Source organism: Kribbella sp. NPDC054772, assembly GCF_053611945.1.
Map to the genome: position 1 here is coordinate 256,126 of NZ_JBSHBJ010000004.1, position 107,419 is coordinate 363,544.

Below are 107,419 nucleotides of genomic sequence, written 5' to 3' on the forward strand. Positions count from 1 at the left end.
GCGGAGAAGCAGGCTCGGATCCGGGCGGTCGCCCGTGAGCTGGGCTACGTGCCGAACGCCTCGGCCGTGAACCTGCGCCGGCAACGGACCGCGACCATCGGGCTCGTCACCGATGCGATCGCGAGCGCCCCGTTCGCCGGGCCGCTGTTGTCGGCGGCCAGCGACCTGGCGCTCGAGGCCGGGTACATGATCCTCACCATCGACACCTGGCAGCACCCCGACTACGTGGACGGCGCGATGACCACGCTGCGCGCCCGCGACGTCGACGGGTTGATCTACGCCGAGGCCGGACTGCGGCAACTGGACGCACTCGACGCGCCGCCGGGCGTGCCACTGGTCCTGGCGAACGCCTTCGTCGCCGACGACTCGCTGCCGGCGTTCGTCCCCGACGACGAGGCGGGCGGCCGGGCCGCGGCCGAGCTCGCGATCGACGCCGGTCACCGGCAGATCGCCTTCATCACCGGCGACCCGGGGTCGCCCGCGACCCAGCGACGGGTCCGGGGCTTCACCGCGGCGATGAACGCAGCCGGTCTACCCGTGGACGGCACCGTCGTGCAGGCCCGCTACAGCGTCGGGACGAACCACGCCGCCGCTCTCGAACTGCTCTGTCGCCCGGACCGCCCGACCACGATCCTGGCCGCCAACGACCGCGGCGCGATCGGCGTCATCCTGGCCGCCGCGTCGCTCGGCCTGTCGGTGCCGAGCGACCTGTCGGTGATCGGGTACGACGACGAGCAGATCCTCGCCGCCGACGTACCGCCGGGGATCACGACGATCGCCCTGCCGCACCGCGAGATGGGGCGGCGCGCCACCGCGGACCTGCTGGCCCGCCTCGCCGGTGAGCCCCGCCCGTCCGGCGGCACCGAGAAGATCCCGTGCCTGCCCGTCGTCCGCGGCACGCTCGCGGAACCTCCACCCAGCTGAGCCGACCGAGCATTGACACAGTCGAGCTAACACCTGTTAGGTAGACGCGACCTAACTCCTGTTAGGTGCTTCGACGCAGCGAGAGTTGGTGCCGGAACGGATGACCGATTGGGCAGCGCTGACCAGGTCACCCGGCGGACGCCGGAGCCGGTCGATCAACGCCGAGAACCCGACCGGCGCACCGGGGCAGGCGGCGACCGCCGCGTCGGCGCTCGGGCCGTCCCGGAAGGGCCGACCGGCGATCGATCTCGAGTCCGGGCAGACCGCGGTGCTCGCCGACATCAGCGGTCCTGGGGCGATCCGGCACCTCTGGATGACCGTCCCCGACAAGACCGCGGCCGGGCCCTGGGTACTGCGTGATCTCGTCCTGCGGATGTGGTGGGACGACGACGAGCACCCGGCGGTCGAAGTACCGCTCGGCGACTTCTTCTGCAACGGCTTCGGCCAGCGCGCGCTCGTCACCTCCGAACCCATCGTGGTCGCACCGACCGGCGGACTGAACTGCTACTTCCCGATGCCGTTCCGACGGCACGCGCGGATCGAGCTGACGAGCGAGCACCCCGGCCCGGTCGGCGGGATCTACTACCAGATCGACTACACGGTCGGCGACGAGCTGCCTGAGGACACCGCGTTGTTCCACGCGTCCTGGCGACGCAGCAACGCCTCGACCGAGCTCGGTCAGGATCACGTCATCCTCGACGGCGTCACCGGCAGAGGCACGTACGTCGGCACGTACATCGGGCTGACCGCGCTCGAGCGGTTCTGGTGGGGTGAGGGCGAGGTCAAGTTCTACATCGACGCCGACGACGAGTACCCGACGCAGTGCAGCACGGGTCTCGAGGATTACGCCGGCGGGGCCTGGGCGTTCCAGGACGCGCTGCGTGCCGACCCACCACCGGTGCCCTTGACCTTCAGCGCGCCGTACTGCGGGTATCCGTTCTACTCGGCGCAGGACACCACCGGGCACTCGCCGTTCGTCGCGGACACGCTGCAGTCGCACGGGATGTACCGCTGGCACCTGCCCGACCCGGTGCTCTTCCACGAGCGGCTGAAGGTCACGCTGCAACAGATCGGTGCGTGGGACCACGGGCACTTCGAACGCAGCGACGACATCTGCAGCGTCGCCTACTGGTACCAGGTGCCGGGTGGCGACAACGAACCCGTCCCGCTGCCGGCCCGCGAGTACCGCCGCCCCCGTTAGAAAGGCCTCCTGTGACCGACTACCTCGAGCCCAACCGTGGCCAGTTCCACTTCAGCCCGCGACGCGGCTGGATGAACGACCCGAACGGCCTGCTGTACTACCGCGGGACGTATCACCTCTTCTTCCAGCACGCTCCGGACAGTCTCGTCTGGGACACGATGCACTGGGGTCACGCGACCAGTCCCGACCTGGTGCACTGGGAGCAGCAGCCGATCGCGCTCGACCCGAAGCGTCATCCGGGCGACCTGTGGTCCGGCGGCGGCGTGGTCGACGTACACAACACCTCGGGGCTCAAGGACGGCGAGCACGATCCGCTCCTGGTCTTCAGCGGGACGCAGGGTGTGCGGATGTTCTTCAGTCTCGACGGCGGCCGGACGTTCACGGCGTACGACGAAGGTCGCGTGATCGCGCAGCCGAGTGGCCGCGAGAGCCGCGATCCGAAGGTCGTACGGCACGAGGCGAGCGATGCGTGGGTGATGGCGGTCTGGTCGGACAACGACGGCAACGGCGTGGACTTCTTCGTCTCCAAGGATCTGCGGCAGTGGGAGCGGACCGGGCGGTACGTCGCGGACTGGTTCTTCGAATGCCCTGACGTCACGGTGATGCGGTTGGACGACACGGAGTACTGGGTACTGCGGGACGCCCGCGGCTCGTACGTCGTCGGCGACTTCGACGGTCGCGACTTCCGCACGGACTGGACGGAGCCCCGCACGATCTCGGCGAATCCAGGCAGCGCGGGCAGTGACTACTACGCGGCCCAGTCGTTCGACAACCTGCCCGACGGGCGGGTCGTGACGTTGGCCTGGCAGGGGCAGAACCGCGGCTCGGTGTGGACCGGGAACGCCAGCTTCCCGGTCGAGCAGCGGTTGGTCGCGACCGCTGACGGTCCACGGATCTTCAGTACGCCGGTCGACGAGATCGAATCGCTGCGCACGGCGGCGATCGCTGTGGAGCCGCAGGTCCTGGCCGGCGGCAGCACCATGCTCGTCGCCGGCACCGCGACCAGTTACGAGCTGGAGGCAACGTTCGATCTGGCGGGGACGATGGCCGGCACGTTCGCGTTCCGGCTGCGGACCGGACCGGACGGCACAGCGGTCCGCGAGGCTCGGTACGACGTGGCCGCCGGACAACTGGACGGCGTACCACTGCCACCGGCGGAGGACGGGACCGTCACCCTCCGCCTGCTCGTGGATCGCGGCCAGCTGGCGGTTTTCGCGGGCGGCGGCGCGTACTACGCCTGCTACAACGTCGACTTCGACACCGCGACCGGCGACGCCGTCGAACTGACCACCACCGAGCCCCTGAATTTGCAGTCCCTCACCCTCCACCACCTCGCCTCCATCTGGCCAACAAGACAACAATGACCCGATGACAATCCTGGACAAGTTCTCGCTGGCTGGACGTACGGCGCTGGTGACCGGCGGATATCGAGGGCTCGGGCGAGCCTTCGCCGCCGGTCTGGCGGAGGCCGGCGCCGATGTGGTGATCGGCGCCCGGGACGTCGCGGCGAGTCGAGAGGCAGCGAACGCGCTGGCCGCGGCGGCACGATCGTGAACATCGGGTCGATCTCGGCGCAGATCGTGAACCGGCCGCAGTGGCAGCCGGCGTACAACGCGTCCAAGGCGGCGGTGCACCAGTTGACCAAGTCGCTGGCCGCCGAGTGGGCGCCGTTGAACATCCGGGTGAACGCGGTCGCCCCCGGCTACGTGAAGACCGAGATGGCGCCGGTGGACGAGCCGCGGTTCAAGGCCTGGTGGATCGACGACGCGCCGATGCAGCGGTACGCCGTACCGGAGGAGATCGCGCCGACCGTCGTCTTCCTCGCCTCCGACGCCTCCAGCTTCATGACCGGCTCGGTGCTCGTGATCGACGGCGGCTACACGCTGCACTAGCTGGCTGCACTAGCTATCCGTGATGCGGACGAGGTTGCGGGCTCGCATGGTGTAGAGGTGGCCGGACTCGTCGTTGGTGATGTGCGGGCCGCTGTACCAGGCGCCGTTGATGCCGGCGACGACGGTGCTGACGGCGAAGGTCTTCGGGTCGATGCGGAAGACGGTGGTGTCGGATGCGCCGTACACAACCCCGCGATTGGTCACGACAGCCGCGAAGCCGTTGCTGACCGAGCGAACGTCCGCGCGATGGATCACCTTGCGCGTGGGGAGGTCGACGACGAACAGGCCGCCCGCGCGGGAGAGCCCGTAGAGATGGCGGCCGCGGGTGGCGAGAGCGGCGACGCCAGCGGTCTGTTGCGGGTCGAGGCGCCAGAGCTCCCGGCCCGCAACGGGGTCGAAGGCAACGATCGTGCTGCGCGGTCCGGCGCCGCCGCCGTTGTCACCACCGAGGTACGCCACGCCGTCCCGTGTCGCGACCGCGCGGACGCATTGCGCGGCGTCGATCGGGTTGACGAAGCACTGGGTCCGCTCGGTACGACGGTCGTACGTCCAGAACGAGCCGCCGCCTTCGGTGTCCGCCTGGACGCCGACGAGGACCAGCCCGTTCACGGCATCCCAGGCCACGTCGAGAGGGCGATCCTGGGCGGCAGGGAAGGCAGCGGTACGACGGATCGGTGCGCCGTCGCGCGGGTCGTACCGCCAGATTCCTTCCGAGCTGTACTGCCCGGTGAAGAGGACGTGATCGACAACGACGGCGTCCTTGGCCTCGCCCGGTGCGCGCAGGTTGAGGACGTCACCGTTGCGCAGGGTGTGCCGCGCGATCGTGCCGGTACCACCGACGTACACGTAGCCGCCGCCCGCGGCGATACCCATCACGGTCTGCGGAGACAGCGGGGCGCCGGCCTCGGCGAGCTCGACGACAGTCGACGTCTTGGCTTGCGGGTCGATCTCGGCCAGGAAACCGAACGCTGACGTCACGACGACGGTTCCGTTGCGGGCGTCGACACCCCAGATCTCGCCGAGCGCCGGCCCGTCGAACTCGACCGGGCTGATCGTGTTGGCGGTCGTGTCGTACGCCAGCAGGCTCGACTCGTTGGCGAAGTACACGTTGGTGCCGACGGCGGCGAACTTCTTGGCGGTCTTGCCGATGGAGGTCGCGACCGAGTACGACGACACGTCGGCGAGGTCGAGGAGCGCGACCTTCGACGGCTCGAGACCGCCCGCGCTACCGACGACGAGTTTGTCACCGAGGACCGCCAGCTCGCGCACACTCGGGTCGCGCTGAAGCTCCGGCGGCGTGATGAGCGTGAAGGTTCTGGCTGATCGGTCGTATGCGAAGAGCGACGCCCGGCTCGCGCTTCCGCCGCCGCTGAGCGTGCTGCCTGCACCGAAGAAGACGGTGGAGTCCGTGGCTGCGACGGCGAGTGCGGTGGTCGAGTTCGCGTCCGGGATGCCCAAGTTGCTGACGGTTCCGGTCGCGGGGTCGTACTGCCACAGTGCCGGAGCCGTCGCGCCGGCGCTGCCCACGGCGTACACGACACCATCAGGCGCCACGGCGAGATCCCGTACGTCGCGGTCGTCGATCCGGCCGACTGCCTCGGCCGGTTTGTCGAGTGAGCGGGTGTCCCAGCGGTACAGGTTCGCGGGGCTGGCGGCTTTCTGGAGCACTCCGGCGTACAGGTAGGGGCCGGAGGGGTCGGCGGCGAGGGCCTGGATGGAGTAGCCGGTGCCGAGTGCGGTTTGCCCGATGACCTTTCCGGTGGGCAGGTGGACGGCGATGATCGTGGCCGGCTCCAGGTTGCGCGAACCGACGTACACGATGTCGCCGATCGTCACCCCGCTCATCAACGCGAACTGCACCACAGCAGGACCGAGATCCAGCACCTCGGGACCCGAGGCGTTCGCGGTTGTCGTCGCGCTGACACCAACGGCGGCAGCCAGTCCGGCCTGCAGCACGAGCCGCCGACCGATCAGGGGATTGGGCATGAGTGTCTCCTCAGTGCAGGGGGAGTTCGAGGTGGGCGGCTGTTCGGCGCGGGGTTCGCGGGGTGCCGTTCAGGGTGACGGTTTGGGCCCAGGGGGCGTCGATGGCGAGGGTTGCGCCGGGTGCTTCGGCTGTCTCGACGGTCACGGTGCGGTTCGGTCGGTCCAGGAGGACCGCTGTGGGGCCCAGGCGTCGGTCGGCACTCAGGACGGCGCGGCCGGTTGTGCCGACCTTGGTCCACTGGTCCGCAAGTACGCGGGTCAGTCCGGCCGCGTTCTCGACGTACCCGAAGGATGCGTCGAACGTGGACCCGGTCGTGCTTGTCGCACTGCCGAGCCAGATGAAGGCGGTCTTGCCGGTCAGGTCGAGACGGAGCAGTCGTGGGTCTGCCGTGACGGCTGTCGCGGTCGCCGATCGGGGGAGACCGGGGAGGACCGGCAGCAGTAGCGTCGCGAGGCGGACCGGTCCACCGGTGCGCAGGGTGTAGCTCGCGTACTTGGTCGGCTGCACCTCGTAGAACCGCGCCGAGTAGTAACCATCCTTGATCTCCGAGCGCAGGCCGTCCTTGATCAGCGGCGCGATCACCAGGTTGGTCCCGGACGCGAACGCCGTACGCGTGCTGCCGTCCGCACCCAGGACAGGCATCGCATCGGGCAGGAGATGCCAGTTCTGCTCGTAGTCGTGCACCTTGGAGTCGGCCGGGTCGAGGGCGTCACTCACGATCCAGAACCCGTCGGATCTACCACCGATCCTGACCACCGTGCGGGTGTGGCGGACCCCAGGCGTGGCCTCGGTCCAGCCGGTCGAGACCGTCGCCCAAGAACCATCGAGCGGAGTGTCGATAGCGCCCGCGGCGGTCGGATCCTGTACGGCGCCGTCGATGGTCACTGTGGTGTTGGCCTGTGTTGTCAGCCGCAACCAGTTCGACTTGGCGTCATCGCTGTAGGTGAAGGCGCCCATGGCCGGTAGCAACGGGCGGTCGTGGACGTAGAGCTGCAGTGCGAGTTCGTCGGGATGTTGGTGCGGCCCACGATCAAGATTCATCCGCAGGTACGACGCGTCGCGCGTCCAGCCGGTGCGCTGGACGATCACCCGGGTGTCCGGATAGACCACGCTGCTGTGGTCGGGCGCCGTACCCGAGGTTCCGAGTGCGGCGACGTAGCGGAGCTGGTCGTCGTCGAAGTAGTCGGCGAGGCTCTTCAGGGACCCGGTGAAGTTGTCGTTGCTGCTGTCGCCGTAGTTCGGTCCGGTGCCGTCCGGGTACAGCCCGTCGGCGGCGTACCAGGCCGCGCGCCGCAGGTCGGCGCCTGGCGTGAAGGCGATCCCGTTGGCCTTGCAGAAGTTGCCAACAGCAAGGAAGGTTCCCATCGTCACGTACGTGTAGCTGTACGTCGCCTCGCGGTACCCACCGTCCGGGTACAGCGACGCGGCCAGCTGCTCGCCCAGCACCCGCTGCGCATCGGCGATCCATCCGGCACTGCCCGCCAGCTCCGGGAAGTACCCCGCGACGTAGATCAGCGCGGCCATGAACGAGAAGACGTGGTTCGGCGTGTCGGACGTCGACGTACGCAGGAACTCCTGCCCGCGGACCAGCGTCTTGAGTACGGCGGTATTGGTCGCCGCATCGAGCGACGGGCTCGTCCGGAGCACCTCGTAGGCGTAGACCCAGTGTTGGGAACGAATACCGGCGTCGAGATTGCGCGGGTAACTGCCGGCACCGGCAGGCGACGTGGTGGCGTCGGCGTCGGCGATGAAGTCCCGGATCTGGCGGATCATGGTCTGGGCGAGAGCCTCGTCGTGAGTGCTCGCGTAGGCGTCCGCCATTGGCCCGGCCCAGTAGAACCGGGGGAGTTGGTAGTACCACTCCTTGTCGGTGTGCGCCGGCCACGTCCAGTCGAACCCGCCCGGATCGCCCTGGTACGACAACGTGTTCTGGATCGTGTTGTTCCAGGTCCGCGTGGTCTCGTCGAAGGTCTCCTTGTCCTCGAAGACCATCACGCCCGTCCCCGCGATCGTGCTGCTCCCGGTGAGCCGGAGCTCGGCAGACTTCGGCGTACCGGTCACGGCACGCAGGTCGAACGAGAGATAAGCCTTGCGCGTCGCATCTCTGTACGGGCCGGTGCCACTATCGGCGACCACCAGTTGCGTCTCGGCACCATGCGCAGTACCGGCGCCCGCCCCAGCCGCGATGTACGTGCTTGCGGCCGCGGGTACGTCGATCGCGCCCGCGTCGGTGGTCACTCGCAGCGTGGGTGCCCCGGCCGCGGCATGCCGGCTCGCGATGGTGGCGATCGCCGACGACTTGGTCCGAGCCATCAGGAGGAAGCCGATGCTGCCGGTCGCCAGATCAGCGGTGACGAGGTCGCTCACGTCGACCGTCACGGTTGTCGAAGCGGTGTCGAGGGTGAGCGTCGAGTGGTACAGCTCGCCTTTGCCGAGTGACCAGATGTTGTCGGCGATGAGCGGCAGGCGCTTGGTGGGGTAGAAGCCGTTGGTGCTGTAGCCGGCCGTGGTGCGGGCGGGCCGGTTCCGGTAGTACTTCAGCAGTGCGGTCGCGGCGTCGTCGTACCGACCTGCCTTGGCGGCGGCAGCGACGTCGGCCAGTGGGTAGTCGGCGTAGTTGAGCTGCGGGGCCGTGGTCCAGCGTTGCTCGGCCGCACTCCAGACGCCGAAGAACGCGCCGTCGGCTAGCGGCGGAACGGTGGCCGCCGATGCCGGTCGCGGCCTCCACGACGTCAGGGCTCCGCTCGCGAGGGAGAGGGCGGCGCCTGCGAGGAGTGTTCGTCTGCTGACCGTCATCGCATCTCCTGTCGTTCCCAAGTGATATCGAAAGGATCATGTGATATCGATTCGAGTGGGTCAAGAGGGCGTTCACGGTGAGATTCGCCGTCAAAGTGATATCGTTTCGCGCAAGGAGGGGTGATTGATGCAGGCTGCGGAGCGACACCAGGCGATCCTCGAGCGGGTTGAGGCCCGCGGGTCGATGAAGGTCCAGGAGTTGGCCGACGAGCTCGGGGTCGCTGCCGTGACGGTGCGGGTCGACGTCCGCGAACTGGCGCGCCGCGGGCTCGTCGAGCGGGTGCACGGCGGGGTCACCTGGCCGCTCGGAGAGTCCGCGAGGCCAACGCCGGAACGGGCCGAGGCGCGGGCAGGGAAGCGCTACGGCATCGGCATGGTCGTGCCGCATCCGTCGTACTACTACCCCGAGGTGATCAGTGGGGCGCGACAGGCGGCGGACGAACTCGGCGTACAACTCACCCTGACGGTTTCGGGCAACGACCAGGCCGAGGAGCGTGCGCAGGTCGAGCAGTTGCTTGCCTCCGGCGCCGACGGACTGGTGCTGACGACGACCTTGGATCCCCGGACGTCGGCCGAGACCGAATCCTGGCTGCGGTCCCTCCCGGTGCCGGTGGTCCTGGCCGAGCGCCGGGTCGGTCTGGACACGGGAACGGTGGAGCACGTCGCGACCGACCACGAGCACGGCGCCCACCTCGCCGTACGGCATCTGGCCGATCTCGGCTATCGGCGGATCGGGCTGCTGCACTTCGACACGGTGACGGCGCCGATGTTGCGGGCCGGGTACGAGTGGAGCCTGGCCGGGCTCGGCCTGGAGCGGTCGGCGCCCGAGATCTCGATGGGGGAGAACGCGGCTCCGCAGCAGGACGCCGTCAGTCGGCAGTTGGTCGACGCGGTTCGCGCGGGGAAGGTGGACGCGATCCTCGTCCACAACGACTCGCTGGCGCTGCCGCTGGTCGGTCGACTGAAGGCGGCCGGCGTAGCAGTGCCGGGGGACCTCGCGGTGGTCGCGTACGACGATCAGCTCGCCGCCCTCTGCGATCCACCACTGACCGCGGTCGCGCCGCCGCGCGCGGCCGTCGGCGCTGAAGCGCTCCGCCTCCTGGTCGCTCGCCTGGACGACCCGACCCGCCCGTTGCACCGGCTGCTGCTCCAGCCCGACCTGCGGATCCGCCGGTCGGACGCCTGACCCGGCGAGTTCTAGCGTTAAAACTTCTCCACACGCTGAGCCCTTGACGGCTCGCTCGTGAGCGTCGTAGCGTCTGGCTATAGTTTTTAACGTTAATATCTGACGGAGATTCGCTGATGGTTCCGGAGTCGCAGCACGCCAGCCGCGGACCCGCTCCGCACGGGCACGTGACACTCGTGCAGGTGGCGCAGCGGGCCGGGGTGTCGGCGCAGTCGGTGTCGAACGCGCTGAACAACCCCGACCGGGTCGCGCCCGAGACCCGGAAGCGGATCCTGGCCGCGGTCGCCGAGCTGGGCTACGAGCCCAACCTCTCGGCCCGCGCGCTGCGCAACCGCAGCTCGTCGCTGATCGCGTTCAAGATGCGGCCGTCCCGACCGGACAAGGCCTCGCTGCTGATGGACGACTTCCTCTACGTGCTGAACGCGGCCGCGGTCGAGGCCGGCTACCACCTGATCCTGTGTCACGCCGAGGACGGGCCGGCCGGCGAGATCAAGGCGTACCGGGACCTGTTGAAGAAGACGTCGATCGACGCGTTCATCCTCGCCGAGACGCACCACAACGACGACCGGGTCGCCGCGCTGCGGTCCTGGGGTGTGCCGTTCGCGTCGTTCGGCCGGTCCTGGGACGGCGACGACAGCGTCGCGTGGGTCGACGTCGACGGCCGGGCCGGTACCCGCGCCGCGACCGACCACGTGGCGGCGCAGGGACATCGACGGATCGGCCACATCGGCTGGGTCGCCGGGTCCGAGCTCGGCCAGGACCGCCGGGAAGGCTGGCTCGACGCCTGCCGCGAGCGCGGACTGGAGACCGATCTGCAGGCCGCCGTGGTGGACTCACTCGAGGCCGGCTGCCAGGCCGCGCACCGAATGCTCGACGCGTCCCGACCCGCCACGGCACTGGTCTGCGGATCCGACACCCTCGCCCTCGGAGTGATGCGAGCCCTGCACGAACGGGGACTGCGTCCGGGAGCCGATGTCGCGATCACGGGGTACGACGACTCGCCGACCGCGGCCCTGGTGAGCCCCGGACTGACCACGTTGCGCCAGCCGATCGACGAGGTCGGCCGGCAACTGATCCAGGCCGTCGACAGCCTGATGGCGGGCGATCCCCGCGAGCCCCAGCACGTCCTACTGGAACCGGAGCTTGTCGTCCGCGGAAGCAGTCTCCGAGGACCCCGCGAACCGTAGTACCGACTTTTCCTGACGCGCGCCCGAGCCTGTGTTTTGCGGGGTTTCGGCGTGCGTTCACTGTGCCAACCCGCCTGAAGGGACATCAGATGAGAGCCGGACCCAGACTGCTCGCGGCGATCGCCGCCGGGGCACTCGTGACGACCGCGGTGATCTCCGCGTCGCCAGCCCCGGCGGCAGCTCCGCCGGCCGACCCGTTCGTGGTGAACACCGAGAACCTCCCGAGCGGCCGCACGGTCGCCGGCGCCATGGACCTGACCACGTACGGCGACCTCGACTGGGTGCACGTCACCGGATCGGGCGTCGAACGGAAGGCCGCGACACCGGCGATCACCGTCGACGACCTCAACCCCGCTGGTGGGCGAACCGAGCTGAATGACAGCCCAGTGTCGTTCGACTGGTCGGACGGAACTTCCACCCCGTCGGCCAAGGGCGTCACTACGGGTGGTGTCTTCAACTACGACACCACGACCGTGGGCGACACGACGGCCCACGACGCCGGCTACCGGATCACGGTCGCGCCGTCGGACTCGCCACGACGCCTGGTGTTCGTGGGTGGGATCTGGCAGGCCACCGGCTCACTGACCGTCGGAGCAACCGACGGCAGCGGTACGGCGTACTCCGCAAAGCTCACCGCCAGCGGTACGGCGGCGGTGAAGCGCTACACAGTCACCATCCGCCCGGGCGAAGGCGTCGTGGTCACGGCCAAGTTCGCGTCGAAACTCCAGGCGGCCGGCAACCTCTCGTTGGCTGCCGCCGCACTGTCGCAGATCAAGCCGGCGACCGATGCCAGCCTGGCCGCGACCGCTCCGCCGGTGTCGATGAACCTCACGACCGATGGACCGGACGACTGGCTGCACCTCGACGGCGCGACGGTGAACCGGCGCGCGGGTGTGCCCGACTCGACGCCCCGGCTCGCGGTCGCGAACCGCCAGGCCGGAGGCACGATCGGCGCGCAGAACGACAACCCGGTGAGCTATTCGTGGACGAATGGCACCCCGACCGCATCCCAGCCGGGCACGCGCCACGGCGGGATCTTCTTCGCCGACGGAGCGAGCCAGAACGCCGACCTGACCGACCCGTACGGCTACGACCTGTCGGTCCCGGCTGCGGCGGACGGCCAGACGGTGCGGTTCGTCTCCGGAGCCTGGCGCGCGACCGCGAAGGTCTCGGTCTACCTCAACGGCGCGACCACCCCGACGTTCGTGAGCACGGATCTGGTCAGCACCGACGCCTCGGTCACCAGGCTCTTCGAGCTCACGCTCGGCGCCGGTGACTCTGCCCGGGTCAGCGCCCAGCTGCTCCGCAAGACGAATGCCTCCGGCAACGTTACGCTCGCGGGTGTGACACAAGCAGGTACGTCGGCGGATGGGTACCGCCGCCTCATCCAGGATCTGCTGCCGCAAGCGAGCGCAGCGGATGTGGGCGGCGCGATCGAGTCCGCGCAGAAGCAGTTGGACAGCGAGATCGCGGCGGCCAAGGCGACGCTCGCGGACGGCTCGGCACAGCGTGACGGGCTGCGGCTGGCGTATCAGTTGCTGAAGGCGGCGTACGACGAAGCGGTGTCCTCGGCGGCGCACGCGGAGTACACCAATGTGACGAATCCCGGGCTGACGTCGTCCTTCGGTTGGGAGGGCGATCTGAATGCGCCGATCGCATTCATCGACGGTAGTTACCGGTTGCGCAGCCGGGGCGATGTGATGGTCGACTTCGGCGTACCGAACATCCCGGGGAAGATCAAGTGGTCGAATGCCGAGGGGTATCTGCCGGCGTTCATCAGTGAGTACGCCAAGGACGGGCTGGCGATCAAGGTCGAGAACTTCGCCGACCTGGTGGTTGTCGGCGGCAACCGGTTCGAGGTCGCGTACTCGCGGATGACGGTCACGAACACGACCTCCGCGGTGGCTCGGCTGCCGAAGGTCTCGAACCTGCTGACACCGTTGACCAACGGCACCGTCACGACGGTCGATCCCGGCCGGACCGTGGTGCGCGACTATGCGGTCGCCGCCGACCGCTTCGACGGCACGTACGACTGGCCGTCGGCGACTCAGCTGCAGCAGCTGGGTGGTTTCGACAAGCACTACGCCCACATGAAGCAGTACTGGAACACGCGGTTGTCAGCGATCGCGAACATCACCGACCTGCCCGACAAGCGGCTGATCAACGCGTACAAGGCGGGGTACGTCTACACGCTGATCATCCGCGACGACATCAACGGCGAGAAGCAGTTGCACGTCGGTGAGAACGGGTACGACGAGATGTTCGACCACGACACGATCGGCATCGTGTCGACCCTGCTCACGATCGGCGACTTCACCTACGCGAAGGACTACCTGTCCACGCTGCCGGCCCAGCTGCAGTACGACGACGCGAAGTGGAAGTACAGCTGGCCGTACGCCCTGTACTTGCAGCGCACCGGCGACAAGGACTTCCTGCGCAGCCGGTTCGAGACGATCAAGAAGAACACCCACACCATCGAGACCGACCGGATCGACGGCGGCACGGGGATCATCAAACAGACCGACGCGATCGACTCGCACGGCTACTGGACGATCGACAACTGGTCCGCGCTCACTGGTCTGACCACCTACCGCTACATCGCCACGGCCCTCGGCGAGACCGCGGAGGCGGCCTGGGCGCAGGCGGAGTACGACGATCTGCTGCGCGTCGCGACCGCTCGCATCGACCAGACGATGCAGCAGTACGGACTCGACTACATCCCGATCTCGATGGTCGAGCCGAACGAGACCGGGCCGCGGAAGGACCCGCGGGACGCGAACTGGGCCTCGATGTTCCTGTTCGGACGCTGGGCCTGGGACGGGTACCTGTTCGGGGCCGAGCAGACCGGGACGATGATCGACAAGATCGACGACACGTACACGCACGGGTTCGACCGCCGTAAGGACATCTCGGACACCATCTACAACTTCGGTGGCTATCCGCACGGGTACTTCTCGAGCGCCTACAACGCTGGGTACGGCAGCTCCGCGCTGCGTGGTGAGCAGTACCGCGACCTGGGCATCAAGGCGTACCAGTTCATGATCGACAAGTCGCAGAGCGGACCGTTCGGCTGGTGGGAGGGCGTCGACTACCCGAGTACGACCTCGCCGTGGAACATCGACCACGCGCGCGGCGGCGGTGGCTCGAACCAGCACATGTGGGGTCAGTCGACCGCGACCAAGGTGCTGTTCGACTCGCTGATCGCGGAGCGCTCGGACCGCACCGTGATCATCGGGCGCGGGATCCCGAACGAGTGGATCCGTACCCACCAGAAGGTCGCGCTCGACCGGTACCCGGTCGCCAACGGCGGTCGCATCGGCTACACGTTGACGACCGCGGGCAAGAGCGTGGTGATCGAGCTGACCGGCGCCGTCTCCGACGTCGCGGGCTTCAGCATCGAGCTGCCGGCGCTCAGGGACAACATCGCCAACGTCTCGGTCAAGGGCGCCACCGTGAACCAGTCGGCTGGCACCGTTCGTCTGCCCGCCGGTACCAAGCGGGTGACGCTGACCTTGCGGCACACCATGTAGCCAGACCTCCCAGCTGGCGGCGGGCGCCCCCGCCGCCAGTTGGGTCAGGCCTCCGGAGGCGGCTCCGGGGCCTCGATCGTCGCTTTGAAGCGGTAGAGGTCGGCGACGACCATCCGGTGCAGGATGCCGGTCTTCTCGGCGAAGTTCTCCACCAGCCCCTGGGCGTCGAGCTGCAGCTCGATGGTGATCGTGGTGTCGCCGTTGGCGAGCGGTTCGAAGGTGACCGAGCCGCCGATCATCGGCCCCGGGTCGCAGGTCCACGCGATCCGCTGTCCCGGCTGCTGCTCGACCAGCGTCGCGTCGAACTCCCGGACGAACCCGCCGACCGAGGTCACCCAGTGCGAGTGGATCCCGTCGAACTCCTGGACGTCGTCCACGCTGTCCATGTACTGCGGGAACGACGCGATGTCGTTCCACTGGCCGTACGCCCGGGCGATCGGTACCTCTACGTCAACTGATTCGGTGATGCGTTCCATCGTCGAAACCTCCGGCTCGGTGTCGTCACGGTTGGTGCGGATCAGGTGACGCCTTGTGCACTGGGTAGCCTGGTCGTTTGCCATCCAAACGTGTGGATTGCCGACAGAACTGCGTGGGTACGGGGAACGGATGCTGATTGCGGAGCGGTACCGGTTGGGCGCGTCCCTCGGACGTGGCGGGATGGGAGAGGTCTTCCGTGCCACGGACGAGGCGCTCGGTCGTGAGGTCGCGCTGAAACTGATGCTGCGGTCGAACGACGACGCCTCGGCCACGGGGCGGTTCCAGCGCGAGGCGCGGGCCGCCGCCCGGCTCAGCGATCCGCACATCGTGGCGGTGTACGACTTCGGGCAGTACGACGACAACTTCTACCTCGTGATGGAGCTCGTCGAGGGGCGTTCGGTCGCCGGCGAGCTGGCCGCTGACGGTCCGCTGTCGTGGGAGCGTTCGGTCGCCATCGTCGAGCAGGCGGCGGCCGGGCTCGAGGCGGCGCACGCGCAGAACGTCGTCCATCGCGACATCAAGCCCAGCAACCTGCTCGTCTCGGCGGACGGCATCATCAAGGTCGCCGACTTCGGGATCGCGCACATCGCCGGCTCGGAAACGAACGAGCTGACGGCCACCGGCCAAATCATGGGCAGCCCGCACTACCTGTCGCCGGAGCGAGCCCGAGGTCTGCGGGCCGGCCCCGAGTCCGACGTCTACGCGCTGGGTTGTGTGCTGTACCAGCTCGTCACCGGACGTCCGCCGTTCATGGGCGACCACCCGACCGCGGTGCTCTATCAGCACGTCGACACCGACCCGGTGCGTCCGAGCGAGTTGCGTGCCGAGTTGGCGGGTCCGTTCGAGGGCGTGCTGATGCGGATGCTCGCCAAGGATCCGGCAGACCGGCCGACGGCCGCACAGCTCACCGCACTGCCCGCTGCGGCGGAATGGTTTCCCACCGCCGCACTGGCCGGCGCGCCGCCGAAAACCCCTGCCATCGGTACGCCGGCCGTCGAGCCGACCGCGCCGCTTCTCGCGAACTCCGCGAAATCCGCGAACTCCGCGAAATCCCGCAAGCCGCTGATGGTCGCCGCCATCGCGGTACTCGTGCTGGCCGGCGCTATCACCACAGGCGTCGTACTGCACAACACCGGGAACAACCTGCCTCCGACCGTCGACGTCGGCCCCACGCCCAGCTCCAGTGCCGGTACGCCGTCCACGCCGCCGACGACCGCACCGACCAAGGGCGGCGAGGTGAGCGAGGCGGCCCGACGTACGTCGACCACGCCCTCGAACACGCCGACGACGCCGAGCACCACCCCGAGTTCGCCGACCCCGAGCAGCCCGACGACCACGTCAGCGACGCCGTCGACCACCCCGTCGAGCACGCCGACGCCGACCCCCACTCCGACCAAGACGTCGTCCTCGGCCACGCCGTCGTCCACTCCGACGTCGTCGAGCCCGAAGCCGTCGTCGACTCCGACGAGCTCCAACACCCCGCCCCCGTCGGCCACCCCGACGCCGTAGACCTCCAACACTCCGCCTCCACGCCGACGCCGTAGACCTGGGGAATTCAGGAGTCCCAGATCGGGCCGAGGGCCGGGATTCCCAGGCGTTCCAGGCCGTGGACCACGGACCAGGTGAGTTTGCGGTTGGACACGCAGATCACCGCCTCCGCGCCGGCGGCGGCGTACGCCGAGTAGGCCAGCTTCACCATGTCGGGTTTGCCGTGGGTGTCGGTGTCCCAGATCAGCGCGTCGGGTTGGGCGGCGTGGATCTCGTCGACGAGTTCCTGACCGTAGGTCTTCACCGGGTCGCGGGTGACCCAGACCAGTTTGTGCGGGATCCGGGAGGCCAGGATGTGCGCGAGGACCGGACCGATGCCGCTGCCGGTCACGACGTACACCACGTGCCGGAAGACCATGCCGTAGTTGGCCATGCCGGCGGTCGCGACGCCGCGGACCCAGATGTGGGTCGGCGGGTTGTCGATGAAGTCGCCGGTCCAGTCGCCGGCGCGGGACACCGCCATCCGGAATCCCGCCGTACCGGGCGTGGGGATGACGGCGAAGCTGTGCCATTGCCGCAGCGGATGCCGAGAGATCGATCGGGACGAGCCGGCCATCGGTGTGCCGCGACCGGTCCGTACCAGCGCGACGTGCGACGACGGGCGGATGATCCGGACCGGGATCCGGCGGAGCAGCATCCAGGGCAGCATCGAGCTGACCGTGGTCAGCGCGAGCACCCAGACGGCCGGCGTACCCGCGAGTGCCGCGGGCAAGCTTTCGGTACTGCGGCGCTCGTCGGCGAGCAGGATCGCGCCGATCCAGAACAACGCCGAGAGCGACCAGCCGCCGAAGCGGTGCACCCGCTCGAAGCGGTCGTGGCGTGTGGTTCGCGCGCTCGGGCGAGAGGTCATCACGATCGCGAGGAGCAGTAGTGCCTGCACGACGTACACCAAGAGGAGTGCCACGCCGGTCTTGCCGATCGCCAGGACGGTGAGCCCGAGGAACCAGACGGTGCCGCAGATCGCGCCGCCGATGTGCAGGCCGCCCAGGTGGTAGCCCTTCGCCAGCGCCCAGCGGAGTCGCAAGGGCCAGGACTTCGGCACCCGCATCACCAGGCGCGACGCCGGGAATGGGAGATAGCGATCTTCGGCGCCAGGTAGTCCATCGAGAGGCGAGGTCATGCCACAGCCCAGGGCCAGGGACGAGCAGTCCATGCGAGCCGATCCCGCGAAGCGCAAGAAGTTCGCTCGCCTCCGCGAACACACCGGTTATGAACACGTGGTGGCACTGAGCCGCGCGTACCTCGACGCGGCGGTCCGAGACGCCCAGACTTCCGAGAAGGAGTACTGGTCCTTGTCCTGTCTGCCGGGAACGCGCAAGGAACGGCTGGCGGCGATCAGCATGAAAAGCATGGAAGTCCTGGTCGTGGGCGATGTCGGCGAGGACATCCCGGAGGCCTTCGTGGTGGTGAGCTTGGATCACCTGGTGCGGGAGCACGGCTCGGCGGCCGCGGCGGAGGCGGCGTACCAGGAGCTGGACTTCGATCCGTCGGACTACCGCGACGCGGGGGACGATCAGGTTCGGGTGTACGGGTGGGCTCCGGAGCTTGCGGAGTATCTGGCGAGTGCGTCGCTGGGGACGGCGGCACAGGAGCTTGCCGGACGCTTGATGGGAGCAGGGAAGACGATGCAGTGGTTCGGGCACAACTACCAGCTGGCTGACCAGGTACTGGGTCGCGCTACGAAGGACGACGAGTGAACGGCGTCCGCAAGGTACTGGCCATGGTGGGGGCGCTGTCGCTGCTCGGTTTCGCGGTTCAGCCGGCTGTTGCGGTGCCTTCGGGGGAGCGGGACGTGATTGTCCAGTTGTTCGAGTGGAACTGGAAGTCGGTGGGGCGGGAATGCGGGGAGGTACTGGGGCCGAAGGGGTACGGGGCGGTGCAGGTCTCGCCGCCGCAGGAGCATGTGGTGCTTCCGGGGGCGGGGTATCCGTGGTGGCAGGACTACCAACCGGTCAGCTACAAGCTGGACCAGACCCGCCGCGGCTCCCGGGCCGACTTCGTTGCGATGGTCAACAGTTGCCACGCGGCCGGCGTGAAGGTGTACGCCGACGCAGTGATCAACCACATGACGGGAGGGTCCGGTACCGGGAGCGCGGGCTCGGCGTACAGCCATTACGACTACCCGGGCACCTATCAGGTCCAGGACTTCCACCACTGCGGCCGCAACGGGAACGACGACATCGTCAACTACAACGACCGGTACGAGGTGCAGAACTGCGAGCTCGTCGATCTCGCGGACCTGGCGACCGAGACCGACTACGTGCGCGGGCGCATCGCGGCGTACCTGAACGACCTGCTGTCGGTCGGTGTCGACGGGTTCCGCCTGGACGCGTCCAAGCACATGCCGGCCGCGGACATCGCGGCGATCAAAGCCCGGCTCGCGCGTCCGGCGTACCTGTACCAGGAGGTCATCTACGGCGCCGGCGAACCGATCACCCCCGACGAGTACGTCGGCAACGGCGACGTCCTCGAGTTCCGGTACGGGAAGGACCTGGCGAAGATCTTCAACACCGAACGGCTTGCGTACCTGAAGACGTTCGCGGAACCCCTGCCCTCTGACGATGCGGTCGTCTTCACCGACAATCACGACACCCAGCGCGGCAGTGGGGTCCTGACGTACCGGGACAACGGGCGGTACGCGCCGGCCAATGCCTTCATGCTGGCCTGGACGTACGGCAAGGGCCTGATCGCGGACGCGACCAAGGCGCTGAAGGGCTGACCCGATGTCCACCGTTGTGACCCGCGAGCCGGACACCGTGGTGCCGGCTCGCCCGGCACCACCTGCGCGGCGCCGTACCACAGACGGCCGCTGGGGTGGGCTGTTCCTCACCCCGTGGCTGCTCGGGCTGGTGCTGCTGACCCTCGGCCCGATGGCGGCCTCGCTGTACTTCTCGTTCACCGACTTCGGCCTGCTCGGCAGCCCGCACTGGGTGGGCGGTCAGAACTACTCCGAGCTGCTCACCGACGACCCGACGTACCTGCAGTCGATCAAGGTCACCCTCGTGTACGTCGGGCTGTCGGTGCCGCTGAAACTCGCGATCGCGCTGCTGGTCGCGATGGTGCTGAACACCAAGCTCCGCGGTCTGTCCTTCTACCGGGCGGTGTTCTACCTGCCGTCGTTGCTCGGGGCAAGCGTCGCGGTGGCGATCATGTGGCGGCAGCTGTTCACCGGCGACGGCGTCGTCAACAAGTTCCTCGCCGTCTTCGGGATCGACGCCCCGAGCTGGGTGTCGAACCCGGACTACTCGATCTACACGCTGGTCGCACTCGCCGCCTGGCAATTCGGTACGCCGATGCTGATCTTCCTCGCCGGTCTTCAGCAGATCCAACGGACGCTGCTCGAAGCGGCGAGCGTCGACGGCGCCGGGACGATCAGCCGGTTCTTCCGGGTCACGCTGCCGCTGCTGACACCGATCCTGTTCTTCAACCTCGTGATGCAGGTGATCGGCGCGTTCCAGACCTTCTCGCAGGCGTACGTCGTCGGCGACGGTCAAGGCGGTCCGGCCGAGTCGACGCTGGTCTACAGCCTGTACCTGTACAAGGCGGCGTTCGTCGAATTCAAGATGGGCTACGCCTCCGCGATCGCGTGGGTCTTCCTCGTCGGCATCGCCGGGATCACCGCGGCCAACTTCCTCTTCTCACGGTATTGGGTCTTCTATGACGACGAGCACTAAACGGTTCACCGCGGTCCGCCACATCGTGCTGCTGGTGGGCGTGGTGGTGATGCTCTACCCAGTCGCCTGGATGCTGAGCAGCTCGGTGAAGCCGGCCGGGGACATCTTCACCACCAGCTCGCTGATCCCGCGGTCCTGGGACCTGTCGAACTACGCGACCGGCTGGGCCGGAGCGGGGAACTCGTTCGGCGCCGCGATCGTGAACTCGTTCGGCGTCGCGGTGGTGTGCGTCGTGGGCAACGTGCTGTCCTGCTCGATGGCGGCGTACGCGTTCGCCCGGTTGCGGTTCCGGTTCCGTGGTGCGGCGATGGCGGTGATGCTCGGGACGATCATGCTGCCGCACCAGGTGCTGCTGATCCCGCAGTACTACCTGTTCTTCCGGGCCGGGTGGGTGAACACGTTCCTGCCGTTGACGGTGCCGAAGTTCCTCGCGGTGGACGCGTTCTTCATCTTCTTGATGGTCCAGTTCATCCGCGGCCTGCCGCGCGAACTCGACGAGGCCGCGGTGATCGACGGCTGCGGACCCGCGCGCATCTACTGGCACATCATCCTGCCGTTACTCCGGCCCGCGATGGTGACGACCGCGATCCTCACCTTCGTCTGGACCTACGACGACTTCTTCGGCCAGCTGATCTACCTCACCGACCCCGCCACCCAAACCGTCCCGGTCGCCCTGAGCGGCTTCCAAGACAACATGGGCGGCAACTCCTTGTGGGGCCCGATGTTCGCGATGTCCGTCATCGCCCTGATCCCCGTCGTGGTGATCTTCCTAATCTTCCAAAAACGCATAGTAGAAGGAGTAGCCACCACCGGCCTCAAAGGCTGACGTCGGCGCGGGGCCGGATCTCTGGCACTCACCAAGTCGATCGATCCCGGTCTCCCCACGCTCAGCCGGCGGTCGGCGGGCGCGGCTCGGCGAGGTTAGTGAGTGCTGGAGGTCCGCCTTCAGGTGGTGCTGTCGAGGAGGGAGAGGGTTGCGGCGGCGGCTGCGGTGGGGTCGGCGGCTTCGATGGCGGCGGCGAGGGCTTCGTGCCAGTTGTCGCCGCCGCTGGTGAAGACCTGGAGGCACTGGTCGTCGCGGACGCTCTCGGTGAGGGCTCGGGCGAAGCTGGTGTAGAGCTCGATCAGGACCGGGTTGTGTGAGGCGCGCGCGACGCACAGGTGGAACTCGACGTCGTTCGCGACGAACGCCGCCTCGTCGCCCGCGGTGCCGGCCGTGGCGCGGTCCTGGAGCGCCGCGTTCAGCGCTTTGATGTCGGACTTGGTACGCCGTGATGCCGCCAGGCCGGCCGCGACGATATCGAGACCGCGCCGTACCTCGACGACGTGGTTGTGGTCGGCGGTCACCAGCCGCCGGCGGATCGCGACATCGGTGGCGTCCCGCGCAGTGACGTAGGTGCCGTCGCCTTGCCGCGTGGCCACGAGCCCCGCCTGCACCAGACCACGGACGGCCTCGCGCACGGACGCCCGGCTGACGCCGAGTTGCGCGACCAGTTCGGTCTCCGACGGAATGCGCTCACCGACCGCCCACCGACCCTCGGTGATCTCGTCGCGGAGCTGGGATCCGACGGACTCGACCAGAGAAACCCGCTCGACTTTCTTCATCGCATCGCTTCCTTAAACGTCAGATGACTGGTAATCCTATCACCAGGCAACACCGAGATCCCGGCTCGGCTCCGACGAACACCTCGCCAAGGAGGTCGGTCCGATGCACAGCTCAGATTCCCCGCGCCAGCTTGCCGCCCGTCCGGTTCGCCCCGCCGACGAACCACCGTCCGCCGAACCACTGCCTGCCGAACCACTGCCTGCCGAAGCAACGCCCGCCGATCCAGGATCCGTGGTCGGCCGCGTGCTGGACGCGATCCCGTTCAACCGCGCCCACCGGCTGATCCTGCTGATGGTCCTGCTCGGCGCGTTCTTCGACGTGATGGAGGAGAACTCGCTCGGCGCCGTCGGCCCGGCGCTGAAGTCGGTCTGGAACATCTCCACCCCCGGAGCTCGCGTTCCTGCAGACCGTGACGATCGGCGCGATGATCATCGGCAAGGTGGTCACCGGCGCGCTCGGCGATCACAAGGGCCGGCGGTTCGCGCTCGGGTTCAACCTGGCCATCTACTGCCTGGGCGCGCTGATCTGCGCGCTCGCCCCGAGCTACGCGGTGCTGGCGCTCGGCCGGTTCATCGTCGGGATCGGCCTCGGTGGCGAGATCGCCGCCGGTATGACGATCCTCAGCGAACTGGTCTCGACCAAGTACCGCGGTGCGGTCGTCGCTTCGCTGAACATCGGCGCCGGCGGCTTCGGCAACGTGGTGTCGTTCGGGTTCGCGGCCGTCGTCCTCGGCCCACTGGGGAACTTCTTCGGCGGCCCGGACAACAGCTGGCGGTGGATGTTCGGCCTCCTCGTCCTGCCCGCGCTGCTGGTGCTCGTGTACCGGCGCTTCCTCCCCGAGACACCGCGCTTCCTGGCCTCCCGCGGCCGCATCGACGAAGCGAACGGCGTACTGACCCGCCTGGCCTCGGGTCGGTTGAAGGACACCGACGGCCCGATCACGCCGTACATCGAGACCGTGGGTGTCGCCCCGAAGGTCGAGAAGGTGCGGTTGTCGGAGGTGTTCCGCGGCGTTCTGCTCCGCCGTACGGCGGCTCTCGCGGTGGTCTCGTGGATGACGTTCGGGGCGCAGGTGACGGTGCTGGTGCTGATGCCGACAATCCTCGTCGAGCAGGGGTACACGATCACCAAGAGCCTCACGTTCACGATGGTGATGAACCTGGGCAGCCTGTTCGGTGCCGCCGCGGCGACCTGGGCGGCGCTGAAGCTTCCGCGCCGCCTGGTGATCACCGTCGGCGCCGGTGCCGCGTGTCTCGGCGCTCTCGCGTTCGGCTTCCTGGCGACCACGCCCGCGCTGGTCCTGATCCTCGGCGCAACCTTCCAGTTCTTCGTGCTCCTGCTGAACAGCACGATCTTCGCGTGGGCCCCGGAGCTCTACCCGACCCGGGTTCGCGCGTTCGGCACCGCGATGGTGGCGGTCCAGGGCAATGTCGCCGGGGCGTTCGTCCCGATCGGCGCCGGACTGCTGCTCGACCACGCCGGTGTGGTCGCGGTGTTCGTCCTGATCGCCGTCATGTACTCCGTGATGGCGGTCGCGAGCCGGTTCGCGCCGGAGACGCACGGCCGCTCGCTCGAGGACATCAACTCCGACACGATGCAAGGAGTCTCATCATGACCCGTCTGCATGTCAGCGCCACGTCGCACTGGCCGAACTACCTCCCGGAGTACGTCGCCCGCGAGCTCGGGTACTACGAGGACGAGGGCCTGGAGTTCTCCCGGTCCGCGCCCGACGACTGGACGCAGGTACTGCGCGACCTCGAGGACGGCACCGCCGACGTCGTACTCGGTGGGCTCTGGGTGCCGGCGATGTACCACGGTCGCGGCCGTGAGTACCGCGCCTTCGCGCAGCTGAACACGCGGAACCCGAAGGCGCTGGTGACCCGGGAGAAGGTCGCCGACTTCGACTGGAAGGATCTCGAGGGCAAGATCGTCGTCGCGCCGGGGGCCGGCGGAACCGCGCCGTACGTGCACACGGCCGGGCTGATGCGTCAGGCCGGTGTCGATATGTCGAAGGTCCGCTGGGTACGCGACCTGTCCGGGTCGATGCTCACCGAACTGTTCCTCGGCGGGATGGGGGACGCGCTCGTCACCGACCTGGTGAACGCCGCGTTCCTGGAGCACCGCAACGAGGCGTTCGTTGCCGTCCGCCACGATCGGGCCGGCGGGCTGATGCCGAACAGCGTGTACTACACAACCGACGCCGTACTGGCGCGCGAGGACAAGCTCGTCGAGCGATTCTACCGCGCGCTGCAACGGTCGTACGACTGGCTGAAGGCGCATGAGGCTGCCGAGTTGTCCGACCTGCTCGCCCGCGAGTGGCCGTCGCTGGACACCGGTGTACTCATTGGTGTGGTCGACGATCTGCGCGCCAGCGGGATCTGGGAGGACCTGCGGATCAGCGAGGAAGGGTACGGCGAGTGGATGCGGATCCTCGCCGAGGACGGATTGCTCGACGAGGCACCGGCGTACGACGACCTGGTCGCGACGGTGGAGGCATGAGCGTGGGCCGACCGATCCTCGCACTGAGTCGGGCGGAGATCGCGAAGACGCTCGAGATGCCGGCCGTGATCGAGGCCGTCGAGCAGGCGCACGCGGCGTTGAGTACCGGCGGCGCCGCGCAGGCTGAGCGCTCGACCGTCGAGGTCCCCGGCGGTACGACGCTGCTCGTGCCGATGACCGCCGCGATCGCGTCGCAGTCTGTCGCGGGCATCAAGCTCCTGACCGACACGCCCGCGAACGCGGCCCGGTCGCTCCCGGTGCAGCAGTCGACCGTGCTGCTCGTGGATCCCGAGACCGGGTCCTGCGAGGCGATCCTGGACGGGCCCGCGCTGACGCTGTTCCGGACCGCCGCGGCGTCCGCGGTCGCGACGCGGCACCTGGCGCGCGGCGGGTCCCGGACACTCGGGCTCGTCGGCGCGGGCGCGCAGGCGCGGGCACACCTGGACGCGTTGACCTGTGTCCTGACGATCGACCGCGTCGTCGTCTGGAGCCGGACGAAGGAACGGGTCGAGGCGTTCGCGGCGTACGCGCGGGAACGGGTCGCCGAGGTTTTCGTTGCCTCGGGCCCCGAAGAGGTGGTGCGCGCGGCCGACGTGCTCTGCACGCTGACCCCGTCGCGCGAGCCCGTGGTACGGGGGGAGTGGTTCCGGCCCGGCCTGCACGTCAACGCGGTCGGCGCCCCGCCGCGGCCGGACTACCGCGAGATCGACAGCGCCGGCATCGCCCGCAGTCATGTCGTGGTCGACAGCTACGACGTCGTACGGCGGGAGTCGGGCGACGTCCTCGTCCCGCTCGCCGAGGGCGTGATCACGGTCGAGCACTTCGCGACCGAGCTCGGTGACGTGGTGGCCGGCGTCCGGCCGGGCCGGCGTACCGAGGAGGAGATCACGCTGTTCGACTCGGTCGGGCTCGGGCTGCAGGACATGGCGGCCGCGCGGCTCGCGGTCGACGCGGCCCGGCGTACCGGACTCGGCGTGGAGCTCCGGCTCAATTGAGAACCGCCCCCAGAAGACGTGTGACCCGCCGCTCGCCGGGATCGAGCCGGCGGGTCACACCCTGACGAAGGAGTGACAACCGATGCGCATCCTGATCGCGAACGTCAACACCATGACTTCGATGACCGAGACGATCCGTACCCAGGCCGCCGCGTTCGCGTCCGAGGAGACCGAGGTGATCGGGCTGACCCCGGACTTCGGGGCCGAGTCGGTCGAGGGAAACTTCGAGAGCTACCTGGCCGCGGTGGGGGTGATGGACGCGGTCGTTCGGTACGACGGGCCGTACGACGCTGTGATCCAGGCCGGGTACGGCGAACACGGGCGCGAAGGCCTGCAGGAGTTGCTCGACGTACCGGTCGTGGACATTACCGAGGCGGCGGCGCAGGTCGCGATGCTGATCGGCCGGAGCTACTCGGTCGTGACAACGCTGGATCGTGCGGTGCCGCAGATCGAGGACCGGCTGCTGCTGGCCGGGTTGGCGGACCGTTGCGCGTCCGTGCGCGCGAGCGGGCTCGCCGTACTCGAACTGGAGGAGGACCCGGAGCGCGCCGTCGATGCGATCGTCGAGCAAGCAGTCAAAGCGGTCACCGAGGACCGCGCCGAGGTGATCTGCTTGGGCTGCGGGGGAATGGCGGGACTCGACCGCAAGGTTGCCGAGGCGACCGGCGTACCGGTGGTGGACGGCGTCGCCGCGGCCGTCGTGCTCGCGGAGTCGCTGGTGCGGCTCGGTCTGTCCACCAGCAAGATCCGGACGTACGCCGCTCCGCGCCCGAAACGCGTGACCGGCTGGCCGCTGGGTCGATGATCCCGCTCAGTCGGGGACGAAGAAGTCCATGTCCTGCCAGAGCGTGTCGACGTGCGAGATCGCGGTCCGGCTGCGCTGTGGCTCGATCGCGATCAATGCCGCGGCCAGCCCGTAGGCGAGGCTGGTCGCGACGGTCATCGACCGGAAGTTGGAGATGCCTTCGGCCGGGATGATCAGCACGTGGTCGGCATGATCGGCCGCGGGGGAGTGCCGCGTGTCGGTGACGGCGCAGGTGGTGGCGCCGACCTGCTGGGCGAACCGCAGCGCGGCCACGGTCTGCTTGTAGTGCTGCCAGAAGCTGAACGCGACCACACAGTCGTCGCTCGTCAGCCGGGCCAGCGCGTTGGTCAGGTGCGGGCCGCCGCGGTCCTCGAGGCTGATGTCGTACCCGCGGCTGGCCGCCATCATCGTCAGGCCTTGCGCGGGGAGCGCGTGCGTCCCGGTCGCGACCACGAGCGTCCGGGGCGCCGCGTGGATCGCCTCTACGACCGCGGCGCCTGCCTCGAAGTCGAAGGAGTGCAGGCAGGACTGCAGGTTCTCGGTGTCCCGGGCGAACGCGGTCGCCAGGACGCCGGCGTGCCCGGTCGTGGGTGCGTCGGCGTCGACGTCGTACCGCCGAACGACGTACACCGAACGGAACTCCGCCTGGAACTGCGGCCAGCCCGCGTACCCGAGGGACTGGGCGAAGCGGACCACCGTCGCGCCGTTCACCTCGGCGCGCTCGGCGACCTCGGCGGCGGTCGCGTACGACGAGAAGCTCGGTTGGGTGGCCACGACATGGCGGACCCGTTCGGCCTTCGGCCCGAGGCGGGTACCGCCAGCCTGGGCGTCGAGCCATTCCGCCACCGTGTGGACCTGGTCAGTCATCACCCCATTGTGCCGGATGCAAGAAATAATGCACCATCCCTTGCATGCACGATTTCATGCATCTACTGTCCTGAGTCATCCATCCCCTCCCTGGCAAGCCGAGCTTTGCCTGAGCATGGAAGAAGGAGGCTCCGATGACCGTGGAAATCCCTGCTGCCGGCCGGACTCTGCTGGATCGTCTCGAACGGCTCCCACTGTCCCGCCCGCACTTCGTCCTGCTGTTGATGGGCGGTCTCGGGATCGCGTTCGACGGTATGGACGGCTCACTGGTCTCGTACCTGCTGCCGGCCGTCAAACCGCTGTGGCACCTGGCGCCGTGGCAGATCGGCCTGATCGGCAGTTCACTGTTGATCGGCATCCTGATCGGCGCGCTGAGTGCCGGCATCGTCGGCGACGCGATCGGCCGCCGCAAGGTGATGATGTACGCGCTCGCGCTGTACTGCGTCGCCACGCTCATCGCGGCGTTCGCGCCCTCCTGGGAGATCTTCTTCAGCGCTCGCATCGTCGCCGGTATCGGCGTCGGCGCCGAGGCCGCGATCATCCCCGCGTTCATCGCCGAGTTCATCCCGGCCCGCTCGCGCGGTCTGCTGGTCGGTGCCGTGGCCGGGTTCTTCTCCGCCGGGTACGTCGCTTCCGCGCTGCTCGGCCGGCTGTTCGTTCCGACCTTCGACCACGGGTGGCGGATCGCGCAGGTCGTGACCGCGCTGCCGGTACTGATGCTGCTGTGGTGGCGCCGCAGTCTGCCCGAGTCGCCACGCTGGCTGATCCAGCAGGGCCGGTACGCCGAAGCGGGCGTGGTCGTAGACGCCTTGGAGGACGCCGTCCGCGCTGCCGGGAAGGACGTGCCGCCGGTGTCCGCGCCGTCGGTCGAGACCACGGTGTCGGTGCCGCGCAGTCCGAAGCCCGGGGCGGGCCTGGTGCTGATGTGGCAGAACGGCCTGGCTCGTCGTACGGCGGTGTTGTGGTTGCTGTGGATCTCGATCACGTTCGCGTTCTTCGGCTTCTTCACCTGGATCCCGTCGCTGCTCGTCGAGCGGGACCTGACCATCTCCAAGAGCCTCACGTACGCGCTGCTGATCACGCTGGCGCAGATCCCGGGGTACTACTCGGGCGCGTATCTCAACGAGCGGCTCGACCGGAAGTGGACGATCGCGTCGTACCTGTCCGCCGGCGCGATCTCGGCGTTCCTGCTCGCGAACGCCTCGAACAACGGCCAGCTGCTCGCCTGCGGCATCCTGCTCTCGTTCTTCATGAACGGCACGTACGCCGGTCTGTACGCCTACACGCCCGAGGTGTACCCGACCGCGATCCGCGCCACCGGGATGGGGACCGCGTCCGCGGTCGGTCGGCTCGGCGGGATCAGCGCACCGATCCTGATCGGCGTCCTGTTCACCTCGATCGGCTTCCTCGGGGTGTTCTCGATGATCGCCGCGGCGCTGCTGCTCGGCGCGGTCGCCATCCTCACGCTGGGGCTGTCGACACGCGGACGCCGGCTCGAGGAGCTGGACCCGGAGCAGTCGCTTGCACAGCCGAGCGCTTCGGTCATTCCGGAACGCGGCGCGGCGGCGGCGAACTGACATGGACACAGTCTTTGTGAATGCGGCCGTCCTCGATGTCCTTGAGGGTGTTCTCGTCGAGGATCAAGAGGTTGCCGTACGCAACGGACGGATCGCCGAGGTCGGGACCGGCGTACAAAGGACCGGGCGGGTGATCGATGTTCGCGGGCGAACGCTGATGCCCGGGCTGATCGACTCGCATGTGCACGTGACCCAGGCCAGCGCGAGCTTCGCCGAGATGACGTCCTGGCCGGCGTCGTACGCGACCGTCCGATCCACGCACGTACTGAAGGACATGCTGCTGCGCGGGTTCACCACCGTGCGGGACCTGGGCGGCGCCGAGGCCGGGCTCGCCCGGGCGCTCCGCGAAGGGCTCATCGAGGGACCGCGGCTGTTGTACGGCGGTCCGATCCTGGCGCCGACCGGCGGGCACGTGCTCACCCGGATCTGCGACGGTCCGACCGAGCTCCGGCGGGCGATCCGCGAGCAGATGGCGCAGGGCGCGCACCACGTCAAGCTCACGCTCAGCGGCGGTGTCGTGTCGTCGATGGCGCTCGACGCGCTGGCCTTCTCGGAGGAAGAGATCCGGGTCGCGGTCGAGGAGGCCGGGTTCGGCCACGGGTACGTCGCCGGGCACGCGTACTCCGCCGCCTCGGTGAACCGGGCGCTGCGCTACGGCGTACGGACGATCGAGCACGGGAACCTGATCGACCAGGAGAGTGTCGACCTGTTCCTCGAGCTCGATGCGTTCCTGGTGCCGACGCTGGCGACGTTCGACGCGCTGCGGCGCAGTGGAGCCGAGCACCTGACCGCCGAGGGCAAAGGCAAGCTCGACAACATCCTCGAGCTCGGGTTGCAGGCGCTGGAGCTTGCCGATCGCGCCGGCGTCGCGATCGGGTACGGAACCGACCTGCACGGGGAACTGCACGCGCACCAGCTCGACGAGTTCACGTTGCGGGCCGAAGTACAGAAACCTGCCGACATCGTTCGGTCCGCGACCGTCGTCGGCGCGGAGATCGCTGGACTGGTCGGTGAAGTGGGAGAGATCCGGGACGGTGCGTGGGCCGACCTGCTCGTGGTGGACGGGAATCCGCTGGAAGACATCGCCGTACTGACCGATCCGGACCGGCGGCTGCGCCTCATCATGCAGGGCGGCCGGATCGTGAAGGACACCCTGGACTAGGAGACTCCCGATGTGCCGTGATCATGACGAGGTCGAACCGCTGCCGAGCTCGATCAGCCGGCGCGGTGTGATCGGCGGGGCGATGGCGCTCGCCGGCGCCGGACTGGCCGCGGTCGGTCTGCCGACCTCCGAGGCTGAGGCGGTGGGGACCTCGCGGCCGTTGGGGGAGCCGCCGGTTCCGCAGGCGGTCGTGGTCGAGAACGGGATCGTGCTCGATCCGCTCACCGGGCGGGTTGTCGAGGACGCCGTCGTGGTGCTGGACCGCGGGAAGGTGGTGGCGGTCGGCAACCGTTCGGAGACCCGCGCGGCGGTTGCTGAGGTCAACGGCCGGGCGCGGGTGATCGACGTCGAGGGCCGCTGGGTGCTGCCCGGGCTGATCGACGTCCACGTGCACGAGAATGCGGTCGCCGACGCCCGCGCGGCCCTGGCCCGTGGCGCGACGACAGTCCGCAGCGGTACTTCGGACTTCTACCAGGACATCGGTCTGCGCGCATTAGGACCGTGGGCGCCGGGCGTCGTACCGCGGATGAAGGCTTCCGGCACGTTCGTCACACCGGATCTCGGCAACACGATCCTCGGCGACCCCGCGCTGGCTCCGCTGGCCGGTGGCGTTCGTACTCCGGAGGAACTGCGGTACCTGACGTCGGTCAATCTCGAGCGCGGCGTCGACTGGGTGAAGACGCGGGTCAACGAGCGGGCCGGCGTACCTGAGCAGGATCCGCTCACACAGGTGTACGACTACGAACAGATCCGGGCGATCGTCACCGAGGCGCGCAAGCGCGGGGTCGGGGTGATGTGCCACAGCTACAGCGAACAGGCGATCGACGACGCCGTCCGGGCCGGGATCAAGACCCTTGAGCACGGCGTGTTCGTCGGCGAGCGGACGCTGACGCGGATGGCGCGGCAGGGGACGCATTTCACGCCCACGATGTCCGCGATCGGCGGCATGCGGGACTCGTCGAACCCGATCCTGAAGCAGCGCGGCGAGCAGTACTTCCCCGTTCTTCAAGCTGGGGTACGCCGGGCCGCCGAACTGGGTGTCACCGTGGTGGCCGGCACGGACTCGTTCGGGCTCGACGTCGACCCAATCGGTGGCGAGGTCCGGTTGCTGCACGAGGCGGGGATGAGTGCGCTCGATGCGATCCGCGCGGCGACGACGAGCGCGGCGCGACTGCTCGGGCTCGAGGGTTCCGTCGGCCGCTTGGTCCGCGGGTACGCGGCCGACCTGATCGCTGTTGACGGCAACCCACTCGACGACCCCGGCGCCCTCGAACACCTCCACCTGGTGATCGCCGGCGGCGCCGTCGTCAACTGACCGGACCGCCACCACTCGCCAACCTCGCGGATCGCCCGCTGCGCACGCTCAGCCAGCGGTCGGGCGGACCGATCTGGGCGGTTGATGAGTGCTGCAGGTCCGCGGTCAGCCGGCACGGGGGCGGCGCGGTCGGCGGGTGAGCGAGCGCGGGTTAGCGGGTTACTCGGTCTACTCGGTGGCCGGTGCGGTCGAAGATGTGGATGCGGGAGGTGTCCAGGGCGAGGTGGATGCGGGTGCCGCGGCGTAGGTCGGCGTCTTGCGGAACCTCGATGACCAGGTCGGCGCGGCGGTGCGTCGGCGGTGGTTCGAGCGGGGGTTCGGTCGGGGAGCCGAGGCCGATGCGGGACCGGAGTCTGGTCAGCAGCGAGGACGGGTGAGTGGGCGACGTACCGTCGTGGTCGGGTAAGGCGTGCAGGGGTTGCGCGCGGCCGACGCGGTCGGGGTCGACGGCCTCGATCCCGCACTCGACGAACGCGATCGACTGCTGGCCGTGGAACTCGAACGCGCGCAGCGTCCCGGCCAGCGGGTTCGGGACGTCCTCGTCGGTGATCAGCCGGAACGCGTTCGAGCGGGCGCCGACGATCACCTGGGCGCCCTCGTGGTGGCGCAGGATCAGGGACCGGCGATCGGTCGGCGACAGGGCGACCGACTGCGCGCCGAAGTCGAGGGCGACCCGGTGGTGGGAAGTCACCCGGACGGTCGCGTACAGCAGATTGATCCGCGGCGTCCCGAGGAACCCGGCGACGAACGCGGTCGCGGGATCGTTGTAGACCTGGGCCGGCGTCCCGACGTCCTCGATCCGGCCGTCGCGCATCACCGCGATCCGGTCGGCCAGCGTCAGCGCCTCGACCTGGTCGTGGGTGACGTAGAGCGTGGTCACGTTCAGGTCCCGGGTCATCGCGCCGATCTCCTGGCGGAGTTCGGTCCGCATCGTCGCGTCCAGGTTCGACAGCGGTTCGTCGAGCAGGAACACCTCCGGGCGCCGGACCAGCGCGCGGCCGATCGCGACCCGCTGCCGCTGCCCGCCGGACAGCGTCTGCGGCATCCGGTCGAGCACCGAGGAGATGCTCAGGATCTGCGCCAGGCCGTGCGCCGTCGAGCTCGCCGCGGTGTCGTTCTGCCCCGCGATCTGCAGCGGGAACATGATGTTCTCCCGGACGGTCCGGTTCGGGTACAGGGCGCCGGTCTGGAAGACCATCGCCACCCCGCGCTCCCGCGGCGCCAGCCGGGTCCCGTTCGTCCGGCCGAACCACACCTCGCCCGCGGTCACCCGCTCCAGCCCGGCGATCATCCGCAGCAGCGTGGTCTTCCCGCACCCGGACGGCCCGAGCAGCACCATGAACTCGCCGTCGCCGATCTCCAGCGTCAGCTCGTCCACGGCCAGGTGCTCACCCTCGAACACCTTGGACACCGCGTCGAGCCGGATCGCCGTCATGTACGCCTTATACGGGAAGATCCGGTTCACCGGCAAGAAGTGAGCATCCTTGCAACAGGCAAGGTTGACGAGTTAACTGTTGCCGCAAGCAATGAGCGCGCCGTTACGCCGCCTGCGCGGGACGGCGGACCGTGCCGTTGACAACGATGGTCGCGACCTCGCCGATGCCGCCGTTCGGAGTGCGGGTCAGCTGCACGAGGTCGGCTCGGGCGCCGACCTCCAGACGGCCGCGATCGGTCAGGCCGAGCAGGTCGGCGGGTGTTGTCGTGGCCATCGTGACAGCGGTCTCCAACGGCAGACCGCCCGGGCCGGTGGACCAGCGGAGGCAGTCGAGGAGCGAGGCGCCGCTTCCCGCGAGGTACGGCGTACCGTGCAGGCGGAGGCTGCCGTCGGGGGAGACGGTGACCGCGCCGCCGACCGCGGTTCGGTAGTCGCCCGGAGCGCATCCGGCGAGCGCGGCGGCGTCGCTGGTGAGGACGCAGCGGGCGGCGCCCTTCGCGCGGACGAGAGCGGCGAAGGTGTCCGCCGGCAGATGGTGTCCGTCGGCGATGAGGAAGGCGGTGAGCTTGTCTTCGGTCAGCTGTGCCCAGATCGGGTTGTGGTGCCGATCGATCTGCGCGGGCAGACCGTTGCCCAGGTGAGTGGACAGCCGCCCACCGGCCGCCGCGAACGCGTGGATGTCATGGGCGGACGCCAGCGAATGCCCGACCGACACCACCACCCCGCGCGCTGTCAGGTGGGCCGTGAAGTCCATGGCGCCGGCGCGTTCGGGGGCAATGGTCATGATCGCGATCGCGCCGTCGGCGGCGGTCTGCCAACGGTCGAACTCGGCGGGATCGGGATCCCGAATGACGGCTGGGTCGTGGGCGCCGCGGGCCCCCTCGGCCGACGAGATGTAAGGGCCTTCGAGATGCAGTCCCGGAGCGCCGTACGCGACCGCGGGATCGGCGGCGCGGGCGGCGGCCGCGCGAGTGACGAGGGCCGTGGTGGTGGCGTCGTCGGCCGAGATGATCGTCGGGAAGACCGTGGTGACGCCCTGCTGCCAGAGGGTCCGGACGAGAGCGGACAACTCCTCGGCCGGGCGGGTCGGGTCGTTGACGTCCAGACCGGCGTACCCGTTGAGCTGGAGGTCGACGAGGCCGGGGATCAGCAGCAGGTCCGGAGCGGACGGGTGGTCGGTGATCTCCTCGATGCCGGCGGGGGAGTAGCGCACCCGCACGCCGCGGCCGGTGACGGTCCGGCCTTCCACGATGTTGCTCAGGACCTCGCTCATGACCGGACCTCGCTCAGCACAGGGGCCTCCTCGGGTTGTTCGGGACAACACAACTGCATCTTGGGACTCGCGGCAAGACATGCTAGTTTGCTGCAAACGTTTGTAGTCAACGACACCACCAAATCCGTCCCGAGGAGTGCACCGTGCTCGACACCCGGACCCAGATCGACGATCTCCAGCTCGCAGTCTTCGCCGCCACCGCGGACATGGCCGCCGCGGCCGCGGCCGGCACCGCCCAGGTGCTCACCCAGGCGGTCGCCGAGCGCGGCGCGGCGCGCGTCGTGATCGCCACCGGAAACTCGCAGCTCGCCTTCGTCACCGCCCTCGCCGGGTACGACGTCCCGTGGGCGAACGTCACCGTCTTCCACATGGACGAGTACGTCGGCATCGACGCGAACCACCCGGCGTCGTTCCGGCGCTGGATCCGGGAGCGGATCGCGGAACCGTTCGGCCCGGCGCGGGTCGAGTACATCGACGGCGAGGCGGCGGACGTCGAGGCCGAATGCCGGCGGTACGAGGAACTGCTGCGCGCGGCCCCGATCGACCTGACCTGCATGGGGATCGGCGAGAACGGCCACCTCGCCTTCAACGAACCCGGCCAGGCCGACTTCGACGACCAGCGCTGGGTCCGGCAGATCACGCTCACGCCGGAATCGCTGCACCAGCAGGTCGGCGAGGGCCACTTCCCGGACGTGGACGCGGTCCCGCCGACGGCGATCTCGCTGACCGTTCCCGCGCTGCTCAGCGCGCGCGTGGTGCAGGTCGTCGCACCCGAGCAGCGCAAGGCGGCCGCCGTACGCAACACCCTCACACGCCCGATCGACACGAGCTGCCCGTCCACGATCCTCCGCCGTACCTCGAACGCCACGCTCTACCTGGACGCCGACTCCGCCGGCGACTCCCGCGACCTCCTCCCCGCGAGCGCCTGACCGCCCCCCAAGCCGAGGGTTATCCCCTCGGCTTGGGGGTTCTTCGCTGGTCTACGAGCGAAGAACCCCTAACCCGCAGGGTTAACCCCTCGCGCGCGGACGGGCGGTGGGGCGGTGGCCAGGAAGGTCCTGCCTTAGGTGAGGTTGAGGAGGGTGGGGAGGTTGATGGGGTGGTGGGTGGTGATGGATTGGGTGAGGGCGTCGCCCATGGCTACGGCGTACGCCGCTTCGGTGCTCGTGGCCATCAGGCCGAGTTCGGTCGACTCGGGGGTCGGGCCGATGAACAGGTCGTGGCGCATCAGCGGGTCCGCGCCGCCATGGCCGCCTGACTCGGGGGCGACCTCGATGACGCGGCTCGGGCCGAAGAGCTCGGCGACCGTGATCTGGTCGGAGTCGGGCAGTGCGGTGCCGTCGACGGTGCGGCCGTGGCGGAGTTCGATGGATCCGTGGGTGCCGCCAATGCTGACCCGGTAGCCCTCCCAGGTGCTGGAGAAGTCGACCGAGTACGTCAGGTTCGCGCCGCCGGGGTAGCGGGCGATCGCGCTGTACGTGTCCTCGATGTCGATCTCCGCGTCGTACAGATACAGCGGCCGCGACGCCGGATACTGCCCCGGGTAGTGCAGCCCGAAGAGGCCGGCGCGGGCCGTGTCGTCGTCGGTCGGGAAGACGCCGGATCCCTGTTGTGCAACGAAGTACGGGTCGTCCGTACGCCGTTCGCTCCGGTGTGGGCTGGAGGGGCCGTAGTAGTTCAGAGCGCCGTACCCGAAGATCTCCTCTGGGGCGGAGCCGATCCACCAGTTCAGCAGGTCGAAGTGGTGTGACGACTTGTGCACCTGCAGCCCGCCGGACAGCGCGCGCTGCCGGTTCCAGCGCAGGAAGTAGCTCGCGCCGTGCCGCAGGTCGACGTGGTAGTCCATCACGACGCGGGTGATCCGGCCGACGGCGCCGCTCAGGATGAGTCGCTTCACCTCGCGGTGCGCGGCCGGGTAGCGGAAGTTGTGGCTGACCTGGACGGTCCCGGCCGACTCTCGCTCGGCGGCGAGCACCTCGCGGGCGGCCGCGGCCGTGCTGACCATCGGCTTCTCGGTGATCACGTCGACGTCGCGCCGCAACGCGCCGACGATGTACTCCGCGTGCGTGTGGTCCGGCGAGGTGACGATCACCGCGTCCGGGCCGACGCGCGCGAGCATCTCGTCGTACTCCGGCTGCGGGTAGAACGGGATCGGCGCGCGCCCGAGTCGCTCCAGCGCCCGGTTGAACTCGGCGACCCGGTCCGCGTCGGTGTCGACGATCGCGACCACCTCGGCGTACCCGGACAGGTCGTCCTCGTCGCTGCCGTACCCGAACCCGCCGTCGGCGGTTCGGTCGGTCAGTCCGAGGATCGGCAGGACGAAACTGGCCAGACCGCGGGCGGACAGGCCGCAGACGGCGTACCGGCGGATCGAGGACATCGGGGCTCCTTCAGTGGTCGAGCAGCCGGCAGCACGCGCTGCCGGCCGCGAACAGGCCAAGACTCTCGAGCAGGGTCCGAGCCATCACCCGGTGGCCGCGGCCGCCGGGGTGGGTCGGGTCGGCCATCCATTCGGTCGGCGCCCAGCCGGACCCGGCCGCGGTCCAGTGCGCGAAGTGGTCGACGAGCAGCACGTCGCGGCGGGCGGCGACGGTTCGGATCGTGTCGGCGTACGCCGGGAGGTGGTCGCCGAGGTTGTAGCGACAAGTCCGCAGTACGGCGGTCGGCGTCTGCGCCACGACGATCGCGCCGGTCTCCAGCGCCGTGGTGAGCAAGGTGTCGTAGACCTGCTCGAACGCGGCCACACCGTCCGGACCGGCTTTCGCGTCATTGGTACCGACCCCGATCAGAACGACGTCGGGGGACAGGTCGAGCGCCGCCGGCAGCCGACCGAGCGTGTCGGAGGTGGTCGCACCGGAGACGGCCCAGCGGACGAACGAGTCGCCGTACCGCGTGAGCTCGTAGCGGACCCGTTCCTCGAGCAGTTGCACGTAATCGCGCTCGGCGCCGGTCCAGTGCGCGCCCTGGGCGATGCTGTCGCCGATCGTCGCCCAACGGATCGGCTCGCCCGACTGGAGTGCAGCTGCGACTCCGGCCGTACCAGTGCTGTTCGCCATGGCCGACACGATAGCAAGATTCTCTGCTATTGCGACAAACGTTTGCAGTCCGTATCGTCCAGCGCACCCCCTCCCCGTTGCAGAGGAGCCGCCCGATGCGCAACGACCCTCGCCTGACCCGCCGCGGTCTACTGGCCGGAACAGCCGCGACCGCTCTCCTGACCGCAGGTACGACGGCGTACGCCGCGCCGTCCCGCAGCACCGCCCTGACCCTCCCGAACCCACCCGCCGGCGGACTCTCCCGCGGGCAGGTCTTCGACAACCAGATCCCGGACCGCTCGGTGTACGCCGGGCTGGTCTGGTTCGTCTGGGGAGCGTCGAGCCTGGCCCAACCGACTGGCGCGGTGCCGTCGGCGTACATGCCGGCCTTCCGCGACTTCGACAAGACGCACACGCTGGCGTGGTACGAGGCGAACCACCCGGACTGGATCGCGTACAAGGCCGACGGTTCGACGGTCGCCTGGGAGTTCGGCAACACGACGTACGTCCCGATCGACTTCCAGAACCCCGCTGTCCGGACGTTCTACTGGGACTCGTTCGTGCAGCCGAAGATCGACGCCGGCTACCCGATCATTGCCTTCGACAACGTCCTGACCTTCAACGGCTACGGGAACGCCGGGCACAAGAACGGCACCCTGTTCGTCCAGCAGTACACCGGCGACCGGGTCGACGACGCCTGGGCCGCCGCGGTCCTGGACTGGATGTCGTACCTGTCCCAACGGCTGCACGCCGCCGGGGTCGGGATGGCCGCGAACATCACCTGGAACGCCTCGGTGAAGCTCGCCGACATGCTCGAGGCGGTCGGCCTGGTCGACGTGTACGTCGACGAGCAGGGGTTCACCGTCCATCGGCCGGAGAACTACGGCGACGCGGCCTGGCTGAACAAGTACAACTTCACCCGCCAGATCGCTGCGCAAACGTTGCACCTGGCGATCAACCAGACCACCGAGGAAACGCTCGCGACCGCGACCCCGGCGCAGATCGACTGGGCGGTCGCGAACTACCTGCTCTATCGCGAGCAGAAGAGCATGCTGACGATCTGCGGCGTCGGCGAGTACCACGTCTTCGTCGATTGCCCGCAGTTGCACACGGACATCGGTACGCCGTCGGCGGCGCCGGTGCTCGACGCGTCCGGCGCGTACACCCGCCGCTACCAGCGCGGCCTGACGCTGGTGAATCCCTCATCGACCGCCACCGCGGTGGTCACGCTGCCGTCCGGAACCTGGACCGATCTGCACGGCACCAGGGTCTCCGGTCAGCTCTCGCTCCCGCCCAACTCGGGCAGCGTGCTGTCGAACTAGTTTCCTGAGAGGAACGTGCATGAAACTCCGCCGAACGTCCTCGGTCGCGCTCGTCGTCGCGGCCGGCCTGGGACTGCTCACACCGAGCGCGCAAGCCACCGGCCCCGACCAAGCCGGTGGCACCTGCCAGCCGCCGCAGACCACTGTCCCGCTGCCGGTCACGCGCGATCACGGCGTACTGCAAGGGCAGGTGTTCGACCGTCAGGTGACCGATCCGTCCGTGTATGCGGGCCGGGTCGGCTTCGTCTGGGGTGCCTTGAAGGCGGCCCAGCCCGACGGCGTGCTGTCCAGTTCGTACGTCACCGCGTTCCGCAACGCGCCGGCGCGGCAGTACACGCCCGAGTGGTTCAAGACGAACCACCCGGACTGGATCGAGTACACCGCCGACCGCACCACGCCCGCGTGGGAGTTCAACAACCAGGTCTACACACCGATCGACATCGCCAACCCCGCGGTCCGGCAGTGGTACGTCGAGACGCTGCTCGACCCCGCGATCGCGGCCGGCTTCAAGGTCATCGCGGTCGACAACATCGGCGTCCGGAACGACTTCAAGGTGAGCGGTCATTACGACGCCGACGGGAACTGGGTACAGCAGTTCGGGACCGACCCGAAGGACCCGGCGTGGGTCGCGGACGTGCTCGACTGGCTGCGGTACCTGCGCGACTACCTGCACTCCCGCGGTGTCGCGGTCGCGTTCAACCTGACGTTCAACGGCAGCCTGCACGACGAGTTCCAGGACAAGTCACCGGAGTACATCGCGGCGCTCGACCAGATGATCGACATCTCCGACATCTGGCTGAACGAGCAGGGCTTCACCGTGCACCGCGTCGAGAACGTCACCGATGACGAGTGGCAGCTGATGTTCGACCTGCTGCGCCGGCACCGCTGCAAGCCGGCCGTGATCGTGAACAAGCTGCCCACCGACTACTGGTACGAGTCCTCGCCCGAGCAACGGCAGTGGGTCGTCGCGAACTACTTCCTGTACCGCGAGGCGCCGACGATGCTGGAGAGCACGGGCCGCAAGGACTATGCGGGGTTCAACGAGATCCCGGAGATGGAAGCCGATCTCGGTCCGGCGATCACACCGCCGGTACGTCGTGGCCCGGTGCTGTGGACGCGGCTGTACCGCGACGGGATGGCCGTGGTGAACCCGTCGTCGACGCAGTCCGCCCCACTCGTGCTCCCCCAGGGGACGTGGACCGATGTCCACGGGGTGCAGTACTCCGGGCAGATCGCCGTACCGGCCAACACCGGCCTGGTGCTCAAGAAGAGTTAGTTGCTGACCTGGCGGTCGGCCGGCGCGACGCCGGTCGACCCCCGGATCACCAGCCGGGTCTCCAGCTTGACGGTGGTCGGCGCGCTGAAGTCTTCGCCTTCGCGGAGCTGGTCCAGGAGGAGGTCCACGGCCGCCGAGCCCAGCTCCGCCGCGGGGACGTGGATGGACGTCAGCATCGGGTGGGTGACCGTCGACAAGGGGCTGTCGTCGATCCCGATCACGCTGATCTCCCGGCCGACCTGCATGCCGCGCTCGGTGAGCCTCGACATCACGCCGAGCGCGATCAGGTCGTCGTACGCGATGGCGGCCGCGACGTCGGCGGATTGCAGGAGGTCGGCGGCCCGCATCCCGGCCTGGATCTGCGGCTCGAACGGGCCGAGCTCACGCAGCTCCACATCGTTCGCCGCGCAGGCGGCCGCGAGGGCGTCGCGGCGTTGCTGGTTCGACCACGAGCGGCGCGGGCCGGCCAGGTAGCAGATCCGTTGGTGGCCGAGGGAGACCAGGTGTTCGACCGCTTCCTGCATGCCCTCGGACTCGTCGATCACGACACTGCCGGCGCCCTCGACCTCACGGTTCACGAAGACCACGGGCAGTTGCTGCGCGAGCCGGGTCAGCTCGGCCGGCGCGGTCCGCGGCGAGGCCAGGATCAGTCCGTCCACCTGGCGGCTCAGTCCGCGCGCGAGCTCGAGCTCGTCGGCCACGTGCTCATCGGTGTCGGCGATCAGGACGGCGTACCGCTTGTCGCGGGCGCGGGCCTGCACCGACTTGATGATCGGGGGGAAGAACGGGTTCGCGATGTCCGGGACGACCAGACCGACCGTGTCGGTCCGGCCGGACACCAGTGAGCGGCCGGCCCGGCTCGGCGCGTACCCGAGCTGCCGGGCCACCCGTTCGATGCGGGTCCGGGTCTCGGCGTTGACCTTCTCCGGATCGGTGAGCGCCCGCGACACGGTCGAGGTCGACACGTTGCAGGCCGCGGCCACCTCCGCCAGCGTGACAGCCAATGCAGCTCCCGAGGTCGTCGTGGATCGTCAAGGCATCGTAGCGCAAACGATTGCCGTGATCGTTGACCCTGATTGTACCCACTTCGACGGGATTCCACTGCAAACCGTTGACTCTTGCTGCAAACGTTGGCAGTCTCATCTCACCCCGGCCGGTCCGGCCGCGGATCGAAGGGAGATCCCGTGCGCTCCAGCAAGAAAATGACAGCGATCGTGACCGGTCTGGTCCTGCTGTCCGGACTGACGGCCTGTTCGGGGGGAGGCGGTTCAGCCGCCTCGGCCGCCGGCGCCGCACCGCTGACGGTCGCCGCGTACTCGCAGCCGACCCTGCAGCCGAACTTCAACCCGTTCTCGGTGAACGCGCTGCGTGGCACCACCGGGCTGATCTACGAGCAACTGTTCGACTTCAACACCGCGCACCAGAACGAGTTCATGCCGAGCCTCGTCACGAGGTACACCTGGGCATCGGGTGGGAAGGCGATCGACCTGGCGCTGGACAACCGGGCGAAGTGGTCCGACGGCAGTGCGCTGACCGCGGACGACGTGATCTTCACCTTCGACTACCTGAAGCAGCACGAGTTGCTGGCGCTGCCGGTCGACAAGGTGACCAAGACCGCCGACGGCGTCCACCTGACCTTCACGAAGCCGGCGTACGCCGCCCTTCAGGACCTCGGTCGCACGGTGATCGTGCCGAAGAAGGTGTGGGCGTCCAAGGACCCGGACACCGACACGAACCTGAAGCCGATGGGCAGCGGCCCGTACTCGCTCGGCCAGGTGACCGGGCAGCAGGCGACCTTCAAGGCCCGCTCGGACTACTGGAAGCAGCAGGTCCCGGTGCCGCAGATCACCTACGTCACCACGAGCAGCACCAACCTCCTGACCCAGCAGCTGGTCCGCCACGAGATCGACCTGGCGTACGCCGGGATTCCTGACGTGAAGAACCAGTTCGTGCAGCGCAACCAGGCGCAGAACAACCTGTGGCCGATCTACGCCAGCATGAAACCGCTGATGCTGAACCTGAAACGCAAGCCGTTCGACAACGTGCACGTCCGCAAGGGACTGGCGCTCGCGCTCGACCGGCAGGCGGTCACCGACGCGTACAACCCGGGTGTCTATCAGCCGGTCGGCCCGACCGGTCTCTACCAGGGCACCTGGTCGTCGTGGATCGATCCGGCCGACCGGGATCCGCTGAAGCGCGATCAGCCGGCCGCGCTGGCCGAGCTCGCGAAGGCCGGCTACACGCAACAGGGCGGCAAGCTGATCGGTGCTGACGGCAAGCAGTTGAAGCTGCGGATCCTCACTGTCAGCGCGTTCGCGGACGGTATGGCGTACTCGCAGGAGCTGGCCGGACAGCTCGCCGCCCTCGGCATCGACGCGGCGGTGAACGGCGTACCGTCGGCGGCCTACACCGGTGACGAGGACAAGCGGGACTTCGACGCGATCTACGGTGACGCGTTCACCTTCGGCACGAACCCGTACACGTTCTACAACAAGATGTTGTCGAAGAAGTCGAAGACGAACGTGGTCGGCTGGGACGACCCGGCGACCGAGTCCGCGCTGGGTGCCCTCGCGCAGGCCGCGCCGGACGCGCAACTGGCCGCGTCCAAGCCGCTGCAGCAGATCATGCTGACCCAGGTCCCGGTGATCCCGGTCGCCGTGAAAGGTACGCCGTACATGTACAACACCGAGCACTGGACCGGCTGGCCGAGTGCCGAGAACCCGTACACCACGCCGGATCCCGGTGCCATCAGTGGTGTGTTCGCGGCCAAGCTGTTCCTCTCGCTGAAGCCGGCATGACGCGATTCCTGGGTACGCCGTTCGCGCAGCGGATCGGGTTCTACCTGGTGGCCGCCTGGTCCGCTGTCACGATCAACTTCGTCCTCCCGAGGCTGATGCCGGGTGATCCGGCGTCGGCGATCCTGTTCAAGATGTCCGAGCTGGGACCGGTGTCGGAGCAGCAGGAGGAACTGGTGCACCGGCTGTTCGGCGGCGCGCGCGGTCAGTCCTGGTGGCACGAGTACGTCTGCTACCTGAACGGGATCCTGCACCTGGACTTCGGCCGGTCGATCTCGTTCTACCCGGCGACCGTCTCGTCGGTGGTGCGCTCCGGGTTCCTGTGGACGCTGCTGCTGGTCGGCAGCGCGACGGTGATCGCGTTCCTGGTCGGCACCAGTCTCGGCATCGTGGCCGGCTGGCGCCCGGGCCGCGCGATCGACTCGGTCGGCAGCCTGGTCTCGATCTTCCTGCACTCGGTGCCGTACTTCTGGGTGGCGCTGATCCTCGCCTACGTGTTCTCGTTCACGCTCGGCTGGTTCCCGCTGTCCGGTGGTGCCGACCTCGGCCTGGTGCCCGGGTTCACGCCGGACTTCCTGAACAGCGCGGTCCGGCACGCGATGTTGCCGGCCGCAACGATCGTGCTGACGTCGGTGAGTGGCTGGATGATCCACATGCGCAACATGATGGCGTCGGTGGTGAACGAGGACTACGTGCTGCTCGCGCAGGCGAAGGGCCTGCCCGGTCACCGGGTGGTGTTCTCGTACGCCGCGCGGAACGCCGTACTGCCGAGCATCAGTGGGTTCGCGGTCTCGATCGGGATGGTGGTCGGCGGGTCGCTGCTGACCGAGATGGTGTTCAACTATCCCGGTCTCGGCAGCCTGCTCAACCAGGCGATCGTGAACGTCGACTACCCGCTGATGCAGGGGCTGTTCCTGATCATCTCGCTGACCGTGCTGGCGGCGAACTTCGTGGTCGACTCGGTCTACGTGCTGATCGATCCGCGCACCCGGGAGGTGTCGTGATGAGGCGACTGTTGACCAGCGGCGACCGGAAGGTGACCGTCGGGTTGGTCGTGCTGGCGCTGATGTTGCTGATCGCACTGGTCGGACCAGTGTTCGTCAGCGCGGTGCTCGGCCAGTCGCCGACCAAACTCCACGCCGGCCCACCGATGGCCGCACCGTCCGGTGACCACTGGCTGGGTACGACGTCCTCCGGCGTCGACGTGTTCGCGCAGTTCATCACCGGGACCCGGGTCTCGGTGTTCGTCGGTCTGGTCGGCGGGACGATCTCGACGTTCCTCGCCGTCCTGTTCGGGCTGGTCAGCGGGTACCACACCGGCAAGGCAGGAGCCGCGCTGACCGGGTTCGTCAACATCTTCCTGGTGATCCCGGGGCTCCCGCTGCTGCTCCTGATCGCCAGCTACACCCGCGGCCGAGGCGGTTGGCCGGCGGTCGCGTTGATCATCGGTCTGACCAGTTGGGCCGGTGGCGCGCGGGTCAAGCGGGCGCAGACGTTGTCGCTGCGCAACCGGGACTTCGTCGCGGCCGCGCGGTACAGCGGGGACAAGCAGTCGCGGGTGCTGTTCCTCGAGGTCGTGCCGCATCTGGCTCCGGTGATCGCGTCGACGTTCCTGTTCGCGGTGGTGGGTTCGATCGCGGCGGAGGCGGGGCTGGACTTCATCGGCGCCGGCAACACGAACACGGTGAGCTGGGGCACGATGCTCTACTGGGCGCAGTCGCAAGGCGCGTTGCAGACCGGCGCGTGGTGGTGGTTCCTGCCGCCGGGTCTCGGCATCGCCCTGGTCGGTACGGCGGCCGGGCTGGTGAACTTCGGTATCGACGAGCTCTCGGACCCAAGGCGGCGTACGTCGCGGATGTCTGGGCGCCCGAAACGGCGGAAGGTCAGCCGCACAGCCAGCAGGACGGGGGCCGCGGCATGACGTTGCTTGAGGTACGGGACCTGGTGGTCGAGTACGGGACGGATCCCGCGGCGCGGGCCGTCGACGGGGTGTCGTTCGACGTCGGGCGCGGCGAGATCTTCGGCGTACTCGGGGAGAGTGGGAGCGGGAAGACCACGTTGATGACCGCGATTACCCGGCTGCAGCGACCGCCGGCCCGGATCGCCCGCGGGACGGTGACGTACCGGCCGGTGGAGGGCGAACCGGTCGAGCTGGTCAGCTGCGGACCGCGGCAACTGCGCGAGCTTCGGTGGGAACGGGTCGCCGTGGTGTTCCAGAGTGCGATGAGTTCGCTGAACCCGGTGATGCGGGTCGGCACGCAGTTCGCCGATGCGATCCGCGCACATCGGCCGATGAAGCGGTCGGACGCGTGGGAGCGGGCCGCGGAGCTCTTGGAGCTGGTCGGCATCCCGCGCGACCGGGTGCGCAGCTACCCGCACGAGCTGTCCGGTGGGATGCGGCAGCGGGCCGCGATCGCGTTGTCGCTCGCGTGCCGGCCCGACCTGGTCGTGATGGACGAGCCGACCACGGCGGTCGACGTGGTGATGCAGCGGCAGATCCTCGACAACCTCAAGGAGCTGCAGGCAACCTTCGGCTTCTCGGTCCTGTTCGTCACCCACGACCTGTCCCTGCTCGTCGAACTCGCCGACCGGATCATGGTGATGTACGCCGGTCGCGCGGTGGAGATCGCCTCGGCAGGGGACATCTATCGCAACCCGCAGCACCCGTACACGCAAGGACTGCGGGACTCGTTCCCGTCGCTGCACGGCCCGCGCCGGGCGTTGCGTGGAATCGGTGGCGCGCCGCCGGACCTGCGGCGGTTGCCGGCCGGGTGTGCGTTCGAACCGCGCTGCCCGCAGGCCGTGGACGACTGCCGGGACACCCTTCCGCTGCTGCTCGACCGCGACGGTGCCCAGGCGGCCTGTCTGCTGCTGGACGATCAGTCGGACCATCAGCGGGATCGTGAGCTGGACCGTCAGGAGGTGCGCCATGCTGGAGGCCGTTGAGATCACCAAGCGGATGGCTCTGCACGGGCGGCGGCGCGGGGAGTGGTTCACGGCCGTCGACTCGGCGTCGTTGAAACTCGAGCCTGGCAAGGTTGTCGCGCTGGTCGGCGAGAGCGGTTCGGGGAAGAGCACGCTGGCCCGGATCCTGACGCTCGGGGACGAGCCGTCCGGCGGGACGGTCCGGTTGGCCGGCAAGGACGTCAGCCGGCGTCGGCGGGCGGACCGGCAGGCGCACTTCGGTCAGGTGCAGCTGATCATGCAGGACCCGTTCGCCTCGCTGAACCAGCTGCACCGGGTGCGCTACATCCTGAGTCGGCCGTTGCGGAACTTCGGGACCGCCAACGACGGCGACCTGACCGGCCGGATCATCGAGCTGCTCGAGCGGGTCAACCTGACGCCGGGGGAGCAGTACATCGACAAGTACCCGCACGAGCTGTCCGGTGGCCAACGGCAACGAGTCGCGATCGCGCGCGCGCTGGCCGCCGACCCGACGGTGCTGATCGGCGACGAGCCGGTGTCGATGCTGGACGTGTCGATCCGCCTCGACGTACTGCGGTTGTTCGCCGACCTGTGCGCGCGGGACGGGCTGGCGATGCTCTACATCACGCACGACATCGCAAGTGCGCGGTACTTCGCGGACGAGATCAACGTGATCTACGCGGCGCGGATGGTCGAAGGCGGGCCGGCCGAGGAGGTCACGCAGCGGCCGCGGCACCCGTATACGCAGCTGCTGCTGGAGTCCTCGCCGGATCCGGATCGCGAAGGTGCGCGCAGTACGTTGCCGATCGTCGACGCGTCGAACGAGCCGATCGACCGGGAGCAGGAGCTGGCCGGGTGCCCGTTCGCGGCCCGGTGCCCGCACGCGATGCCGGTGTGCACCGAGCGACCACCACCGTCGACCACCTCCGCCGACGGCCACTGGTCCCGCTGCTGGCTCGACCAACCGGTCTGACCAGTACACCTCCCGACCTGTCCACCGGTCTGACCAGTGCACCTACCCACCTCTTGCGCTGGACTGTTCGAGGATCCAGCCGTTGCCGTCGGGGTCCGCGAAGGAGGCGAAGCGGTGGTGGAAGACGCCGCTCGTGCCGTGTGAGACCTCGCTGATCGCGACCCCGCGGCAGGCGAACTCGGCGCGCGCGGCCGCGACGTCGTCCACCACCAGATGCAGACCCTGGCAGGAACCGGGGAGTGCACTGGTCAGACCAGTGCCGATCACGATCGAGCACGCCGAGCCGGGCGGGGTCAGCTGCACCACGCGCAGCTCCCGGCCGTTCGCGTCGTCCCGGTCGAGCCGGAACCCGAGCGCCCGGTAGAAGTGCCGCGACCGGTCCACGTCCGACACCGGTACGACGATGACTTCGAGCTTGCTGTCCATCGCTCCAGCGTCGGTACTGCGCTCCGCGCTCGCACCCGTGGAACACCCTGGTCACCGTCTGTTGTTAGCTGAGGCGCCGGACGGGGTAATGGTTGAAGGTGACTCGGTCAGTGATCGTGGTTGGGTTCGTGAGCGGCGCGCTCGTCGCGCTGACGGCGTGCGGGAGTTCCGGCGCGGCCGGCTCCGGCGCCACCGTGACCGCAACCACCACCGTGACGGCCTCGCAGAACACGGCCCCACCCAGCAGCGCCCCACCGAGCACCGCGCCGCCAACGACGGCACCGCCACAGACGGCGCAACCAACGACCGCGCCGCAGAGCACCGCGCCGTCCGTCCCCGCGCGGCCGTCCGCGCAGGCGGGCGTCGTACCGAACGTGGTCGGGTTGAACCACCAGCTGGCGCAGGACACCATGCAGGCGGCCGGGTTCTACTACCTGACCGAACAGGACGCCACCGGCCAAGGCCGGCTCCTGATCAACGACCGGAACTGGGTCGTCGTCGCCCAGGAACCAGCCGGTGGAACGCGCGCCGCGCCCGACACCAAGATCGTCCTCAAGTCGAAGAAGATCGGCGAGTAGCTCAGGGCGCTTCCGAGCCGCGCTCCCGTTCCTGCATGACCAGGTCTGAATGGTCCGACAGCCGGTTCCGCGCGGAGAGCTGCCGGGCGATCCGCTGGTTGCCGCGCAGCCGGTCCGCGTTGCGGTCCAGGAACCACCAGTACCCGGCGGTGAACGGGCAGGCGTCGTCGCCGACGCGGACCTTCGGGTTGTACCGGCAGTCGCCGCAGAAGTCCGACGCAGTTTCCTTCTGGCCGAAGTTAATTCCCGTCGAGTGGTTGACAGCGCCGTCGCACCCAATTAACTTCAGCTGGAAATAAAGCCGTCGAAACCGACAAGGTGGGACGTGTGAGCGACCGTCTGAACGTGCTGGTCGTCATGGCTGACGAGCAGAGCTGGAACACTTTGGGCTGTACCGGAAACCCCGCGGCGCGGACGCCGAATCTCGATGCGCTGGCGGCGGAGTCGACCGTCTTCGACGCCTGCTACACGCCGTTCCCGTTGTGTTGTCCGGCGCGCACGAGCCTGTGGACCGGCCTGATGCCGCGGCACCACGGCGTACTGGGGAACTGGCGGCCGATCGAGCCGCAGCTGCGGTCCGCCGGGATCGCGCAGGCCTTCGCGGGCGCCGGCTACCACACGCACTACAACGGCAAATGGCACGTGCCGGGGACGACACCTGACCTGATGGGCTGGGCGGACAGCAGCGCGATTCCCGCCGTACTGCGGGGGCAGGACCGCGGGCGCTACATCGAGGACTACCGCTCGTGGGCAGGGGAGCGCGGGTACCGGTTCGACCCGGACCACATCGAGAACCTCACGACGCAGGACCTCGCCGCCTTGCGCGAGGCGCCGTACGCGACGTCGAGCGTCCCGCTGGACTCGTTCCTCGAGACCTGGCAGTGCGACACGTTCCTCGACGCGATGACACAAAGACCGGCCGACAAACCGTGGCTGGCGGTGTGCTCGATGAACGCGCCGCACTTCCCGATGCTCGTCCCCAGCCCGTACGACGAACTCATCGACCGTGATCAGGTGCGGCTGCCGGAGAGCTGGTCGACGGGTACGGCGACCAAGCCCCGAGAGGTCCGCGAGTCACATTTCGCCCGCGACTTCGAGGGTCTCGACGAGGAAGGCTGGATCGAGGTCACCAGCCACTACCTCGGCCTGTGTGCGCTCGTCGACGCGCAGTTCGGGCGGATCCGCCAGTACCTCGAGGACGCCGGCGAGTGGGACCGGACGGTGGTCGTCTTCACCGCCGACCACGGCGACATGATGGGCGCGCACCGGCTGATGGAGAAGGGCCACTGGCTGCACTACGAAGAGGACCTTCGGGTGCCGCTGATCGTCCGCCACCCGGACGGCAGGCAGAGCCGGAACGCGAACTTCGTGTCCCTCGTCGACATCGCGGCAACCATCGGCGAGTTGGCCGGTGTGCGCTGGGACGAGGCGCACGACGGGCGGTCGTTCGCCGCGATGATCGGCAACGACGCGGCGGAGCCGACGCGGGAGTACGTCACCGCCGAGACGATGCTGCGCGACGGCCGGCCCGGTGGGAACGGCGACGCGTTCCACGCGAAGGACTGGCAGTACCCGCGGGACAGCCTGAACTTGTCCGTCCGCACCGCCGGTCACCGCTACGTCTTCCGGTCTCACGACGAGGCCGAGCTGTACGACCTGGCTACCGACCCGTGGGAGCAGAACAACCTCGCGGCCACGACCGAGGGAGCAGCGACGGCCAAGGTGCTGGCCGGACTGCTCGCCGACGAGGTGACCGACGTACTACCTGACGCAGCGGCACTGGTCCGCAAGAGCGTCTGACAAATCCTGCACCAGACCCTGCACCGAATCCCTGCATCGAAAGCGAAGGGCACATCATGAGCAACGGCACCCCGCTGTCCCGCCGGACACTGCTGCGGTTCGGGGCCGCGGCGGCCGGAGTCACCGCCGTCGCCTCCTGCGGGCGCGGCCTCGGCGGCGGCAGCAAGTCGTCGTCGGGCGGTGGGTCGACCGCGGCGCTGGACGTGATGTTCTGGGGCGAGGGCGACCAGAACAAGAAGCTGATCGCGGCGCTCGACCTGTTCCAGAAGACCGAGGGCGCCGCCAAGGTCAACCCGCAGTACTCCGGCTTCTCGGGGTACTACGACAAGCTCGCGACCCGCGTTGCCGGGGGCAACCCTCCGGACGTGTTCCAGATCCACCTGCCGTACCTGATGGAGTACATCAAGCGCGGTGCGGTCGCGCCGCTGGACCAGTACAAGGACGACCTCGGTCTGGACAAGATGCCGGACTACGTCGCCACCACCACCAAGTCCGACGGCAAGTACTACTTCGCACTGCTCGGCGCCGCGACCCAGCCGGCCATCATCGTCAACACGACCAAACTCAAGCCCCTCGGTCTGTCCGCGCCCGGCCCGGACTGGACCCTCGACCAGTTCAAGTCGACGATGGCCGATGTCTGGGGCAAGAGCGGTCACAGGCTCGCCGGTACGGCGGACCTCGGCGGCGGCGCGATCCAGTTCGAATCCTTCCTGCGCGGCCGCGGCAAGGCACTGTTCAGCGAGGGAAACACGCTCGGGTTCAGCGAGGACGACCTGGCCGCGTGGCTGCAGATGTGGCAGGACCTGCGCAGCAACGGGTCCGCTGTCCAGATGCCGGTGACCGCGGCGGCGACCGGGTTCCAGAACGACCCGGTGACCGTTGGCAAGGCGGCGTACACCGGGACTGCGACGTCGCGGGGGCTGCCGTCGATGCAGAGTCTGACCAAGGACACGCTCAGCCTCGGGACGTTCCCGTCCGGCGGTGCCGGGTCCGAGCCGGGGACGAACATCATCCCGGCCGGCTGGTTCGCGATCTCGCCGAAGTCGAAGAACATCGAGGGCGCCGTGGCGATGCTGAAGTACCTGACCAGCAAGCCGGAGGCCGCGAACGCGATGGGTCTGGCCCGCGGCGTCCCGATTCCGGAAGACATCCGGGGCGAGGTCGCGAAGTCCGCGACCGGTCTGAACAAGCTCGTGCTGGACAACTACGCGCTGGTCGCATCCAAGGGTCCGGCGGCGCTGCAGATGTACCCGCCCGGTGCGAGCAAGCTGCTGCAGACCTCGCTGCCGAACGCGAACGAGGTTGTCGGCTTCGGCAAGAGCTCCGTGTCGCAGGCGGTGACCAAGTTCTTCTCCGATGCGAAGGCCGCGTTGAAGTGACCGAAGGTGCCGCGGGCGCCGCCTGGGAGCTGCGGCTGGACCGTGGACGGTTGCGGACCGCGCAGCCGTTCGACGTCCGGCAGCAGAACTACTCGGCGATCCTGCGCGCGGTCATGCGGCACGGGCCGATCGCGCGGTCGGAGCTGTCCGGGCTGACCGGGATGGCGACCGGGACGATGACGAAGCTGACCAGTCTGCTGAGTGCGGCGGGTCTGCTGCGTGAGCTGCCGGCGGAGACGGGACACGGAGCGCTCGGCCGGCCGCGGACGCCGATGGTGGTGGACGAGCGGACCCATCGCGTGGTGGGTGTGCACTTCGGGCTCCGTCGTACGACGGTGTGCCTGCTGGATCTCCGCGGGACCCTGCTCGCCGAGGTACGGCTGCCGCACCGGGGCCGGCGCGCGTTCGAGCCCCTCGTCGCGCAGGCGGTCGAGGGAGTCCAGGAGCTGGTCGCACGCAACCCGGGGACGGTTCTCGGAGTCGGGGCCAGCACGGGTGGCTGGGTTGATCGCGAGGCCGGTGTGGTGCGCGCGCATCGGGTACTGCGGTGGCGCGACGTACCGCTGCGGGATGCGCTCGGTGGTGGGCTCGGACTGCCGACCGAGGTCGACTCGAGCTTCCGCTGTCTGGCGATGGCGGAGCGTTGGTTCGGCGGCGCCCAAGGGGTCGACGACCTGATCGGGCTGTTCGTCGGGAACGTGGTCGGAGCTGGCTTCGTGCTCGGCGGGCAGGTGTTCCCCGGGCACCGGGCGGCGGCGGGCACTGTCGACCATCTGTCAGTCGGCGTGACAGCCGCCGAGGCCTGCTCCTGCGGCCGGCGCGACTGTCTGCACGTGGCGGCCAGCGACCTGGCCGTACTGGCGCAAGCCCGCGAGCAGGGGTTGATCGGCACGCGCGGGACGTTGGAACAACTCGTGCAGGCCGCGCGCACCCACGACGTCCATGCGGACCGTCTGCTGGTTGCGCGGGCGGAGCTCGTGGGCGTCGCCGCGGGGACGTTGATCGACATGCTCGATCCGGAGGTCGTGGTGGTCAGCGGCGGTGTGGTGGACGCGCCGGAGTACCTGCGGTCGGTTCAGCGTGGGGCGCGTGCGTACTTGCAGGACAAGCGTCCGGTGGACGTGGACTCGGTGGTGCGGTTGAGCGCCTTCGGCACCGATGGCGTGGCGGTCTCGGCCGCGAGCGTGATCCTCGAGCGGATCTACGCGGCGCCGGCGGACTTCGTCCCGGGCCTGCTCGAGCTGCGGTACGGGTGATGCTCATGGAGACCGACGTGTACGTCGAATCCGCGGTCGTGCGCGCGCACCGGGCGTCGCCGCGAAGTACCTGGGTGACGGTCGAACTGGTTGCCGACGGCATCCGTGGCGTCGGCGAGCTGTCCGACGGCGGACCTCTGGACGTGCTGCTGCCCGCCGCGCGATCGCTGGAGGCCTCCGTAGTCGGACGCCCGCTGGAGCAGGCGCGGACCGCGCTCTGGTCGGCCGGTCGCCCCGACTCGTTCCTCTGGTCAACGGTGCTCAGCGGGTACGACGCGGCGTTCGCCGACCTGATCGCGCGTCGCGAAGGCCGGTCGCTGTCGGCGTCACTCGGTCTGGGCGAGCCGCAGCCGGTCCGGTTGTACGCGAACCTGAACCGGCGGTTCGGCGCGGACGGCACGGACGCGATCGTCAGTGAGGCGTTGGGGGCCGTGCGCAACGGGTTCTCGGCGGTGAAGGTGGCGCCGTTCCTGGACAACCGGGCACGCGGCCTGTCCGGGACGCAGCTGATCGACGCCGGCCTCGAGCTGGTGGCGACAGTGCGGGAGGCGATCCCGGACGGCGTGCGGCTGATGGTCGATTGCCATCACCTGGTGCCTCCGGAGTGCCTGGCCGCGGTTGCCCGCGAGCTGACTCGTCTGGATCTGTATTGGGTCGAGGACCTGGTGCACGTCGATGACCGGGCGGCGTTGGACACTGCGGCGGCGACCGGTCTGCCGTTGGCGGCGGGGGAGCACGTCTGGCAACCGGAGGCTGCCGCGGCGGCCTGTGCCGGAGGGGCGTTGGCGTACTGGCTGGTCGATCCGAAACATGCGGGCGGACCGGTCGGTGTCGCGCGGATCGCCGAGGCGATCGAGGACACGCAGTTGACGTTTCACAATCCGAGCGGACCGGTGGGGACCGCGCATGCCGCGCATCTCGCCGGGCTGGGTGGTGCCGGTGGGTGGCTCGAGTACGCGTGGGGCGAGACGGAGCGCCGTACGTTCGTCGAGCCTGCCGAGACAGTGATCGACGGCATGCTGCGCCCGGTCGGACCGGGTATCGGTGTCGAGTTGACGAGAATCGGAGAGGAGTAGTTGTGGCTGTCGCGTTTCCGGCGATGCGTAGCGGGCGGCGGAACCGGTATCAGAACGGCTGGGCGTTGTTGTTCCTCGCGCCCTGGCTGATCGGCTTCCTGGCGTTCACCGCCGGGCCGATGCTGATGTCGCTGTACCTCGCCTTCACCAAGTACGACCTGCTGACCGCCCCGAAGTGGATCGGGTGGGGCAACTTCAGCCGGATGTTCGGCGAGGACCCGCTCTTCCTGCAATCGCTGAAGGTGACCGCGATCTACGTGTTCGTGGGTACGCCGCTCAGTCTCGCGTTCGCGCTGGCGGTGGCCGTCGTACTCAACCGTGGTCTGCGCGGACTGGACTTCTACCGGTCGGCGATCTACCTGCCGTCGCTGTTCGGCGGCAGTGTCGCGATCGCGGTGCTGTGGCGGAAGGTGTTCAACGGCGACGGACTGGTGAACCAGATCCTCGCCCTGGTCGGCATCCACGGACCGTCGTGGATCTCCGAGCCGCACACCGCGCTCGGCACGCTGATCGCGCTCGAGGTGTGGCAGTTCGGCGCGCCGATGGTGATCTTCCTCGCCGGACTCCGGCAGATCCCGCGGGAGTTCTACGAGGCCGCGCAGGTGGACGGCGCCAGCAAGTCCCGGCAGTTCTGGAGCATCACGATGCCGCTGCTGAGCCCGATCCTGTTCTTCAACCTCACGCTGCAACTGATCCGGTCGTTCCAGGCCTTCGCGCCGGCGTTCATCATCAGCGACGGTTCGGGCGGCCCGGCCGACTCCACGATGTTCTACTCCCTGTACCTCTACCAGGAGGGTTTCGTGAACTTCGACATGGGCTACGCCGCGGCGATGGCCTGGATGCTGGTGCTGCTGGCCGGCGCCGTCGTCGCCGTCAACTTCATCTTCAGCCGGTACTGGGTGCACTATGAGAACTGAGCGAAAGCGCCTGCTCGCGCACTTCGCGCTGATCGTCGTCACGCTCGTCATGCTCTATCCGCTGGTGTGGATGGTGGCGAGCTCCTTCAAGCCGACCGCCGAGATCTTCTCGCAGCCGGGCCTGATCCCGAAGCACTTCGAGCCGTCGAACTACGCCCAGGGCTGGAAGGGCGTGTCCACCGCGTTCAGCATCTTCATCGAGAACTCGTTGTTCATCTCGGTGCTGGCGATCATCGGCAACGTGATCTCCTGCAGTCTGGCCGCCTTCGCGTTCGCGCGGCTGAACTTCTTCGGCCGCCGGATCGCGTACGCGACGATGCTGGTGACGCTGATGCTGCCGACGCACGTGACGCTGGTGCCGCAGTACATCCTGTTCAACAAGCTCGGGTGGGTGAACACGTTCTACCCGCTCTTCGTACCGCACTTCTTCGCCGTCGACGCGTTCTTCGTGCTGCTGATGGTGCAGTTCATCCGCTCGCTGCCGCGCGAGCTGGACGAGGCGGCGCGGCTGGACGGGTGTTCGCCGTGGAAGATCTACCGCCACATCGTCTTCCCGCTGTTGCGGCCGGCGTTGGTGACCACGATCATCTTCACGTTCATCTGGACGTACAACGACTTCTTCAAGCAGCTCATCTACCTGAACGACGTGGAGCTGTTCACCGTGCCGCTCGGCCTGCGGCAGTTCCTCGACTCGACAGGTGACTCGTCGTGGGGGCCGATGCTTGCCATGAGCACCCTTGCGCTCGTTCCGCCGCTCGTCCTGTTCGTCACGTTCCAGCGGAAGATCGTCGACGGCGTCGCGACCTCGGGCCTGAAGGGATGAGGCCGGTCGCGCTCGTCACCGGAGCCGGTGGCGGTATCGGCTCGGCGGCGGTGTCGACGCTCGCCAAACAGGGCTGGGCCGTGGTCGGCGTCGACCTGGTGGACAAGCCGACCGGCCTCGACGGGGTGGAGTGGATCGTCGGCGACGTTCGCGACGAATCAATCGTCAGCCGTGCGGTCGGAGTAGCGTGCGCTCTCGGACAGCCGCGTGGCCTGGTGACCGCGACGCTGGCTGAGCACCGTGGCGCGCTGGAGACCCTTGGCGAGCTGGCGCTCGCCGAGGTGTTCGACGTACAGGTCGCTGCGGCGTGGGCGTGGAGTACGGCGTTGGTCGGTGCGAGCAGCGATGAGGCGTCGATCGTCCACATCTCCAGCGTGCATGCGCAGCGGGCATCGGCGGGTATGGCGGCGTACGCGATGGGTAAGGCGGCACTGGACGCGCTTGTGCGGGCTGGTGCGGTGGAGTGGGGTCGGCGCGGGGTGCGGTGCAATGCCGTACTGCCGGGCTTCGTGCCGGTGGAGCGGAACAAGGCCCGGTGGTCCGATCCGGACGCGTCGGCCGAGCTGCTCGCCAACCATCCGCTCGGCCGCTTCGTCACCGCGGAGGACGTGGCGCAGGTCGTCGCCTTCCTCCTCGGACCCGAGTCCCGCGCCGTGACCGGCGTGTCCCTCCCGGTCGACGGTGGCATGCTCGCCGCGCTGCCGCACTGGGCCTGATCACACACACTAGACAGCGAGGTTTTCATGGGATCTGCGCGACCGAACGTCCTCATCATCCTGGTCGACGACATGGGGTACTCCGATATCGGCTGCTACGGCGGCGAGATCGGCACCCCGAACATCGACGGTCTCGCCGCGGGCGGTGCCCGGCTGACGAACTTCTACAACACGGCCCGCTGCAGCCCGTCCCGTGCTTCGTTGCTGACCGGCTTACACCCGCACCAGACCGGAGTCGCCGAGCTCGTCAACAACGACGGACCCGGTGGGTATCCGGGAAGCCTCACGCAGCAGTCCGCGACCCTCGCCGAGACGTTCCGCGCGGCCGGCTACCACACGCACATGACCGGCAAATGGCACCTGTCGAACGAGCGTGAGCGCCCGACCGACACCTGGCCGACCCGTCGCGGGTTCGAGCGTTTCTGGGGCACGATCAGCGGCGCCGGCAGCTACTTCCAGACCACCACGCTCCACGACGGAGAGACGCCCGTACCGCTGTCGGAGCTCGGGCCGGACTTCTACTACACCGACGAGATCGGTTCGCACGCCGCCACCGCGATCCGCGATGCGGCCGGTGGCGATCGCCCCTTCTTCGGGTACGTCGCCTTCACCGCGCCGCACTGGCCGCTGCACGCCAAGGAGGACGATCTCGCCGAGACGCGTGGCAACTTCGACGAAGGCTGGGACGTACTGCGCACGCGCCGTCGGCAGCGTCAGCTCGACGCCGGAATCTGCGCCGACGACGCGACCCTCGACCGCCGCGACCCGGAGGTTCCCGCCTGGTCGGACGAGCCCGAGCAGAAGTGGCAGCTCGAGCGCATGGAGGCGTACGCCGCGCAGGTCCGCGCGATGGACCGTGCGGTCGGGACGATCCTCACCGCCCTCGACGAGACCGGCCAGCGCGATAACACCATCGTGCTCTTCCTGTCCGACAACGGCGGCTGCGCCGAGGAGCTGAACAGCGCCCCCGAGGCGGCCGCGCGGTTCCGGCAGCACCACCTGATCATCCCGCCAAGCGCCCCGGACGGTACGCCGATGCGCGTCGGCAACTCGCCCGACATCCGGCCCGGGACCGCGGACACGTACACCAGCTACGGCCAGGCGTGGGCGAACCTCTCGAACACCCCGTTCCGCCTGTACAAGCGCTGGGTGCACGAGGGCGGCATCGCGACTCCGCTCATCGTTTCCTGGCCCGCGGGCGAACTGAACGACACCGTCGTCGACGCGCCGAACCAGTTGACCGACATCGCGCCGACGTTGCTCGAGGCAACCGGCGTACCGGCGTTGACCGAGCGGGACGGGGAGCAGTTGCCGGCCTTGCCCGGTCACAGCATGCTCGAACTGCTCCGGGGTGGGCCGGCGACGGAGCACGACCTGTTCTGGGAGCACATCGGGAACGCGGCGGTTCGGTCGGGGCAGTGGAAGTTGGTCCGGGAGCACGAGGGTGCCTGGGAGCTGTACGACCTGGCGAGCGACCGCAGTGAGAGCCACGACCTGTCCGGTGACCAACCGGAACGGGTGGCGGACCTCGCCGGACGGTGGCAGACCTGGGCCGACTCGGTCGGCGTGATCCCGTACGGCGACGTACTCGCCGCCCGCGAGTCGATGCCGAACCAGCCTGCCTGAGATGACCGCCCGCCGACCGAACATCCTGCTGGTGATGACGGACAGCTCACGGTGCGACACCCTGTCCTGCTACGGCGCACCGCATGCCGTCTCACCGAATCTCGATCAGCTCGCGGCCGAGGGCGTCCGCTACGAGCAGGCCCACACGACGGCGCCAGTGTGTACGCCGGCCCGCGCGAGCCTGCTCACCGGAACGCACACGCCGATCCACGGGTGCATCGAGAACGGGATCTCGCGGCGGGCGGACCTCGTCACGCTGCCGGAACTGCTGAGCGGCGCCGGCTACCACACGATCATGGTCGGCAAGACGCACTTCGGTGGTCCGGCAGCGTTCGACGACGAGAGCATCCTCGGCGGCGAGAAAGGCGCCGCCGTCTCGGACGACTATGCGAAGCACCTGGCCCGGCACGGGTTCGACCGGGCGTCGGCGCATCCGAACCCGATCCCGCCGGACCTGTTCTGCGACGCCTTCCTCGTCGACCGGACGATCGACGCCATCGACCGGCATCGAGCCGCCGAGCCGGACCAGCCGTACTTCGCGTTCTGCTCACTACCGAGCCCGCACTCGCCACTCGACCCGCCGGGGGAGTGGGCCAGGCTCTTCGACGACATCGAGCTCCCGCCGTTGAACTACGAACCCGGCGAAGAGGCGCGTCACCCTGAGCACCTGCAACGACTGGTAGGTCGGCGCGGCGTGGAGGCGGACGAGGCCGAGCGGGAGGACGGGTCGCTCGACCTCGACGTGGTCGACCAACAGCGGCGGTTGTACTACGGCCTCGCCGCGTACTGCGACGCGCAGATCGGCCGCCTGCTCGATCACGTGGACGCCGACGAGACGCTGGTCGTCTTCACGACGGATCACGGTCAGCAGTACTACGACCACGGCTTCAACGACAAGCACACCTTCCACGACGAGTCCTGGCGGATCCCGCTGATCATGCGCTGGCCGGGTGTGATCCCACCGGGATCGGTCGGCGACTGGGCGATGACCACCGACCTCACGGCCACCTTCGCGGCGGCCGCAGGCGTCGAGGCACCGACGCTGCAAGGCTTCGACTTACTCGGATCCGAGAAGCGCGGGTGCGCGGCATCCGTCCTGCACAGGTCGTTGGCGTTGGCAACGGATGACTGGAAGCTCGAGTACTACCCGGAGACAGGCACCGGCCGGCTCTTCGACCGGCGGGCCGATCCGCGCGAGCAGCACGACCACTGGTCAGACCAGGTGGAGGTCCGGCAGCAGCTGCTCGAGGCACTGCTGGCGTGGCGCGCCGATCTGACCGATGTGCAGTACCTGCAGGAGCACACCCATCGAGGCGGGCCGGTCGCGCTGCGCGTGGCGGCACAGACGGCTCGCCGTACCGGTCTCGACGCGGAGTTGCGGCTCAGCCGCCGCGTCCGAGCTTGATCCCCGCTTGAGAGGACACAGCTGCATGGAGACACGTCCGGAGTACCCGAGACCGCAGTGGCGGCGGAAGCGCTGGCAGTCGCTGAACGGGACCTGGGATTTCGAGATCGACCACAGCGACACCGGGCTGCAACGCGGGCTGCGGAGTACGCCGTACAGCCGGGAGATCCTGGTGCCGTTCGCGCCGGAGTCGGAGTTGTCCGGGATCGGGAACACCGACTTCATGGACGCCGTCTGGTATCGGCGTGAGGTCAGGATCGACCCGACCTGGGGTGGCCAGCGGATCCTGCTGCACTTCCAGGCGGTAGACCACGACACGACCGTGTGGGTGAACGACGTTGAGGTCGGGCGGCACCGCGGTGGGTCGACACCGTTCGCGTTCGACATCACCGAGGTGCTCGACGGCTCCAGCGCGACGATCGTGGTCCGGGCGCGTGATTCGCGGACCGGCGTCCAGGCAAGCGGCAAGCAGGCGACCTGGTACGAGAACACCGGCTGCTACTACACCCGCACGACCGGCATCTGGCAGACCGTCTGGCTCGAGCCCGTCGGCCGCTCGTACGTGCAGCGCCCGCGCATCACACCCGACGTCGCGAACTCACGCTTCATCGTCACCGCGCCGATCGACGCCCCACGGCGCGGCCAGCGGCTGACCGTCGAACTCACCGATGCGGACGGCGTGATCTCGTCCGAGGAAGTTGCTGTCGGCACCGACTTCACCGCGACCTGTGTGCTCCCGGTACCCGCTGACCGCCGGCGCCTGTGGAGTCCGGCGGATCCGCACCTCTACGGACTGCGGTTCGTCCTGGACGACGGTGAGGTGCTCGACGAGGTCGAGAGTTACGCCGGCCTGCGATCGGTCGCGATCGAGGGGAACAAGTTCCTGCTGAACGGCGAACCGGTCTTCCAGCGGCTCGTCCTCGACCAGGGCTACTGGCCGGACGGCCTGATGACCGCGCCGACCGACGAGGCGCTGGTGCGTGACATCGAACTCGGTCTCGCGGCCGGATTCAACGGCGCCCGCCTGCACCAGAAGGTCTTCGAGGAGCGGTACCTGTACCACGCCGACCGCCTGGGCTACCTGGTCTGGGGCGAGTTCCCCGACTGGGGAGCCCAGGGACAAGGCCCGAAGGGCAACAACCAGCAACCCACCACGGCGTACGTCGCCGAGTGGCAGGAGGTCGTCGCGCGGGACGTCAACCACCCATCGATCATCGGTTGGTGCCCGCTCAACGAGACGCACCAGGACCTGCACGATCGCGAGACGCAGCTCGACGACGTTACTCGCGCGATGTTCCGCGCGGCGAAGGCGGCGGACCCCACCCGTCCGGTGATCGACGCGTCCGGTTACAGCCACCGGGTGCCCGAGACCGACGTCTGGGACAGCCACTCCTACGAGCAGGACCCGGGCGCGTTCGCCGTACAGCAGTCCGGTCTTGCGCAGGGCGATCCGTTCGGCAACGTGAGCCGTGAAGGCGCGCGGCAGTCGCTTCCGTACCGCGGTCAGCCGTACATGGTGAGCGAGTACGGCGGGATCTGGTGGAACGTCGAAGCTGCGTCGGCGAGTGGCACCGATCGGCGCGAGTCGTGGGGCTACGGGCAACGGGTCGGGTCGCTCACGGAGTTCTACGAACGGTTCGAAGGGCTTACGCGGGTGCTGCTCGAGGACCCGAACATGTTCGGTTACTGCTACACGCAGCTGACCGACGTGTTCCAGGAACAGAACGGGATCTACGGCTTCGACCGGTCCGACAAGTTCGACGTCGAGCGGATCCGCGCGGTGCAGGTGCAGCAGGCGGCGTACGAACGAGGGCTCGCGGAGGTGCACGGATGAGGAAGGCAGCAGGTGCGATCGCGCTCGTGCTGGTCGCGGTCGGGCTGAGCCGGATTCCGGCGTCGGCCGCCGGTCCTCGGGTCGAGATCCGGGTGGACAACGCGCCCCTGGTGATGGCGGACGGGGTGCCGGCGCCGCCGATCACGCCGGAGATCTTCGGCGCGAACGCCCGCTGGATCGACAACGAGCTCGGCGCCTGGGATCCCGCGCCACAGGGCCCAGCGGCCGGTTTCGCCGACGCCGCCGCGGCCGCGAAGCTCGACCTGATCCGCTACCCGGGCGGTACGGTCGCGAACTTCTTCGACTTCAAGAAGGCGATCGGACCGGTCGCGCAGCGCGGGTGCCAGACCTCAGGCGGTTTCGCCGCCGTGCGGTTCGGCAATCTGCCTGGTGCGCGGAACGGGTTCGGGCCGGACGAAGAGGAGTCCCTCGTCTCGCAGCTCGGCGCGAAGACGATGGTGATGGTTCCGTCGATCAACCAGACCGCGAGCGACGCCGCGGACTACGTCGAGTACATGAACTCGCCCAGCGACGGTACGGCGACCAACCCGAACGGCGGCACCGACTGGGCCGAGGTACGGGCGGCCAACGGGCACCCCGCGCCGTACGGGATCACGACCTGGGAGTACGGGAACGAGCCCTTCCTCGACGGGCAGCGGTACTGGCGGGACGAGGACCAGCCGACGCGGGTGAAGCAGTTCATCGAAGGCGGGTGGAGTCGGCAGACCGCGGCGTCGGCGACGTACCAGAACGACGACGGACTGTTCAGCGGGTGCGATCTGGTGAACCGGAAGACGGGTACGGGCGCCGCGGGTCAGACGTACCGCACGCGGTACAACCCGATCGCGCTGCCGGCTGACGCGACGGCCGAGTCCGGGCCGATCGCGGAGCCGGTGCTGACCGTGAACGGCGTGCCGTGGACTCGGGTCGACTCGCTGGCGACGGCCGGGGCGAGCGATCAGGTGTACGCGATCGGTCAGACCGACGGGACGGTCAGCTTCGGCGACGGGACGCACGGCGTGATTCCGGCGAAGGGCGCGACGCTGAGCATCGAGTACACGACCGGCCGGCAGGACGGGTTCCTGGACTTCGTGAAGGCGATGAAGGCGGTCGACCCGAAGATCACGGTGTGCTCGGGCTGGGGCAAGCCGGAGTTCGTCGATGCCATGGGCAACCGGCCGTACGACTGCATCGGCATCCATTCCTACACCGATCAGGCGGGTGGTGACGCGGACGGCGCGTACGACTCGACGGAGCTCTACCAGCAGCTGATGAACGCCAGCGACGTACCGACCGCGCAGCTCGCCGAGTTGCGGAAGCGGATCGCGACGCACTTCCCGGATCCGCGCAAGCGACCCGCGCTGACGGTCACGGAGTACGGCACGATCAGCCAGAACGGTCCGACCGGGGTGAGTACGCCGAGCAACTTCGCCGCGATGCAGATGCACAACGTGTACGAGGCGACGATGCTGATCGGGCAGATCACGAACGGCGTCCGGCTCTCGATCAACTCGAACCTCAACGGCGGGCCGGCCGACGACCCCGCGAAACGGGACTGGGGCAACATCCTCGGATCCCCACCGGGGTTCGGCATCACCGGTCGGTCGCTGTCTCTGACGTTGGCCGCACCCATGATCGGCGCGGCACCACGGAAGGTGACGACGAGCGGCAATCCGACACTGCCTGGTGGGAACTACACGGCCGTGGTGGCCGCCGCGACCCGGACGAGCCGCGGCGTACAGCTGTTGGTCGTGAACCGGAGTCTCGACAAGACCGTGCCGATCACGGTCGATCCGGCCGGTGGACCGGCGGCGAAGTCGGCACTGCAGACCACGGTGACCGACGACGACATCACGGCGTACAACAACGATCAGGCGCAGCCGGTGCAACGCACGACGAAGACCGTCGGGAAGGGCCCGAAGGTCGACGCCGAACTGCCACCACACTCGGTGAACCTGATCGAACTGCGGTATTAGTCGGCGTTCGCGGTGAGGGCCGGGACGAGTGCCTCGGGGGAGCGGTAGACGGCGTCCAGCATGATCGCTGCGGCGGCTATGCCGAGCGCGTGGGGGCCGAACGCGCTCGGCAGGATCTTCGTCGCCGCGGCAGCGCCCCGGCCCGCCGCCAGCTTGGCCTCCGCGACCTCGCGCACGACCGAGACGTGGTCGACCGGGGCACTCACCCCACCGCCGATGACCACCAGTTCGGGATCGAGCAGCTCGATCAGGGTCGCGGTCGCCGTCCCGACGACGCCGGCCCGGTCCTGCAGCAGGCGGCGGGCCCGGGCGTCACCGGCTCCCGCGAGCGCGAAGACGTCGTACACCTCCTGGTCGTCGCTGATCAGACCGGCCGCGCGAGCCCGGCGGGCGGTCTCGAGGTCGCCGGCGACCATCGCGAAGCAGTTCCGGTTGCCGCAGGTGCAGACCTCGCTGGACCGGCCGGTGACCGGTAGATGATCGAGTCCGCCCGCGGCCGAGTGCGCTCCGCGGTACGGCGATCCGTTGAACACGAACCCGGCGCCGACGACGTTGCCGACGAACAGGTGGATGAAGTTATCCACGCCCGTCGCCGCGCCGAACCAGTGCTCGGCGAGCGCCAGCGCCCGTACCTGGGAATCGATGATGACCGGCAGATCCACCAGGTCGCGCAGCGCCAAGGCGAGTGGGGCGTTCTGCCAGCCGAGCACAGGCTGGCTGTACACCTGTCCGTCCGTGCTGTTCACCCAGCCACCGGTGCTCGCGCCGATGCCGAGAACGGTGATGTCGTGGTTGTCGATCACCTTCCGCACCGATCGAGCCGCACTGCGGACGAGCCGGTCGAGGCTGGTCGCGCGCTCTGTCGTGTGGGCCTCGGCGAGCAACTGCCCGCGGAGGTCCGTCAGGCAGATGTTGACCCGGTGCAGGCCGAAGTGCACACCGATCACGCCGTACGTCGACTGGTCGATGGTGACCGGCACCTTCGGGCGGCCCATCCCGCGCTGCGTCGGCTCGGCGGATTCCCGGACCAGCCCGGAGCGGACCAGCGCGCCGGTCAGCCGGGTGACCGAGCCGGTGGACATCCCGATCGCGGCCGCGAGGTCGGTCCGGGCGGTCGGCCCGGAGCGCATCAGCTCACGCATGATCGTCGAGTAGTTCTGCTGCCGGATGTCGCTGAGCTGGGCAGAACGCGCGAACTCCTTCATGGGGTCGGTTCTAGCACCGTCGGTCAGATCGGTCCAACACGTTGACATCGTCGGCGTGGGCTCTTTATCTTCAAGTCAAAGATAAGTCTGACGGAAGGATGATCAGTGCGCACCACCGCGACGTTCAGCCTGCACGGAACGGTCAACGGGACGATCCGGCCGGAGATCTACGGCCAGTTCCTGTCCCGCCGCCGCTGGGTGGCCGACGAGGCCCTGCACAACCCGGGGCATCCGGACGCGGACGCCGACGGCCTGCGCGCGCCGGTGGTCGACGCGATCACCGGCCTCGGCGCGCCCGTGGTCCGCTGGCCGGGCGGGTGCACCGGGACGTCGTACGAGTGGGAGCGGGGGATCGGGCCCAATCGCGAGCGGACCGTCGACTGGCACTTCGGGTACGACGTCGGCAACGGTTTCGGTACGGCGGAGTTCGTCACCTACTGCTGGCGGATCGGGGCCGAGCCGCAGATCAACCTGACCACCGGGACCGGGTCGCTGCGCGAAGCGCTCAACTGGGTCGAGTACTGCAACGGCACCGGCGACTCGGTGTATGCGAACCTGCGCCGCGCCCACGGGTACGACGAGCCGTTCGACGTCCGGTACTGGCAGATCGGCAACGAGGAATGGGGACCGTGGGAGCTCGGCCAGCTCGGTCCGCAGGAGAACGCCGTCCGCTGCCGTGAATGGGCGAAGGCGATCAAGCGGATCGACCCGACGCTCAAGGTGCTCGCGATCGGCTGCTTCGAGCCGAACCAGTCGATCGACTGGAACCTCGCCCTGCTCCGCGAGGCTTGGGACCACATCGACTACCTGACCCTGCACACCTACTGGCCGTTCGACCCGAGCACCGCGGACGGCGACTACGCGCGCGTCCTCAGCGGTCCGCACCGTACCGAGGCCGCGATCGTCGCGATCCAGGGACTCGTGGACCTGGTCGCCCGCGAGAAGCCCGGTACGGCGAAGCCCGAGCTCGCATTCACCGAATGGAACTGCGCCGACGCCACCCGCTTCGAGATGAGCCCGAAGTGGCGCCCGGGCGAGACCCGCTACCGTACGGTCGACGCGCTCGCGGTCGCGTCGTTCCTGAACGTCATGCAGCGCCAGTCCGACAGCGTCACGCTCGCGAACTTCGCCCAGACCATCAATGTCGTCGGCGCACTCGTCGTCACCGACGACCAGGTCGTGCGCGAGACCGTCTACTGGCCGCTCCAGATGCAACGCCACCACAGCGGCAGCATCTCGCTCGCCGGCGACGCCACATGTGGGACCGTCCCCGGCGAGACCCTGGAGCGCACCGCGATCGAGCTACCGGCCCTCGACGTCAGCGCCTCGACCGATCCCGGCAGTACCACCGTCTGGCTCTCCGTCGTCAACCGCGACCGCGAGAACGCCGCGACCCTGTCGATCGACCTGGGCCGGCCGCTGCTCACCAACCTGGTCAAGATCCACCAGCTGCACACCGAGGACCCGCTGGCCAAGAACACCCTCGCCGAGCCCGACCTCGTCCACCCACACTCCAACGAGATCAAACTCGACGACAACCTAGCCCTGGACCTCCCGCCCAGCTCCTACACAATCCTCGAACTAACCACCACAACCCCCCTCATCACCCCCTAGCCCGCCAGTCCCGTTTGAGGGGCCGGCCCCTCAAACGGGGCAGGGGCGAGGGGCGAGGGGGCGGGGGCTAGCGGGGGGTGGGGCGGATGGCGTGGTACGAGCTCATGTGGTTGACCATGGCTACCTCGGTGGGGAGGCGTTCCATGCTGGAGGCGCCGAGGAAGCCGACGATGCCTTCGACCTTCTCGAGGATGTGGCGGGCGTCGTCGGGGGTGGCGATCGGGCCGCCGTGGCAGACGACCAGGGCGTCGGGGTCGACGGCGAAGATCGCGTTCCGGAGGCGGGTGACCAGGTCGACGGAGTCGTCGAGGGTGATCGCGGTCCGGGCGCCGATCATGCCGCTCGTGGTCAGGCCCATGTGCGGGACCAGGATGTCGGCGCCGGCCTCGGTCATCGCCGTCGCCTCGTCCTCGCTGTGCACGTAGGCGAGCGTGACCAGATCGCGTTCGCGGGCGGCGGCGACCATCTCGACCTCGCGGTAGAAGCCGAGGCCGGTCTCTTCGAGGTTCGCCCGGATCATGCCGTCGAACAGGCACACGGTCGGGTAGTTCTGCACCCCCGCGAACCCGGCAGCCTTGACCTGGTCGAGGAACCGCGGGATGTCCCGGAAGGGATCGGTCCCGCAGACTCCGGCCATCACCGGGAGCTGGTCGGTGACCGGCAGCACCTCGGTGCCCATCTCCATCACGATCGCGTTCGCGTCGCCGTACGGCATCAGGCCGGCCATCGACGAGCGGCCGGCCATCCGGTAGCGGCCGGAGTTGTAGATCACGACGAAGTCGAGGCCGGCGGCCTCGGCGCACTTGGCGGACAGGCCGGTGCCCGCGCCGCCACCGATGATCGGGCGGCCCTCGGCGACCTTCTGGCGGAACCGGGTCAGCAGTTCGGTGCGGGACTTGGTGTTCACGATGTCTCCTTCTCCAGCCAGGTGGCCAGCAGATCCACGGCGGTGGCGGACACCACCGGGTCGTTGATGTCGGTGTCGAAGTCGTACAGATCGATGCCGGGCCGCAGCCTGTCCTTCAGGGCCTGGTAGAGCGCGGCGTCCGCGGCCGGGTCGTGGAAGACCCCGCCCGGGACAGACAGCTGGGACAGGCCGCGATGCGGGAACAGGACGGCGGCCGGTGCGGTCGACGGGTTCAGGCGGGCCGCGATCCGGCGGCCGAGTTCGGCGCACTCGGCGGCCGTCGTGCGCATAAGCGTCACGGCCGGGTTGTGCGGGTACAGCTGCCGTCCGGAGAACTCCGGCGGCACGGTGTCGCGGAAGTTCACCATGTCGAGCGCGCCCACACTCACCACCTGCGGTACGCCGGTCCGCGCCGCGGCCGTCAAACGGTCGGGACCGGCCGAGCACACACCGCCGACCAGTTCGTCGGCGAGCTCGGTGGTGGTCAGATCCGCGACGCCCTGGATCGTCCCGTTGCCGACGAGCGACTCGAGGGTCCGCCCGCCGACGCCGGTGCAGTGGAACGTCAGCGCTTCGAAGCCGTGCTCCTCGAGACCGCGGACGATCGCGGACCCGCCGGCGGTGGTGACGCCGAACATGCTCACCCCGACCAGCGGTGCCCCGTCCGAGGGCTCGACGTACCGGTTCCGAGCCATGCCGACGCAGGCGTCGGCGGCGTTGGCGAGTACTCGTCGGCTGAGGCGGTTGAGACCGTTGATGTCGACGACCGGGTACATCAGGGTCAGGTCGGTCTCGCGGACGTACGCGCGGGTGTCGCCGGCCGCGATCGTCGAGACCAGCACCTTCGGGAACCCGAACGGCAGCCGCGCGCAGATCTCCGCCATCACGTACGCCGCGTTGGACCCGCCGACCGCGAGCACACCGTCGATCCGCGTGGGCGAGTCGTCGGCGACAAGAGCTGCCAGGGCCACCGCCGCGCCGCGCGCCATCACGGTCATGGCGGTGTTGCGGTCAGGGAACCCGGTGAGCGAACCGCCGCCCAGTTCGGCGATACGTCCGCGCGGGATGTCAGCGGTGATCGTGGGCTCGTCGAGGACGCCGACATCGATCAGGAGCGGAGTGGCGCCGAGCGCGTCGACACAGTCGGCGAGGAAGGCGTACTCCGTTCCTTTCGTGTCGAGCGCCCCGACGAGCGCGATCGTGGGCATCAGCGAGCCCCGTAGTCCGGTACCTGGATCTCGGCGCCACCCTGGAGCGCGGACTGATGCGCGCAGATGCCGGGCGCCGTCCAGGTCGCCGCGGTGCGGGCGTCCACCCGCGGACTGCGGTTCTCGACGATGCTGGAGACGAACTCGTGCACCAGATGCGGGTGGGAGCCGCCGTGTCCACCTGTGGTGAACGGCTGGAGGACCTCGGGGAGCAGCTCCGGTGCACCGGCCGGCTCCACGTCCGTCGCGGTCACGGCCCGGCCGCGCCGTCCCTCGGCCAACGGCTCCATCGCGAACTCCTTCATCGGACCGCCTTCGAGCTGCGGCCACTCGAGCGCACCCTCGTCGCCGTACGCCGAGAAGCCCTCGAGGTAGCTGCGGCCGAGCTGGAAGAAGGACATCGTCACGTTCGCGACCAGGTCGTCGCCGGCCAGCTTGAACAGCGCTGCCTCGGTCCCGAAGCCGTCGCCCGCGACGCCGACGTGATCCGGCGTGAGCTTGCTGGAGCCGACGCAACGCACCGACTCGACACGGGTGTCCGCCAGCGCCAGCGCGGGGGAGAGGGCGTGGGTGACGTAGTGCATCGGCGGATACCCGCGCCAGTACTCGGGGTACCCGTCCAGGTTCTGCAGGTGGTCGCCCTTGAAGTAGCTCAACCGGCCCAGCTTCCCGGTGTCCAGCAACCGCTTGGCGTGGAAGAACTCGCGGGAGTACACCGCGGTCTCCATCATCATGTAGTTGCGCTGGGCATCGTCCTGCGCGGCGATCAACGCGTCCAGATCCTCCAGCGTCGTCGCCATCGGTACGGCGGACGCGCAGTGCCGCCCCGACTTCAGCACCTGCTGCACCTGCGACGCGTGGAACCGCACCGGCGTCAGCAGGTGTACGGCGTCCCACCCGGGCGCCGCGAGCGCGTCGTCGAGCGAGGCGAACTGCTCCGAGATCCCGAGTCGATCCGCGACGGCCGCCGTACGGGCGGGATCCGCGTCGACGAGGGCGACCCGGCCGACGTCGGGGTGCGCCTGGTAGATCGGGGCGAAGTCGGCGCCGAACCCGAGGCCGACCACGATCACGTCGATGCTCATACCGGAACCTCCCGTTCCTCGCCGAACAGGAACACCGCTCCGCCGGTGGCGAAGTTCTCCAGGTCCCTGTTGGCGTCCTGTCCTGCCTGCGAGTCCAGCACCAGTTCGAGGTCGGCGCGACTGTCCGTGTACAGCTCCGCCTGGTAGTGGTACTGCGGCGGCGTCCCGTCCGGCGCCGGGTCGAAGCGGCACACCGTCCAGCGCTTCAGCCCGGTCATCTTCTGTGCCAGCGGGATGTGCGTCTCGTCGTAGTACCGATCGAACTCTGTGGGGGAGTCCGGCGGTCCGTAGAGAACCGTCACCTTGTACATCGGGGACATGTCAGCCTTTCAGTCCGGTCAGGGCGATGCCCTCGACGAAGTACTTCTGCGCGAAGGCGAACAACAGCACGATCGGCAGCAGCACCACGGCGGCCGCGGCCATCAGGTACCCCCACTGTGCCGTGTAGGTGCCCTGGAAGGACGCCAGCCCCATCGCCAGCGTGTACTTGTCGGAGTCGTTGAGGTAGATCAGTGGGCCCAGGTAGTCGTTCCAGACCCCGAGGAAGGTGAACACGCCGACCACGGCGAGCGCGGGTTTCGACAGCGGCAGGATGATCCGCCAGTACACCTGGAACGGCGTCGCGCCGTCGATGTACGCCGACTCGTCGAGCTCGTACGGGATCGACAGGAAGAACTGCCGGAGCAGGAAGATGTTGAACACCCCGGTGCCGAACCAGTGCGGCAGGATCAGCGGTACGTAGGTGTTCACCAGCCCGAGCTTCTGCCAGAACAGGAACGTCGGGATCAGCGTCACGGCGTACGGCAGCATCACGCCCGTCATCAGGATGCCGAACACCAGGTTCTTGTGCTTCCAGCGGAGCCGGGCGAACGAGAACGCGGCCAGCGAGCAGGACAGCATCGTCCCGATCAGCACCCCGGCCTCGAGCACCAGGGTGTTCAGGAAGTACCGCGCGAACGGGACCTGGGTGAGCGCGCCGGAGAAGTTGTCCCAGGCGAAGGGCTTCGGGATCCACTGCGGCGGCGAGACGAAGATCTGCCCGGAGTTCATCAGCGCGCTGCGGACCAGCCAGATCAGCGGCAGCAGCGTCGGTACCGCGCCGGCGATCAGCAGCACGTACATCAGGATCTTCTTCGCGATGCCTTTCGGCATGAGCGGCCGTGGCGCCGGCGGTGCCGGTGCGGCGACTTCGGGTTTCTCCAGTACGGCGGTCATCGGGCACTCCCGGCTTCGTAGTACACCCAGCGGCCCGAGTTCCGGAACAGCACCACGGTGATCGCCATGATCACGAGGAACAGCACCCAGGCGAGCGCGCTGGCGTAACCCATCTCGTTGTTGGTGAACGCGGTCCGGTACAGGTAGTAGATGTAGAACAGCGTCGAGTCGTTCGGGCCGCCCTCGGTCATCACCGCGGCCTGGACGAACACCTGCAACGCACCGATCACGCTGGTCACCAGGCTGTAGAAGATCGTCGGCGTCATCATCGGCAGCGTGATGTGCCGGAACTTCCGCCACGCTCCGCCACCGTCGACGTCGATCGCTTCGTAGAGCTGACGTGGCACGCCCTGCAGTCCCGCCAGGAAGATGACAGCGACGTTGCCGAAGCCCCACACGGACATCAGGATCAGGGACGGGATCGCCGTACTCTCGTCGAAGATCCATTGCGACCGGGGCAGCCCGGCCTTCTCGGTCAGCGTGTTCAGCAGGCCGAAGTCGGGGTTGAACAACCAGATCCACAGCATCGAGTTCGCGACGATCGGGACGATCGCGGGCAGGTAGTAGATCACCCGGAAGACCGCCTGCCCCCTGACCGGCTGGTTCAGCAGCAGCGCGGCGGCGAACGCGACGATCAGCAGCAGCGGTACGGCGCCCAGCGTGTAGTAGAGCGTCGCCCACAACGACTTGTAGAAACTGTCGTCCGCGGTGAACATCCGCTTGTAGTTGGCGAAACCAACGAACTTCGGGGCCGCGCCGATGGTCCAGTCGGTCAGGCTGATCACCGCCGACGCGATCATCGGCAGGAACGTGAACGCGACGAAGCCGATGATCGCCGGGAGCGCGAGCAGGACGCCCCAGCGGGCCTCCTGTTTCATGGGGGAGGAGGCCATCACAGCTCCTGGGTGGGCCACTTGCCCTGCAGCAGCGCCTGCATCTTCGGCTTCAGCGCCTTGACGATGTCGACCGGGGCGCCCTTGTTCAGGCTGATCTGCTCGATCGCCGGGTCGAGCACCTGGTGGATCCGCTCGGCGTTCTTGATCTGCTGTCCCCAGTCGGTGACGCCGTGCTTCAGTGTCGTGTCGACGACCGCGGTCTTGAAGTTCGGCGGGTACTTGTCCTTCAGCACCCACTTGTCGATCTCGGCCTGGTCCGTGTAGTACTTCTTCTGCAGCGGAGCCCACAGCCCGTCCTTGAACAGGTCCACGTGCTCGGGGTCGTTGTAGTAGAGGTAGAGCTCGATCGCCTCCTCCGGGTGCTTGGTCTTCGCGAAGATCGCCCCGGCCGCGCCGCCGGTCATCGTCAGCGACTCCTGGAACTTCGGCAGTACCGCGACTCCGAACGGCACCTTGCTCTCCATCAGATCGAGCATCGTCCAGTTGCCGTCGATGATCATCCCGACCCGCTTGGTCTGCAGCTGCACCGACGTGGTCAGCGCGTTCTTGCCCAGCTGGGCCGGCGACGGCGCCACCCGGTGTACGTAGATCAGGTCCTGGATCTTCTTGAGTACGTCGAGCGCCGCCGCCGAGTCGAGTGCGAACTTGGTCCCGTCGGCGTTCACCATGTCCGCGCCGTTCGAGCGCAGGAGGCTGTAGAGCGGTGCGCCGCCGGTCGGCGCGATGGTGCCGAACTGCTTGACCTTCCCGGCGTCGAACCCGTCCTCGGACGGGTGCTTCCCGTTCTGGTCGACGGTCAGCTTGTCGGCCGCCTGGACGAAGTCGTCCCAGCTCCACGCGGTCTCGGCCGTGAACGGCGCCGGGTCCACACCGGCCGCCTTGAAGGCATCGGTGTTGTAGTAGAGGATCTGCACGCCCATCGCGAGCTGGTTCGCGGCGAGCTTGTCCTTGCCGTACCAGAAGTAGCTGCTCGGCAGCCGGTCCTTCAGCGCCGGGTACTTGTCCAGGTACGGGAACAGGTTGAGGATCAGGTCTTTCTGGGCCAGGTCGTACATCTGCGCGGTGCCCAGGTAGCCCAGGTCGGGCGGGGTGTTGGCGGCGACCAGGCTGGACACCTTGGTCGGGTAGTTGGACACCGGGACGTACATCGGGTCGACCTTGGCGCCCTTGTTGTCCTTCGCGTACTGCTTCAGCATGTCGTCGATCGCCTTCTTCTCGAAGGCCGATCCCCAGTACATGAAGCTCAGTTGGCTGCTGTTCCCGGCGGCGTCACCGGACCCACCACAGGCGGTCAGTGCGGCCGGCCCCAGCCCGGCGGCGAGCGCGGTCGCGCCACCGGCACGCAAGAGCTGGCGCCTGCGCGGACGAGGGTGCCCGAAAACCTCGGTCATGGGGTTGCTCCTCGCTCGGTCGCGGTCCGGCCGTCATCCCCCGGGCGGCGGTCCGGCTTCGTTTCGGCGAGCGTAGAGGTGTTTATGTTGATGGTCAACACAAAGAAGTCGAATCTGGCATAATTGGACCTGGCGTACGCTGACACACCGCGGTCGCAGAGGAGATTCGATGAGCAGCACAGAGCCCGTCCGGCGCCGGATGTCGCCCTCGCGCATCGTCCGCGCCGGCGAGATCCTCGAACTGGTCCGGCGCGGTGACGCGAACACCACCGGTCAGCTGGCCGACCACCTCGGCATCGCCCGGTCGACGGTGAACGATCGTCTGGAGGTGCTGCTGGCGTCCGGCATGCTGTCGCTCGACGGCCCGACCGCGGTCGGCTCCCGCGGTCGCCCGGCGTCCACCCTGAGTTTCAACCCGAGGTCCGGCGTCACGCTCGCGGCCCAGCTCGGCCTCTCCGGTGTCCGTACGGCGGTCACCGACCTGTCCGGGGAGATCCTCGCGAGTCAGATGACGGACATCGACGTGACCAGTGGCGCCGTACCGGTGCTGGGGCTGGTGATCGGTGAGTTCGGGCAGATGCTCGAGCGGCTGGGGATGGACGTGGCGCAGGTGCACGGGATCGGCGTCGGGATGCCGGCCCGGATCGAGCTGTCCACGCATGCGCCTGGTGCCGACTGGTCGGGGGCGGCGGTCCAGGAAGTGCTGGCGGAGTGGCTCTCGGTTCCGGTGTTCGTCGACCACGACGTGAACCTGCTGGCGTTCGGCGAGCACTGTGCGCGGACGGACGAGCCGGAGGTGCTGATCAGCGTCAAGGCCGGCACGGTGATCGGCTGCGGGGTCGTTGTCAACGGCAAAGTTGTCCAGGGCGTCTCGAGGCTGGCCGGCGAGATCGGTCATACCCGCGTCGGGGCGTCCGAGGAGCCCTGTAGCTGCGGCAATGTGGGCTGCCTGAACGCGGTCGCGAGTGGTGGCGCGCTGGCCAAGCGGCTGCGGGCGAGCGGCGTGGACACCCCGAACGCGCGGGCCGTGGCGGCGTTGGCGAGGTCAGGCGACGTCGCCGCCGGTCACGCGATGCGGATGGCCGGACGTGACATCGGAGAGGTGCTCGCTGGTGTCGTGAACCTGTTGAATCCCGGCGTGATCAGCCTCTGGGGTTATCTCGCCGAGGATCAGCTGATCGCGGGGATTCGGGAGAGCATCGCGCGCTCGGCACAGTCCGGTCCCGCGGGCGACGTACGGATCGAGCCGGCCACGATGGGTGCCGACGCCGGTCTGTACGGCGCGGCGATGATGGTCGTCGAGCACGCGCTGAGTCCGGCTGCGGTCGACGCCTACCTGCTGACGCTGCAGTCGGCTTAGGTCACCGCCGAGGTGACGGTGACGTCCACGGTCGTGCGGTTGACGTAGTCGTTCCAGGCCTGGGCGAGTCGGGTCACGCCCTGGGTCAGTGTCGCCGTGGGCAACGCGTAGGGGAGGCGGGTGTGGTGGTCGGTGCTGCCGTCGGCGGCGAAGACCGCGCCGGGGAGCAGTGTGATGATGTTGCCCTCGCTGATCCTGCTCGCGGTGTTCCTGTTCCTGCCGTTGCTGCGCGGGATCGAGCTCAGCTTCTACACCTGGGACGGCGTGGCGCCGGTCATGCATCGGGCCTGGCTGGACAACTACCTGCACGTCTGGTCGGACCCGTTCTTCCTGCGGGCGCTCGGCCGGAGAGTGATCTGGTGGGCGATGCACCTCGGGCTCGCGGTCGGCGGCGGACTGTTGCTGGCGGCCCTGATCAGCGAGATCCGCTGGCGGCGCGCGCAGACGCTGTTCCGCAGCCTGGTGTTCGTGCCGCACATCATGTCCCTCGCGGTCGTCGGCGTGATCTGGAGTCAGCTGTACCACCCGACGATCGGTCTGCTGAACGGGTTCCTGAAGGCGGTCGGCCTGAGCTCGCTGGCCGAGCCGTGGCTCGGGAGTACGACGTTCGCGCTGCCGTCGGTCGGGATCGCGAGCGCCTGGCAGGCGTACGGGTTCTATCTGGTGATCTTCCTGGCCGCGATCCAGGCGGTGGACCCGGCGCTGCACGAAGCGGCCGCGATCGACGGCGCCGGGGTGTGGCAGCGGTTCCGCAACATCACCGTGCCGTCGCTGCACAACGCGATCAGCCTGGTCGTCGTCCTGGCGTTCATCAACGCGCTCAAGGGTTTCGGCACGGTGTGGTCGATGACCGAGGGCGGGCCGGACCGGTCCACCGAGTTGGTCGCGGTGTACGCGTACCGGCAGGCGTTCGGGCTCGGCGACCCGCTCGGCCTGCCGCTGCACTGGCGATGGGAGAACTTCCGCACGGTCTGGACGAGCGGCGCCTTCAGCACGTACTTCGTGAACAGCGCGGTGATCGCGATCGCCGTCACCGCGTTGACCGTGCTGGTGACCTGCCCTGCCGGGTACGCGTTCGGGAAGCTGACGAGCGGCCGGAGCAACGGCATCTTCTACGCGTACCTGCTCGTCATGACGCTGCCCGGTGAAGCGATCATGGTGCCGACGTTCTACCAGCTGCGCGAGATGTCGCTCGTCGACAGTCGGGTCGGACTCGGGTTGATCCTGGTCGCCGGTGGGGTACCGCTAGGTGTGTTCATCGCCCGCAACTTCTTCCGCGACCTGCCGAACGAGCTGATCGAGTCCGCTCGCGTCGACGGCGCGGGGGACTGGCGGATCTTCCGGAGCGTGATGCTGCCGTTGGCGAAACCCGCCGTACTCGCGGTCGGGGTGTTCAGTTTCCTCGGTGCGTGGAACGAGTACCAGCTCGCGCTGTTGCTGCTGTTCAGCCAGGAGAAGCGGACGATTCCGCTCGGTCTGGTGCAGTTCCAGGGGCAGTACAGCTCCGACTCAGGTGCGTTGTTCGCCGGCATCGTGCTGGCGATGATTCCGTCCATCCTGGTGTACGTCGTGTTGCAGCGATCGTTCACCCGTGGCCTCGTGGCAGGAGCCCTGCGATGACCGTGACTTATCAGTTCGAGTACGCCGAGCGCTTGCGCTGCGCCTTCATCGGCGCGGGCGGGCACTCGTACCGCAACGTGTATCCCACCTTCCAGTACGCACCGGTCGATCTGGTGGCCGTGTGCGACGTCCAGCTGGACAGGGCGCAGACTTACGCGCGACAGTTCGGCGCGCCGGCGGCGTACGACGACCATCTCGCGATGCTCGCGGCCGAGCAGCCGGATGCAGTGTTCATCGTGACGTCGTACACCGACGAGGGAGATGTGCAGGCGACCGCGCTCGCCGAGGACTGCCTGCGGGCCGGCGCACACGTGTGGATGGAGAAGCCGACCGTAGCCGGGATCGCACAGCTAGACCGGTTGCAGGCAACCGCGGACGAGACCGGCCGCACGGTGATGACTGGCCTGAAGAAGATCTTCACGCCGGCCATGGAGAAGGTGAAGGCGATCCTGGGTACGCCGGAGTTCGGCACCGCGTCGTCGATCTCTGTGCGGTACCCGCAGTCGCTGCCCGCACCCGATCTGCGGTCGGACGACGTGAAGATGATCGGGTTCCTCGACCACATCGTCCACCCGGCCGCGATCCTCACCCACCTGATGGGGCCGGTCCGTCGGCTGAGCTACGAGTGGGAGCCGCGGACCGGGGCGAGCGTGTCGAGTCTGCTCTTCGAGTCCGGCGCTGTCGGGACGCTGCACCTGGCCGCGGGATCCGCGAATGGGGCGCCGCTCGAGCGGGTCGAGGTGATCGGCGACGGCGCGAACGTCGTCGTGGACAACGGCGTCCGGATCACCTACTACCGTCCCGGTGCCGACCTCGGGTACGGGCGGTCGGCGTCGTTCGTCACCGACGACGCGGTGGCGCCGCTGCGCTGGGAGCCCGAGTTCTCGCTCGGGCAGCTCTACAACAAGAACCTGTTCTACCTCGGGTACGTGCCCGAGGTCGTGCATTTCTGCGAGCACGTCCTGACCGGGAAACCGGTCGAGAAGGGCACGCTCGAAGACGTCCGGAGAATCGTCGAACTGTACGAGCTGTACCGCCGGCTGCCCGCCGGTGAATCGGCCACGCTAGGGAGCTGACATGGGTGAGAAGAGCCGGGTGACCCCCGCCGACGCGGTGGCGCTGGAGGACCAGACGTGGGGGCGGCTGGAGTGGATGGTCTCCGGCGCCCTCGGCAACTCCGACACGATGACCGTCGGCCGCTGCTACATCCGGCCGGGCGAACAGAACCCGCGGCACTACCACCCGAACTGCGACGAGGTACTGCACGTACTGCAGGGCACGATCGAGCACACCGTCGACGACGACCGGGTCACGATGGGACCGGGGGACACGATCAGCATCCCGTCCGGCGCGCTGCACAACGCCCGGAACATCGGCACCGACGAGGCGATCTTCGTCATCTCGTTCTCGGCCCCGGACCGGCAGACGGTGGGTGAGTGACATGCCGACCGTGGTGCTGCTCGGAACCCTGGACACCAAGGGTTCCGAGTACGCGTTCGTCCGTGACCGCCTGCTGACCGCGGGCCTCGACGTCGTTGTCGTCGACGCCGGAGTTCTGGGCCTGCCGAGCATCGACGCCGACGTAGATCGCTCGGCGGTGGCAGCGGCCGCGGCTGCTGATCTCGACCACCTCCGGGAGGCTTCCGATCGAGGCGCCGCCGTGACCGCGATGGCGGTCGGCGCGGCAGCCGTCGTACGGCGGTTGCGTGACGAAGGCCGGTGCGACGGTGCGCTCGCGCTCGGCGGCACGGGCGGTACGTCGATCGCGGCCGCCGCGTTCCGCGAACTGCCGCTCGGCGTACCGAAGCTGATCGTCTCGACCGCGGCGTCCGGCGACACGTCGGCGTACGTCCGGGAGACCGATCTCGTACTGATGCCGAGCGTGGTGGATGTCGCGGGCGTGAACCGGTTGTCGGCGCGGATCCTCGCGAACGCGGCCGCCGCGGTCGCCGGGATGGTGCTGGCGGAGCCGGTCCAGACGGTCGACGACAAGCCGTTGCTGGCAGCAAGCATGTTCGGGGTGACAACGCCCGCGGTCGACAGGGCGCGCGAGCGGTTGGGCGGGCTCGGGTACGAGGTGCTGGTGTTCCATATGACCGGGGTCGGCGGGCGGACGTTGGAGTCGCTGGCCGCGTCCGGTCAGCTGGCCGGTGTCCTCGATCTGACTACCACCGAGCTCGCGGACGAGTTGGTGGGCGGCGTGTTCTCGGCCGGCGCGGATCGGTTGACCGCCGCGGGGAAGGCCGGGATCCCGCAGGTGGTGTCGGTCGGTGCGCTCGACATGGTGAACTTCGGCCCGATGGAGACGGTTCCGGAACGGTTCCGGGAGCGGAAGCTGTTCGTGCACAACCCGAGCGTCACGCTGATGCGGACCACGCCCGAGGAGTGCGCCGAGCTCGGCCGGCGGCTCGCTTCCCGGCTCAATGCCGCGACCGGGCCGGTGGCGTTGTTCTTGCCGCTGCGTGGTGTGTCGGCGATCGCGGTCGAGGGCGGGGTGTTCCACGATCCGGCGGCGGACGCGGCGCTGTTCGACGCGATCCGGGAAACTGTCGATCCGCCGGTGGTCGAGCTGGTGGAGGTGGACGCGGCGATCAACGACGATGCCTTCGCGGACGCCGCCGCGGACCAACTGAACGTCTTTCTGACGAAGGAGAGTTGATGGAGCGGGACGTTATTCTGGAGCGGCTGCGGGCCAAGCGCGCGGCCGGCGAGCTGATCGTCGGCGGCGGCGCCGGCACCGGCCTGTCGGCGAAGTGTGAGGAGGCCGGCGGGATCGACCTGATCGTGATCTACAACTCCGGCCGGTACCGGATGGCCGGCCGCGGGTCGCTCGCCGGACTGCTTGCCTACGGCAACGCGAACGACATCGTCGTCGACATGGGCCGCGAAGTACTGCCGGTCGTCAAGCACACGCCGGTACTCGCCGGGGTGAACGGCACCGACCCGTTCTACCAGCCCACGCAGTACCTGCGCCGACTGATCGAACTCGGCTTCTCCGGCGTGCAGAACTTCCCGACCGTCGGTCTCATCGACGGGAACTTCCGGGCCAACCTGGAGGAGACCGGCATGGGGTACGCCGAGGAGGTCGCGATGATCGCCGTCGCGCACGAGCTCGACCTGCTGACCACGCCGTACGTCTTCTCCGCCGCGGACGCCACCGCGATGACCGAGGCGGGGGCGGACATCATCGTCTGCCATCTCGGCCTGACCACCGGCGGTTCGATCGGCGCCGGTACGGCACGGTCGCTGGATGACTGCGCCGTACTGATCAACGAGTGGACCGCGGCCGCCCGTGCGGTCCGGCCGGACGTCTTCGTGCTGTGCCACGGCGGTCCGATCGCGGAGCCGCCGGACGTGCAGCGCATCCTCGCGTTGTGTCCGGAGATCGACGGGTTCTACGGCGCGTCGTCGATGGAGCGGTTGCCGACCGAGCAGGCGATCACCGCGACGACCAGCACGTTCGTCAACCTTCGACGCGAGTGATCCAGCGCTCCCGCTCGCCTTGGAGATCCCGGAGTACGTCGGCATGATCGCTGGCCACGTCCTGGAGCTCGAACGGGTCCACGTCGAGATCGAAGAGCTGTGACGTGCCGTCGGCCTGGGCCAGCAGCTTCCACCGGCCGGCGCGGATCATCCGGCGTTTGCCGGTCTGGGTGACCTCGTTGACCGTGTCGACGGCGAGGCCTCCGGACGGCGTCTCGCGGATGCCCGGCGTGCGGTCGCCGAGCTGACGTTCGTCGAGCGGATCGCCGTACCCCTGCTCGGCGTACATGCTCGGGAAGCCGCTCGCGTTCGGATCGGCGAGGAGCGGCATCAGGCTGCGACCCTGGACGCCCTCCGGGACAGGTTGCTCGACGAGCTCGCAGAGCGTCGGCAGTAGGTCGGCGATCGAGACGTGCGCGGGGCTCGGCAGGGGATCGGCGCGGACGCCGGGACCGTGGAAGAGCATCGGGATCCGGGCGAGCACTTCGGGAAGCCCCGGGCCCTTGCGCATCAGGCCGTACTCGCCGGCGAAGTTGCCGTGGTCGGCCACGTGCACGATCAGCGTCGTGTCGAGCCGGCCCGTCTGCTCGAGATGTGCGACCAGTCGAGCCACTTGGTCGTCGACGAGACGGAGCATGCCGACGTAATTCGCCCGGGCGCGGTCCACGATGTCGACTTCGCCGCTGAGCGTTGCGAGTCGACCGGCGTACCGCCAGCTGAAGTCGCGGTCCGCGAGCGCGTCGACCGTGGTCGCGGCGGGCGGGATCGAGTCTGCGGCGGGGAAGTACGGCTCGGGCACCTGATACGGGACATGCGGTTCCGGGATCGACAGCCAGAGGAACGAGCGGTCGTCCGGCCCGGCGGAGTCCAGCCAGCTGATCGCCTCGTCGACGATCCGGACCGGCAGTTGGTGCTCGAGCGGGTACGGCGTTGGCGTGGTCGTCGTCCCCGGGTTCGCGCGGAGCCAGTCGTCGAACTCGCGATCGGTGCCGGTCGCGGCTGTCGCGGGTACGCGCCCGAAGTGGCCGTACTCGACCCAGTGGTCGAGCCGATCGGGGGTCAGGTGCGAGTGGTTCTTGCCGACGAGCGCCGTACGGAAGCCGGCCTTACCGAGTACGTCGATGAGGTCGGCGCCGTGGGACGGGTCGTCGTGCCCGGTGTTGCCGAGGACTCCGTGTGCGCTGGGGAACCGCCCGGTGAGCAGGCTGATCCGGGCCGGCACACAGAGCGGTGTCGTCGTGTAGGCGCGGTCGAACCAGCGGCCGGTCGTCGCCAGCTGGTCGAGCGCAGGGGTGCAGTCGAGCGGGAACCCCTCGCGGGCGGTCAGGTCGGCGCGCTGCTGGTCCGTCATCACCAGGACGATGTCGCGCGGCGCGTCAGCCACCCGTGCTCTCCCGGACCTCCAGGTGGAATCCGGCGATGAACTCCCGGGGCGCCGACGAGAAGCTGCCCTTCAACCGGTCGGCGAGCAGTCCGACGGCGGTCTCGGCGATGTGCCGCTTGTCGGGCGCGATCGACGTCAGGCTGGGCCGGGTGTAGCGGTTCTCGGCGATGTCGTCGATCCCGACCACGGCGACGTCCTCTGGCACCCGGACGCCGTGGTCGTACAGCGCCCGCAGCGCGCCGTGTGCGAGCAGGTCGTTCGAGCAGAACAGCGCGTCCGGTGGTTTGCTGAGCGCCAGCAGCCGCTCGACCGCCTCGACGCCCTTCTCCTGGCGCCAGCGTCGCAACGGCATCACGAGCCGGGCGGACGGCCGGATGCCGGCGGCCACCAGCGCGTCGTAGTACCCCTCGTAACGGCCGCGGGAGACGGCGTCGCCGCTCGGAGCGGCGCCGATCGAGGCGATCCGTTTCCGGCCGAGGTCGATCAGGTGCTCGGTGGCGGCGCGGCCGGCGGCGTAGCTGTCGATCGCCACCCGGTCCGCGACCCGGGTCAACCGCTCACCGAGCAGGACCATCGGGGTGGTGTCGGTGCGGGCGGCGAAGTCGTCCGCGGTCAGCCGGCTCGGGACGAACAGCAGCCCGTCGATCAGGTGCGACCGGATCCCTTGCAGGACGAGGCGTTCGCGGTCGGGGTCGGCCGCGGTCTGGTCGACCAGGACGGTCCAGCCGTAGCCCTCGGCGGCCTTGACGATCAGCTCGGCGAGCTCCGCGAAGTACGCGTTGCCGATCTCCGGTACGGCGAGGGCGATCACGCCGGACCGCCCGTGCCGCAGGTTCCGCGCCGAGACGTTCGGGCGGTACCCGAGCTCCTCGATGACGCGCTCGACGCGTTCCCGGGTCGCGGCACCGACCCGGCCGGTGCCGTTGACGACGTTCGACACCGTCTTGATCGACACTCCGGCCCGCGCGGCGACATCGCTGAGTGTTGCGGCCATCGGCACCTCCTTCGCCAGGACTATACACAGCGCCCAACTTCTTGATACAACGCTGTACCACGATCTCGGTACCGCTCCCCGAGGAGGAGTCATGATCAGCAGGCGAAGGTTCCTGGGCGCATCGGCCGGGGGCGCGCTCGGCGCGCTCGTGGCGAGCGCCTGCAGTACCGCTCCGAGCGGTGGCGGGCAGGCCACCGGTGGCAAAACGCTGCGCGTCTGGGACCACTTCCAGCCGCGCGAGGATCTGCACAAGAAACTGTTCGCGGACTTCCAGAAGTCCGGCGGAGCCGTTGTGCAGTACACGGTTTACAACCCGAACCAGCAGGGCCAGGCGCTGCAGCTGGCGTACGGCAGCAAGCAGTTGCCGGACGTGTTCACCACGGCCGGCGTCAAGCTGCCGCAGGCCCGGTTGCGCAAGGACGGCTGGATCGCGCCGATCGAGCTGACCAAGGACGACCTGTCGGCGATGCCCGCCGACGCGTTCCTGAACGGCTTCACGCACTTCGACGACAAGCTGTACTCGCTACCGATGGTGAACTACCGGCAGTACGGGACGCTTACTTGGTACAACGTGGAACTAGCGGAGAAGGCCGGGCTCGACCCGGAGCGGGACCTCGCCACCTGGGACGGGTTCCGGTCCGCGGCGGCCAAGATCAAGTCCTCCGGCGGCGACGGGATCTCCGGCTGGATCGCGCCACTGCAGTTCGCCCAGCGGCTCGGTGAGCACGTCAGCGACCTGGCGATGGCGGCCGGCAGCGCGGGCGCCACGGACCCACGCACCGGTGCGTACTCGTACGGGACCGATCCGTACGTGCACGCGATCGAGTTTCTCGCCTCGCTGAAGAAGGACGGGCTGATCTTCCCCGCCTCGTCGTCACTGGACGCGCGGACGGCGCGGGCCCGCTGGTCGACCGGCGTGGCCGGACTGTTCTTCGACGGCCCGTGGAACATCGGGGTGATCAACTACCAGTTCAAGGTCTTCCTGGACAAGGTCGGCGTCGCGTCGATGCCGACCGCCGAGGCCGGGCGGCCGCTGGTCGTCTATGCGCCGCCGAAGGCCGGTGACTACGTCGTCGCGGCGACCTCCAAGGACCCGGAACTCGTCGCGAAGCTGCTGAAGATCTTCACCACCGAAGAGGTGATGCTCGCCGAGACCGAGCAGATGGACGGTATGCCGGTGGATCTGTCCCTGGTGAACAAGGCGAACGTCCACCCGACGTACAAGAAGGCGGCCGAGCTGTTCGGGAAGCAGATCAAGCTGCGGCCCGCGCCCGAGGTGCGCAACGCGGGCGTCAGCGAGGTAGCCGCGCAGATGAAGCAGGTCGAGCCCGACCTGGGCGGGATCGTCCAGGGTGTGCTCAGCGGTCAGCTGCCGGACGCCCGGAAGGCGCTCACCGAGTACGACCGCAAGCTCACCGCCGAGCGCGACCGCGCGATCAAGGCGGTCGCCGCGAAGGGTGTCAAGGTCAGCGCCGACGACTGGAAGTTCTCGAACTGGACGCCCGGCCAGGATTACGGCCGCGACAAGTACAAGACCTCGTGAGGATGGCACGCAACCGGCTCTGGATCTGGCTGTTCCTGACCCCGACCGTCATCCTGTACGGCGCCTACACCGTCTACCCGGTGCTGGCGAGCTACTGGTACTCGTTCGTCGAGTGGAACGGGTTCGACTCGGCCAAGACCTGGGTCGGGCTGGCGAACTATCGGGCGGTCCTCGCCGACCCGCTGTTCTGGAACTCGTTCAAGATCACCGTGCTGTTCATGGTCGCCGTGGTGCCGGTGAAGGTGCTGTTCACGTTACTACTGGCGCTGGTCCTGAATTCGCCGAAGCTCCCGATGCGGACACTGTTCCGGACCGCATTCTTCCTCCCGGTCGTGACCACGACAGCGATCGTCGGCGTGGTCATGCAGTTCGTCTTCGACCCGGCGTCCGGCCCGGTCAACGTGGTACTGCGCAAACTCGGTGTCGTTGCGGATGGCATCAACTTCCTCGGCGACCCGAAGACCGCACTGTGGACCGTGGTCGGGGTGTACATCTGGAAGTGGTTCGGCGTCACGCTGATCTACTGGCTGGCGGCCTTGCAGACGGTGCCGGACGAGGTGTACGAGGCCGCGGCGATCGACGGTGCCGGGCCGTGGGGTCTGCTCCGGCACGTGACGCTGCCGCTGCTGAAGCCGTTCGCGGTGATCATCACGCTGCTGACCCTGGAGAGTACGTTGAAGGTCTTCGACCTGATGCTCACGATGACCAACGGCGGCCCGTTCTATGCCACCGAGGTGGTGGAGATCTACATCTACCGCTGGGCGTTCGCGGCCACGGTTCCCGAGCTGGGCTTCGCGTCGGCGGCCGCCGTGATCTTCGGTCTGTTCGTCGGGGCGCTCGGCGCACTCCAGCTGCTCGGGATCCGCGCGGCCCGGAAGACAAGGAGCGCGGTATGAGTACCGTCGCGGAACGCAGTCGCTCGCGGGCAGCGCGAGCCAGGGCCGTGCGGACGAACCGATGGAGTACGGCGCGGGTGCTGCGCCGGCTGCCGTGGTGGTTCGCGGCAGCCGTGATCGGGATCGGCGGGCTGCTCTGGATCTACCCGTTCCTGTGGATGATCGGCGCGTCGCTGAAGGATCCGCTCGAGGTCTTCACGTCCGGTCTGTCGCTGCTCCCGAAGCACGCCCAATGGGGGAACTACGGGCGCGCATGGAGCGACGCCGGCTTCGGCCAGTACCTGTTCAACACCGTCGTCGTCACGGTCACGACAGTCGTACTCGTCGTACTGCGGTGTGCGATGGCCGGCTACGTCCTGGCCCGGCACCAGTTCTTCGGGCGGAAGATCGTGATGGGGATCCTGATCGCCACGCTGTTCGTGCCGACCGGGTACACGATCATCCCGGTGGTCGAGATCTCGCAGCGGCTCGGGCTGCTGAACTCGCTGACCGGCATGGTGCTGGCCCTGTCCGGCGGGGCGCATGTCGCATCGGTGCTGCTGTACCTCGGCTACTTCCGGCAGCTGCCGAAGGAGCTCGAGGAGTCGGCGGTGATCGACGGGGCCGGGTTCCTCAGCATCTTCGGCCGGATCATGCTGCCGCTGGCCAACCCGGTCACCGCGACCGTCACGCTGCTCACGTTCCTGGGCACCTGGAACGCGTTCTTCCTGCCGCTGGTGTTCAGCTTCGCGCGGCCGGATCTCCGGACGCTGAGCGTCGGCATGCTGGCGTTCGTCGGGGAGAACTCGACAGACTGGTCCGGGATGGCCGCGGCCGCGTCGATCTCGCTGCTGCCGGTGGTCGCACTGTTCGTCGTACTGCAACGCTACTTCGTCGAGGGAATCGCAGGAGCCGTCAAGTCATGAGTGAACGCCCGAACATCCTTCTGATCTGCACCGACCAGCAGCGCTACGACACGCTCGGTGCTTATGGCAACGAGCACGTGCAGACCCCGAACCTGGACCGGCTCGCCCGCGACGGCGTCCTGTTCGAGAACTGCTACGTGCAGAACCCGGTCTGCTCGCCGTCGCGGGCGTCGCTGATGACCTCGCGGTACCCGCACGCGCACGGTCTCTGGGCGAACGGCGTGCAGCTGCCCGACCACGAGCAGTTCTTCACCAAGACCCTGGCCGACGAGGGGTACGACTGCGGCCTGGTCGGCAAGTTGCACCTGTCCGCATGCAAGGGCGGCCGGCTCGAGCCGCGGCACGACGACGGGTTCCGGGTGTTCCGCTGGGCGCACGACCCGTACCCGGGCTCGTCGGAGAACCAGTACCACCGGTGGCTCAAGACGGCGTACCCCGATCTGTACGCGGAGGCTGTCGAACCCGGCGGTCCCGGGTTCGACAACGTGCCGACCGAGGCGCACTACAGCCGGTGGATCGGGAACGAGACGATCGACTACCTGCGCGACTCGCGGGACAAGGACAAGCCGTTCTGCTTCGTTGCCAACTTCTTCGACCCGCACCACGGCTTCGGTGCGCCGAAGGAGTACCTCGAGCGGTACCAAGCCGAGAACCTGCCGCGCCCGGTGACGCGCGACGGTGAGCTGGAGAACAAGCCGGCGATCCTCACCGAGGCCTCCAAGGAGTCGTACGGCGGGCACGCGCGCGGCTACCTGTCCTACAGCGAGGACGAGTTGCAGGACGTCAAGGCGGCGTACTGGGCGATGGTCACGCTGGTCGACGACGAGGTCGGGCGGATCCTCGCCGCACTCGAAGCGGAAGGCCTGGCGGACAACACGATCGTGGTGTTCACCAGTGACCACGGGGAGATGCTCGGCGACCATCAGCTGATGCTGAAGGGGCCGATGATGTACGACTGCGCGGTCCGGGTGCCGCTGGTCGTGCGCTGGCCGGGACATCTGCCGGCGGGGGAGCGCCGTACCGAGCTGGTGCAGTGGATCGATCTGGCGCCGACGTTCCTAGAGGCGGCCGAAGCGCCGGCACTGCCGCGGGGCCAGGGCCAGAGTCTGTTGCCGTTGGCTCGCGGGGAGGACGGCGCGACCGGGCGCGGCTGGGCGCTGTGCGAGTACCGGAACAGTGGGCACCCCTACGATCCCGCCGTCCACACGACGATGCTGCGCACCGGGCAGTGGAAGATGGTGGTGTACCACGGTCTGCCGGCGACGGATCGCGAGCGCAGCGGGGAGCTGTACGACCTGGCCGCGGATCCGCTGGAGCTGGACAACCTCTGGGGCGATGCGGGTCACGCGACTGAGCGCCTGTGGTTGCAGGAGATGCTGCTCGACGTACTGGTCGCGACCGAGGACCGCAGCCAGCCCCGGCTGGATCACTTCTAGGCGTCAGCGGGGTAACGCGGTCCGGAGCTGGCGGCGCGAGGTGATGCCGAGTTTGGCGAAGGTCTTGCGCAGGTGCCACTCGACGGTTCGCGGGCTGATGAACAGCTGCGCGGCGATCTCCGGGTTGGTCAGGCCGTCGCGGGCCAGCCCGGCGATCTGGGCCTCCTGGGCGGTCAGGTCGTTGGTGGTCTCGGGTGTGCGCTTGCGAACGGTCTCGCCGGTGGCCAGCAGTTCATGGCGGGCGCGCTCGGCGAAGCCTTCGGCGCCCATCGCGGCCAGCTGGTCGTGGGCGATCCGGAGATGTTCGCGCGCATCCTGACGTCGGCCCTCCCGGCGCAGCCACTCGCCGTACAGGAGCTCGGAACGGGCCAGTTCGATCCGCAGACCGGTCCGGCTCAGGTGCTCGATCGACGCGCGGTACGCGTCCTCGTCGTTGGTCAGCAGCGCCCGAGCGCGGGCCTCCATCCCACGTCCCCAGTCGGTCGGTACGGCGGCAACGCGCTCGTTCAGCCAGGCCAGCGCGGTCTCGACGAGCAACGTGTCGCCGGTCCGCGAAGCCGCCTCGGCCAGCTCGCCGATCACGAGGACGCCGTACGCGACGACGTCCTGCTCGAATACCTGCAACGCCGCGTCCCGCGCGGCCTCGTACCGGCCGAGCCCGTTGTTCAGCACGGCGCTCGTGTACGTCGCGATCGCGATCATCCGGCCCTGGCTCTGCGCCCGCGCTTCGCGGATCATCGTGTCGATCGCCGCCGTGGCCTCGGCGTCGTTGCCGCGCAGGGCCGCGAGTTGCATCCAACCGATGCCGAGCAGCCGGTTCCCGGTCGCGGCCGCGATCCGGCGCTCCTCGTCGACGTACGCCGCGGCTGCCGTCAGGTCGCCGGTCATCGACACGACGTTGGCGCGGAAGTTCAGCGCGAACTGGAGCTGTACCAGCGCGCCGGAGTCGCGCGCGACCTGTTCCTGACGGGCGGCCAGTTCGAGAGCGGCGTCGAAGTCCCAGACGTCGATCGCGACGATCCCGCTCGCGCGGTTGCCGGCCAGCCACAGCCAGCCGCGGACATCCTCGGCCTTCTCGGCGTTCTGTTGCGCTTCGCCGAGCGCCTTCACCAGGTGCGGCGCGGCGGCGGCGTACCCGCGGGTGAAGCGGAGGGTGAGTGCCTGCAGCAACAGGTCGCCCGGTGGGTCCGACGGCGCCGGGGCGGGTGCGGCGGCGGCCGCCGTACCGAGGATGCCGGCCGTCTCGGGACCGCTGGCCCAGATCGCCGCCGACATCGCCTCGAGGTGGGTCAGCCGGGCCTCCTCGTGGTCGTGCGGCTCCAGCTGCTGAGCTGCGTCGAGCAGGGTTGCGGCGGCTTCGGCTGCGTGTCCTCGGTCGAAGGCGATCTCGCCGCGCAGCCGGGTGATCTCGGCCTCGCGGACGGGATTCGGCGGACCGGCGGCCGCACCGCCGAGCAGGTCGAGCGCTGCGTCGAGAGCACCCGCGCTGCGCTTCGCGGCCGCGGCGGCCAGTACCCGGTCGGCCCGGCGAGCGGGATCGATCGTCAGCGCGGCCGACCGTTCCAGGAAGGTCGCGGCCGCGTAGAACCCACCGCGGGCGCGCGCCCTGGCGGCTGATCGCTCGAGCTCTGTTGCGACGTCCTCGTCCGGTGTCGTGGTCGCCTGCGCGCGGTGCCACGCCCGGCGATCGGGATCGGCTTCCGGATCGGTCACCTCGGCGAGCGCGTGGTGCACGGCGTGGCGCTGCTGCGGCGTCGCCATCCGGTACGCCGCCGATCGCACCAGCGGGTGCCGGAACCGGATGTGCTGGCCGAAGGTGATCAGCCCCGACTCGATTGCGCCGGCTGCAGGGTCCGCCCCCAGACCGAGCTGCTCGGCCGCGCGCCACAGCAGCGTCGGATCACCGAGCGGCTCGGCGGCAGCGGTGAGCAGAAGCAGCCGCGTGTCTTCCTGCAGTACTTCGAGACGCCGTACGAACCCGTCCTCGATCCGGCTGACCAGCGTCCCCGCGGTGAGGCCGTCGGCGAGCTCGGCGGCGGTCCAGGCGCGGGGGAGCTCCAGCAGCGCGAGCGGATTGCCGCGGGTCTCGGCGACGATCCGGTCGCGGACCCGCGGATCGATCGGCCCGGGCAGCACCGACTCCAGCAGGGCACGCGCGTCGGCGTCGTCGAGACCGTGGATCTCCAGCTCGGTCAGACCAGTGAACTCGTGGTCGATGCCGTCCCGGACCGCGAGCACCATCACCACGGACTCGGCCGCGAGCCGCCGGGCGACGAACGCGAGGATGCGGGCCGACATCAGGTCCAGCCACTGCGCGTCGTCGATCACGCACAGCACCGGCTGGTCGCCGGCCGCGTCGGCGAGCAGGTTCAGGACGGCGAGGCCGATCAGGAACTTGTCCGGTGCCGGTCCGCTGACCAGCCCGAACGCCGTACCGAGTGCGCCTTGTTGTGGCGGTGGCAGCCGGTCGAGGTGGTCGAGGAACGGCTGGCAGAGCTGGTGGAGACCGGCGTACGCGAGCTCCATCTCCGACTCGATGCCGACTGTCCGCGCGACCCGGAGGCCGTCGGCGCCGGTGACCAGGGTGTCGAGCAACGCCGACTTGCCGACCCCGGCCTCGCCCCGGAGCAAGAGCACCCGGCTGGTGCCGGTCCGCGCCTCGCCGATCAAGCCGTTCAGTACTTCGGTCTCCCGCCGGCGGCCGCGGAGCTCTCGATCTGCCATCCCCACCCGGGTCAGCCTAGACGGCGCCGCACCCGGGCTACTGGTCAGACCAGTTACTCCCAGCCTTCGGTCACTGGTCAGACCAGTACGACAGGTCCGCGGGCGAGGCGCAGTACGGTCGCCGCGGAGTCGTCGCCGGCGTGCTGCAGCCAGCCGCGGTCGGCGGTCAACACGGTCAGAGCCGCCGCGGCGGATTCCGCCAGCACGGCACTCGCCACGGTTCCGCTGACCGAGCTGCGCCGTACGTCGACCTCCGGGTACGCCGTCTGCCACGCGGCCACCGGGTCCTCGCCGTCGCCGGTCTGCAAGATGGTCAGACCAGTGCCCCGCCGGCGCGCCGCACCGAACGCGAAACCGAGAGCGTCCGACCGGCCGTTGCCGTCGACCGCCACGACCACCCGCCCGAGCGACGGTCCGGCCGCGCGGTCCGAGGTCAGACCGACGACGGCGAGCGAGGCCGTCGTACGGCGGGCCAGGCGCCGGGCCAGCGTCCGTTCGAACCGCCGGCCGTGGCCGACGACGATCAGTGCGCCGGTCGACTCCTTCGCCTCGTTCAGCAACGCGTCGAGCTGACGGCCGGGGAAGACCGTGGAGGACATCCGGAGACTCGGGAAGATCCGCTGCACGTGCTCGATGGCGGAGCTGACGACCGCTTCGGCGGCCTCACGGATCCGCAGGTCCACAGCCAAGTTGCCCGCCGCGTCGAGCAGGTGCTGCCAGCGGAACGCGTACACGATGCGCAGCTCGGCGCCACGCGTGGCTGCCTCGGCGGCGGCCCACTCCAACGTGTCGTGGCCGTCGTCGTCGAGCAAGACCACCACTGGGCCGTAGTACTGCTTCATCGGGTGCCTCCCTGGACCGTTCTGCCGTGTGAGACCACCGTCCCGCCGCGGGCGGGTGGTTCACACCAGGGAGAAACACGGGCCCGCACACTGGGCCCACGGGGTCACGCGTCGAGCAGTCGCAGCGCCTCCGCGATCGACGCGGTTACCGGCGCGCCTGTGGTCTCCAGAGCCGCGACAGTCATCGCACCGGTCGAGACGAGCACACACTGCGTCCCAGCCGCCTGTGCAGCCTGAGCGTCGTCGACAACGTCACCGATCAGTACGACGTTCGCGGGGTCGAGCTGCTGCGCCTCAAGGTGCCGAACCAGGCTGTCAGCCTTCGACCCGCCACCGACCTCGCCCGGCAGGCCGTCGACCCGGGTGAAGTACGGCGTGAGGCCGTACTGCTCGACCGTCGGAGTCAGCCGGGAGTGGAACCACATGGACAGCAGCGATTGGGTCCGGCCACTGTCGGTGCAGGCCCGGAGTGCGTCGTTGGCTCCGGTGGCGAGTTCACAGGTGTGCAGGATCGCGTCGTACCGCTCGTGGTAGAGCTTGTCGACCTGCGCCCACTCCGCTTCGTTGAGGGTGCGTTCGAGGATCTGCTCGTACGAGACCCGCATCGGCCGTGCGTACGCCGCCTGCCACTCGCCCCAGCTCAGGTCCGCGCGACCGAACCCGGCGCACACCTCGTTGACTGCCGCGAGCACCGCGTGGTTGTCGTTCAGCAGCGTCCCGTTCCAGTCCCACACCACATGCGAAGTCACCCGGTCACTCTAGAGGCGTGCTGAAACTCCCGGCGGGCTCGACCGATGGATGAGAGGATGAAACGCATGCCGGAGTTCGTGGGTGCGCAGGAGCTGGTGGCCGGGTTCTACACCGAAGTGATCGCGCCAACGCTCGGCAAAACCAGTCATGCGGCTGGTCTTCTGGGGTGGGGCTCGGACGTGCTCGGGTACGACACGGCGCGGTCGACGGACCACGGGTGGGGACCGCGGATCGTGGTGCTGGTCGACGCGGACGAGGTGGAGCCGGTCCGCGCGCGGATGGAGTCGGCGCTGCCGGACGAGTACAACGGCCTACCGGTCCGGTTCGGCTGGGCGGGGCAGGACGTCGAGCACCACGTGACGGTCTCAACGCTTAGCGACTGGCTGCACGGACAGCTCGGGTTCGACGCGTCCCAGGGGATCGGTACTACGGACTGGTTGGTGACGCCGCAGCAGCAGATCCTCGGCGTGGTGACCGGACGGGTGTACGCCGACGACGGGCGACTCGCACCGGTGCGTGAAGCACTGGCGTGGTACCCGGACGAGATCTGGCGATGGACGCTGGCCTGTCAGTGGACGCGGATCGCGCAGGAGGAGGCGTTCGTCCAACGCACGCATGAGGTGGGCGACGAGCTGGGGTCGCAGGTCGTCACCGCCCGTCTGGTGCGAGACATGATGCGGCTCGCCCTCCTGCAGTCGCGGACCTACGCGCCGTACACGAAGTGGCTGGGTACTGCGTTCGCGCGGTTGGGGCATCCGGACGGTCTGGACCAGGCGCTGAGCGATGCGGTCGGCGCCGGTGACTTCGGGGAGCGCGAGAAGGCACTGGTGTCGGCGTACGAGCTGATGGCGGACCGGCACAACGCACTGGGGATCACCGCCGAGGTGGAGCCGTCCGCGCGTCCGTACTTCGATCGGCCGGCGCTGGTGCTGCAGTCCGGGCGGTTCGCGGAGGCGTGTCTGGCGACCGTGACGGATCCACAGCTGAAGGGTTTCGGGCTGGTCGGCGCGATCGACCAGTTCGTGGACAACACCGACGTACTGAGTCACACACCCGCTTTCCGACGACTGCTTGGGGTCTATCAGTGACGCTGTCGAACCATGTCATCAGCTCCGTCACCACGACGGAGATCCGGTACGAGTACTTGCGGACGATCGGGCGGAACGCGTTCCTCGGCTCGCACGGCAACGGCGGGACGACCACGGTGTACGTGGTCGAGACCGACCGCGGCGCGACCGGCTGGGGATTGCCCTTGTCCGACGGGGATCCCGGGCCGCTCGTGGGCCGGCGGCTGGCCGACCTGATCGATCCGGACCGGGGAGTCGTCGACCCGGCGGCGATGTTCCTCGACTACCCGCTGCACGATCTGGCGGCGCGGATCCTGGACGTGCCGGTGTACGCGATGCTCGGCGCCGCCGGTTCGCCACGGGTGCGTTGCTACACCGGCGGCATCTACTTCGACGACCTCGAGGGCGGCCTGGATGCGATCCGGGCGAACCTCGCGCAGGACCACGCGTTCGGCTTCCGCGACTTCAAGCTGAAGATCGGGCGCGGCCACCGCTGGATGGAGCCGGCCGCCGGTCTGCGGCGCGACATCGAGGTGACCCGGCTGGCACGCGAGCTGTACCCCGACGCAGGAATCCTTGTCGACGGCAACGACGGCTTCACCGTGAACGGCCTGTTCGAGTACCTCGACGCCGTCGCGGACTGCGACCTCTACTGGATCGAGGAGCCGTTCCAGGAGCGCCGGCCGGACCTGCAGGCTCTGCACGACCATCTGCGGACCCTGCCGACCCGGCCGAAGGTCGCGGACGGCGAGTACGACCCCGACGAGGAGCACGTGCTCGGGCTGGCCGCCGAAGGTCTCGTCGACATCGCCCTGATGGATGTCACCGGCCACGGCCTCACCGCCTGGCGCCGCACGATGCCGGAGCTGAAGTCCGAGGCGTCACCGCACGCCTGGGGCCTGCCCCTGAAGACCTTGTACGCCGCGCACCTGGCGGCCGGCCTCGGCAACGTCCCCATCATCGAAGGCGTTCCCGGCCACACCGTCGGCACGGGCGACTACACGCTCGACGACGGTTACGTCGTACTCCCGGACCGCCCGGGTTTCGGCCTCGACCTGCCCTGAGGTCACATGTCGAGGACGAGGTCGCCGGTGGGTCGTGAGCAGCAGAGGAGGACTTGGTCGCTGGGTGGGGGTTCCAGCGGGGTGGGGGAGTAGGACACCTCACCGGAGAGCAGTGGGGTGATGCAGTTGTGGCAGACCCCGGTGCGGCAGCTCCAGCGAGTCGGGACGTCGCACGCCTCGGCGAGCTCGAGCAGGCTGCCGTCGCGCATGGGTGTGGCGATCCCACTGCGTGCGAACGTCACCAGCGGTCCGGTGCCAGGCGCACCGGTCGGCTGGTGCGGCGGACCGCTGGTTTGACCAACGACTCCGGGGTTGAGCGACGCCAACGCACCGAACAGTTCGGTGTGGATCCGCGTCACCCCGAGAGCGGTCAGCCCTGCCTGCATGTCCGCCATGAACGACTCCGGCCCGCAGATGTACGCCGTCGCAGCTGCGGGCAACGCCAGCTCGGTAAGCCGGTCTTTCGTCAGCCGTCCGTCCACTGAGCTGTAGTAGATGCGCTCCTGTGCATTCGGAAGCCGTGCGAGCAGCTCACGTGTCTCAGAAGCCAGCGGATGCTCGGCAGGACTCCGAGCGGCGTAAACCCACCAGACCTCCCGAGTACTGCGTTCCGCCGCCAATACATGCAGCATCGCGAGAACCGGCGTCACACCGATGCCGGCCGACAACAGCAGCACCGGGTTGGTGCCGTCCTCGAGGACAAAGTCCCCACGCGGCGCCGCCACCTCCAACAGGCTTCCGGTCTTCAGCTGCGTCGTCATGTAGCCGCTCCCGACTCCATGCGGCTCGTGCTTCACGCTGATGCGGTAGTCCGGTGAGGTGGACAGCGAGTAGCTACGCACAGGCACCGGCTGACCAGCCTCCGGCAGCCGGAACGTCAGATACTGCCCCGCGCGAGCTTTCGGCAGCTCACCGCCGTCTTCGGCCGCCAGCCGGACGGAGTACACGTCGGCACTCTCCGGAACGACCTCTGTCACCCGTAGCCGCCGGAAGCCCTCCCACGCAGGCTTCGGCTTCGCGGCGTCGTCCAACAGTTCCTGGAACGACCCCACCCACCCCGGACTCATCGCCGGAATCTGTACGGAGATCCGCAGCTTCTCCAGGTCCCGATCCGGCAGGTACAACAGCGCATCGGTGTCCGCCACACTCAACGCACCCGGACCGGTGGCTGTCTTGACGATCTGGTCGCCAGCCGAGATCTCGCCCTCGGTGATCACCCGGCAGTAGAACCCCGGTCGGTGCCGGCTGACGAGCAGTGCGGGCAGCTCCGGTTCTCCCATCCGCAGGCCGACCCGGTAGCAGGTGACGCGCGGTTGGGTGACCTCCAGCTCCGCGCCGCCGATCCGGTAGCGGTCCCCGATGCAGACCTCGTCATCGGGCAGTCCGTCGATTGTCAGGTTCTCGCCGAACTGCCCGTAGACGAAGTCGTCCCGTCCGAAGTGCTGCTCCCAGTAGCGGTACGAGTCGATCTGGTACACCATCACCGCACGCTGCTCGCCACCGTGGCCGGCTGTGTCGCCCTGACCGTCACCGTCCAGGTTCAGCCGCCGGACCATCACCGGTCCGTCCACCGACTGCTTCCAGACGCCGGTGTAGACGGTCTTCCCGTTCCACTCGACGTCCTTCGGTAGCCCGACATTCACCGACAGCACGGTTGGTGTGCTCATCGCTCAACTCTCCAACCGCGGCCCGCTTCTCGTCCAGGTCTACTCGGCAGACCAGGGCCATTCCGGGTGCTGCGTCCCGGGGCCGGTGTACGGCGTGTCGGCGTACTGCTCCTGCAGCTGGGCCAGCTGGGTCGTCAGCGTTGCGCGAGTCTCGGCGTACGCCGGGTCGTCCGCGACGTTGTTCAGCTCGTCCGGGTCCTTCTGCAGGTCGTACAGCTCCCACTCCGACTCGAAGAGCTGCTCCGACGAACCTGGCACGCCCAGTCCGGCGCCGTAGTAGTGGATGAGCTTGTGGTCCCGCGTCCGTACGCCGTAATGCGCCGGCACGTGGTGGTTCGGGTCGTCGTGCTCCCAGTACCGGTAGTACATCGCGGTCGGCCAGTCGGCGACCTCCTCCCCGCGCAGCAGTGGCAGGAAGCTCCGGCCCTGCGAGGTGGGCAGCACGGACGCGGCGTCCCTCCCGGTCATGTCCAGGAACGTCGCCGCGAAGTCCACGTTGGTCACGATGTCATCGCAGGTGGTCCCGGCCGGGATCACCGACGGCCAGCGGATCATCATCGGCATCTGCAACGACTGGTCGAACATCAGCCGCTTGTCGTACCACCCATGGTCGCCGAGGAAGAAGCCCTGGTCGGACGTGTAGACGACCACGGTGTTCTCGCTGAGCCCTTCCTCATCCAGTACGTCGAGCAGTCGACCCACGTTGTCGTCGATCGACTGCACACACTGCAGGTAGTCACGCAGATAGCGCTGGTAGTTCCACCGCATCCGCGCATCGCGGTTCTCCGGTCCACGCAGCTCGTCCGGCAGCTCCTCGCCGAGCTCCTCAACCGTCCCCAGGTCGTCCGCGACGGACATCCGGACGCCGCGGACCGCCTGACTCCTGGTGGCGTAGTCGTCGAGCAGCGTGCTCGGCTCAGAGATCGAACCGACCGGGTAGAGGTGCTTGTGCTTCTCGTCCGGCACCCACGGCCGGTGGGGTGCCTTGTGATGCACGAACAGCAGGAACGGCCGCTCCGTGTCCCGCTCGCGGAGCCAGTCGATGCTCTGGTCGGTGACGATGTCCGTGGCGTAGCCGGGAACCGTCTCCGCGCCGTCCGGTCCGATCATCAGCGGGTCGACGTAGTCACCCTGCCCGGGGAAGACCCGCCAGTCGTCGAAGTGTCGCGGCGCGGACTCCGGACGCTCGCCGAGGTGCCACTTGCCGAACAGTGCGGTCTGGTAGCCGGCGTCCTTCAGCACCTCCGCGAAGGTCGGCACCCGGTAGTCGATCTCGGTGTAGATCGACGCGACACCGTTCACGTGACTGTAGGTGCCGGTCAGGATCGACGCCCGCGACGGCGAGCAGATCGAGTTCGTGCAGTACGTCGCGTCCATCCGGACACCGTCCTGCGCGATCCGGTCCAGGTGCGGCGTGCTGTTGACCTTGCTCCCGTACGCCGAGATCGCGTGCGCGGCGTGGTCGTCGGACATGACGAAGACGATGTTCGGGCCAGGTGTGGAGGGGGGCATCACGTCACACTAGCCACCAGCGGCCAGATATGGACACCGCTTACCAGACTGTGGTCGGTAGCGGTAAGTTTTGCGCTCATGGCCATGTTCGACCTTTCCCTCGACAAGCTCCGCGAGTACCGGCCCGAGGTGGCCGCTCCCGCCGACTTCGTCGACTTCTGGCGCCGCTCGATCGAGAAGGCGCGCACCGACGACCTCTCCGCCACGTTCACCGAGATCGACAACAAGCTCGCGGTGATCGACACCTACGACGTCACGTACGCCGGCTTCGGCGGCTCGCCCGTGAATGGCTGGCTGCACGTCCCGGCCGGCGCGACCGGTCCGCTGCCGACCGTCGTCCAGTACCACGGGTACTCCGGTGGTCGCGGGTTCGCGCACGCGACCACGCTGTGGGCGCAGGCGGGCTACGCGCACTTCGTGATGGACACCCGCGGTCAGGGCTACAGCTCCGGCGGCCCGGCCGGTACGCCGGACGACACGCCGTACGCCGGTCTGAACCACACACCGGGCTTCATGACGGCCGGTATCACCGACCCGGAGACTTACTACTACCGCCGCGTGTACATCGACGCCGTCCGGGCGATCGAGGCCGCGCGGACGTCACCGTTCGTGGACCCGGACCGGATCATCGTGACCGGTGGCAGTCAGGGCGGCGGCATCTCGATCGCCGCGGCCGGCCTCGCGCCGCTGGCCGGGATCGACCTGCTCGGCTGCGCTCCCGACGTACCGTTCCTGTGCCACTTCGAGCGCGCGCTGCAGATCACCGACAAGGACCCGTACGGCGAGATCGCGCGGTACCTGAAGGGGTTCCGGCAGGACGTGGACGCGGCGTTGCGGACGCTGAGCTACTTCGACGGCGTCAACCTGGGCAAGCTGGCGACCGCGCCGACGCTGTTCTCGGTCGCGCTGATGGACCCGATCTGCCCGCCGTCCACGGTGTTCGCGGCGTACAATCACTACGGCGCCACGGGGAGCGAGCCGAAGGACATCGAGGTCTACCACTACAACACCCACGAGGGTGGGCAGACCTACCAGCAGATCGCCCAGCTCGACTGGTTCGCGGGGATCTTCGAGGCTTCCCGGACGGGTTCGGCGAAGTAGTCGCAGAAACAGACATCGATGGACCGATGAGTTTTCGGTCCCGGCGTCGTTACACGGTCATCAATCGTCGGCCAGAGTGGCCGACCTGGACCGCGGAGGCGCAGATGGACTGGAAGCTCGAGCTCGTGATCGTGCCGGTATCGGACGTGGATCGGGCGAAGAAGTTCTACACCGAGCAGCTCGGTTTCGCCGAGGACGTCGACCATCGGGCCGGTGACTCGTTCCGGGTGGTGCAGCTGACACCACCCGGATCGGCCTGCTCGATCACGATCGGCACCGGTCTGACCGCGGCGCCGCCGGGCAGCTACCAGGGCATCCACCTGGTGGTGAACGACATCGCCGCCGCGCGCGCCGAGCTGCTCGCGCGCGGTGTCGAGGTCAGCGAGCCGTTCCACTTCACGGCCGAGGGCAAGCAGCCCGGCCTGTCGCCGAAGCGCGCCGACTACGAGACCTTCCTCGCCTTCGAGGATCCGGACGGCAACGGCTGGACCGTCCAGGAGGTGGGGAAGGTCGCGCCGTGACGACCCTGGAAGAGGCGGCGTTCGCGGGGGACGAGACCGCGTTCGCCGACCTCGCCGGACAGCACCGCCGGGAGCTCCACGTGCACTGCTACCGGATGCTGGCGTCCTTCGACGACGCGGAGGACGCGGTGCAGGAGACGTTGCTCAGGGCCTGGCGCAGCCGCGATCAGTACGACGGGCGCACGTACTTCCGGGCCTGGCTCTACCGCATCGCGACCAACGTCTGCCTCGACGTCACCCGGCGACATGCCCGGCGCGCTGCGTCCTCGGGATCGCCGGGAGACATGGTCTGGCTGCAGCCGTATCCGGATCGCCTGCTCGACGAGATCGCCCCGCCGACCGACCAGCCCGACGCGGTCGTGGTGGACCGGGAGACGATCGAGCTCACGTTCCTGATCGCGCTGCAGGAGCTGCCCGCCCGCCAGCGCGCCGCCCTGATCGCCCGCGACGTGTTGGGCTGGTCGGCCGCGGACACCGCCGGACTGTTGGACACCAGCGTGGCCGCGGCGAACAGTGCACTGCAGCGAGCGCGGGCGACGATGCAGCAGCGGCTGCCGGCGCGGCGGTCGGAGTGGACCGCACCGCAACCGACGCCGGAGGAGCGTGAGGTGCTGGCGCGGTTCATCGACGCGCACGAGCGATGCGACACGGCTGCAGCGATCGCCATCGCTGCCGAGGACCTGCGCATCTCGATGCCGCCCGACCGGATGTCGTTCGCGGGCCTCCCGGCGTGTCTGCCGCTCTTCGAGCGTGGCCTCGGCCCCGATCGGGACGGCGAGTGGCGACTGGTCCCCACTTCGGCGAATCGGTTGCCTGCGGCAGCGTCTTATCTGCTGAAGCCGGGAGACACGGTGTGGCGGGCGTTCAAGCTCGATGTGCTGTGGGTCCGGGAGCGGAAGATCGTCGAGATCATGACCTTCGGATACTCCCGATTCCCGGCCTTCGGTCTGCCCGACCGGTTGAGGTCCTAGTCTGGGGTCATGCTGGGACTACCTGCAGAAATCCGGGCCTGTCTCTTCGACCTGGACGGTGTCCTCACCGACACCGCTGCCGTGCACGCGGCCGCGTGGAAAGAGATGTTCGACGAGTTCCTCCGGGAGTATGCGACGCAGCACGAGATACCCTTTCAGCCGTTCGATGCCCGAGCGGAGTACGACGCCTATGTCGACGGCAAACCGCGAGCCAACGGCGTCCGGGACTTCCTGACCGCGCGCGGCATCACGCTGCCCGACGGGACCCCTGACGACGCGCCGACCGCGATGACCGTGAACGGCCTGGGCAACCGGAAGAACGTCGCCGTGCAACGCCGGATCCGGACCGAGGGCGTGCACGTCTTCGAAGGATCCCGGAAGTACCTCGAGGCCGCCGAACGGGCCGGACTGCGCCGCGCGGTGGTGTCGTCGAGCGCAAACACTCGCGAGGTACTGGACGTCACCGGACTCGCGCGGTACGTCGAGGAGATCGTTGACGGCGTCACGATCCGGACCGACGGGCTGAAGGGCAAACCGGCGCCCGACACGTTCCTTGCCGCAGCCAAGGAGTTCGGTGTCGACCCGTCCGAGGCGGCCGTGTTCGAGGACGCTTTAGCCGGCGTGGCCGCCGGCCGCTCCGGCAACTTCGGGCACGTGATCGGAGTCGATCGCGTCGGCCAGGCGACCGAACTGAAGTCGCACGGCGCCGACGTCGTGGTCCGCGACCTCGCCGAACTGCTGGAGGGCGCATGATCGACCGAGGCCATCACCCGATCGAGCCCTGGCGGCTGCGGGAGACCCGGCTCGCGATGGACAAGCTCGCGCAGTCGGAGTCGCTGTTCGCGTTGTCCAACGGCCACATCGGCCTGCGCGGCAACCTCGACGAGGGCGAGCCGTTCGCGATCCCCGGCACCTACCTGAACTCCTTCTACGAGCAGCGCCCCCTCCCGTACGCCGAAGCCGGGTACGGCTACCCGGAGTCCGGCCAGACACTCGTCGACGTCACCAACGGCAAGCTGATCCGGCTGCTCGTCGACGACTCGCCGTTCGACATCCGCTACGGGTACCTGACCAAGCACGAACGTTCCCTCGACTTCCGCACCGGCGTCCTCGAACGCGACGTCGACTGGACGTCACCAGGTGGCAAGCGGATCCGGGTCCGCAGCCGCCGGCTGGTGTCGCTGACCCAGCGCGCGGTCGCCGCGATCGAGTACGTCGTGGAGCCGGTCGACCAGCCGGCCCGGTTCGTCATCCAGTCCGAACTGGTCGCGAACGAAACCCAGCCGAAGCTGTCCGACGATCCGCGCGTGGCCGCCGTACTGGACAACCCGTTGAAGCCGGTCAGCCACGACGGTGGTGAGCACGGCACGGTTCTGATCCACCGCACCACCCGCAGCCAGCAGCTGATGGCGGCGGCGATGGCGCACGAGGTCGACACGACCGTGCGGTACGCGATGGACCAGGACGTCCGTGAGGACTGGGCCCGCACCACGGTGATCTGTCAGCTGCAGCCGGGCGAGAGCCTGCGCGTGGTGAAGTACCTCGCGTACGGCTGGTCGAGTCTGCGATCCGAAACCGCTATCCGGGACCAAGTGGCTGCCGCACTGGCCAGTGCGCGGTTCTCCGGCTGGGACGGCCTGGCCAAGCAGCAGGTCGACTTCCTGGACGACTTCTGGGACGGCGCCGACATCGAGGTCGAAGGGCATCCGGAGCTGCAGCAGGCGGCCCGGTTCGCGCTCTTCCACGTCCTGCAGGCAGGAGCACGCGCCGAGCGCCGAGCGATCCCGTCGAAGGGTCTGACCGGTGCCGGGTACGACGGGCACACGTTCTGGGACACCGAGGGTTTCGTCCTACCGGTGCTGACCTACACGTTGCCCGAGGCAGCCGCCGACGCGCTGCGCTGGCGGCACTCGACGCTCAAGCTGGCGAAGCAACGCGCCGAGGAGCTCGGTTTCCGCGGCGCGGCGTTCCCGTGGCGGACGATCCGTGGCCAGGAATGCTCCGGCTACTGGCCCGCGGGGACGGCGGCGTTCCACATCAACGCCGACATCGCCGAGGCGGTCATGCGGTACTACCGGGCATCCGGTGACGACGACTTCCTCGAGGAGGTCGGCCTCGAGCTGCTCGTCGAGACGGCCCGGTTGTGGATGTCGCTCGGGCACCACGACCGCGACGGCCGCTGGCACCTGCCCGGCGTGACCGGCCCGGACGAGTACAGCGCCGTTGCCGACGACAACGTTTTCACCAACCTGATGGCCGCGCGCAACCTGCGCTTCGCGGCGGAGGTCGCGGCGAAGCTGGCACCCAAGGCGCGCGAGCTGGGCGTCGACAGCGAGGAAGAAGCGACCTGGCGGGACGCGTCGGCCGCGGTGTACCTGCCGTACGACGAGGATCTCGGCGTTCACCCGCAGTCCGAAGGCTTCACCGGGTACGCCGTCTGGGACTTCGACGGCTACAAGGACAGGTACCCGCTGCTCCTGCACGCGCCGTACTTCCAGCTGTATCGCACGCAGGTGGTGAAGCAGGCCGACCTGATGCTCGCGACGTACTGGTGCGGCGACGCGTTCACGCCCGAGGAGAAGGCGCGGAACTTCGACTACTACGAGCGGCTCACCGTGCGGGACTCGTCGTTGTCCGCGTGCGTGCAAGCGGTCATGGCCGCAGAGGTCGGTCATCTCGACCTGGCCTACGACTACGCGTACGAGGCCGCGCTGATCGACATGCGGAACCTGCACCACAACACCGGCGACGGCCTGCACATGGCTTCATTGGGTGGAGCGTGGAGCGCGCTGGTGGCCGGCTTCGGCGGGCTGCGCGACCAGGACGGCATCTTGTCGTTCGATCCGGCGTTGCCGATGGGCCTGTCCGGGTTGAGTTTCACGGTCCGGTGGCGTGGCGTGCGGTTGAAGGTGGAGATCGACCCGTTGTCGGCGAAGTACACCGTGCACGACGGGCCGGACGCCTCGCTCACCTTGCGGCACGCCGGCGAGGAGATCACGGTGACCGCGACGCAGCCGGTGATCCGGACACTGGAGAAGCGCCGGCCGCTCCTGCCCCGGCCGCCGCAACCGCCGGGCCGCGAGCCGCGGCCGGCGATGGCGGTCAACGACGAGCTGTAGCACCGGCGCTTCCGGTCAAACGACTGAGCGCCCAGCTGTTCGCTGGGCGCTCAGCTCCGCGTTCAGTTCTTGCTGCGGGCGGACAGCGACTCGGCGGTGCCGACCAGCAACACCGACGAGATCACGGCGACGGTGAACCCGAGGATGTTCAGCTCGAAGATCCCGCCGGTGCCGAGGATGCTCGCGATGGTGCCGCCGATCACCGAGCCGGCCAGGCCGAGCATCAGTGTGGCGAGCAGACCGAGCTTCTGCTTGCCGGGCGTGAACAGTCGCGCCAGTGCTCCGATGATGAGTCCGGCGATGATGAAGCCGATCATGCTGAGTCCTCCGAGGTGTCGAACGGTACGACTCCAGTCTCCGTCGGCGCGGAGGCCGGCGGCAGTGGAGTTCTCCCTGACCGGACCCGGAGCCGACCCTGGTCAGCCCGCGGCTGTAGTGGTGAGCAGGTCGCTGTTCGGTGCGAGCTGAGGACCGCTCGCCAGCCGGTTCAGAACCGTGGTGGCGAACTGGTCGGCGGCCTGTCCGCCCGCGCTCAGCAACCCCTTGTACGCCGCTCGGCAGGACGACCGGGGGCCGAGAATCTCGGCGTACAGCTCGATGTCCGACATCTCCGGGTGGATCTTGATCACGTTCGAGGTGTCCTTCGCGCACCGGTCGAGGGTCGGCCCCGTGCGCGCCGGGGTCTGCTTGACCAGCAACTGTTCGGCGAGGCCCTTCGTCAGGATGTACTCCGCGCTCGACGTGCGGTCCTGCAGGTAGCGGATGCTCGCGACCTCCCGAGGATTGTCGGTGAGCGAACAGATCGACCACTCCGGTGGCACCTTGATCACCTGGCCGGCCGGAACGAAGGACGGGATCTGGGGCATCGAGCCGGCCTCGGCCCCGTTCACCGCGGCCAGCGCGCCGTGCGACGCCTCGTCGGTCGGATTCGCGTACGGCGAGGGCGCCAGCCGGCTGTCGAAGTTCGCGTCCGGGATCACGACGACCGTCAGGTTCCCGGTGTTCTTGACGAGCAGCGACGTACGGCTCGCGTCGGTGCTGACGGTCAATTCGACACCGTCCGTATCCGATACCGCCGGGAGGTGTACGTCGGAGTGCGCGCAGTCCGCGACCGCCTTCACCGGCGCCTGCGTCCGCGGTCCGAGAATCGATGGATTCGGCGACACCGTCGTCGTACCGCCCGAACCTTCCGCGGTCGAACACGCCGCGACCGCCACCAACGCCAACCCCACTGCACTGGGCATAAGTGCCCGCCAACGTCCCCTCACGATGACCCCCCTGAGTCCGAGTACCAGGTCCCCACCCACTCGGTCCTCCTTTCACCATACTGTCTGTGACTGTCTGCGCCATGCCTTAGCCTCAGCCCGTGACGATCCATCAGTTGTCGAAGCGGGATGCCAGGCGGCTGGCGGTGCAGGCCCAGCTGCTGACCAGCGAGCGCCCCGCGGACCTGTTCGACGTGGTCGGCGGGCTCAACGTCGTGCAGTACGACCAGACGGCGTACGTCGCGCCGAACGCGGATCTGGTGGCCTGGAGCCGGCTCGGATCGTCGTACGACCCCGAGGAACTCGCCGATGCGTTGGCGACCCAACAGTTGTTGGAGTTGCGTGGATTCGTCCGGCTGCCCGAGACGCTCGCCCTGTTCCGGGCCGAGATGGCGGCGTGGGCCCACCCGGACGGTGAGCTGCTCGACTGGCAGGAGTACCGACGCAACTGGGTGCAGGCGAACGAAGGTTGCCGCCTCGACCTTCTCGAACGCCTGCGGCAGGACGGTCCGCTGGTGATGCGCGAGCTTCCCGACAGCTGCGTGGTGCCCTGGAAGTCGTCCGGCTGGACGAACAACCGGAACGTGTCGCAGATGCTCGAGTTCATGCTGCAGCGCGGCGAGGTGGCGATCGCGGGACGCGAGGGCCGGGACAGGCTCTGGGATCTGGCGTCCCGCATCTATCCGGACGAGCCCGCCGTACCGCTCGAGGAGGCCGGCCGGATCCGGGAGCAGCAACGACTGCGGTCGATGGGGATCCTGCGCGCCAAGGGACCGGCGTGCCCGGGGGAGCCGCTCGACGCCGGCGGGGCGGGGGAGCGGGCCGTCGTGGAAGGCGTCCGTGGCGAGTGGCGGGTCGACCCGGAGCTGCTCGGGCAACCGTTCAGCGGGCGGACCGCGATCATCTCACCGCTGGATCGCCTTGTGTACGACCGGAAACGGCTGACGGAGATCTTCGAGTTCGACTACCAGCTGGAGATGTACAAGCCGGTCGCGAAGCGCCGCTGGGGGTACTTCGCGTTGCCGATCCTGCACAACGACCGCCTGATCGGGAAGCTCGACGCGCAAGCGGATCGCAAAGCCGGGATGTTCCGCGTCGACGCCATCCACGAAGACGAACCGTTCTCGAAAACCGTGACCGCCGCCCTGCACCGCGAGATCCGGGACCTCGCACGCTGGCTCCGCCTGGAGCTCGTCCTCAAGCCTGCGTGACCAGCAACCGCTGTTGGTCGCCGGATTCGCGGTGGGACCGTTCGATCGACTGGCCCCAGGTGGTGCCGGCCAGCAACAGGATCGCGCCCAAGACGGCGGGGAGCGTCAGGTGCTCGTCGCCGAGACCGAGGCCGATGGCAACGGCCCAGAGCGGCTCGGTGCCGAGCAACAGACTGGCGCGGCTGGCCGACGTGCGCTGGATGGCCCAGGTCTGCGCGAGGAACGCGAAAACGCTGCAGAACAAGGCGAGATAGGCGAGTTGCAGCCAGCCCACGGCGGGGATCGCCGGCAGGTGTCGTACGGCGGGGATCGCGAAGAGCGCCGTACCGACAATCGCTTGAACCGTGGTCAGTTGCAGTGGCCGGAGACCGGTGGCGAGGCGGCCGACGAGCGCGACGTGGCCGGCGCGAACGACGGCCGCGGCAAGCATCAGCAGATCGCCGACGCCCGGCGCGTGAAGACCGTGGCTGGCCATCAGGAGGCCGACCGCGACAACGCAGGTCGCCGCGGCCAGATAGAAGCGGGACGGTAGCCGGCGGCGATCGAGGAGCGGGGTGAGGACGAGCGTCAGGCTGATGATCAGTCCGGCGTTGGCCGCGCTGGTGTGCGTGACGCCGTACGTCTCGAGGATCAGCACCGCCGCCTGGGTGAGGCCGAGGACGACGCCGATGCGGAGCTCCCGGCGGTTGATGCGCCGGACGAACAGGACCAGCGCGCCGGCCGAGATGGCGTACCGAACGAAGAGGACGGCAAGCACCGGCGTGACCGCGGTCGCGGTCTTGGCGGCGAGGTAGCTCGAACCCCAGACGATGGCGACGAGCAGCAGAACGAGATCGGTACGGCGGGGCGCGGGCACGGACCCAGGGTGAGCCGGTCCGACGTTGAAGCCAAGCCCCACTTTCTAAAGCGATCCTGTAGCAGACCTACACTGTCGAAATGGACGAACGGCAGCTGCGGATCCTGCGGGAAGTCGGTGAGCTCGGCAGCGTGACGGCGGCGGCCGAGGCGTTGCTGGTGACGCCGTCGGCGATCTCGCAGCAGCTCCGGCTCCTACAGCGATCGATCCCGGTGCCGTTGACCGAACGCGACGGCCGGCGGGTGGTCCTGACCGCCGCCGGGCGCGCGCTGGCAGCGGCCGCGGCGGATGTCGAGTCCGCCTTGGCGCGGGCGCGACACGCGGTCGATGACTTCGCCGAGCAGCCCGACGCGGTGGTGTCGATTTCCGCGTTCCACAGCGCGGCCGCCGCGTTGTTCCCGGTGTTGCTGCGGGCGGAGGATGCCCCGCGACTCACGCTGCACGACGAGGACGTACCTCAGGACGAGTTCCCGGCGTTGACCCGCGAGTACGACGTGGTGCTGGCGCACCGGATGGATCACGCCGCCGCCTGGCCGCGGACGGTCGCCGTCACGCCGTTGCTGCAGGAGCCGCTGGATGTCGCCGTACCCGTTGACCATCGGTTGGCATCGAAGCGCTCGCTGTCACCGCGCGACGTGGCCGGCGACCCGTGGATCACCGTGCACGACGGATTCCCGCTGATGGCCACGATCGAGGCGATCGGAGCGGCGGCCAACCAGCGGCTCGAGCTGGTGCATCGGGTCAACGAGTTCAGCGTGGTCGCGGAGCTGGTCGCCGCCGGCGCCGGGCTGGCCCTGATCCCGCGCTGGACCGCCCGCGCGCATCCCGGCGTGGTCCTCCGCCCACTGCTCGGAGTGCACGCCCGCCGCGACATCGACGCCCTCTACCGGCCGGAGCGAACGGCCCGGCGCGCCGTACGGACGACTCTCACCAACCTGCGGCACGCGGCCGCGACCATCCGCAAACCGGCCGGCTGAGGACTCCTACCGCCCGGCGTGCACGATGTGCGCGTCCGGCCCCGGGAAGAACAGCGACTCGGTGTCGGTGTCGCTCCAGTGCACGAGGTACGGCGGTGCGCCGTCCGGATCGTGAACCTCGACGATCCGGCCCTCCCGCCGGTGCGTCATCAGATGGCTGGTCTCCACGACGACTTGGTCGCCTGCTTCCGCTTTCACCAGTCCCCACCTCCTTACCCCCAGCTTGGTCCTGGTGAGCGGCCCGCACCACCCCTCAGGTCAGTTCGGGAGGGTCACCGTGGCCGTCGTACCTCCGCTGCTCGACGGGGTGAGCGCGATCGTGCCGTGGTGGGCGCGGGTGATCTCGCGGGCGATGGACAGGCCGAGGCCGGAGCCGCCGCTGGCCCGGGAACGGCTCGTGTCCAGGCGGACGAAACGCTCGAAGACCCGCTGGCGGTCCTCCTCGGGAATCCCGTCGCCGTCGTCCTCGACCGTGATGATCGCCGACCCGTTCTCCTCGGCGGTGGTCAGCCGGACCGTGCTGTGCGCCGCGCGCGCGGCGTTGTCGACGAGGTTGCGCAGTACCTGGCTCAGGCGTGCCGGATCGCCGACGACCCGGACCGGCCGGACGTCGCCGGTGACCTTCAGCTCGGGGGCCGAACTGCGCAGCCGCTGGATCTCCGCGGCGACCAGGTCGTCGAGGTCCACGTCGGTCTGCCGCATCCGGATCCCGGTGTCGTCGGCCTTCGCGAGCAGCAGCAGGTCCTCGACGAGCTGACGCATCCGGTCGGTCTCGGTCCCCATCACCTGCCGCAGCTCGTTCCACGCCTTCCCGGAGGTGTCCGCCTCGATGACCTCGAGCGCCGCGGTCAGCGTGGCCAACGGCGACCGCAGCTCGTGGCTGGCGTCGGCCACGAACGCCCGCTGGGTCGCCTGCCCAGTCTCCAGCCGGTCGAGCATCTCGTTCATCGTCACCGCGAGCCGTGCGATCTCGTCCCGGGTCGGCGGCACCGGAACCCGCTCGGTCAGGTCCCGGCTCCCGATGCCCTGAACGCGGGCCCGGATCCGGTCCACCGGCCGCAGCGCCCGCCCGATCATCAGCCAGGCGGCCACCCCGACCACGATCAGCAGCGCCGGGAAGCCGATCGCCAGGTACTTCGCGACGGTGCCGACCGTCTGTCGCTGGGTCTGCACCGACGAGGCGACCACCACGGTGTACGTCTGACCGCCGTGCGACGCGCCCTGGGCGACGACCAGGAACGAGTGATCGTCGTCGATCAGCGGCATCTCGCCGACCTCGGCGCGCAAGAGCGCACCGGCCGGCGGGCGGAGATCGGTCAGCGGAGTGGTGCCGACCCGGGCGGAGGAGGCGGCGATCACCCGTCCGGACGAGTCCAGGACCTGCACCAGCTGGCTGGCGCGGGTGGTCTGGGTGAGGTCGCGCGCGAGGCCCGCCGTACCCTCGGTGCTGACCTGCTGGGCGACGTCGGCGACCCTGCCCTCGGCGGCGTCCGAGACCTCGGTGATCAGCGCGCGCTGCAGGAGCAGCAGCAGCGCGGTCGCCCCGAGCATCATCGCCACGGCGACCACGATCACCGCCGCCGCCGTCGAGCGGCTGCGCACGCTGGCCTGCCGCAAGCCGCCGGCGGTCCGGTACCACCCGTCAACGCGTCGTCGCACGACCGTGCTCACCCCGCCATTTTCGCAGGTCGTCCAGAGAGGTCAGCCGCCCTCGGGATTCAGCCGGTAGCCCATCCCGCGAATGGTCTCGATCGCGTGCCGTGCGTACGGCGTGTCGATCTTCTTCCGCAGGTACCGGACGTAGACCTCGACCACGTTCGGGTCGCCGTCGAAAGCGGGGTCCCAGACGTTGGCGAGGATCTCGGTCTTGCTGACGGTGTCGCCGCGGTGCCGCATCAGGAACTCCAGCAGGCCGTACTCGCGCGGCGTGAGGGTGATTTCCTTCCCGTTCCGCTCCACCCGGCGGCGGGCCACGTCCAGTGACAGGTCGCCCGCGGTCAGTACCACCGGCCGCTCCGGGCCGCCGCGCCGGATCAAGGCCCGCAGCCGGGCCACCAGGACCAGGAAGCTGAACGGCTTGGTCAGGTAGTCGTCGGCCCCGAGGTCGAACGCGTCGGTCTGGTCGTACTCGCCGTCCTTCGCGGTCAGCATCAGCACCGGTGTCCAGATGCCGCGGGCCCGGAGCAGTTCGAGCACGCGGTACCCGTTCAGCTTGGGCAGCATGATGTCCAGGACGATCACGTCGTAGCTGTGCTCGGTCGCCGCCCAGACCGCGTTCTCGCCGTCGTGCACCAGTTCGACCACGAACCCGGCGTCGGTCAGCCCGCGGTGGACCGTGTCGGCCAGCCGCAGTTCGTCCTCGACCATCAGCACTCGCATGCCCACAGTCTCACCGCAGACCGCTGAGAGTCCGCTGAGAGCCCGGCAACTTGACGTCGTGAAGTTGCCCCACCTAGCGTTGGGGGGGGGGGGGGGGGGCGGGGGGGGGGGGGGGCGGGGGGGGGGGGGGGAGGGGGGGTGGGGACTCGGGGCGGGGCGGGCGCGGGGGCGGCCGGG

95 protein-coding genes (1 of these 95 cut by a window edge) are annotated in these 107,419 nt (G+C 68.8%); 61 read left to right on the forward strand and 34 right to left on the reverse strand.

All coding sequences use genetic code 11. From position 1 onward, the window contains the following. The 5 genes from ACWGID_RS09350 to ACWGID_RS09370 all read left to right on the forward strand — a co-directional run. Positions 1-924, forward strand: the 3' portion of a protein-coding gene (locus tag ACWGID_RS09350; RefSeq protein ID WP_452195920.1) for a LacI family DNA-binding transcriptional regulator. 105 nt of this gene lie to the left of the window's left edge; the window shows 924 of its 1,029 coding nt (coding positions 106-1,029); the start codon falls outside the window, past its left edge; the stop codon is at positions 922-924. 100 nt (positions 925-1,024) lie between these two features. Further along, positions 1,025-2,125, forward strand: coding sequence for a glycoside hydrolase family 172 protein (locus tag ACWGID_RS09355; protein WP_452195921.1), 1,101 nt, complete (start codon positions 1,025-1,027; stop codon positions 2,123-2,125). Between the two features lie 11 nt (positions 2,126-2,136). Next, positions 2,137-3,489, forward strand: a complete 1,353-nt coding sequence (locus tag ACWGID_RS09360) for a glycoside hydrolase family 32 protein (RefSeq protein WP_452195922.1) — start codon at positions 2,137-2,139, stop codon at positions 3,487-3,489. Positions 3,490-3,493: 4 nt separating this feature from the next. Beyond that, positions 3,494-3,679, forward strand: coding sequence for an SDR family NAD(P)-dependent oxidoreductase (locus ACWGID_RS09365; protein ID WP_452195923.1), 186 nt, complete (start codon positions 3,494-3,496; stop codon positions 3,677-3,679). After that, positions 3,676-4,017 carry an SDR family NAD(P)-dependent oxidoreductase gene (locus ACWGID_RS09370; RefSeq protein WP_452195924.1) on the forward strand — a complete coding sequence of 114 codons (342 nt, stop codon included), beginning with the start codon at positions 3,676-3,678 and terminating at the stop codon, positions 4,015-4,017. The genes ACWGID_RS09365 and ACWGID_RS09370 overlap by 4 nt, the downstream gene beginning before the upstream one ends. Positions 4,018-4,026: 9 nt before the next feature. Here ACWGID_RS09370 and ACWGID_RS09375 read toward each other — a convergent pair whose 3' ends face one another. Both ACWGID_RS09375 and ACWGID_RS09380 read right to left on the reverse strand, forming a co-directional pair. Then, positions 4,027-6,003, reverse strand: coding sequence for an outer membrane protein assembly factor BamB family protein (locus ACWGID_RS09375; protein WP_452195925.1), 1,977 nt, complete (start codon positions 6,001-6,003; stop codon positions 4,027-4,029). Positions 6,004-6,013: 10 nt separating this feature from the next. Then, positions 6,014-8,800 (reverse strand): heparinase II/III family protein, encoded by a 2,787-nt coding sequence (locus ACWGID_RS09380; RefSeq protein ID WP_452195926.1) that lies wholly within the window; start codon positions 8,798-8,800, stop codon positions 6,014-6,016. A 127-nt stretch (positions 8,801-8,927) separates the two neighbouring features. Between ACWGID_RS09380 and ACWGID_RS09385 the strand changes: the two genes are divergently transcribed. The 3 genes from ACWGID_RS09385 (at position 8,928) to ACWGID_RS09395 (ending at position 14,703) form a co-directional block, all read left to right on the forward strand. After that, positions 8,928-9,986: a substrate-binding domain-containing protein gene (locus ACWGID_RS09385; protein ID WP_452195927.1), complete on the forward strand. Its 1,059-nt coding sequence runs from the start codon at positions 8,928-8,930 to the stop codon at positions 9,984-9,986. A gap of 116 nt (positions 9,987-10,102) precedes the next feature. After that, complete coding sequence (locus ACWGID_RS09390) at positions 10,103-11,173, forward strand: LacI family DNA-binding transcriptional regulator (RefSeq protein WP_452195928.1); 1,071 nt, start codon at positions 10,103-10,105, stop codon at positions 11,171-11,173. An 89-nt stretch (positions 11,174-11,262) separates the two neighbouring features. Beyond that, positions 11,263-14,703 (forward strand): sugar-binding protein, encoded by a 3,441-nt coding sequence (locus ACWGID_RS09395; RefSeq protein WP_452195929.1) that lies wholly within the window; start codon positions 11,263-11,265, stop codon positions 14,701-14,703. Positions 14,704-14,747: 44 nt separating this feature from the next. Here the strand turns inward: ACWGID_RS09395 and ACWGID_RS09400 are convergent, their stop codons facing one another. After that, the gene (locus tag ACWGID_RS09400; protein WP_452195930.1) at positions 14,748-15,179 is read right to left on the reverse strand and encodes an SRPBCC family protein; all 432 of its coding nucleotides are present in this window, start codon (positions 15,177-15,179) and stop codon (positions 14,748-14,750) included. Positions 15,180-15,309: 130 nt separating this feature from the next. Here ACWGID_RS09400 and ACWGID_RS09405 point away from each other — a divergent pair, with 130 nt between their 5' ends. After that, complete coding sequence (locus tag ACWGID_RS09405) at positions 15,310-16,689, forward strand: protein kinase domain-containing protein (RefSeq protein WP_452195931.1); 1,380 nt, start codon at positions 15,310-15,312, stop codon at positions 16,687-16,689. Between the two features lie 46 nt (positions 16,690-16,735). Here the strand turns inward: ACWGID_RS09405 and ACWGID_RS09410 are convergent, their stop codons facing one another. After that, on the reverse strand, positions 16,736-17,770 hold the full coding sequence (locus tag ACWGID_RS09410) for a hypothetical protein (protein ID WP_452195932.1): 1,035 nt from the start codon (positions 17,768-17,770) through the stop codon (positions 16,736-16,738). A 109-nt stretch (positions 17,771-17,879) separates the two neighbouring features. Here ACWGID_RS09410 and ACWGID_RS09415 point away from each other — a divergent pair, with 109 nt between their 5' ends. Genes ACWGID_RS09415 through ACWGID_RS09430 form a run of 4 tightly spaced genes read left to right on the forward strand, consistent with a single transcriptional unit; the run spans position 17,880 to position 21,228 of the window. Beyond that, positions 17,880-18,425: a hypothetical protein gene (locus ACWGID_RS09415; RefSeq protein ID WP_452195933.1), complete on the forward strand. Its 546-nt coding sequence runs from the start codon at positions 17,880-17,882 to the stop codon at positions 18,423-18,425. Beyond that, positions 18,422-19,447 carry an alpha-amylase family glycosyl hydrolase gene (locus ACWGID_RS09420; RefSeq protein ID WP_452195934.1) on the forward strand — a complete coding sequence of 342 codons (1,026 nt, stop codon included), beginning with the start codon at positions 18,422-18,424 and terminating at the stop codon, positions 19,445-19,447. Before ACWGID_RS09415 ends, ACWGID_RS09420 begins: the two co-directional genes overlap by 4 nt. A gap of 4 nt (positions 19,448-19,451) precedes the next feature. Further along, on the forward strand, positions 19,452-20,402 hold the full coding sequence (locus ACWGID_RS09425) for a carbohydrate ABC transporter permease (RefSeq protein ID WP_452195935.1): 951 nt from the start codon (positions 19,452-19,454) through the stop codon (positions 20,400-20,402). Next, positions 20,386-21,228: a carbohydrate ABC transporter permease gene (locus tag ACWGID_RS09430; RefSeq protein ID WP_452195936.1), complete on the forward strand. Its 843-nt coding sequence runs from the start codon at positions 20,386-20,388 to the stop codon at positions 21,226-21,228. Before ACWGID_RS09425 ends, ACWGID_RS09430 begins: the two co-directional genes overlap by 17 nt. A 119-nt stretch (positions 21,229-21,347) precedes the next feature. Here ACWGID_RS09430 and ACWGID_RS09435 read toward each other — a convergent pair whose 3' ends face one another. After that, complete coding sequence (locus ACWGID_RS09435; protein ID WP_452195937.1) at positions 21,348-22,007, reverse strand: FadR/GntR family transcriptional regulator; 660 nt, start codon at positions 22,005-22,007, stop codon at positions 21,348-21,350. 112 nt (positions 22,008-22,119) lie between these two features. Further along, a complete protein-coding gene (locus ACWGID_RS09440; protein WP_452195938.1) occupies positions 22,120-22,440 on the reverse strand; it encodes a hypothetical protein in 321 nt (106 codons plus the stop codon). Here ACWGID_RS09440 and ACWGID_RS09445 point away from each other — a divergent pair. The 4 genes from ACWGID_RS09445 (at position 22,433) to ACWGID_RS09460 (ending at position 26,307) form a co-directional block, all read left to right on the forward strand. Further along, entirely contained in the window at positions 22,433-23,623 is a 1,191-nt protein-coding gene (locus ACWGID_RS09445) for an MFS transporter (RefSeq protein ID WP_452195939.1), read from the forward strand. The genes ACWGID_RS09440 and ACWGID_RS09445 overlap by 8 nt on opposite strands. Next, complete coding sequence (locus tag ACWGID_RS09450; protein ID WP_452195940.1) at positions 23,620-24,507, forward strand: ABC transporter substrate-binding protein; 888 nt, start codon at positions 23,620-23,622, stop codon at positions 24,505-24,507. Before ACWGID_RS09445 ends, ACWGID_RS09450 begins: the two co-directional genes overlap by 4 nt. Further along, positions 24,504-25,502 carry an ornithine cyclodeaminase family protein gene (locus ACWGID_RS09455; protein WP_452195941.1) on the forward strand — a complete coding sequence of 333 codons (999 nt, stop codon included), beginning with the start codon at positions 24,504-24,506 and terminating at the stop codon, positions 25,500-25,502. The genes ACWGID_RS09450 and ACWGID_RS09455 overlap by 4 nt, the downstream gene beginning before the upstream one ends. Before the next feature lie 82 nt (positions 25,503-25,584). After that, the gene (locus tag ACWGID_RS09460) at positions 25,585-26,307 is read left to right on the forward strand and encodes an aspartate/glutamate racemase family protein (RefSeq protein WP_452195942.1); all 723 of its coding nucleotides are present in this window, start codon (positions 25,585-25,587) and stop codon (positions 26,305-26,307) included. Positions 26,308-26,313: 6 nt separating this feature from the next. Here ACWGID_RS09460 and ACWGID_RS09465 read toward each other — a convergent pair whose 3' ends face one another. Next, complete coding sequence (locus ACWGID_RS09465) at positions 26,314-27,174, reverse strand: MurR/RpiR family transcriptional regulator (RefSeq protein ID WP_452195943.1); 861 nt, start codon at positions 27,172-27,174, stop codon at positions 26,314-26,316. A gap of 134 nt (positions 27,175-27,308) precedes the next feature. Here ACWGID_RS09465 and ACWGID_RS09470 point away from each other — a divergent pair, with 134 nt between their 5' ends. The 3 genes from ACWGID_RS09470 to ACWGID_RS09480 are packed head-to-tail and all read left to right on the forward strand — an operon-like array spanning position 27,309 to position 31,228. Continuing rightward, a complete protein-coding gene (locus tag ACWGID_RS09470; RefSeq protein WP_452195944.1) occupies positions 27,309-28,751 on the forward strand; it encodes an MFS transporter in 1,443 nt (480 codons plus the stop codon). A gap of 1 nt (position 28,752) precedes the next feature. Further along, positions 28,753-29,913, forward strand: a complete 1,161-nt coding sequence (locus ACWGID_RS09475; RefSeq protein WP_452195945.1) for an amidohydrolase family protein — start codon at positions 28,753-28,755, stop codon at positions 29,911-29,913. 10 nt (positions 29,914-29,923) lie between these two features. Continuing rightward, a complete protein-coding gene (locus ACWGID_RS09480; protein WP_452195946.1) occupies positions 29,924-31,228 on the forward strand; it encodes an amidohydrolase family protein in 1,305 nt (434 codons plus the stop codon). A 151-nt stretch (positions 31,229-31,379) separates the two neighbouring features. Here the strand turns inward: ACWGID_RS09480 and ACWGID_RS09485 are convergent, their stop codons facing one another. After that, the gene (locus ACWGID_RS09485) at positions 31,380-32,693 is read right to left on the reverse strand and encodes an ABC transporter ATP-binding protein (protein WP_452196103.1); all 1,314 of its coding nucleotides are present in this window, start codon (positions 32,691-32,693) and stop codon (positions 31,380-31,382) included. Between the two features lie 73 nt (positions 32,694-32,766). After that, on the reverse strand, positions 32,767-33,936 hold the full coding sequence (locus ACWGID_RS09490; protein ID WP_452195947.1) for an N-acetylglucosamine-6-phosphate deacetylase: 1,170 nt from the start codon (positions 33,934-33,936) through the stop codon (positions 32,767-32,769). Positions 33,937-34,079: 143 nt separating this feature from the next. On the opposite strand from ACWGID_RS09490, the gene ACWGID_RS09495 reads away from it, so the two are divergent. Then, complete coding sequence (locus ACWGID_RS09495) at positions 34,080-34,865, forward strand: glucosamine-6-phosphate deaminase (RefSeq protein WP_452195948.1); 786 nt, start codon at positions 34,080-34,082, stop codon at positions 34,863-34,865. A gap of 134 nt (positions 34,866-34,999) precedes the next feature. On the opposite strand, the gene ACWGID_RS09500 is transcribed toward ACWGID_RS09495, so the two are convergent. Both ACWGID_RS09500 and ACWGID_RS09505 read right to left on the reverse strand, forming a co-directional pair. Beyond that, entirely contained in the window at positions 35,000-36,316 is a 1,317-nt protein-coding gene (locus tag ACWGID_RS09500) for a Gfo/Idh/MocA family protein (RefSeq protein WP_452195949.1), read from the reverse strand. A gap of 10 nt (positions 36,317-36,326) precedes the next feature. After that, positions 36,327-36,992 carry an SGNH/GDSL hydrolase family protein gene (locus ACWGID_RS09505; protein WP_452195950.1) on the reverse strand — a complete coding sequence of 222 codons (666 nt, stop codon included), beginning with the start codon at positions 36,990-36,992 and terminating at the stop codon, positions 36,327-36,329. A gap of 95 nt (positions 36,993-37,087) precedes the next feature. On the opposite strand from ACWGID_RS09505, the gene ACWGID_RS09510 reads away from it, so the two are divergent. After that, positions 37,088-38,293: a putative glycoside hydrolase gene (locus tag ACWGID_RS09510; protein ID WP_452195951.1), complete on the forward strand. Its 1,206-nt coding sequence runs from the start codon at positions 37,088-37,090 to the stop codon at positions 38,291-38,293. Between the two features lie 19 nt (positions 38,294-38,312). Further along, positions 38,313-39,569: a putative glycoside hydrolase gene (locus tag ACWGID_RS09515; RefSeq protein WP_452195952.1), complete on the forward strand. Its 1,257-nt coding sequence runs from the start codon at positions 38,313-38,315 to the stop codon at positions 39,567-39,569. Here ACWGID_RS09515 and ACWGID_RS09520 read toward each other — a convergent pair. Next, positions 39,566-40,573 carry a LacI family DNA-binding transcriptional regulator gene (locus ACWGID_RS09520; protein ID WP_452195953.1) on the reverse strand — a complete coding sequence of 336 codons (1,008 nt, stop codon included), beginning with the start codon at positions 40,571-40,573 and terminating at the stop codon, positions 39,566-39,568. The two genes, ACWGID_RS09515 and ACWGID_RS09520, sit on opposite strands and share 4 nt — an antisense overlap. Positions 40,574-40,771: 198 nt before the next feature. Between ACWGID_RS09520 and ACWGID_RS09525 the strand changes: the two genes are divergently transcribed. The 5 genes from ACWGID_RS09525 to ACWGID_RS09545 are packed head-to-tail and all read left to right on the forward strand — an operon-like array spanning position 40,772 to position 46,262. After that, a complete protein-coding gene (locus ACWGID_RS09525; RefSeq protein WP_452195954.1) occupies positions 40,772-42,367 on the forward strand; it encodes an ABC transporter substrate-binding protein in 1,596 nt (531 codons plus the stop codon). After that, entirely contained in the window at positions 42,364-43,368 is a 1,005-nt protein-coding gene (locus tag ACWGID_RS09530; protein ID WP_452195955.1) for an ABC transporter permease, read from the forward strand. Before ACWGID_RS09525 ends, ACWGID_RS09530 begins: the two co-directional genes overlap by 4 nt. Then, positions 43,368-44,285: an ABC transporter permease gene (locus tag ACWGID_RS09535; RefSeq protein ID WP_452195956.1), complete on the forward strand. Its 918-nt coding sequence runs from the start codon at positions 43,368-43,370 to the stop codon at positions 44,283-44,285. The genes ACWGID_RS09530 and ACWGID_RS09535 overlap by 1 nt, the downstream gene beginning before the upstream one ends. After that, on the forward strand, positions 44,282-45,310 hold the full coding sequence (locus tag ACWGID_RS09540; protein WP_452195957.1) for an ABC transporter ATP-binding protein: 1,029 nt from the start codon (positions 44,282-44,284) through the stop codon (positions 45,308-45,310). Before ACWGID_RS09535 ends, ACWGID_RS09540 begins: the two co-directional genes overlap by 4 nt. Next, the gene (locus ACWGID_RS09545) at positions 45,294-46,262 is read left to right on the forward strand and encodes an ABC transporter ATP-binding protein (RefSeq protein ID WP_452195958.1); all 969 of its coding nucleotides are present in this window, start codon (positions 45,294-45,296) and stop codon (positions 46,260-46,262) included. Before ACWGID_RS09540 ends, ACWGID_RS09545 begins: the two co-directional genes overlap by 17 nt. Before the next feature lie 42 nt (positions 46,263-46,304). Here the strand turns inward: ACWGID_RS09545 and ACWGID_RS09550 are convergent, their stop codons facing one another. Beyond that, on the reverse strand, positions 46,305-46,688 hold the full coding sequence (locus ACWGID_RS09550; protein ID WP_452195959.1) for a VOC family protein: 384 nt from the start codon (positions 46,686-46,688) through the stop codon (positions 46,305-46,307). A 98-nt stretch (positions 46,689-46,786) separates the two neighbouring features. Here ACWGID_RS09550 and ACWGID_RS09555 point away from each other — a divergent pair, with 98 nt between their 5' ends. The 13 genes from ACWGID_RS09555 to ACWGID_RS09615 are packed head-to-tail and all read left to right on the forward strand — an operon-like array spanning position 46,787 to position 62,074. Continuing rightward, positions 46,787-47,266, forward strand: coding sequence for a PASTA domain-containing protein (locus tag ACWGID_RS09555; RefSeq protein ID WP_452195960.1), 480 nt, complete (start codon positions 46,787-46,789; stop codon positions 47,264-47,266). Positions 47,267-47,301: 35 nt separating this feature from the next. Next, positions 47,302-47,565, forward strand: a complete 264-nt coding sequence (locus ACWGID_RS09560; protein ID WP_452195961.1) for a hypothetical protein — start codon at positions 47,302-47,304, stop codon at positions 47,563-47,565. A 28-nt stretch (positions 47,566-47,593) separates the two neighbouring features. Then, a complete protein-coding gene (locus ACWGID_RS09565; protein WP_452195962.1) occupies positions 47,594-49,066 on the forward strand; it encodes a sulfatase-like hydrolase/transferase in 1,473 nt (490 codons plus the stop codon). A 56-nt stretch (positions 49,067-49,122) separates the two neighbouring features. Beyond that, positions 49,123-50,445: an ABC transporter substrate-binding protein gene (locus ACWGID_RS09570; protein WP_452195963.1), complete on the forward strand. Its 1,323-nt coding sequence runs from the start codon at positions 49,123-49,125 to the stop codon at positions 50,443-50,445. Further along, positions 50,442-51,701, forward strand: a complete 1,260-nt coding sequence (locus ACWGID_RS09575) for an ROK family protein (protein ID WP_452195964.1) — start codon at positions 50,442-50,444, stop codon at positions 51,699-51,701. Before ACWGID_RS09570 ends, ACWGID_RS09575 begins: the two co-directional genes overlap by 4 nt. Before the next feature lie 5 nt (positions 51,702-51,706). After that, the gene (locus ACWGID_RS09580) at positions 51,707-52,777 is read left to right on the forward strand and encodes a mandelate racemase/muconate lactonizing enzyme family protein (protein ID WP_452195965.1); all 1,071 of its coding nucleotides are present in this window, start codon (positions 51,707-51,709) and stop codon (positions 52,775-52,777) included. 2 nt (positions 52,778-52,779) lie between these two features. Next, complete coding sequence (locus tag ACWGID_RS09585) at positions 52,780-53,694, forward strand: carbohydrate ABC transporter permease (RefSeq protein WP_452195966.1); 915 nt, start codon at positions 52,780-52,782, stop codon at positions 53,692-53,694. After that, positions 53,684-54,517, forward strand: coding sequence for a carbohydrate ABC transporter permease (locus ACWGID_RS09590; RefSeq protein WP_452195967.1), 834 nt, complete (start codon positions 53,684-53,686; stop codon positions 54,515-54,517). Before ACWGID_RS09585 ends, ACWGID_RS09590 begins: the two co-directional genes overlap by 11 nt. Beyond that, positions 54,514-55,233, forward strand: coding sequence for an SDR family NAD(P)-dependent oxidoreductase (locus ACWGID_RS09595; RefSeq protein WP_452195968.1), 720 nt, complete (start codon positions 54,514-54,516; stop codon positions 55,231-55,233). Before ACWGID_RS09590 ends, ACWGID_RS09595 begins: the two co-directional genes overlap by 4 nt. Before the next feature lie 27 nt (positions 55,234-55,260). Next, a complete protein-coding gene (locus tag ACWGID_RS09600; RefSeq protein ID WP_452195969.1) occupies positions 55,261-56,859 on the forward strand; it encodes an arylsulfatase in 1,599 nt (532 codons plus the stop codon). A gap of 1 nt (position 56,860) precedes the next feature. Then, a complete protein-coding gene (locus ACWGID_RS09605) occupies positions 56,861-58,264 on the forward strand; it encodes a sulfatase family protein (protein WP_452195970.1) in 1,404 nt (467 codons plus the stop codon). Between the two features lie 25 nt (positions 58,265-58,289). After that, a complete protein-coding gene (locus ACWGID_RS09610; protein WP_452195971.1) occupies positions 58,290-60,098 on the forward strand; it encodes a glycoside hydrolase family 2 protein in 1,809 nt (602 codons plus the stop codon). Next, positions 60,095-62,074, forward strand: coding sequence for a hypothetical protein (locus ACWGID_RS09615; RefSeq protein WP_452195972.1), 1,980 nt, complete (start codon positions 60,095-60,097; stop codon positions 62,072-62,074). The genes ACWGID_RS09610 and ACWGID_RS09615 overlap by 4 nt, the downstream gene beginning before the upstream one ends. On the opposite strand, the gene ACWGID_RS09620 is transcribed toward ACWGID_RS09615, so the two are convergent. After that, the gene (locus tag ACWGID_RS09620) at positions 62,071-63,279 is read right to left on the reverse strand and encodes an ROK family protein (protein WP_452195973.1); all 1,209 of its coding nucleotides are present in this window, start codon (positions 63,277-63,279) and stop codon (positions 62,071-62,073) included. The two genes, ACWGID_RS09615 and ACWGID_RS09620, sit on opposite strands and share 4 nt — an antisense overlap. 105 nt (positions 63,280-63,384) lie before the next feature. Between ACWGID_RS09620 and ACWGID_RS09625 the strand changes: the two genes are divergently transcribed. Next, complete coding sequence (locus ACWGID_RS09625; protein ID WP_452195974.1) at positions 63,385-64,893, forward strand: alpha-L-arabinofuranosidase C-terminal domain-containing protein; 1,509 nt, start codon at positions 63,385-63,387, stop codon at positions 64,891-64,893. 67 nt (positions 64,894-64,960) lie between these two features. Here the strand turns inward: ACWGID_RS09625 and ACWGID_RS09630 are convergent, their stop codons facing one another. Genes ACWGID_RS09630 through ACWGID_RS09660 form a run of 7 tightly spaced genes read right to left on the reverse strand, consistent with a single transcriptional unit; the run spans position 64,961 to position 71,595 of the window. After that, positions 64,961-65,800 carry a phosphoenolpyruvate hydrolase family protein gene (locus ACWGID_RS09630; RefSeq protein ID WP_452195975.1) on the reverse strand — a complete coding sequence of 280 codons (840 nt, stop codon included), beginning with the start codon at positions 65,798-65,800 and terminating at the stop codon, positions 64,961-64,963. After that, the gene (locus ACWGID_RS09635; RefSeq protein WP_452195976.1) at positions 65,797-67,008 is read right to left on the reverse strand and encodes a Tm-1-like ATP-binding domain-containing protein; all 1,212 of its coding nucleotides are present in this window, start codon (positions 67,006-67,008) and stop codon (positions 65,797-65,799) included. Before ACWGID_RS09635 ends, ACWGID_RS09630 begins: the two co-directional genes overlap by 4 nt. Further along, positions 67,008-68,093 carry a Gfo/Idh/MocA family protein gene (locus ACWGID_RS09640; RefSeq protein WP_452195977.1) on the reverse strand — a complete coding sequence of 362 codons (1,086 nt, stop codon included), beginning with the start codon at positions 68,091-68,093 and terminating at the stop codon, positions 67,008-67,010. The genes ACWGID_RS09635 and ACWGID_RS09640 overlap by 1 nt, the downstream gene beginning before the upstream one ends. After that, on the reverse strand, positions 68,090-68,404 hold the full coding sequence (locus ACWGID_RS09645; protein WP_452195978.1) for an EthD family reductase: 315 nt from the start codon (positions 68,402-68,404) through the stop codon (positions 68,090-68,092). The genes ACWGID_RS09640 and ACWGID_RS09645 overlap by 4 nt, the downstream gene beginning before the upstream one ends. A 10-nt stretch (positions 68,405-68,414) precedes the next feature. Beyond that, entirely contained in the window at positions 68,415-69,308 is an 894-nt protein-coding gene (locus ACWGID_RS09650; protein WP_452195979.1) for a carbohydrate ABC transporter permease, read from the reverse strand. After that, positions 69,305-70,201: a carbohydrate ABC transporter permease gene (locus tag ACWGID_RS09655; RefSeq protein ID WP_452195980.1), complete on the reverse strand. Its 897-nt coding sequence runs from the start codon at positions 70,199-70,201 to the stop codon at positions 69,305-69,307. The genes ACWGID_RS09650 and ACWGID_RS09655 overlap by 4 nt, the downstream gene beginning before the upstream one ends. Further along, positions 70,201-71,595: an ABC transporter substrate-binding protein gene (locus ACWGID_RS09660; RefSeq protein ID WP_452195981.1), complete on the reverse strand. Its 1,395-nt coding sequence runs from the start codon at positions 71,593-71,595 to the stop codon at positions 70,201-70,203. Before ACWGID_RS09660 ends, ACWGID_RS09655 begins: the two co-directional genes overlap by 1 nt. A gap of 169 nt (positions 71,596-71,764) precedes the next feature. Between ACWGID_RS09660 and ACWGID_RS09665 the strand changes: the two genes are divergently transcribed. From ACWGID_RS09665 to ACWGID_RS09690, 6 genes are all read left to right on the forward strand, one after another. Further along, on the forward strand, positions 71,765-72,955 hold the full coding sequence (locus ACWGID_RS09665; RefSeq protein WP_452195982.1) for an ROK family protein: 1,191 nt from the start codon (positions 71,765-71,767) through the stop codon (positions 72,953-72,955). Between the two features lie 120 nt (positions 72,956-73,075). Beyond that, on the forward strand, positions 73,076-74,575 hold the full coding sequence (locus tag ACWGID_RS09670) for an ABC transporter permease (protein WP_452195983.1): 1,500 nt from the start codon (positions 73,076-73,078) through the stop codon (positions 74,573-74,575). Beyond that, the gene (locus tag ACWGID_RS09675) at positions 74,572-75,651 is read left to right on the forward strand and encodes a Gfo/Idh/MocA family protein (RefSeq protein ID WP_452195984.1); all 1,080 of its coding nucleotides are present in this window, start codon (positions 74,572-74,574) and stop codon (positions 75,649-75,651) included. Before ACWGID_RS09670 ends, ACWGID_RS09675 begins: the two co-directional genes overlap by 4 nt. A gap of 1 nt (position 75,652) precedes the next feature. Next, complete coding sequence (locus tag ACWGID_RS09680) at positions 75,653-76,015, forward strand: cupin domain-containing protein (RefSeq protein WP_452195985.1); 363 nt, start codon at positions 75,653-75,655, stop codon at positions 76,013-76,015. A 1-nt stretch (position 76,016) separates the two neighbouring features. After that, complete coding sequence (locus tag ACWGID_RS09685) at positions 76,017-77,234, forward strand: Tm-1-like ATP-binding domain-containing protein (RefSeq protein WP_452195986.1); 1,218 nt, start codon at positions 76,017-76,019, stop codon at positions 77,232-77,234. Next, positions 77,234-78,058 (forward strand): phosphoenolpyruvate hydrolase family protein, encoded by an 825-nt coding sequence (locus tag ACWGID_RS09690; protein ID WP_452195987.1) that lies wholly within the window; start codon positions 77,234-77,236, stop codon positions 78,056-78,058. The genes ACWGID_RS09685 and ACWGID_RS09690 overlap by 1 nt, the downstream gene beginning before the upstream one ends. Here the strand turns inward: ACWGID_RS09690 and ACWGID_RS09695 are convergent. Next, on the reverse strand, positions 78,039-79,442 hold the full coding sequence (locus tag ACWGID_RS09695; protein WP_452195988.1) for a sulfatase family protein: 1,404 nt from the start codon (positions 79,440-79,442) through the stop codon (positions 78,039-78,041). The two genes, ACWGID_RS09690 and ACWGID_RS09695, sit on opposite strands and share 20 nt — an antisense overlap. Further along, the gene (locus tag ACWGID_RS09700; protein WP_452195989.1) at positions 79,435-80,436 is read right to left on the reverse strand and encodes a LacI family DNA-binding transcriptional regulator; all 1,002 of its coding nucleotides are present in this window, start codon (positions 80,434-80,436) and stop codon (positions 79,435-79,437) included. Before ACWGID_RS09700 ends, ACWGID_RS09695 begins: the two co-directional genes overlap by 8 nt. A 91-nt stretch (positions 80,437-80,527) precedes the next feature. Here ACWGID_RS09700 and ACWGID_RS09705 point away from each other — a divergent pair, with 91 nt between their 5' ends. From ACWGID_RS09705 to ACWGID_RS09720, 4 genes are read left to right on the forward strand one after another with little or no spacing between them, the layout of a single operon-like run. Beyond that, a complete protein-coding gene (locus ACWGID_RS09705; RefSeq protein ID WP_452195990.1) occupies positions 80,528-81,979 on the forward strand; it encodes an ABC transporter substrate-binding protein in 1,452 nt (483 codons plus the stop codon). Between the two features lie 2 nt (positions 81,980-81,981). Next, positions 81,982-82,875, forward strand: a complete 894-nt coding sequence (locus tag ACWGID_RS09710; protein ID WP_452195991.1) for a carbohydrate ABC transporter permease — start codon at positions 81,982-81,984, stop codon at positions 82,873-82,875. Then, on the forward strand, positions 82,872-83,780 hold the full coding sequence (locus ACWGID_RS09715; RefSeq protein WP_452195992.1) for a carbohydrate ABC transporter permease: 909 nt from the start codon (positions 82,872-82,874) through the stop codon (positions 83,778-83,780). Before ACWGID_RS09710 ends, ACWGID_RS09715 begins: the two co-directional genes overlap by 4 nt. Further along, positions 83,777-85,216: a sulfatase family protein gene (locus tag ACWGID_RS09720; RefSeq protein WP_452195993.1), complete on the forward strand. Its 1,440-nt coding sequence runs from the start codon at positions 83,777-83,779 to the stop codon at positions 85,214-85,216. Before ACWGID_RS09715 ends, ACWGID_RS09720 begins: the two co-directional genes overlap by 4 nt. Before the next feature lie 3 nt (positions 85,217-85,219). Here the strand turns inward: ACWGID_RS09720 and ACWGID_RS09725 are convergent, their stop codons facing one another. The 3 genes from ACWGID_RS09725 to ACWGID_RS09735 form a co-directional block, all read right to left on the reverse strand. Then, on the reverse strand, positions 85,220-87,940 hold the full coding sequence (locus ACWGID_RS09725; RefSeq protein ID WP_452196104.1) for an ATP-binding protein: 2,721 nt from the start codon (positions 87,938-87,940) through the stop codon (positions 85,220-85,222). 77 nt (positions 87,941-88,017) lie between these two features. Continuing rightward, positions 88,018-88,782, reverse strand: a complete 765-nt coding sequence (locus ACWGID_RS09730) for a hypothetical protein (RefSeq protein ID WP_452195994.1) — start codon at positions 88,780-88,782, stop codon at positions 88,018-88,020. A 104-nt stretch (positions 88,783-88,886) separates the two neighbouring features. Next, a complete protein-coding gene (locus ACWGID_RS09735) occupies positions 88,887-89,531 on the reverse strand; it encodes an HAD family hydrolase (RefSeq protein ID WP_452195995.1) in 645 nt (214 codons plus the stop codon). Positions 89,532-89,597: 66 nt separating this feature from the next. On the opposite strand from ACWGID_RS09735, the gene ACWGID_RS09740 reads away from it, so the two are divergent. Both ACWGID_RS09740 and ACWGID_RS09745 read left to right on the forward strand, forming a co-directional pair. After that, positions 89,598-90,620 (forward strand): DUF4037 domain-containing protein, encoded by a 1,023-nt coding sequence (locus tag ACWGID_RS09740; protein WP_452195996.1) that lies wholly within the window; start codon positions 89,598-89,600, stop codon positions 90,618-90,620. Then, entirely contained in the window at positions 90,617-91,663 is a 1,047-nt protein-coding gene (locus ACWGID_RS09745; protein WP_452195997.1) for an enolase C-terminal domain-like protein, read from the forward strand. Before ACWGID_RS09740 ends, ACWGID_RS09745 begins: the two co-directional genes overlap by 4 nt. A gap of 2 nt (positions 91,664-91,665) precedes the next feature. Here ACWGID_RS09745 and ACWGID_RS09750 read toward each other — a convergent pair whose 3' ends face one another. Both ACWGID_RS09750 and ACWGID_RS09755 read right to left on the reverse strand, forming a co-directional pair. After that, on the reverse strand, positions 91,666-93,330 hold the full coding sequence (locus ACWGID_RS09750; RefSeq protein ID WP_452195998.1) for an MOSC domain-containing protein: 1,665 nt from the start codon (positions 93,328-93,330) through the stop codon (positions 91,666-91,668). Between the two features lie 39 nt (positions 93,331-93,369). Further along, on the reverse strand, positions 93,370-94,842 hold the full coding sequence (locus ACWGID_RS09755; RefSeq protein ID WP_452195999.1) for a sulfatase family protein: 1,473 nt from the start codon (positions 94,840-94,842) through the stop codon (positions 93,370-93,372). An 84-nt stretch (positions 94,843-94,926) separates the two neighbouring features. Here ACWGID_RS09755 and ACWGID_RS09760 point away from each other — a divergent pair, with 84 nt between their 5' ends. The 5 genes from ACWGID_RS09760 to ACWGID_RS09780 are packed head-to-tail and all read left to right on the forward strand — an operon-like array spanning position 94,927 to position 100,554. Continuing rightward, on the forward strand, positions 94,927-95,943 hold the full coding sequence (locus ACWGID_RS09760) for an acetylxylan esterase (RefSeq protein WP_452196000.1): 1,017 nt from the start codon (positions 94,927-94,929) through the stop codon (positions 95,941-95,943). Positions 95,944-95,969: 26 nt separating this feature from the next. Further along, complete coding sequence (locus ACWGID_RS09765; RefSeq protein WP_452196001.1) at positions 95,970-96,464, forward strand: VOC family protein; 495 nt, start codon at positions 95,970-95,972, stop codon at positions 96,462-96,464. After that, positions 96,461-97,435: an RNA polymerase subunit sigma-70 gene (locus tag ACWGID_RS09770; RefSeq protein WP_452196002.1), complete on the forward strand. Its 975-nt coding sequence runs from the start codon at positions 96,461-96,463 to the stop codon at positions 97,433-97,435. The genes ACWGID_RS09765 and ACWGID_RS09770 overlap by 4 nt, the downstream gene beginning before the upstream one ends. Positions 97,436-97,444: 9 nt before the next feature. After that, the gene (locus ACWGID_RS09775) at positions 97,445-98,188 is read left to right on the forward strand and encodes a beta-phosphoglucomutase family hydrolase (protein ID WP_452196003.1); all 744 of its coding nucleotides are present in this window, start codon (positions 97,445-97,447) and stop codon (positions 98,186-98,188) included. After that, positions 98,185-100,554, forward strand: a complete 2,370-nt coding sequence (locus ACWGID_RS09780; RefSeq protein WP_452196004.1) for a glycoside hydrolase family 65 protein — start codon at positions 98,185-98,187, stop codon at positions 100,552-100,554. Before ACWGID_RS09775 ends, ACWGID_RS09780 begins: the two co-directional genes overlap by 4 nt. Before the next feature lie 62 nt (positions 100,555-100,616). On the opposite strand, the gene ACWGID_RS09785 is transcribed toward ACWGID_RS09780, so the two are convergent. Both ACWGID_RS09785 and ACWGID_RS09790 read right to left on the reverse strand, forming a co-directional pair. Beyond that, positions 100,617-100,871 carry a GlsB/YeaQ/YmgE family stress response membrane protein gene (locus ACWGID_RS09785; RefSeq protein ID WP_452196005.1) on the reverse strand — a complete coding sequence of 85 codons (255 nt, stop codon included), beginning with the start codon at positions 100,869-100,871 and terminating at the stop codon, positions 100,617-100,619. A gap of 102 nt (positions 100,872-100,973) precedes the next feature. After that, positions 100,974-101,798, reverse strand: a complete 825-nt coding sequence (locus tag ACWGID_RS09790) for a hypothetical protein (RefSeq protein WP_452196006.1) — start codon at positions 101,796-101,798, stop codon at positions 100,974-100,976. A gap of 122 nt (positions 101,799-101,920) precedes the next feature. Here ACWGID_RS09790 and ACWGID_RS09795 point away from each other — a divergent pair, with 122 nt between their 5' ends. Next, entirely contained in the window at positions 101,921-103,030 is a 1,110-nt protein-coding gene (locus tag ACWGID_RS09795) for a DNA glycosylase AlkZ-like family protein (protein ID WP_452196007.1), read from the forward strand. Here ACWGID_RS09795 and ACWGID_RS09800 read toward each other — a convergent pair. Further along, positions 103,017-103,886, reverse strand: coding sequence for a DMT family transporter (locus tag ACWGID_RS09800; protein ID WP_452196008.1), 870 nt, complete (start codon positions 103,884-103,886; stop codon positions 103,017-103,019). The two genes, ACWGID_RS09795 and ACWGID_RS09800, sit on opposite strands and share 14 nt — an antisense overlap. Before the next feature lie 80 nt (positions 103,887-103,966). On the opposite strand from ACWGID_RS09800, the gene ACWGID_RS09805 reads away from it, so the two are divergent. Beyond that, on the forward strand, positions 103,967-104,863 hold the full coding sequence (locus tag ACWGID_RS09805; protein WP_452196009.1) for a LysR family transcriptional regulator: 897 nt from the start codon (positions 103,967-103,969) through the stop codon (positions 104,861-104,863). 6 nt (positions 104,864-104,869) lie between these two features. Here ACWGID_RS09805 and ACWGID_RS09810 read toward each other — a convergent pair whose 3' ends face one another. The 3 genes from ACWGID_RS09810 to ACWGID_RS09820 all read right to left on the reverse strand — a co-directional run bounded on the left by ACWGID_RS09810 (position 104,870) and on the right by ACWGID_RS09820 (position 107,242). Then, complete coding sequence (locus ACWGID_RS09810; protein WP_452196010.1) at positions 104,870-105,061, reverse strand: DUF1918 domain-containing protein; 192 nt, start codon at positions 105,059-105,061, stop codon at positions 104,870-104,872. 60 nt (positions 105,062-105,121) lie between these two features. Continuing rightward, positions 105,122-106,417 (reverse strand): ATP-binding protein, encoded by a 1,296-nt coding sequence (locus tag ACWGID_RS09815; RefSeq protein WP_452196105.1) that lies wholly within the window; start codon positions 106,415-106,417, stop codon positions 105,122-105,124. A gap of 147 nt (positions 106,418-106,564) precedes the next feature. Then, positions 106,565-107,242, reverse strand: coding sequence for a response regulator transcription factor (locus ACWGID_RS09820; RefSeq protein ID WP_452196011.1), 678 nt, complete (start codon positions 107,240-107,242; stop codon positions 106,565-106,567). Positions 107,243-107,419 lie beyond the last annotated feature (177 nt).

Coding starts and splice junctions, on each gene's coding strand:
- ACWGID_RS09355 (WP_452195921.1), top strand. CDS start 1,025: ATGACCGATTGGGCAGCGCTGACCAGGTCACCCGGCGGACGCCGGAGC.
- ACWGID_RS09365 (WP_452195923.1), top strand. CDS start 3,494: ATGACAATCCTGGACAAGTTCTCGCTGGCTGGACGTACGGCGCTGGTG.
- ACWGID_RS09375 (WP_452195925.1), bottom strand. CDS start 6,003: ATGCCCAATCCCCTGATCGGTCGGCGGCTCGTGCTGCAGGCCGGACTG.
- ACWGID_RS09380 (WP_452195926.1), bottom strand. CDS start 8,800: ATGACGGTCAGCAGACGAACACTCCTCGCAGGCGCCGCCCTCTCCCTC.
- ACWGID_RS09385 (WP_452195927.1), top strand. CDS start 8,928: ATGCAGGCTGCGGAGCGACACCAGGCGATCCTCGAGCGGGTTGAGGCC.
- ACWGID_RS09390 (WP_452195928.1), top strand. CDS start 10,103: ATGGTTCCGGAGTCGCAGCACGCCAGCCGCGGACCCGCTCCGCACGGG.
- ACWGID_RS09395 (WP_452195929.1), top strand. CDS start 11,263: ATGAGAGCCGGACCCAGACTGCTCGCGGCGATCGCCGCCGGGGCACTC.
- ACWGID_RS09400 (WP_452195930.1), bottom strand. CDS start 15,179: ATGGAACGCATCACCGAATCAGTTGACGTAGAGGTACCGATCGCCCGG.
- ACWGID_RS09405 (WP_452195931.1), top strand. CDS start 15,310: ATGCTGATTGCGGAGCGGTACCGGTTGGGCGCGTCCCTCGGACGTGGC.
- ACWGID_RS09415 (WP_452195933.1), top strand. CDS start 17,880: ATGCGAGCCGATCCCGCGAAGCGCAAGAAGTTCGCTCGCCTCCGCGAA.
- ACWGID_RS09425 (WP_452195935.1), top strand. CDS start 19,452: ATGTCCACCGTTGTGACCCGCGAGCCGGACACCGTGGTGCCGGCTCGC.
- ACWGID_RS09430 (WP_452195936.1), top strand. CDS start 20,386: ATGACGACGAGCACTAAACGGTTCACCGCGGTCCGCCACATCGTGCTG.
- ACWGID_RS09435 (WP_452195937.1), bottom strand. CDS start 22,007: ATGAAGAAAGTCGAGCGGGTTTCTCTGGTCGAGTCCGTCGGATCCCAG.
- ACWGID_RS09445 (WP_452195939.1), top strand. CDS start 22,433: ATGATCATCGGCAAGGTGGTCACCGGCGCGCTCGGCGATCACAAGGGC.
- ACWGID_RS09440 (WP_452195938.1), bottom strand. CDS start 22,440: ATGATCATCGCGCCGATCGTCACGGTCTGCAGGAACGCGAGCTCCGGG.
- ACWGID_RS09450 (WP_452195940.1), top strand. CDS start 23,620: ATGACCCGTCTGCATGTCAGCGCCACGTCGCACTGGCCGAACTACCTC.
- ACWGID_RS09455 (WP_452195941.1), top strand. CDS start 24,504: ATGAGCGTGGGCCGACCGATCCTCGCACTGAGTCGGGCGGAGATCGCG.
- ACWGID_RS09460 (WP_452195942.1), top strand. CDS start 25,585: ATGCGCATCCTGATCGCGAACGTCAACACCATGACTTCGATGACCGAG.
- ACWGID_RS09465 (WP_452195943.1), bottom strand. CDS start 27,174: ATGACTGACCAGGTCCACACGGTGGCGGAATGGCTCGACGCCCAGGCT.
- ACWGID_RS09470 (WP_452195944.1), top strand. CDS start 27,309: ATGACCGTGGAAATCCCTGCTGCCGGCCGGACTCTGCTGGATCGTCTC.
- ACWGID_RS09475 (WP_452195945.1), top strand. CDS start 28,753: ATGGACACAGTCTTTGTGAATGCGGCCGTCCTCGATGTCCTTGAGGGT.
- ACWGID_RS09480 (WP_452195946.1), top strand. CDS start 29,924: ATGTGCCGTGATCATGACGAGGTCGAACCGCTGCCGAGCTCGATCAGC.
- ACWGID_RS09490 (WP_452195947.1), bottom strand. CDS start 33,936: ATGAGCGAGGTCCTGAGCAACATCGTGGAAGGCCGGACCGTCACCGGC.
- ACWGID_RS09500 (WP_452195949.1), bottom strand. CDS start 36,316: ATGTCCTCGATCCGCCGGTACGCCGTCTGCGGCCTGTCCGCCCGCGGT.
- ACWGID_RS09505 (WP_452195950.1), bottom strand. CDS start 36,992: ATGGCGAACAGCACTGGTACGGCCGGAGTCGCAGCTGCACTCCAGTCG.
- ACWGID_RS09510 (WP_452195951.1), top strand. CDS start 37,088: ATGCGCAACGACCCTCGCCTGACCCGCCGCGGTCTACTGGCCGGAACA.
- ACWGID_RS09515 (WP_452195952.1), top strand. CDS start 38,313: ATGAAACTCCGCCGAACGTCCTCGGTCGCGCTCGTCGTCGCGGCCGGC.
- ACWGID_RS09525 (WP_452195954.1), top strand. CDS start 40,772: ATGACAGCGATCGTGACCGGTCTGGTCCTGCTGTCCGGACTGACGGCC.
- ACWGID_RS09530 (WP_452195955.1), top strand. CDS start 42,364: ATGACGCGATTCCTGGGTACGCCGTTCGCGCAGCGGATCGGGTTCTAC.
- ACWGID_RS09535 (WP_452195956.1), top strand. CDS start 43,368: ATGAGGCGACTGTTGACCAGCGGCGACCGGAAGGTGACCGTCGGGTTG.
- ACWGID_RS09540 (WP_452195957.1), top strand. CDS start 44,282: ATGACGTTGCTTGAGGTACGGGACCTGGTGGTCGAGTACGGGACGGAT.
- ACWGID_RS09545 (WP_452195958.1), top strand. CDS start 45,294: ATGCTGGAGGCCGTTGAGATCACCAAGCGGATGGCTCTGCACGGGCGG.
- ACWGID_RS09550 (WP_452195959.1), bottom strand. CDS start 46,688: ATGGACAGCAAGCTCGAAGTCATCGTCGTACCGGTGTCGGACGTGGAC.
- ACWGID_RS09560 (WP_452195961.1), top strand. CDS start 47,302: ATGACCAGGTCTGAATGGTCCGACAGCCGGTTCCGCGCGGAGAGCTGC.
- ACWGID_RS09570 (WP_452195963.1), top strand. CDS start 49,123: ATGAGCAACGGCACCCCGCTGTCCCGCCGGACACTGCTGCGGTTCGGG.
- ACWGID_RS09580 (WP_452195965.1), top strand. CDS start 51,707: ATGGAGACCGACGTGTACGTCGAATCCGCGGTCGTGCGCGCGCACCGG.
- ACWGID_RS09590 (WP_452195967.1), top strand. CDS start 53,684: ATGAGAACTGAGCGAAAGCGCCTGCTCGCGCACTTCGCGCTGATCGTC.
- ACWGID_RS09595 (WP_452195968.1), top strand. CDS start 54,514: ATGAGGCCGGTCGCGCTCGTCACCGGAGCCGGTGGCGGTATCGGCTCG.
- ACWGID_RS09600 (WP_452195969.1), top strand. CDS start 55,261: ATGGGATCTGCGCGACCGAACGTCCTCATCATCCTGGTCGACGACATG.
- ACWGID_RS09605 (WP_452195970.1), top strand. CDS start 56,861: ATGACCGCCCGCCGACCGAACATCCTGCTGGTGATGACGGACAGCTCA.
- ACWGID_RS09610 (WP_452195971.1), top strand. CDS start 58,290: ATGGAGACACGTCCGGAGTACCCGAGACCGCAGTGGCGGCGGAAGCGC.
- ACWGID_RS09615 (WP_452195972.1), top strand. CDS start 60,095: ATGAGGAAGGCAGCAGGTGCGATCGCGCTCGTGCTGGTCGCGGTCGGG.
- ACWGID_RS09620 (WP_452195973.1), bottom strand. CDS start 63,279: ATGAAGGAGTTCGCGCGTTCTGCCCAGCTCAGCGACATCCGGCAGCAG.
- ACWGID_RS09635 (WP_452195976.1), bottom strand. CDS start 67,008: ATGCCCACGATCGCGCTCGTCGGGGCGCTCGACACGAAAGGAACGGAG.
- ACWGID_RS09640 (WP_452195977.1), bottom strand. CDS start 68,093: ATGAGCATCGACGTGATCGTGGTCGGCCTCGGGTTCGGCGCCGACTTC.
- ACWGID_RS09645 (WP_452195978.1), bottom strand. CDS start 68,404: ATGTACAAGGTGACGGTTCTCTACGGACCGCCGGACTCCCCCACAGAG.
- ACWGID_RS09650 (WP_452195979.1), bottom strand. CDS start 69,308: ATGACCGCCGTACTGGAGAAACCCGAAGTCGCCGCACCGGCACCGCCG.
- ACWGID_RS09655 (WP_452195980.1), bottom strand. CDS start 70,201: ATGGCCTCCTCCCCCATGAAACAGGAGGCCCGCTGGGGCGTCCTGCTC.
- ACWGID_RS09660 (WP_452195981.1), bottom strand. CDS start 71,595: ATGACCGAGGTTTTCGGGCACCCTCGTCCGCGCAGGCGCCAGCTCTTG.
- ACWGID_RS09665 (WP_452195982.1), top strand. CDS start 71,765: ATGAGCAGCACAGAGCCCGTCCGGCGCCGGATGTCGCCCTCGCGCATC.
- ACWGID_RS09675 (WP_452195984.1), top strand. CDS start 74,572: ATGACCGTGACTTATCAGTTCGAGTACGCCGAGCGCTTGCGCTGCGCC.
- ACWGID_RS09680 (WP_452195985.1), top strand. CDS start 75,653: ATGGGTGAGAAGAGCCGGGTGACCCCCGCCGACGCGGTGGCGCTGGAG.
- ACWGID_RS09685 (WP_452195986.1), top strand. CDS start 76,017: ATGCCGACCGTGGTGCTGCTCGGAACCCTGGACACCAAGGGTTCCGAG.
- ACWGID_RS09690 (WP_452195987.1), top strand. CDS start 77,234: ATGGAGCGGGACGTTATTCTGGAGCGGCTGCGGGCCAAGCGCGCGGCC.
- ACWGID_RS09700 (WP_452195989.1), bottom strand. CDS start 80,436: ATGGCCGCAACACTCAGCGATGTCGCCGCGCGGGCCGGAGTGTCGATC.
- ACWGID_RS09705 (WP_452195990.1), top strand. CDS start 80,528: ATGATCAGCAGGCGAAGGTTCCTGGGCGCATCGGCCGGGGGCGCGCTC.
- ACWGID_RS09710 (WP_452195991.1), top strand. CDS start 81,982: ATGGCACGCAACCGGCTCTGGATCTGGCTGTTCCTGACCCCGACCGTC.
- ACWGID_RS09715 (WP_452195992.1), top strand. CDS start 82,872: ATGAGTACCGTCGCGGAACGCAGTCGCTCGCGGGCAGCGCGAGCCAGG.
- ACWGID_RS09720 (WP_452195993.1), top strand. CDS start 83,777: ATGAGTGAACGCCCGAACATCCTTCTGATCTGCACCGACCAGCAGCGC.
- ACWGID_RS09725 (WP_452196104.1), bottom strand. CDS start 87,940: ATGGCAGATCGAGAGCTCCGCGGCCGCCGGCGGGAGACCGAAGTACTG.
- ACWGID_RS09730 (WP_452195994.1), bottom strand. CDS start 88,782: ATGAAGCAGTACTACGGCCCAGTGGTGGTCTTGCTCGACGACGACGGC.
- ACWGID_RS09740 (WP_452195996.1), top strand. CDS start 89,598: ATGCCGGAGTTCGTGGGTGCGCAGGAGCTGGTGGCCGGGTTCTACACC.
- ACWGID_RS09750 (WP_452195998.1), bottom strand. CDS start 93,330: ATGAGCACACCAACCGTGCTGTCGGTGAATGTCGGGCTACCGAAGGAC.
- ACWGID_RS09755 (WP_452195999.1), bottom strand. CDS start 94,842: ATGCCCCCCTCCACACCTGGCCCGAACATCGTCTTCGTCATGTCCGAC.
- ACWGID_RS09760 (WP_452196000.1), top strand. CDS start 94,927: ATGTTCGACCTTTCCCTCGACAAGCTCCGCGAGTACCGGCCCGAGGTG.
- ACWGID_RS09765 (WP_452196001.1), top strand. CDS start 95,970: ATGAGTTTTCGGTCCCGGCGTCGTTACACGGTCATCAATCGTCGGCCA.
- ACWGID_RS09775 (WP_452196003.1), top strand. CDS start 97,445: ATGCTGGGACTACCTGCAGAAATCCGGGCCTGTCTCTTCGACCTGGAC.
- ACWGID_RS09780 (WP_452196004.1), top strand. CDS start 98,185: ATGATCGACCGAGGCCATCACCCGATCGAGCCCTGGCGGCTGCGGGAG.
- ACWGID_RS09785 (WP_452196005.1), bottom strand. CDS start 100,871: ATGATCGGCTTCATCATCGCCGGACTCATCATCGGAGCACTGGCGCGA.
- ACWGID_RS09790 (WP_452196006.1), bottom strand. CDS start 101,798: ATGCCCAGTGCAGTGGGGTTGGCGTTGGTGGCGGTCGCGGCGTGTTCG.
- ACWGID_RS09805 (WP_452196009.1), top strand. CDS start 103,967: ATGGACGAACGGCAGCTGCGGATCCTGCGGGAAGTCGGTGAGCTCGGC.
- ACWGID_RS09815 (WP_452196105.1), bottom strand. CDS start 106,417: ATGATGCTCGGGGCGACCGCGCTGCTGCTGCTCCTGCAGCGCGCGCTG.
- ACWGID_RS09820 (WP_452196011.1), bottom strand. CDS start 107,242: ATGCGAGTGCTGATGGTCGAGGACGAACTGCGGCTGGCCGACACGGTC.